Source organism: Shewanella sp. 6_MG-2023, assembly GCF_030547195.1.
Classification (GTDB): Bacteria; Pseudomonadota; Gammaproteobacteria; order Enterobacterales; family Shewanellaceae; genus Shewanella.
This window is the reverse complement of the sequence record NZ_JAUOQU010000006.1, coordinates 1-115,343: the sequence shown is the minus strand read 5'-3', so window position 1 is coordinate 115,343 and position 115,343 is coordinate 1. Positions and strand designations below refer to the sequence as shown.

Genomic DNA, 115,343 nt, shown 5'->3' with positions numbered 1-115,343 from the left:
TTAACGCCTTAAAACAATTAATAGTCGTAAATAGTCTCGCTAAATCTACTTAGTCTTTTTAATCATAGGCAGCACCAACAGCGCCACACCTACCACTAAAAATGGAATACTCAATAATTGCCCTGCACTCATTGTCCAATCTGTGGCATAAGCGGCTTGCTTAACCTTGACCATTTCGATGGCCCAACGTGCGCTGAATACGCTACACAAGAACAGTCCAAAAATAACCCCGTGCTTTTGTTTTAAGTTGGTAAATTTATACACAGCAAACAAAGCAATAAAGATAACTAAATAGCTAATGGCCTCATATAACTGCGCCGGATGGCGCGGCAGCATATCAATACGTTCGAAAATAATGCCCCACGGTTTAGTGGTCGGTAGCCCTAAAATCTCTGAATTGGCAAAGTTTGCCATCCGTACAAAAAAGCCAAATATCGCTGTCGCAATGGCTAAGCGGTCAAGTAAAAACAAAAACGGCATATCGGTTTTACGCTTGTAATAGTAAAGCGCTAAAATGGCACCTAAACCACCGCCATGGCTGGCTAAACCGCCTTCCCAAATGGCCAAAATCTTCATTGGATTGGCAAAATAATAACTTGGATCGTAAAAAAAACAGTGCGCTAAACGGGCGCCAACAATAATCCCCACCACACAATAAGTCAGTAGATTATCTAGCGATGCGACATCTAAACCTTCTTTTTTGTACATGTGCTTCATAACTTGAAAACCACTGGCAATGGCTACCGCAAACAAAGCCCCATACCAATGTACTTGTAAACCCATAAATGAAATTAATACTGGGTCGAGATTCCACACAAAATGGTCCAATTGACTACTCCAAACATTAACAACCACTCACGCAGCAGGCGTGAGCAAATAATTGCCGCTACTATAAACAATTCATCGGCTTAATTCGATGACTATGGTCACCACAGCAGACTATTTCCATGATAGGTAGACGACACTCGTACCTTAATCGCAATGCTGTGACTGATAAAAGGCGCTTAAGTTGCACACTAACCAGTATAAATAGCTCAAAAGCCAGTTGATAAAACTTGCTAAGCTTTGACCTTCACAATCAGCAGACTATAATCGACACACTATTACGTTGCTAATTAATCAGGGTTCACAATGATCCAAAGTATGACCGCCTACGCTCGCATTGAGCACAAAGCCGAATGGGGCACAGCCTCGTGGGAAATCCGCTCAGTCAATCAACGCTACTTAGAAACCTACTTACGCTTACCAGAGCAAATGCGTAGCCTAGAGCCAGTATTGCGCGATCGCCTACGTAAACGCTTAAACCGCGGCAAGGTTGAGGTCAACTTACGTTATGAACTATCAGAGTCTGGCAGCAGTGAAATGCGCCTAAACCAAGACTTGGCCAAGCAACTACTTAACGCAGCAGAGTGGTTAAAGAAAGAATCTAGCCATGGCGAGCTTAACTTAGCCGACATTCTACGCTGGCCTGGTGTGATGTCTGGCGCAGAGCAAGACATGGGCGACATCAATAAAGACTTACTGGTGGCTTTTGATGGCGCTGTAGCGCAATTTATCGAAGCTCGCGGCCGTGAAGGTGAAGCAATCAACACTATGCTGCAAACCCGCCTAGACCAAATTGTTGAACAAGTGGCCATCGTGCGCGAGCACATGCCAGCCGTGATGCAATGGCAACGTGACAAGCTAACCAACCGTTTAGCTGAAATCACCGGCGAACTTGATCCAGCGCGTATGGAACAAGAAATGGTATTGCTTGCACAAAAGATGGATGTCGCAGAAGAAATGGATCGCCTTGATGCACACGTTGCAGAAACGCGCTTAATCCTCAAAAAAGGTGGCGCACAAGGCCGCCGCTTAGATTTCATGATGCAAGAATTCAACCGTGAATCTAACACCCTAGCGTCTAAGTCAATCAGTGCAGAAGTCACCGCCGCAGCGGTAGAACTTAAAGTCTTGATTGAGCAAATGAGAGAACAAATTCAGAACGTTGAGTAAGCATTTTACACGCGTTTTATAAAACTAAGCCCAGCGAATGCTGGGCTTTCTATTTTAGTTTGTAAAGTTTGTAGGCCTTATAACAACCTTCGTTTCACACGCTACAACAGGTAAAACTAACCCATAGTGAGTTTGATTGCTTGTTTGGTGCCTTGAGCCCTTAATGACTATCCCATAGGTTATATCGCATTAAGGGATACTTCATGAGCTGGTACTCCAATACATTTCAGCTTCCTTAAGTGCATTCTATTGTTAATAAAAAAGGCTAATTCACGAATATCGAAGATAAAACACTGGTCAAAGCTGACTTAATCACTAGCTATGTTACAGTGAGTCTTATCGCTGAATTATCACCAAGTTATCGTTATTTAAGAAGGTTTTGTGGAACAACTCACTATCGTCATTGATTTTTTAGCCACCTATAAGTTGTTTGTTACCGTACTCATCATTGTGCTTATATCGATGCTTAAACGCTTTGTGGTGTCTAAAATTCGTGGTGATATCGCTTTTGTGAGCGAAGGGCAGCGTAAGTGGATGTCGCGGACTAAAAACGGCACTTTCATCTTAATCGTGATGATTTTATTTTTACTGTGGCAGACAGAAATCAATAAGTTCGCGCTGTCTGTGACCGCGATTGCCATTGCCTTTGTGGTGGCGTCGAAAGAGATTATTCTGTGTTTTACCGGCTCCATTCAGCGGGCTAGTTCGCGCTCATTCGTGATTGGTGATTGGATTGAAGTGGGTAAGCTGTGCGGCGAGGTGATTGAACATAATTTAATGGCGACGGTGATCCAAGAAATCGACTTGCACCATGGTCAGTACCATTACACCGGTAAAACAGTCACCTTCCCTAATAGTATGTTTTTTAGTTATGCGGTGAAAAACCTCAATTTCATGAAGCGTTATGTTTACCATAGCTTTTCCATTACCGTGGTTGAGTTTGTAAACTTGTATCCGCTGTTTCCTGCATTAACCAGCAAGATTGAAGCCCACTGTGAAGACTTTTTTGAAGTAGCAACTCGCTATAATAATATTATTGAAAGACATGCTGGCGTTGACCTGCCAGGACCTGAGCCACATATTCATATCCATAGCGGCCCTGCGGGTGAGCAAATGGTGCATATTATGATTTTTTGCCCCACTGAACGGGCAACCCATTTAGAGCAACACATTAGAGAAGACTTTATGATTGCCTATCATGAGGCGTTTCCTAAAGCGGCTGAAACGAGTGCTTGAGTTAACCTGCTAGGCTAATGTTCAGGGATAATGCTTCGAGCTGATACTTTGAGCTAAAGATTTACCCAAAAAGAAGCCACTCAATCGAGTGGCTTTATTTATGCTAAAAATCGAGCTATCTAACTCACTGAATGCAGTACATCATGTAGTTGCTGTAGGTCTTTGACTTCAAACGTTGGCGTAATGCCATCGACGGTTTGTTTACCGTGATGATTGAGCCAACAGGTATCAATCCCAGCATTAACGCCGCCTAAAATATCTGAATGCAGGTTATCGCCCACCATCAAAATATTGTGCTTTTCAGGGTTACCCATCAGCTTAAAGGTATGCTCAAAAATACTGACATCGGGTTTGGCTTTACCAAACTCTTCAGAAATCACCACATGCTCAAATGACGACTTAAAGCCGGTGCGTTCAAGGCGCACATTTTGCAGCTCAGTTAAGCCGTTGGTGATTATGCCTAAATTGGCTTTGCCTTTTAGGCTATCAACCAGCTGTTTCGCCCCCGGTAATGGCTGACAGATATCGGCCATGGCCGCTAAAAAATCACTGTTAAGTTGCTTGGTAGTGACATTGAGCTTTTCAGCCCAATGTAAAAAGCGGGTGTGTTGCAGCTGCGCGGCATCAATTAATCCTTGTTGATAATCCAGCCAAAGCTGCTTGTTTACCGATTGATAAAATTCAAAATCACTGGCTTTAAAATCAATATCAAAGTGTGAAAACATCAGCTTTAGGCCGCTAAATATATCAAAATCAAACAGGGTTTCATCGGCGTCAAACAATATCCATTGGTACTTCATGGTTCAGCCTTATCGACGTTTTGGTTTATGAAAATGATTTGAAACAGCCTAGTTATTATTCAAATAGCGTCACTAATTGCGCTTCTTGGGCAACCAAGCTGTTATATATGGTTAACTGGTTTGCCGCGCGATCGAGGTTATGGCCCTCACGATGAATACCAAAGTACACATCACCATTTAAATGATCGGTTAAAAACCGCGAACCTAGCATCAACGCCATCACTTTAATGCCTAACCACAGGCTGCGTTTTTCCAGCGGTGTTAATATTGCAGATAACTGCTCGGTATAGGCTTGAGTGGCTGCTTTAATAATCTCAGGGCGAGCAATGACTTTATCGAGCGCTGTAGAGTCTTCTTCCTCAGGTGAGCAAAACGCCCGTACCATGTCACCAAAGTCATACATTAAGTAGCCTTTCATGCAAGTGTCGATATCGATGACTGCCATGCTAGACATATCACGCTTATCAAACAGCATATTGTTGATTTTTGTGTCGTTATGGCAAATACGAAGTGGCAGTTGTTGCTCCACTTGGGCGAGCTCAGCAAATAAGGCTTGTTGCGATAACACTAAATCAACCCATTGCTGACAATCTGCTAAGCGCTGAGATTTATCATCAGCAACCGCTTGTTTAAGCTGTTGGATACGAAGAGGAAGGTTTAAGAAGTTAGGAATAACATCTTGTAAGCTATTAGCATCTAAATCACTCAATGCATGTGCAAAATGACCAAAAGCGCTGGCGGCCATTTTGGCTTCATCTTGATTAGTCACCACTTCAATTGTATGGCTATTGGCTAAATAGCTAATGGCTCGCCAATAACCTTTATCACCAAGGTTTACCGACAAACTTCCATCTTTAAGAACCACAGGCGAAATAACATCGAGCTGGTATTCACCCAAGGTAGATTTTTGGATGAGGTGATGACTCACTTTAGCAGCATTGTCGATTAACACGTCAGGTTTGGTGAACACTGTGGTATTAATTTGCTGTAGCACCATTTGCCCTGCTGGCCACTTAACCAAATAGGTTTGGTTAATATGACCATTGCCCAAAGGCGCAATAGTGGCACTTGTTACATCTGATGCTGCAATTCCATATAAAGGCAAAATTGTTTGCCTAATAAACTCAACCACCCAACACTCCATATCTTTTCTTTGCAAGCCAAACAGTTTAAGCCATCGCAGCCGGCAACACTAGTCACCTGTTGTGCTGCGATTTAAGCTCTTATAAGCTTTTCATAAATTGGCCAAATGCAGGCTCAGAGGATAATGTGGCTTGGCTGCCTTTGAGGCTAAAGTTATAACCACACAGTTTGAAGCTACCACGCATGGCAACATTGTTGATGAGCTTGGTATTATCCAGCGGTGAAAAGCGCGCTTCGGTGCCGCTATCTGCCATTAAATCAACGCTAATGGGCCTAAATTTACTGCCATCATTAAAGACTAATTCGGCGCAGCGTTTATCGCCTTGGGCTGTATCTAAACGCCAAATAGACTGGGCATCACCTTCATCACCTAACCAGCGTAACACTAAAACATCTTCTTGTAAGATAAGCCAAAAACCATCAGGCAGTTTTACTCGCGCAGTTTCATTGCTTGCTAATGGTTGCTCAATGGCTGCGGTTTCAACAGGTACAATTTCGGTTTTTTCTGTGCCAGTAAATAATAAGCTAATTAGATAGATAACTAGGCCAATTGCACACATAACCCCTATAGCTTTTGCCGCCATTATAAGTATTTTTTTATTATCTTGCGCCCACACTAACCAAGATTTAAGTAATTCTGTCATCGAACCTGACTCTAATGCGCCTCGGTCAACTCGGTAGCAGGGCTTTTCATCAGCTTGATACCTAGCCTCGTCTGTTTCGCTATTGTATCCAGCTGCATTATTTGCAGAATGGTTAAACGGATTAAGCTCAGACTCTTTATAAACGGTTTCGTGCTGATAACCAGGCTCATGGCCCAGTTCGTCATCAAAACTGTTGTTATCAAAGCTTTCAATATCAGAGTTTGCGCTATCAACGTTGGCAGCGTCAGGGCTTTCAGCCCTAAGACTGGTGTTATTGCCATGTCCAATGGTCGGTTCTTGACGCTGCCTTACTCTCTGAGCGCCTGCAACAGGTTTAGCATGTGGGCCTTGATAGCCCATAACATAAAAATTATTTCTGCGGTTTTGATTACGGCTATTGCTCTTGGGTGCTGAAAACCACGCAAAACCAGCGCTCACTATGGCCGCTAAAATAAAAATGGTCACTGACACAGCAACAGGAAAACTAAATGCAATAGAAAGGCTAAAAAATAACAATAACAAGGTTGGGATTGCCACCAAAGAGCTTGGCTTAGCTGCGTCTCGTAAACGGCGTAAGCTGCTTAAAGCACTAATGGGCAGCGCCACTACCCCTGCAATAATAGTGGTAACAGAATGAGCAAATAACAGCGCGATGATTAATACAAAAATCAAACAAGATAATTGCACAGCCAACACTCTTTGACCGTTATCTCGGCCTTGGCGACAAAATAAGGATGAAAATGACACAAGAAATCCCAATAATAAATAAACAGAAACTATATAAGCAGACTAAACAATTTCATCACTAAAGTCAGCGAAACCACTGCATTTGCCGCAAAATTAATTGTAAAAACATCAATCACAAACCATTTAGCGCCATTAACATTGCCAGTTCATTTTTTATTAACGAATATGACAAAATGAAATAGCCTTAGGTCTTTAAGCCTATGCATTAAACTAATCAATGTATTACTAAGGTTAGAAAAAAATCGCCGCTAATAACCACAGATTTATGCAGTTTTTTCCATCACAAATCTCGCAAATTGCCATGCTTTGAGTATAATACTCGCCCTGTAAAATAATCTGGTTGGAATTTGCACTATGAGCGCGAGAGGAAATCTATTTATTGTGTCTGCCCCAAGTGGCGCCGGTAAATCTTCGCTTATCTCTGCTTTATTAAAAGATAAGCCAAGCGACATGCAAGTGTCTGTATCACACACTACCCGTCAACCACGTCCTGGTGAAGTTAATGGTCAACATTATCACTTTGCCAGCGTTGAAGAATTTAAAGCGCTCATCGCTGATGAAGCTTTTTTTGAATGGGCAGAAGTGTTTGGTAACTATTACGGCACATCCCGCAAGGTCATTGAGCAAACATTAGCCAACGGTATTGATGTCTTTTTAGATATTGATTGGCAAGGCGCAGAGCAAGTTAAAAAGCTAATGCCTGAGGCCGTTGGGGTATTTATATTACCCCCTTCAAAAGCTGAGCTTGAACGCCGCCTAACTGGCCGAGGACAAGACAGCCAAGACGTGATTGACGGACGTATGGCTGAGGCTGTATCTGAGATGTCACACTATAAAGACGCTGATTATATTATTGTAAACGATGACTTTGATACCGCACTAGACGATCTGCGCGCGATCATTCGCAGCCAAAGATCAACCTGTGCTAGTCAGATCCATACTCATAATGGTATGATTAACGATCTGTTGGCAGACTAATTGTCATTAAGTACAATTTGTGTCACTTTTTCCCATAGATAACACTGGAGTTTCACCACATGGCTCGCGTAACTGTAGAAGACGCCGTACAACAAATCGGCAACCGTTTTGACATGATCCTGGTTGCAGCGCGTCGTGCACGCCAAATCGCTGTGCAAGGTAAAGACCCAATGGTTGAAGAGATGAATGATAAACCAACGGTTATCGCCCTGCGCGAAATCGAATTAGGTTTAGTCACATCTAACACATTAGACGCTGATGAGCGTCAAACTGTACGTGAACGCGAAGCAGCTGAAATTGCCGCTGTTGCAGCAATTGCTGAAGGCCGTTCACTTTAAGGAGTAGCGCCACTTGTATCTGTTTGAAGGTCTAAAGGAGTCTGCCTCTGGTTATTTAGAACCAGCGCAAGTAGAGTTACTCAAGCAGGCGTACATTGTTGCGCGTGATGCCCATGAAGGGCAAATGCGCACAAGTGGCGAGCCCTATATTACCCACCCCGTTGCGGTAGCCCGCATCGTTGCAGATATGCGTCTTGATCACGAGACGTTAATGGCTGCACTGCTTCACGACACCATCGAAGATACCCCAGTTACCAAAGAAGAACTCACTGAGCTATTTGGCGTAACCGTGGCTGAACTGGTCGAAGGCGTGTCTAAACTTGAAAAAATCAAGTTCCGCGATAAAAAAGAAGCCCAAGCTGAAAACTTCCGCAAGATGATGATGGCAATGACGCAAGATATTCGCGTTATTTTGATCAAACTTGCAGACAGAACGCATAACATGCGAACTTTGGGTGCATTACGTCCTGACAAACGTCGTCGTATTGCCCGTGAAACCTTAGAGATTTACGCACCGATTGCTAATCGTCTTGGTATTCACAATATCAAAAGCGAATTAGAAGATTTAGGTTTTCAAGCCTATTATCCGATGCGATATCGCGTTTTAAAAGAAGTCGTAAAAGCAGCCCGTGGTAATAGAAAAGAACTGATTAACAGTATTGAAACTGCCATAACCTCTCGCCTTGAAGATGCTGGAATTAACTGCAAGGTCAAAGGTCGTGAGAAAAACCTTTACTCAATTTACCTTAAAATGAGTAAAAAAGAACGGCAGTTTCAAGAAGTCATGGACATTTATGCCTTCAGAGTCATGGTCGATTCCATTGACACCTGTTACCGTGTATTAGGTGCCATGCATGGTCTTTATAAGCCTCATCCCGGTCGCTTTAAAGATTATATTGCCATTCCTAAAGCCAATGGTTATCAATCATTGCACACCTCATTATTTGGCCCCCATGCGGTTCCTGTTGAAGTACAAATACGTACTGAAGAAATGGACCTGATGGCGGACAAAGGGGTTGCTGCTCATTGGATGTATAAGAGCGGCACCAGTAGTTCACAACAAAGTACCACCCAAGTTCGCGCCCATAAGTGGATGCAAAGCTTGCTGGAGCTACAACAAAGCGCCAGTAGCTCATTTGAGTTTGTGGAAAATGTTAAAACTGAGCTATTCCCTGAAGAAATATACGTATTCACCCCAGAAGGCCGTATTTTAGAGCTGCCGGTGAATGCAACAGCGGTCGACTTTGCTTACGAAGTCCATACCGATGTGGGTAACACCTGTGTTGGCGCCCGTGTTAACCGTCAAGCTTATCCATTAAGTCAGCCGTTAATATCAGGCCAAACCGTTGAAATTATTACAGCTAAAGGCGCAAGACCTAATGCTGCATGGCTTAACTTTGTCGTAACAGGTAAAGCCCGCGGTAAAATTCGTCAAGTCTTGAAAAGTTTAACCAGTGACGATGCTGTGGCGCTCGGCAAACGGCTACTGAACCACGCATTAGGTGAAAACAAGCTTGATGACATCACCTTAGAGCAGCTTAAAAAAGTTATTGCTGAAACTAAGCATGACAATCTTGAATCGTTATTGGCTGATATCGGCCTAGGTAATGCCATGAGCATTGTGGTTGCCCAGCGCTTAATGGGTCACAAGCTCACCACTAAGAATGAAGATAGCGAAACCGAAGAGCACTTGATGCCAATTCGCGGCGCTGAAGGCATGTTGGTGACCTTCGCAAATTGCTGTCGTCCAATTCCAGGTGATGCTGTCATCGCCCATGTAAGCCCAGGCAAAGGCCTTGTGGTACACATGGAAAATTGCTCAAATATCCGTGGTTATCAAAGCGAGCCAGACAAATATATCCCAGTACATTGGGATAACGTTGAAGGTGAAAGCTATCAAGCCAATTTGCGAGTTGAAATTGTCAATCATCAAGGCGCACTGGCAAAAATCACCAGTATTATTGCTGCCGCCGGCTCAAATATTCATAACTTGAGCACTGAAGAGCGTGATGGCAGAGTCTATCTCATTAACCTGCGGATCTCAGTCGACGACCGTGTTCATTTGGCCAATGTTATGCGCCGCATTAGGGTATTACCTGAAGTCCTGCGCACCTCACGTAACCGCTAATAAATCAATCACGACTTCTGCACTGCAGAAGTCTTGCGCACCTGCCACAAACGTTAGTAATATTGATCCCCTAAATCCCTAAGTTAGATAACAGCTTAGGGATGACATCATTCATTTACTTGATCGCAGAGGGCGTCATGGCAGAAAAAATCATCATCGCAACCGATAAAGCTCCAACAGCAATTGGCACCTATTCTCAAGCTGTAAAAGTAGGTAGCACTGTTTACCTTTCAGGCCAAATCCCACTCGTACCAAGCACCATGGAAATGGTTAGCGATGATTTCTCTGAGCAGGTTGTACAGGTTTTCGAAAACTTAACCGCAGTATGTGATGCCGCTGGCGGCACTATGGCTGATATCGTTAAACTGAATATCTTTTTAACCGACTTATCTCACTTCGCTACCGTTAATGAAATCATGGCGCGCTACTTTACTCAACCTTATCCAGCACGTGCTGCAATCGGGGTAAAACAGCTGCCAAAAGGCTCATTAGTGGAAATGGATGGAATAATGGAGATCTAGCTCACAAACCGAGTTTTATCCTGAAGGGTGCCATTGGCACCCTTTTTTATTAGAGCTATTACTCAAGAGGTATTTAACTTTCAGTGAAACATGCTAGTTTATAAGTAGAAATTATCTCGTTAAGTTGTTCTCGCGTTTGCGAATAGGCTGATAAATAGCCATACTGAGATGATTGCATTAGCAAACTACAAATAAATGCATCCTACATTAAAAACAAAAAGAACATGGAATTGTCGATGGAAAATCTAATAAAAACGCCAGTAGAAATGTTATCTCATTGGGCTGAAACCCAAGGGGATGCCGTATATTTACGACAACCAATTAACGGCCAGTTTGTTGACTTCACATGGGGAGAAGTTCAGCAAAAGGTACAACAAATTGCAGGCGCATTACGCCACTTAGGTCTAGTACCGGGTGACAAAGTTGCTCTGCTTTCTAAAAACTGTGCCGAGTGGTTTATTACCGATCTTGCCCTTATGCACGGCGGCTACATCAGTGTGCCAATCTATCCCACTGCTAACGCTGAAATGATCCGCTATGTATTAGAACACAGTGGCGCTAAAGCTATCTTCACCGGAAAACTTGATTTTTGGGCCGACCAAGAAGCCGGTGTCGGCGGTGAAATCCTCCGTTTAGCTTTACCTTATGACACCATGCCAGCGCAATATCATTGGGAAAAACTGCTTGAGTTAGGGCAACCATTAGTGGATGCGCCTACGCCTAGTAGCGATCAAATGATGACGCTCATTTACACCTCGGGCTCTACTGGTAAACCAAAAGGCGCAATGCAAACCTTCGGCAGTTACGGCTGGACTTGTGAAGCGGTTGTGCGCGATTTAAAAACCAATACCACAGACAGATTATTATCCTACTTGCCTTTAGCGCACATTACTGAGCGGGTAGCGATTCAAGGATCGTCTTTTTACTCCGGCTCGTCGGTGGCGTTTGTAGAAAGTTTAGATTCTTTTGTGGCTGATGTGCAGCGATGCCGCCCGACGGTCTTTTTCTCGGTGCCGCGTTTATGGACCCTGTTTCAGCTCAATATTGTCAATAAAATTGGCCAAAGCAAGCTGGATTTATTGCTTAAAATCCCACTGGTTAGCGGCTTAGTTAAACGTAAAATCCAAAAAGGTTTAGGCTTAGAGCATTGCCGTTTATTAGGTTCAGGATCAGCCCCCATCCCACCATCTCAATTAGAGTGGTACAACAAAATCGGCATGAATATTTCAGAAGCCTGGGGCATGACCGAAAACTGTGCTTACTCAATTATTAACTTCCCATTTAATGCCTCAAAAATTGGTAGCGTGGGTCGCCCTGTTGAAGGCTGCCAAGTTCGCCGCACCGATGAAGGTGAGTTAATGGTTAAGAGCCCAGGTTTGATGACAGGTTATTACAAGCAAGAAGAAGCCACAGCAGCATGCTTTGATGCTGATGGATTTTTCCATACGGGTGACTTATGTGAAATCGATGAAGATGGCTACATTTCTATCACTGGCCGCGTTAAAGATAACTTTAAAACCTCTAAAGGTAAGTATGTGGCGCCGGTGCCTATTGAGCGTAAAATAGCCCAAGATCCGCACATTGAGCTACTTTGTGTCATTGGCTCAGGCTTACCGCACCCGATCACCTTAGTGCAATTATCTGAAGGCTCAGCCTTGCAAGCCCGCGAAGAAGTGCGCGCGTCACTGAAAGCGACCCTAGATGGAGTTAACCCGCACCTTGAGTCCCATGAAGTTGTGGATGCCATTGTCGTAGTGACAGAGCCTTGGACCATTGAAAATGATGCCCTAACCCCTACACTTAAAATTAAGCGTCATGTGTTAGAAAAGCAGTTCAGTGCCAAAGTTGACGGTATTCGCGGCGCTAAAGTGTGCTGGGAAGACGAGATTTAGCACCACAGTAATTCGCTTCAATATATTGGCCGCCTAAGCTTTAACAAGCCGGCGGCTTTTTTATCAATGACATTTGTCACCTCAAACTGGTGACGTTTGTGTCTGCCCTGTGCAAGCCCTTTGTTAGATACTAACTCCGTAGCAACACACCTTAAATGCAATAAACGGAGTTAATCATGACATCACTAATCTTAAAATCTCTTATCTCAAAATCAACCGTCATGGCGGTAACACTGACGTTAGTCAGTAGTGCTAGCAATGCCGATATCGGCGCTATCGATATGGCAGCCAACACAATGGATCTACAACAGCTAAAGGTTCTCAGCGAACAATCTGTGGATTATGAACACGCCTATGCACAATATCGCACCGCCATTACAGCCAATATTAGCGGTCTGCGCGGAGTGGCTAAAAAAGCCCTGAATGAGGCACAGTCGACACTTGAAACTGTATTGAGCCGTGAAGACGATGCTGAGTCAATGGCGCTACTGGCGTCTGTTTACGGTATGCAAATCGCCAATGACTCAAGCAAAGGACAATCTCTGGGAATGAAGGTAAGTGCTTTACTGGCTCAAGCAGAACAACTCAGCCCTGAAAATCCCCGTATTGCGTTAGTCAGAGCAATGAGCGCCTTTTATACTCCCGCTCAATATGGCGGCGGTATGGATAAGGCTGAGCAATATGCCACTGATGCGATTCGTTTTTATGAACAGCCATGTGTTGATATCTGCTGGGGGCATACTGAAGCGTACACCTGGCGCGGAATCGCTAAGCAAGAATTAGGTCGTCAAAAAGAAGCAATTAATGATTGGCAACACGCTGTAGAAATTGATCCTAATTACGCTTGGGCAAATTTTTTACTTAAACAACAAGCGCGTTAATCCGATGCTGCTGAAGCTAGCTACTGCAGACATACACATTATGACTCGGTTGCAGTATGCTAACTTCGCAAGGAGGCTTCATGTCTAATATCAATACAAAACACTCGGTCAATAGTAGCAACACTCGCGTTCACCCAGAAAAAGCCTATCGACAAAAAACAGCTTGGGTATATCTGCTCAATCTGATTTTTTACTTTATTCCACTTTGGTTTATGCGGGATGATTGGGCTCGGGTCGGTGTCAGCTTGTTACTCATATTTCCCTTCTTATATGGGTACTTTTGGGCTTACAAAAGCTCAGCCGCTCAAGGGAAATATCCTATTGCTTTAATGCTCATCACTGCGAGCATTGCCACCATATTTACCAGCGGCTCCATTTCATTTTTCAGTTTTGCCGGTTTTTTTATTGGTTTTTTCTATTCACTGCGCACCGCCATTATTAGCTTTATTCTTATCAGTACTTGGCTGTGGCTACTTAATTACATCGTGGGCTATGAAGCTTACTATTTTCCGCTATACGGTATGTTAATCACCTTTGTGGTGGGGCTATTTGGCGTGGTTGAGCATAACAATGAACGCATCAGGCGCCAACAAAGACAATCAAATGATGAAATCGCTAACTTAGCAACGGCACTGGAGCGTGAACGTATTGCGCGCGATTTACATGACATCATGGGGCACAATTTATCTTCCATTGCACTGAAAGCACAACTCGCCGAAAAACTGGTTGAAGCAGGAAAGCTTGCTGTTGCAAAACAGCATTTACAGGAACTTGCTGATATCGCCAGAAACAGCTTAACTGAAATTCGCCAAACGGTTTCTAATTACAAACATAAAGGCTTACAAGATACGGTCAATCAACTATGCAGTTTATTAAGACAAAAAGAAATTGAAGTACATCTCGAGGGTAAATTACCACCATTAACACCTTTGCAAGAAACTCAACTAGGGCTAATGTTGACAGAATTAGTTAATAATATGCTCAAACATAGCCAAGCCAGTCAATGTGTATGGTGCTTTAACACCTTAGATAAGCAGCTTATTGTTAGCCTAAGTGACAATGCTAACACCAAAGTTATTAAAGAAGGTAATGGCTTAAAAGGCATTAGAGAGCGAGTGAACTTATTGGGCGGCAAGTTTAGTTATCATATTAACGATGGCTACCGTTTTAGCATCAGTTTGCCCCTTGAAGTAGAGCAAGTCAGTGAACCTAAAGTTGACAACGACACGGAACAGCCTTAATGAAGATTTTATTAGCAGAAGATCAAGCCATGGTGCGCGGGGCATTATCAGCCCTACTTACCCTTGCCAAAGATGAACTCGGTGAAGTCGATATCACAGAAGCAGAAGATGGTAACCAAGCCATGGCAATGCTTAAAGAGCAGCATTTTGATTTGCTGCTCAGTGATATTGAAATGCCCGGTCACAGCGGCGTTGAGCTGGCTCAGTGGCTCGCAGCATATCAAGCCGAGGCTGCAACAATGCAACCTAAAACTAAAATCATCATCTTAACCACTTTTGGCCGCGTAGGTTACATCAAAAGAGCACTCAGTTGTGGCGTCGAGGGATTTTTGCTAAAAGATGCGCCATCAGAAAGTCTAGTCAACGCTATTAAACAGGTGATGGCAGGTAAAAAAATTATCGATCCAGAGCTGGCGATCAGCGCCATTGGTGATATTGACCCACTCAATGATAAAGAAAGAAAAGCGCTACGATTAGCCAGTGATGGCTTATCAACCAGTGATATCGCCGCCCAGTTATTTATCGCCGAAGGTACTGTGCGGAATTACCTTTCTGAAGCGATCTCCAAGCTCAATGCCACCAATCGCATAGATGCGGCGCGAATAGCTAAACAAAAAGGCTGGTTATAGAGGCAGTTAAGCCTGATATCTGGATTAATATTGCCTTGTATTAAAACTCTGCTAAGATAAGCCATAACATCTGTATATATTTACAGTACTATCATTGCTAACAAGCATCAGGGCGATAAAGTTGACTGTATAACTCTTTGGATAACTGTCAAAGTTAACCCCAAAGTGAATGACTCACTTTAATCAGCGAGCTTTACAATATCAACAAAGTCTAAGTGATGAAGTCTGTGGTCAACTCAATAGATAAAGGCATGCTAGATTTGCAACCATTGGATCAGGTACCGATTACCGACTTAAAAGGCGTCGCTAAAAAAGCCGCTGAAAAGCTGGCAAAGCTTGGCATTAAGACAGTGCAAGATGTACTGTTTCATTTGCCGCTGCGCTATGAAGACCGCACCCAAATCTATCCCATCAATGCTCTTTATCCCGCGATGTACGCCACAGTTGAAGCTGAAATCATCTCAACCCAAATTGTGCCGGGTCGCAGACGTATGCTGACCTGCAATATTGCCGACGAAAGTGGTTACCTCACATTGCGGTTTTTTAACTTCTCGGTTGCCCAGCGAAATGGCATGCAAAACGGCGCGATAATTCGGGCCTATGGTGAAATCAAGCGCGGCAACCGCCATTTTGAGATAATCCACCCAGAATACAAAATCATTAAAGCTGGCGAAAACCCAGCCCTGAGTGATTCACTGACCCCTATTTATCCTTCGACTGAAGGATTAAAACAAGCCAGTTGGATTAAGCTCACCGAGCAGGCACTAACTATGCTCAATCAAGGTGGCTTAACAGAGTTACTACCACCAGCCCTGCAACCCAACAATATGAGCATTGGTCAGGCATTATCCTTAATCCATCGACCGCCCAATAACATCGCCCAAGCCGATTTAGAGCAAGGCATGCACCCCGCTCAGCAGCGCTTAGTCCAAGAAGAGTTACTGGCCCATAACTTAAGTATGCTGCAATTACGTCAGCGCAATAACCTTGATAAAGCGGTGACTTTACCCGCCACCGGCCAGCTATTAAATCCATTTTTAAAAGCCTTACCTTTTAAGCCAACAGGGGCCCAGCAACGAGTCGTAGCTGATATCGGTATTGATATTGAAAAGCCCACACCTATGATGCGCTTAGTGCAAGGGGATGTGGGCTCGGGTAAAACCTTAGTGGCCGCCTTAGCAGCCCTGCAAGCCATTGAAAATGGTTATCAGGTGGCGATGATGGCACCGACGGAATTATTAGCAGAGCAACACGCAGTCAACTTTGCCGCCTGGTTTGAACCATTAGGGCTAAAAGTGGGCTGGTTAGCAGGCAAGTTAAAAGGCAAAGCCAGAACACAATCATTGGCTGATATCGCCGATGGCAGCGCCAACATGGTAATTGGCACCCATGCTATTTTCCAAGAGCAGGTCAGTTTTAATAAGCTCGCGTTAATCATTATTGATGAACAACACCGTTTTGGGGTCCATCAACGCTTAGGATTACGCGAAAAAGGCGTCAGCCAAGGCTTTCATCCGCATCAATTAATAATGACAGCTACGCCAATTCCGCGCACGTTAGCGATGACGGCTTATGCTGATTTAGAAACCTCTATCATTGATGAGTTACCGCCAGGAAGAACCCCTGTTACCACGGTTGCCATTAGCGATAATCGCCGCGAACAAATCATCGAGCGGGTAAAACAAGCCGCGCTAAATGATAATCGGCAGATTTATTGGGTTTGTACTCTCATTGAAGAATCTGAAGTTCTTGAGTGCCAAGCCGCTGAAGATACCGCTGCAGAATTAAGCCAATTACTACCCGAATTAAAGGTTGGCTTAGTGCACGGACGTATGAAAAGTGCAGAAAAACAGCAAATAATGGCCCAATTTAAGGCGGGTGAACTACATTTATTAGTGGCAACAACGGTTATTGAAGTGGGAGTCGATGTGCCTAATGCCAGTTTAATGATTATTGAAAACCCTGAGCGGTTAGGCTTGGCGCAATTGCATCAGTTACGTGGCCGAGTAGGCCGAGGCTCTATTGCCAGCCACTGCGTGTTATTGTACAAAGCACCGTTATCACAAACTGCCACCAAACGTTTAGGAGTACTAAGGGCCAGTAACGATGGCTTTGTTATTGCCCAAAAAGACTTAGAAATAAGAGGCCCAGGTGAAGTACTCGGTACCCGCCAAACCGGCTTGGCAGAAATGAAAATCGCTGATTTAGTCAGGGATCAATATCTGATTGAAAACACACAAAAATTAGCGGCCCATGTTATGCAACAAGTGCCACAAAATGTAGACAGCATTGTTCAACGTTGGTTAGGGGATCGCCAGCAATACGTACAAGCATAAATTATTGTTAACCTTGGCTATTATTACTAGACAAGTGTTGAGATTATTGCAGAATGAAAATAAGGTTTAAGCCTTATATGCCACCAAATGAAAATGTAACAAATTCAATGATATTGGTTCCCTTTCGACGTTTAAAGCTAAGGAATAGACATGCAAGTCAATCAAAATGATAGAGCCACACCGCACTCAAGTCGCGCCAGTGGTAGTAACGCGGGTGTGATTGGTATCACCATTGCGGTTTTACTGGCTGGTGCAGGCTATTTCTACTTCTCGGCCGATAAAGCGCCTGAAGTCGAAGCGCCAATACCTGTGCAACTACCAGAGCCTGTGCCTGAACAACCTATTGAGCAAGAGCCTATTGAAGAAGTGATAGTGGAAGTTATTGAACCCACTATTATTGAAGCTCCAGAGCCTGAAGTAGTAGAGCCCTTACCTACACTGATTGAAAGTGATGACTTTGTCGCCCAGAAAACGGTTGAGATGGCTGATGGGATGAAAATCGAGCCACTACTTGTTAAAAAAGACATTGCCCGCCAGTTTGTGGTATTTGTCGATAATATGGCCCAAGGTGAAGTGATCCGTAAAGCCAGCCCACTGAAAGGCCCTAAAGATAAATTCACCGTCAGTGAAATCACTAACAAAACCTATTTAAACCCTGACAGTTACCATCGTTATGACCTGTACGCCAACATGGTGTCAGATATGAATGACGAGCAGTTAATCAACACTTATAAAGAACTCATGCCAATATTTGACGAAGCTTTTGCAGAGCTAGGTTATAGCGATATGTCATTTGACGAGCGCATGCAGCAAGCCTTTGAGATGATCTTATCAGCGCCGATTATTGAAGACCCGATTGAATTAAGTTCTATCAGTGTCAATTATCAGTTTGTCGACCCTAAACTAGAAGCACTGCCAAATGTGCAAAAATTTATGGTACGTATGGGACCTGAAAATAGCCGTAAAATTAAAACGGCAATTAGAAAACTTCAGCAGCAAATGGCCAACTAATTTAAGGCTGAGTAATAACCAGAGCCAACTTCTGATAGCTGATTATTGAACAAGCCATTTTTATGGTTTGTTGATACTTGCGTTACCGGAAGAGCTTTGAGCATTTTAATAGCGACATTTATGTCGCTATTTTTATTTTTGCGGACTTAAACGCTTTATTATTTTCATATAATCACGGTACAATCAGGCCGAATTTAATAACAATAATCTAATAAAATTTATTCACTCAGCTAGGGATAGCCGCAGCATATCAGAGGCAATGCAGTGCAATTAGTATTTGATATTCTTTCATGGGGCGCTTGGTCGCAAGACTTTCAAGATAAAGAAAGTTGGAGCGACGAGGATAAGTGCGCCGCTGAATCGCCCCCCCTCCCAGAGCTGGCAATCAATACTGCCAATCTAAAAACCAGCACCATTTCACCAGCTTTACCGCAGGTGCCTGCAATGCAGCGCCGCCGTTTTAGCCGCTTAACTAAAATGATGTTAACTGCAGCTTATCAATGCGCGCCTGCTGACAACTGTCGCAGTGTTTTTGCCTCTCGTCACGGCGAACTGACTCGCACCCTTGGCTTATTGCAAGATATCGTCATTAAAGAGCCACTCTCACCCTTAGCTTTTAGCCAGTCTGTGCACAATACTGCCAGTGGCATTTATGGCATTGTCACCGGCAACACCGCCGCCTCGACCTCGATTGCCGCAGGGGAAGAAACCTTAGCTCAAGCCATGGTTGAAGTTTTTGCTCAGCTAGCAGAAAACCCAGAACCAATTTTAATGGTATTTGCTGATGACCCTGTGCCGCCGATATACAATCAATACACCCATGAAGCTGAACTACCGCTTGCTATGGGACTTTATTTAGCACCTGCGCAGAGCAGCGCTAATAAGGTTGCTCAGCTAACACTCACAAGCAATCAAAGGCTTGATCCCAGTGCAGACACCATTAGCTCCATCCAGCTAATCAAGGCCATCGCTTCTGGACAAGGTTTATCGGGTCAGCAGTGCCAATATCATTGGCACCTAACGAGCCAAAGTAGCCAATAACATGGATGATGGTCAGCAAACACACCCCATCGTGCCTGCAAAACGGCTCAGCGGCTTGGGTTATGTGCCTCGCTGGATAGCTGGCGTGCTATGTTATATCGCCTTTGGTTTAGGTGGATTACTTAGCTCTATCACTATTTTACCGTTACTGCGTTTTTGGCCGGGCACCAAGCAACAACGTATCGCCCGAGTACAACAAGCCGTACATACCATGTTTAATGGCTTTGTGTGGATGCTTACCCAAGCAGGGGTGATTAAACTAACAACCAAAAATATTCAAGCACTCACTGATGCTAAAGGGGTATTGGTCATCGCCAACCATCCAACCTTGGTTGATGTAGTGGTGCTGATTAGTTTAATGCCCAATGCGGGTTGTATTGTGAAAAACACCTTATGGCGCAACCCATTTATCCGCGGGGTGCTGGCTTCTGCAGGTTATATTCCCAATCGCGGTGCAGAATTGTTACTGCAAGATTGTCAGCAAGTATTAGATAGTGAGACGAATTTAATTATTTTTCCTGAAGGCACGCGCACTGTGGTTGGCCAAAAAATTAATCCCTTTGCTCGCGGCGCAGCCAACATTGCCATTCGTACCAAAACCGATATTATTCCCGTTTCGTTGCACATTGATGTAGCGGGGCTAACAAAGCAACAAGCTTGGTACCAGATCCCAAGACAAACCATAAATATGTCAGTAGAAATTGGCGCAGTATTTGACCCGCTGATGTATGATAATCATCAAAGTAGTGAAGCCAAATTGGCAAGAGTGCTAACCCGCGATTTAGAGCAGTATTATCAGCAGCACTTAATCGCATTAGCAGCCAATGATGGCTTGATTAAAGTTCAATAAAACCAATCTAGATTAGAATAACTATGACTTTACACAACGAAATTAAACAACTCATCATCGACTGTCTCGACTTAGAGGATGTCAGTATTGATGATATTGAAACCGATGCCGCACTATTTGGTGAAGGCTTAGGTTTAGATTCTATTGATGCCCTTGAATTGGGTTTAGCAATTAAAAAGCAATTTGATATTAAAATCGAAGCGAACTCTGAAGCCACTAAAGCACACTTTTTCAGTGTGGCAAGTTTAGCGAGCTTTATTGAATCACAACGTTCTTAAGGAGTTATCATGGAAAATCGTGATCAAATTCTTGAGATGTTAACCCAAATTCTTGTGGATGAATTTGAAATTGATGCCGACGATATTACGCTTGATGCATCACTGTATGAAGCACTTGATTTAGACAGTATCGATGCGGTTGATTTAGTGATAAAACTGCAGCAAATGACGGGTAAAAAGATCCAGCCAGAGCAATTTAAAACCGTGCGCACCGTTGCTGATGTAGTCAACGCTATTGAAGGGTTGATGAAAGACTAATGCTATTACTGCAAATCATCACCGCTATTGCGTTAGTTTGCTACCCCTTAGCGGTCTATTTTGGTTTGCAATTTTTGCCTCCAGGTTCAATAGCATTACTGCTGTGCATCATACTGATTGCTCGATTAGTGCTAAATAAACAACAGCTCGCCTCTATGGCGTTGCCGTTAATTGTCGGTATTGGGTTAACCGCAGCCAGCTTTATTGCCAAGCGCAATGATTGGCTGCTGTATTATCCTGTGGTGATTAATTTAACCATGCTAGGACTGTTTAGCTACTCGCTAAAAAAAGGCCCTAGTATGATTGAACGACTCGCAAGGTTAAAAGAGCCGGACTTGCCCGATGCTGCCATTGGTTATTTGAACAAAGTCACCCTACTTTGGTGTGGTTTGTTTGTGTTAAATGGCTCAGTGGCATTGTATACGGCACGGTTTTCCACGTTAGAATTGTGGACCCTTTACAATGGTTTAATTGCTTATCTTCTTATGGGTATATTGCTTGGTGGAGAGTGGCTCTATCGCACATTTTGGTTGAAAAAACATGAATAACTTGCTGATTAACTGGTTACACACTGGCCCAAAAACGCAACAAGTAATAAGTTTCAATCACCATGACATAGTAACAGGTCAGCTGTTTATATCTCATGTGGCGCATTTACATGCACAGCTAACAGCCAGCCCGTTAAAACGCTGGCTGCTGACGGCTGAAACCAGTGATTTATTTGCTGCTGGAATGTGCGCAGCATTGCTAGCGAATAAGCAAGTGGTGTTGCCAGCAAATATTCAAGAAGGCACCCTAACTGAGCTCAACCATACCTTTGATGGCATAATTGCTGATCAGCCATTATCTGAAGCTAAGCAATTTATCTTACTGAAAAAAGAGCTCGGTTTAGCGCCTCAGTCTTGGCCGCAAGCTGATAAATTAGGTGAGCTAGTGTTATTCACCTCTGGCAGTAGTGGTCTGCCAAAAGCCATTAAAAAATCTATTGAACAACTTGATACGGAAGTAAGCATATTAGAACAAACATTCGCAGCAAGATTACCCCAATGTAGCGTTATTTCCACCGTATCTCATCAGCATATCTACGGTTTATTGTTCAAGATCCTCTGGCCGTTAGCGGCAAGCAGACCCTTTTTAAGTGACTTGGTGGAATACCCTGAAACCTTAAGTTACTACATTGCACTCATGCCCAACCTCTGTTTAGTTAGCAGCCCAGCGCAGTTATCACGATTACCTGAAGCATTAGAGTTTGAACAACAACAAATGGCGCCGAGCTTAATTTTTAGCTCAGGTGGCCCTCTCAGTTATGACGCCGCTCAGCATATTCATACCTGTTACGGCCAATTGCCTATTGAAGTATTTGGTAGCACAGAAACCGGCGGCATTGCTTATCGCCGACAACTCGAAGTTGACCGTACCTGGCTACCTTTTAGTCCGTTAACCATTGCCGCAGATGCTGAAGATGGCGCATTGCTGCTCAAATCGCCCTACTTACCTTGCGCTACTGAATGGCTCAAGTGCGATGATAAAATTGAACTGCAAACCGATGGCCGCTTTCGTTTATTACAACGCCTCGATCGCATCGTTAAAGTGGAAGAAAAACGCTTATCGTTAGCCCACATGGAGAGCTTATTGTGTGCCCATCCTTTTGTGGAAGAAGCTGCGGTTATTCAGCTTACTGAGCCCAGAGTCATGCTTGGCGCGGCAATGACCTTATCCACTGCAGGCTTAGAACAATTAAGCCAACACGGTAAGTTAAGCCTCAACAACCAATTAAAAAAACACTTACTCAGCCAATTTGAACGGGTCACATTGCCAAGACGTTGGCGCTACCCAAATGCCTTACCTACCAATAGCCAAGGCAAGCGAATACATACGGATTTATTAGCAGTTTTCAATGAAGATTAAATCAACGTTACCTCAAATTATTAGTCAAACAAGCACAGATGACGGCATCAGCTGGCAGCTTTTTGTTGCAGCCGAACTCGATTTTTTTAAAGGCCACTTTGACGAGCAACCGGTATTACCCGGTGTCACCCAACTGGATTGGGCTATTCAACTTGGCAGTAACGCATTCGGCTATGAGCCTACTGTGGCGACCCTAGAAGTACTAAAATTTCAGCAATTATTATTGCCAAACAGTCATGTAGAACTGTTTATTAGCCATAACGCTGCCAAAGCCAAACTGACGTTTGTTTATCGCGATGCTGATAAGCGTTTTGCCTCTGGCAGAATTGCTTTTGATACGTCGAAAATCAAGCCGCGGCTTCATTCAGAAAAGGATAGTTAACTATGAAACTAGCTATCATTATCCCCAATTACAATCATCAACAAGCCATTGCTGACACCCTAGTTTCACTAGAATCATCCGGGCTACACTGTTATTTAATCAATGATGGCAGTAACGATGAAACACGATACTTATTACAAGAATTGGCGGATAAATATGATTGGGTCAGTTTGATCCATCATCCATTTAACCGTGGCAAAGGCGCCGCTGTGACCACGGGTTTACGAGTCGCTTTTAAAGAGGGTTACAGCCACGCATTGCAAGTCGATGCAGATGGTCAGCACTGCCTTGATGATATTCCCGCAATGATCGATGCTGCCACACAGCAGCCTTTGGCACTCATATCCGGTAAGCCTCAGTACGATGAATCAGTCCCTAAGGGGCGGTTATATGGCCGCTATATCACCCACTTTTGGGTGTGGATTGAAACCTTAAGCTTTGATATTCAAGATTCCATGTGTGGTTTTCGGGTCTACCCACTTGCAGCAACCGAGCAATTGTTTCGTGAGCAGGCCTTAGGTGAGCGCATGGACTTTGATATTGAAATTATGGTCAAAATGCACTGGCAAGGCGTACCTGTGGTCCATATTCCTACTAACGTTATTTACCCTGAAGACGGCATTAGTCACTTCCAAGGCTTTAAAGATAATGTGCGTATTTCAGCCATGCACACAGGATTATTTTTCGGCATGCTCAAACGTTTGCCAACCATATTGGCAAAAAAAAACACCCATAAACACTGGTCAGCAATGAGTGAGCGAGGCAGTTATTGGGGCATTAAATTACTGGCTGATAGCTATCGTTTAGGTGGCCATTGGCTATGCCGCGCCATCATGTATCCGGTTATTTGCTACTTCTTTTTAACTGGGGTAACCGCACGTAATGCGTCTTTAGACTTTTTACGTCGCGTTAAACAGCAACACCCTGAGCAAGCTTTATTGTCAGAGCCTGTGACTTGGCGAGATAGCCTAAAACACTTTTTTGCCTTTGGTAATGCTGCACTAGATAGAATAGATGCCTGGTGCGATCGCATTAAATTATCCCATGTCGACTTTGCTGACAGACATGTTTTAGCAGACCAATTAGCCACTGGCCAAGGGGCTGTGCTACTGGTATCTCATTTGGGTAATTTAGAGTTGTGCCGTGCGATTTCAATCCACCAGCAACAAGTGAAAGTGAATGTCATGGTACTAACTAGCCATGCAGAAAATTTCAATAAGGTGCTCAAACAGCTTAACCCCAGCAGCAGCTTAAACTTAATCCAAGTGGACGAGCTAGGCCCTAGCACAGCAGTGTTATTACAAGAAAAGATTGCCGCTGGAGAGTTAGTGGTTATCGCCGCCGATCGCACCTCATCTGATACTGCAGGGAGAGTCATTTACAGTGATTTTATTGGTCAGCAGGCCGCCTTTCCCCAAGGGCCTTTTATTCTGGCCGGCTTATTAGATTGCCCAGTTTATACCATGTTCTGCTTACAAGAAGATGGTCGCTATCATGTCCATGTAGAACATTTATCAAATAGCTTAAAAGGCCCACGAGCAGGGCGCACCGAACGATTAACCGATGCCGTTGTTGAATACAGTCGCCGTTTAGCACATTTTGCGAGCCAACAACCATTACAGTGGTTTAATTTTTATGATTTTTGGCGCAACGATGAGCAATCACAACGTAGCCAGTCACATTCCAAGCAGGGGCAGTAATTCCATGAGCCAAGCGTCTTCAACATCAACTTTGCCAACCGTACATTTTGGCCAACAGCAGCTGAGTTTAGAACAGGTGGTTGCCGTCGCTAAAGGTGCCCCTGTTAAGCTTAATGAGCGCCCTGAATATCAAGAATACATTCAAAAAGGGGCAAGATTTATTGATAGCCTTTTGAGTGAAGAAGGTGTGGTTTACGGAGTAACAACCGGTTATGGCGACTCTTGTACTGTTAACGTAAGCTTGGACTTAGTCCATGAATTACCGCTGCATTTATCACGCTTTCATGGCTGTGGTTTAGGCGACATTTTTTCGCCAATGCAAGCCCGCGCGATTATGGCCTGTCGTTTAAGCTCATTAGCCGTAGGCAAGTCTGGGGTGACTTACCAGCTACTACAACGGATTGAGTTATTGCTTAATCTAGATATCACGCCAGTGATCCCTGAAGAAGGCTCTGTTGGCGCCAGTGGTGACTTAACCCCGCTATCTTACTTAGCTGCGGTACTTGTTGGCGAGCGCGATGTTATTTATAAAGGTAAACGCCGCGCCACCAAAGATGTGTATCTTGAGCTAGGTATTGTGGCACTAATCCTGCGCCCTAAAGAAGGCCTAGCCTTAATGAACGGCACAGCGGTAATGACAGCCCTTGCCTGTTTAGCCTATGACCGCGCTCAGTATCTCACCCGCTTATCTAGCCGCATCACTGCCATGGCATCATTGACATTAAAGGGCAATTCAAATCATTTTGATGACATCTTATTTGCCGCTAAACCGCATCCAGGGCAAAACCAAATCGCCACTTGGATACGAGAAGATTTAAATCATCATACTCATCCTCGCAACTCAGATCGTTTGCAAGACCGTTACTCCATTCGTTGTGCGCCGCATATTATTGGGGTACTGCAAGATGCATTGCCGTTCATGCGCCAGTTTATTGAAACAGAGTTAAACAGTGCCAATGACAACCCCATTGTTGACGGTGAAGGCGAGCATATTCTTCATGGTGGCCATTTTTATGGTGGCCATATTGCCTTTGCTATGGATGCAATGAAAAATGCCGTGGCTAACCTTGCTGATTTAATCGACCGTCAAATGGCATTGGTCATGGACCCGAAGTTTAATAATGGTTTACCGGCTAATTTATCTGCTGCTGTTGGCGCGAGAAAATCCATCAATCATGGTTTTAAAGCGGTGCAAATTGGCGTGTCCGCGTGGACAGCAGAAGCATTGAAAAACACTATGCCTGCCAGTGTTTTTTCACGCTCGACCGAGTGCCACAACCAAGATAAAGTCAGTATGGGCACTATTGCTGCCCGTGACTGTATGCGGGTACTGCAGCTTACTGAGCAAGTTGCTGCGGCGGCATTATTAGCCATGACGCAAGGAATACATTTACGTATAAGCCAAAATGAGTTGGCCCATGCCTCGCTCACGTCGTCGTTAGCGAAAACGGTAGCTCAAGTGAGTGAAGATTTTGAACTGCTCACTGAAGACCGTCCATTAGAAGCCGTACTACGCCAGACCGTTGATAAGATTCAATTAGGTCAGTGGGAGGTGTGTTAAATGAAAGCCCTGTTCTCATCTGAATTAACCATGGTGGTGCCATTTCATGATGTGGACTCCATGGGGATCACTTGGCATGGCAACTATTTACGCTATTTTGAAGTCGCCCGCTGTAAGCTATTGGATGAGTTAGGTTATAACTATCGTCAAATGATGAACTCTGGCTACGCTTGGCCAATTGTTGACACTCGACTGCAATATGTCAAAAGCAGTACTTTTGACCAAACAATCATTGTTTATTCCAGCATTGTCGAGTGGGAAAACCGCCTCAAGATTACTTATCAAATTCGTGATGCGAACACCAATGAGCGCATCACCAAGGGTTATACCATTCAGGCAGCCGTTGATATGGAAACTGAAGAACTATGCTTTGTCACCCCTGATGTGTTTCGAAAAACAATCGTCGCGTATCTGCCTGAGGATGAATTGACTGATGAATTAACCGCCTTGGTGACAAGGTCATGAAAACACTTATCTATGGCCTGTTAATCTGGTCTTTAGTGCTGCTGCCCAGTGCCATTAAAGCCACTGAAATCACTTCAGCGATTGTCACTTCTATGACGGACACTTCTAAGACTGACACTTCAGCTGATAAGCCTGAACTAACCTCAACACCCGAGCTAAGTACGCAGCAGCTAGCGGCCATATTTAACCAGCAAGCAACGCCAGCACAGCTAACCCAGCTGGCGGAGCAGTTACAGCTAAGACCACAAGCCAAAGGTCTGTTTAGTCAAACTCGCTATTTAGCGGTATTAAAAAAACCATTAGAAAGCGCAGGTAGCTTTATGTTTAGCCAGCAGGTCGGGCTATTTTGGCAGCAAACTACGCCCTTCCCGACGACACTAGTATTAAAAGATCGCTTGCTGATCCAGCAAGATAGTATGGGCAACATTCAGCAAAGTCAGGCTAATCAAGCTAGTTCAGCCATGGCGGAGCAATTGCCTCTGTTAATGCAAGCATTGCTAATGGGCGATGTGAAAGCATTAGAAAAAGATTTTCAGCTATATATGTCAGCGCCATCAGTGGCTGATGAATGGCAATTGGGCTTGGTGGCTAAAGACCCGCTGATCCAAAAAGCCATTGGTGGGTTAATCCTTGAAGGTGGAAAAACCTCGACAACTGCAGCATCGCAAATTAAGCGCCTCACCATGGTGACTTCAATAGCAGATGCTGTGGCTCATCAAAACACAGATAAAACCATCATTAGCTTTACCGCCATTGAAAACCAACTGTCTGATGACGATATTCAGCGCTTTAATTTAGCCCCTGCTGGCAGTGATGCTTACTAATGGCTAAATCCGATGTCCCTATGGATAAATCACAACCTAACAGCAAGCTCAGTCGCTATCAGACTCAGCCGCGACTGTTACTAGCTTTGTGGTTAATTATCATGGTTGCAATTGCAGCTTATGGGGCAGCGCTATGGCAATCAGGGGCAAAAATCCAAACTAACATTTTGGCGATGCTGCCCAAATTAACTGAATCACCACTAACTCAAACAGCGCTTGATCGGGTCGAGCAACGCTTAGCCGACCAAGTGTATATCGGCCTCATTGCTGATGATAAACAGCAAGCCATTAATGCCGCCCAAGCGCTCATGGCGCAGTTACAGCAACAGGCTGAGGTATTTACTGATGTTCGCAGCGGCGATGCCAGTCAGATGCAGGACTTAAGCGGCTTTTACTTCTCCCACCGATTTCAGTTACTGACAGATAAACAGCGACAACTATTAGTAGCGCCAAACCAGTGGCAACAACTGCTCATGGCTGCGCAGCAGCAACTATACAGCAGCTTTGGTTACGCCAGCAGCCAGCTATTGGCCCAAGATCCATTACTACTCTTTCCAGACAATGTCATGGCCTTAGCGCCAAGCAATAACATCAGCAGCGAACAAGGGATATTACTCACGCCTTATCAGCAAGGTGAGCTAAATAAAGTCGCCGCCATTGTTATCGCTAAAGGGGTGAACAGCGCCTTCAACCCCCAAGCTCAGCAGCTGCAAAGCCAAGAGCTATCTCAAGCCTTTACATCATTAACCGATACCACTGCCAACCTTGAAATACTCAAGGCTGGCGCGTTATTTCACGCTAAGGCTGCCACTGACACAGCCAAGTCGGAAATATCGACCATTGGCTCAATCTCACTGGTTGGGGTCATGATCCTAGTTTGGCTAGGCTTTCGCAGCATTATGCCCATATCATTGGCATTGCTGACTTTATCCAGTGGTTTTTTATTAGCCGCTGTGGCGACTTTAGCCTTATTTGGTGAGCTGCATTTACTGACTTTGGTGTTCGGTACCAGCTTAATTGGAGTGGCGATTGATTACAGTTTTCATTTTTACTGTGAAAAAATTAATCAGCAGCAACGCAGTGCCAGTGACATCATCGGCAGTATTTTACCCACCTTGAGTCTGGCATTATTAACCAGTGGCATTGCCTTTATTGCGATTGGATTTACTCCTTTTCCTGGCATGCAGCAGGTAGCGATATTTTGCGCTGCTGGCTTATTTGGCGCTTACCTGACACTGGTATTAGCTTACCCTGCGCTTGCGAATCATACATTAGCTTCAAGCTCGATATTACAACCGTTGGCGCAGCGCTACCTTAGCTGGTTAAGCCACTTTAGTTGCCAAACTGATGCTGCTAAGCCTCAAAAATCCAATAAGGCGACTATCATTTCCATTGCAGCGTTAGTCATTATTGCCATAGCAGGGTTAAGTCAATTAACCACCAATGATGACATCCGTAATTTACAGCAAAGCCCTGAGGCCATAACCGCTGAGGAAAACCAGCTTAGACAATTACTCAGTGGCGGCACCGATAACCAATTTGTGTTAGTTAGCGCCGCCAGTGAACAAGGGTTATTAACTGAGCTTGAGCAAGCTGATGACGTGTTAGCCGCCGCAGTGAATGCTAACGAATTAAGTCACTTTGTCAGTCTAAGTAAATACTTGCCTAGCCTGCAGCGCCAGCAACAAAACTACCTTCTATATGAACAGTTATACGCAGATCATTTAAATGACATCATCGACACATTAGGCCTTGATGATTCAATAAAAGCCACCTTAATTACTGAATTAACAAACAGCCAAAATATGGCTATCAGCTCGGAAGATGTGCTCGCCCTAGCAGGTGACGATTTAGCTGGCTTGTGGCTGCCCGCCCATAGCCAGGATGTTAATCACAGCTCAAGCAGCGTCAGTTCTAGTAACTTAAGTTCAAGCCAGAGCCAATGGGGTAGTATCATATTGCTGGGCGGCATTAACGATTTAACCGCCCTTAAAAGCCGAGTCGACAGCAGTCACCTATCCATCACTGTGGTGGATAAAGTTGGTGATATCTCGCAGTTAATGGCCCAATTTCGCCTCATTACCTTGCAGTTATTAGCATTGGTTTGTGTGGTAGCCATTGGGATATTTAGTTTACGTTTTGGAATAAAGTTGGCGTTATTGATTGTGTCAGTGCCCGTGAGCGCCATGATATTAACCTTGGCTTGCTTGGGGCTTATGGGCTCACCGTTAAGTTTATTCCACGCTTTAGCGCTTATTTTAGTGCTGGGTATTGGTATTGATTACAGCTTGTTTTTTGCCTCGGTTAAACCACAAGCCTCTGCCGACGGAGTGATGATGGCTGTCTTTATGTCAGCTTGTTCCACCCTATTAGCCTTTGGGTTATTGGCCTTAAGCCATACCAATGCGATTCACTTTTTTGGCTTAACCTTATTGTTTGGCATCGGCTTTAGTTTTTTACTGGCCCCATTTATCAGCATAATGACAAGAGAAGTAGCACATTATGGAAAGTAGCTCATTAGAACACGCGCTTACACGAAAGCATCTAACTGACGATATCAATGTTGATGTGGTAATCATTGGCGCTGGACCTTCTGGGGCGATTGCCGCAAGTTTATTGCACCAACAGGGCAAACAAGTGTTGGTATTAGAAAAGCAGCATTTTCCGCGTTTTTCTATTGGCGAAAGTTTACTGCCTTGCTGCATGCAATTTATTGAGCAAGCAGGCATGTTAGCCGCAGTTGAACAAGCGGGATTTCAATTTAAAAATGGGGCGGCATTTAGGCATAAAGATCGCTATACCACCTTTAATTTTACCGATAAGTATACCCAAGGCCCGGGCACGACCTTTCAAGTGCAGCGTGGCCAATTCGATAAAATTCTTGCCGATACCGCAGTCTCTCAAGGGGTAGAAATTCGCTATGGCCACAGCGTTAACGATATCAACTTAACTCCTGGGCTAACTAACGAGAATAGTTCTATTTTATCGGTCACTGACGCGTCAGATAATTACTATCAAGTTACCGCTAAATATGTGCTCGATGCCAGTGGCTTTGGCCGAGTATTACCGCGACTGCTGAATATAGAAAAGCCATCAAACTTACCTTCAAGAAGCGCTATTTTTACCCATATTGAAGACAATATTACCGATGCTGATTTTGATCGCAGTAAAATTCTCATTAGCGTCCATCCAACCGAAAAAGATATTTGGTATTGGTTAATTCCGTTTAGCAATGGCCGCTGCTCCATTGGCGTGGTGGCTGAGCCGCATTTGATTGAACATTACCAAGGGGATTTAGAAAGCCAATTATGGCAACTTATCAAGGAAGAACCGGGGTTAAATCGCTTATTAGCAAATGCCAAAGTGGTACAAGAATGCGCCACTTTAAAAGGCTACTCGGCCAATGTATCCACTTTAGCGACCAATCAATTTGCACTGCTGGGTAACGCAGGCGAGTTTCTCGATCCGGTATTTTCATCAGGGGTGACCATTGCGATGCAGTCGGCCTCAATGGCGGTCAATACCCTTATCAAGCAACTAGATGGCGAAACCGTCGACTGGCAAGCTGACTATGCTGAGCCATTAATGCTCGGGGTTAATACCTTTAGAACCTATGTACAAGCATGGTACGACGGTCGTTTTCAGGATGTGATTTTTTATGATGACCCCAATCCGACCATAAAACAGATGATCTGTTCTATTCTGGCAGGCTACGCTTGGGATAGTAGCAACCCGTTCGTGAAAGATTCAGAGCGAAGACTCAATATGATTGTCGGCTTATGCCAACAACAACCTCAAGCGAGTTAACTATGTGGCGTACTTTATTCACTAACATATCGATAATTGCTGTACTGCTGGTATCAGGTTGTAGCCAGCAACTGCAGCGACAAACCTGCGTGCTATTAACCCCGCAAGTGAACTACTGTTTAGCGCCATTAATGACGCTGTCAGACCAAGAGCTTGCACCGCAAAATAGTCAGCAGCAATTGACGCAAAAAATTAGCTTTACCCATGGTGACAAGCATCACGAGCTGTTAACTCAACTGGAACTTAGCCCTGAGATGATGACCATGGTAGGTTTAGCCCCATTAGGTCAGGCATTATTTACGGTCACTTATGATGGCGAAACCGTTGTGAGTCAGCAAAATGTGCTCATGGGGGATGACTTTAAAGCAGAGTACTTGATGGCTATTATGCAACTCATCTATCGACCGCACCAGCAAGTGAATCCCTATTTTAGCCAAGGTCAAATGCAGGATGTGGCTTGCGAGGCTGATAACTATAGTGATAAAAATCGTGATGACAATCGTGATGACAATCGTGATGACAATCGTGATAACGGAAAATGCAGTGCCTTGATAGTCGACAATGAAGCAGCAATTCAAATTAGCTACTCGGATCTCAATCCATGGATTGCTGAGGTAATATTGCGTTTTCCGGCAGCGAATATCACCCTGTCGATCTCGCCTTTGTAGCGGCCCATTTTTCTAGATGTAACAATGGAATAAAAGTGTAATTAATGACTAATTCTATCGCCATAACCCAGATTGGATTGTGTACCCCATTAGGCCATACGCCGCAGCAAGTGCTTGGTAAGCTTTTAGCTGGCGATACCAGTGCCATGGTGTTGCGAGATGATCTAATGTTTAATGCCAATACCCGAGTGGGTGCCATTGATGAGGCGCAGCTAAAAGCTATTCCTGAGAGTCTGCAGCAATTTGATTGTCGTAATAATCAATTACTCTATACCGCAGCGCTGCAATTAGATAAGACTATCGCCCAAGCCAAATTACAATTTGGCCCATCGAGAATAGGCGTGGTGATTGGTACCAGTACTTCTGGTATTTCAAAAGGCGAAGCCGCCTTGGCGTATCACGCCGTTCACGGGGAGTTTCCACCCACGTATCATTACGCTCAGCAAGAATTAGGCAGTACTAGCGACTTCCTGCGTCAATACTTTAAGCTATCAGGCCCATGTTATACGGTTTCAACAGCGTGCTCTTCCAGCACCAAGGTATTTGCCAGCGCGAAACGATTATTAAATGCAGGCTTATGTGATCTGGTGATTGTCGGTGGGGTTGATAGTTTGTGTCAGCTCACCCTCAATGGCTTTAACGCACTAGAATCGGTCGCGGCTGATTTATGTAACCCCTTTAGCAAACATCGCGATGGCATAAATATTGGTGAAGCAGCAGCGCTATTTACCTTACAAAAATCAACCCCACATACTGAGCAGATAATCCTTGCAGGCATTGGAGAGTCATCCGATGCCCACCATATTTCTGCGCCGCATCCACAAGGTACTGGCGCTATAGCCGCTATGAATAATGCCTTAAGTGATGCCAACATTACGCCAAAACAAATCAGTTACGTGAACTTGCATGGCACTGCCACCCCCAAAAACGATGCCATGGAATCATTAGCGATGCAGCAAGTGTTTGGCAACACCGATAACATACCCTTATGCAGCTCCACAAAACCGTTAGTGGGTCATTGCTTAGGCGCAGCAGGGGCAATTGAAGCGGCGTTTTGCTACTTACTATTAAGTCAGTATAACGACAAGCAAGCCTTACCGCCGCAAGTGTGGGATCAACAACAAGATCCCGATAACCCCCTATTGCCATTAGTAACCCAAAATCAATCCACAGCCGTCAATTACATTATGAGTAATTCGTTTGCTTTTGGTGGCAGTAACGCCAGTATCATTTTAGGTCGGAGTCGAGCTCAACATGACTAACCTTATCGCACAAGCAGCGCTATTATCACAAGATGTCAGTCATTTTGTGCCCCATAGAGCGCCAATGATTTTAATCGACCGCTTATTAAGCCATCAAGTAGATACCCTGATCACCGAGGTTAGTATTAGCGACACGAGCGCTTACTTTAATATGGCATTAAATGGGGTGCCAAATTATGTGGGCATCGAGTATATGGCTCAAAGTATTGCCGCACTAGCTGGTGTTGAAGCCCATTTAAAAAATGATAAAATTCGAGTGGGCTTTTTACTTGGAACGCGCAAGTTAGTGATGCATCAAGGGCACTATGAACGGGGTAAATGCTATCAAATTAAAGTCACTCGGCTATACCAAGAAGAAACTGGACTAGCAGTATTTGATTGCCAAATTCTTGCTGCCGATGCCGTCATTGCCACAGCAAATGTCAACGTGTTTCAGCCTCAAGATACCACGGCTTACATACAAGAAAATCTAACTTAGCAGTCTGTTACTAACAGGCAATAGAGATAAGGAAAGTGACCAGCAGGTGCTGAATGTCATGGAGATAAAATGACCACAAATAAAAGAGTCTTAGTAACGGGTTCAAGCCGCGGTATAGGTAAAGCTATCGCGCTGAAATTGGCTCAACAAGGCTATGATATTGCCGTGCATTACCACAGTAATATCGTAGCGGCCGAGCAAACCCAAGCTGAAATTATGGCCTTAGGTGTCAATGCCAGCCTGATCGCTTTTGATGTTGCTGACCGCCAACTAGCAAAAACTAAAATCACTACCGATATTGAGCAAAACGGCGCTTATTACGGGGTAATTCTTAATGCAGGAATTACCCGCGACACCGCATTCCCTGCAATGACTGACGAAGAATGGGATAGTGTGATCCACACTAATCTAGATGGTTTTTACAATGTGATTCAGCCAACGATTATGCCGATGATCCAAGCTAGATTTGGTGGCCGCATCATTACTATGGCATCGGTATCAGGCATTGCAGGCAACCGTGGCCAAGTGAATTATAGCGCTTCAAAAGCTGGGTTAATCGGTGCCACTAAAGCCTTGTCCTTAGAGTTAGCAAAGCGAAAAATCACCGTTAATTGTATCGCCCCAGGACTGATTGAAACTGACATGGTCAGTGACTTCCCCAAAGAGATGATTAATCAAATAGTGCCAATGCGCCGCATGGGCAAAACCAACGAAATTGCCGGCCTAGCCAACTTTTTGATGTCTGATGATGCCGCTTATATCACTCGCCAAGTGATCTCAGTTAACGGAGGCATGATATGAGCCGCAGAGTCGTCATTACCGGAATCGGCGGTATTTCAGCACTGGGCCACGACTGGCCAAGCATTGCTAAGCGCTTACAAGAAAAATATAACTGCGTCGTCACCATGGATGAATGGAATAAATTCCCAGGGCTTAACACCCGCTTAGCCGCGCCAATCATAGACTTTGAGCAGCCCAAACATTACTCACGCAAAAAAATCCGCTCCATGGGCCGAGTATCTATTATGGCGACCCGCGCCAGTGAAATCGCCCTAGAAGATGCAGGATTGCTTGATGACCCTATTATCAAATCAGGTGAAATGGGCGTGGCTTATGGCTCCTCTACAGGCAGCACCGAACCCCTTATAGGCTTTGGTGATATGCTTAAAAATGGCGATATGTCAGGCATTAATGCTACCAGCTATATCCGCATGATGGCGCACACCACAGCGGTAAATGTTGGAGTGTTTTTTGGCCTTAAAGGCCGAGTCCATACTACTAGTAGCGCCTGCACCTCTGGCAGTCAGGCCATTGGCTACGCCTTTGAAGCGATAAAATTTGGCCAGCAAACCCTAATGCTCGCTGGCGGCGGTGAAGAGCTGTGCCCCACCGAAGCTGTGGTGTTTGACACCCTGTTTGCCACCAGTACTAAGAACGATCAACCACAATCCACCCCTAGACCATTTGATAGCCAGCGAGACGGCTTAGTTATTGGTGAAGGAGCCTGTACGTTAGTGCTTGAAGAGTTACAACACGCTCAGGCGCGCGGCGCAAAAATTTACGCAGAACTAGTGGGCTTTGGTACTAATTCCGATGGCCTGCATATCACTCAGCCAAACGCTGACACCATGGAGGTGGCTATTCGCTTAGCGTTAAAAGATGCCGCAATTGATGCCGATAAGATTGGTTATATCAATGCCCATGGCACCGCCACTGAACGCGGTGATATTGCCGAGTCACACGCCACCTATTCAGTTTTTGGTGAACAAGTGCCTATCTCATCACTGAAAAGCTATACCGGCCACACCCTCGGCGCTTGCGGCGCATTAGAGGCTTGGGTCAGTATAGAAATGATGAACGCTGGCTGGTTCGCCCCCAGTTTGAACCTTGAGCAAGTTGACCCAGAATGCGCGCCATTAGATTATATCAAAGGTGATATTCGCCATATCGACACCCATTACGTTATGACTAATAACTTTGCCTTTGGCGGTATCAACACCTCATTAATTTTTAAGCGCTGGGATAATTAAACTACTTTATAAAAGACTTATAGCGTTCAACACGTTTTTATAAGTTGTCGGCTTTTCTCTAATCCACTTTGAGAAAAGCCACTTCTCTCCCTCTATCACTGGCATTCCTTGGTGTAAAGATAAGGGTAAAGGGGCAAAATTATTATCTGTGTTATTAAAAATAAGCAGCTGCTTACATTTGGGCTTGATTGATTTAGATAGTCTAGGGAAACAGGTCTCCCCTCCACTTTTGACGTCATTTAAATATATCAATACCGTCTTGAACCTCTGGCCACCATCTCTTAAAGCAACAGCAGAACCTGAATCTTTAGGGTGAAAAAAGTCATAGTGCGCTTTATATTCTTCTGTTGGTGAATAGTGCAAAACATTGCTTAATTCGCCATTTTCAATAGCGAGATTAAAATAAGCTGCTATTTTCATTTCAATGTTCAACAATATCCAATCATTTATTGAAGGCGTCAATTGTGCAACTGATCCAGTACGAGCCTTACTAATCTCATTTTTACCCGTTACACCATCGACCACCGTAGAGCGCTTGATATTTTTCTCTGCATGCCATCTAAGCCAATGACACTCAAAGTCATTGATGAAATCATCCACAGTATACAAGTTAATTTCTTGGGCAATTAATTGATAAGATAAGCTAGATAAGTCAGGCATTTTTATATCATCAAAGTCTTTCGTTGTTATCGCTTTATCCACTGTCCCAAAATCTAACATATTAGAAATAGCTGATACTGACTCGAGATGCTGAAAATGATAAAGAATGCTTTGAGCTTTAGCTAAATTACCCTGCTGATAATATAAATTTACCGCGGCTACAACGGCATTTTCATCACCCTTCAGATATGCCGCATATAAATAAGGCTGGAAAGCCACACCAACTTGAGGGTGAAAATAAAGTAAAAATGCCGCTTTATAATGTGCCCCTGGGATATCTTTTTCGGCAAGTTCAAATACATAATCTAACCCAACAGAAGGTTTTCTACCTATCATTACATCAACGTTCAGGAGTAAAGCTTCCGGGATTTGTTGCTGCAACAAAGGTTTTAAAACCTTTGCAGCTTCAAGATATTGTTGTCGATGTATAAGTGCGCGAGCTTGTTCTAATTGAAAAGAATATTTTGCAGTTAAGGGCATATTATAATAATTGATTTTGTATATGTATTTTTAATCATACTATACAAGTTTAACTATATGCACTTGGATATATTGATTAAAATTTCTCAGCCGAAGGTGAGCTTATGGGATTCTGGCTCAATATGATTTAAAGAAACCGTAACTCTTAGCACAAATAGTTATGGATTATTTAAAGGTGTACTGAATAGTCAGACTTATGATTGTCGCTAATAGCGATACCAAGGCTAAGTATCAACAAACTTTTAGCGCTAACGCTCCCTGCCTTAGTGTGACTTAAACAGCTCTTGAATCAAGTTCACTTAGCTTTGCTAAAATACAGCCCAGTAAAGCTGGCACAAAGCTTATCTTTACAATGCAGCTGTACCTCAAGTTTCACTTTTACCTTACCGCCATCAGCAAGGCTTGCTAATGAAACATCTGGCCAAATAACACTAGCAGTGGGGGCTTCAGTAATGGGCGCGCTATAGCGGATGTGTGCATCTGCTAATACGATATCACCACTAAAACCTTGCAACTTTTGCTGTAACCACATCATCCCCCAGCCCGTTAGGGTAGCCAGGGTATAAATACTGCCAGCAAACATGGTTTGATGCAGGTTAATATTGGGCTCGAGCGGCGCGGTAACTGTGAGTGTTTGCTGCTGAAAACTCAGCGGCTGCACTTGCATAAACTCACTCAAAGGAATGGTTTGATACCAAGTGTTTTGCAGTTCAATAAGTTGCTCTTTAGCCGCCATAATGTGCTCCTTTAAACCTGTAAATTAAAGGTCACAGGACCATCATTAACTAACTCTACCTTCATGTTTGCGCCGAAAGAGCCTGTAGCAGTTGTCACCCCTTGTTCACGACAAAAAGCCACGAAAGCTTCATATAGCTCATTGGCTTGATCTGGAGTCGCAGCGCTGGAGAAGCTTGGACGCAGCCCTCGGCCAGTATCAGCGGCTAAGGTAAACTGTGACACTACCAGTAACTCACCACCAGCTTGTTGCAGATTTAAATTCATCTTGCCGTTTTCATCACTAAACACACGATAGCCGATGACTTTTTTGGCCAGCTTTTGCATTTTCTCAATGTCATCGTCACGTTCCACCCCAAGCAGCACTAATAAACCTTTATTGATACTACCGGTGACTTCTTGCCCTAGCTCAGAGTCGATGGTGACACTGGCACGTGTCACCCTTTGGATTAAGCCAATCAATGTTACTTCCTAATACTTACGTGAAGAATTGTGCGATTACTTGCGGATTTACCTACACCAACAATAACCTTAGCCAGCGATATCTTGTTTCATCACTGGGATCGGTTTAATTAAATGCTCAGATCCTTTGGGTAATGATTTACCCACTTGATTAAGGCCTTCATCAGTCCACAACATAAAGCGGCGTAATTCTTCCAGTTCAATGGAATCAACAAATGTCGCAGCGCCTTGTACTTGGATCACCGCCCCATTGTCGCGAATGACGAACTTAGCAAAATTAAGCTTTTGGTTTAGTGAGCCAATTAACAACAATAGCTCTTTACTGCCATGTAATTGCGGATGCACCGCAAACAATCGATTGGTAAGAATACGATCGACCCCTTGCTCACTCATGCTAGGCTGCAGCACAAACTGAGTTTCCCCAAATTGCACCGCCACACTATTAGGGCTGAGTTTAGTGGCTAAGTAACTGGCGTTTAGCAACGTTTTATATAATTCTTCAGCGGCTTGCTCATCGCTCATATTAGCCATGTTGATCATCTTAGGAGCAGCAGAAACTACAGTATCTTCTGTGGTATTTTCGGTGGCGGCGCAAGCAGATAACCCTATTACGCATGCTGCAAGTATCAATTTTTTCATTTTCGTTCCTTGTTAAGTTATCTTTGCTAGCGATAAAGTATCGCAAGTTAACACTCATGTCAGGCTCAAGTGCTAAGCCCAGTCGGTGTATTTATAATACTTGTGTTACTTCTCATTATCTTCTGAAGTAGAAAAAATCCCGGTATCGAGGTACTCAGGCATCGCGGCCGTTATTTCTGCGCCTAATAAAACAATTATCCACGACACATAAATCCACACAAACAAAATCGGGATGGTGGCTAGCGCGCCATAAATGGCTTCATAACTGGGAAACTGCGTCACATAAAAGGCAAAACCTTTTTTACCCGCTTCAAATAGCATCGCCGCTACCACAGCACCTAATAAGGCATGTAAAAAATGCACTTTTTTATTGGGCACCACCATATACAACAGTAAAATCGAGGCCACAGAAAACAACATCGGCAAACGCTCAACCAGCCAAGTCATTAAGCCTGATATTTCGCTATTATCAAATACCGTTAATGACACCACATAAGAGGTTGCCACTAAGCTGGCACCAATCAATACTGGCCCTAATGTCAGTACCATCCAATACATAGAAAAAGACACCATATAAGAGCGGCTTTCAGTGGTACGCCAAATATTATTCAGCGCTTTATCGATAGCAGAAATCAGCAACAAGGCCACCACCACTAACGCAATCACCCCGACAAAGGTGCCCTTTGAGGCATTTTCAACAAATTCATTGATATAAACCTGTACGGTATCGCCAGCGGCAGGCAAAAAGTTGTCGTAAATAAAGCTCTCAATTTTACCGCGAATACCTTTAAATACTGGAAACGCCGACAACATCGACATGGTCACCGCCACCATTGGCACTAGTGATAATAGTGTCACATAGGCTAAGTGACCGGCTTTGACATTGATTTGATCTTCTACCAAGCGCTGCTTAAGGTGAAGTATAAATTGCCAAATGCTAATAAAAACTCGTTGGATATAGGCTACATCTATCTTATTTGTCACAATATTCTCTTGATTATTTTATTTTCAATTCTGCGTTTTAATTCGTACAATGTTATAACACGATAGTTACACTCCAAGGGAGCGATTTAATGTCTCAACAAGGTTCTGCTGGTAATGTGATTGCCGCCATCGCCAGTTTCTTTTTCCCAGGTTTAGGTCAACTGGTTCAAGGTCGTATTATAGCTGCAATTCTATTTTTCTGTCTTACAGCAGTATGTTACTTCTTCTGGGTATTAATCATCCCAGCCATTATTGGTGCCATACTTCACCTTTGGAGCATTATTGATGCTGCCACATTTACCGCCGACTAATTCGATAATACGATAAGAGAGTAAACAATGAAGAAATGGATATCCTTGGCATTACTGAGTAGCAGCTTACTACTTAGCGGTTGTCAAAGCGCTTATTATGGCGCCATGGAAAAGGTCGGCTACCACAAGCGTGACATCATGGTTGATCGCGTCCAGGAAGCAAAAGAGTCCCAAGAAGAAGCCCAAGAGCAATTTAGTTCTGCGTTAGAAGAAATGCAGGCGTTACTTGCCTTTGATGGTGGCGATCTTGAAGATGCTTATAACAAAGCTAAAGATGAATATGATTCAGCGCAGTCAGCCGCTGATGAAGTGGGCGATCGCATCGATAAAGTTGAAGATGTAGCTGAAGCTCTATTTGAAGAGTGGCAAGCTGAAATTCAAGAAATCAGCAAAGCGAGCCTACGCCGTAATAGCACCTCTAAATTGAATGAAACCCAGCGCTCTTACGATTCATTGGTCAAAGGCATGCGCCGCGCCGAAGCAAAAATGCCTCCGATCCTGACGGCTATGAAAGACAATATGTTGTATTTAAAGCATAACCTTAATGCGCAGGCCATTGGCGCCATTAAAGGTGAGTTTGAAAGCCTGCAATCAGATATTACTAGCTTGATCAGCGAAATGAACAAATCGATTGCTGAATCGAATAAGTTTATTGAAGCCATGGAAAAGGGTTAACATCTTAAAAATAAAGTGAGCAGCTTTTAAGTCCTGACTTAAAAGCTGCTTTTCTCTTTAGTTGCCAATTTATCCAGTTCAGAACAAGTCTTAACGCCATCTCGGCAAGCAATCAATGTCACCTCAATATGTGTAAGCATCTGCTTTTGATCAAGTATAAAACCCTGCGAGGCAGCCAAGTGTGATAATACTTGATAAGCCTCAGTCTCTACTGAGCCAAACTGGAATGTATCGCCATTACTGAGTGATGCAATTGCAGTCATTGATAACTGATTATTGTTACTATCTTTTAGCTTTCGAGCTGAAAAATGTAACCTTTGCTCATCATCAAAGCCGCTAACGAGTGACGTTAACGTCGATTTATCGGCAAATTCAAATGTTATTTCAGGGGATAAATTAGCAATGGGGGTATTATATTCAACCCCTTGGATATAGGCTTCAAACCACATCTTTTTGAACTGGTAATAAGTTATCTTACGCTTCCAATCTGCATTAATTTGCACTATTCGGTCTTTATCATTAACTAATGACCATGCTGTTGCGGCAATGTCTGGAGCAACCTTTATTTGTAGCGGCTCAAAAAAGTCCTGCTGATATAAATACTCTGCATAAGTAATAAACTGTTCACGCTCGAGATTTTGTGGCGCTAAGGGAATAATGGTAGAGCGGTCTTCAAACTGGCAAATGCCTTGGGTGGCAGAGCGATTATAGTCACTACACACTTCAACCATTAATTTAATTACTTCAAATTTACGTAGATCAAATTGGCTAAAGTTAACCACATTCATAAACGCGTGCTGGCGATTGGCTAACGCTGATAATGCTGCAGCTTGATATTTTTTATCTGAATTACAGTCATTACATTGAAGGTTTATGCTGCCAACTTTATTATTCGCAAAGACATTAGCAGTGACCAACATCAGCATTATTAACAGTACTAATTGGCTTAAAAATCCATTTCTCAAACTATTCCATCCCTATATAAAATTATACGTAACAAGCTAATAATAATCTAAAAGTAGCAATCGCGCCTGATGGCGCTGCAGTGAAATCAATACCCTAGCGATTAATACAGGTCAATGTAGTCATTTTTAGGCACAGCGAAAATCAGCGTATGATTATAATAAGCAATCAGATTGCCGCATGGGTTCTAATTTTGTTCAACGTTAAGGGGGAGTATCCCCAATTAAAGCTCCGACTTACATCCCCCTTAAACTCAGTTCAGTTAATTCAATTTATATAATGCCTACCATTAATCCGTTGAATAATTTGAGTGGCCGTTAAATCATGTACCACATTGATGACAGTCGATGCTGCATCGGTAATGGCGCCTAATACCACCAAAATAGGGATCACTTCGACGGGTAAGCCTAAGGTTGTCACAATAAAGATTTCCCCTAAAAATGCCCCGCCAGGCACGCCGCCAATGACAAATGCTGACAGCACCGAAATCAAAATGGTTAACATAAACACATCCGCGCTAAAGTCGAGCCCAAGTAATGAATAGATAAATACGATTTTAAGCGCGGTTATCATCGCTGCGCCGCCTTTATTTAAATTCACCAATAGCGGCAAGCTGATTTCAGCTATTTGCTCATTTAAACCCATTTTACTTGCTGTGCGAATATTAACTGGCAAGGTGGCCAAAGAGGAACTAGTACCTAGGGCGGTTACTGCAGGAGCTAACATATGCTGCCAAAAATTATTTACTCCTTTCCCTCCACCTCCAATCCATGCATATAGCGTTGAGCCTAAAGTTAAATACAAAAAGGTTGCCACTAAAAATAGCGCAATAGCTCGGGCAAATGTGCCCATTAACTCAGCATCTTGACTGGCCATAGTTGCGGCAAAATAAGCCCCTAAGCCAATTGGTGCTAAGTACATTAAGATGGCTATGATTTTCATGATCACGGTATTAAAGCTATCCAATAATGCCGAAACTTTGAGGCCGTCTTCACCTGATTGACCAATCGCTATTCCGGTGATCAGCGACATAATGATCAGCGCTAAAATATTCGATTTAGACATTAAGCCCACAAAATCATTGGTGGTTAATAAGCTCACAAAATCCATACTGCCAGTGGTTTCAACGGTATCGGCTAAATCAAGTGTCACTCCTTGGGCAGGGTCAAATGCTAGCGCCAACAAGGTAATGCCTACAGCGGGGATCATCGCCATGACAATGGACACGCCCATGATGGTGGCAAGTATGGAGCCAAGCTTTTTTAAATCGGTCATTTTGGCAATGGATGACATCACGCTAACGGCCACCAAAGGCACAATAATCATAAACAACAAGTTGAGAAATATTTGCCCTATGGGTTTAAGTTTAATGGCAAACTCAGGGGCAACTAAGCCCAACATGCCGCCCAGCATCAGGGCTGTGAGTAAAATAATCGATGAGCGATACGCGCGAAGGGCATTCCACATGGTGAGGTTCCAATAATTAAGATCTAGTGAGCATATGCTGATTTTTAATCATAGCCGAAAAGCCGTTACTATGAAGGCTGGGCTTACTGCAGCGCATTGATGACGAGTAACTTATCTGCTGTAAACTTGACTCTGAACTAATGCGCCCAAGCAAAGCCCGCGACTGCGGGCTTTGGCTAAATTGCGATAAACAGCTATTTTCCTCTGCTTCGCCCTTCTCTGGTCATTCCTGACTGACGCGCTTGTCGAGAACGATTCAGACTTTGATGATCTATGCTACTCGAGCGAGTTCGATTAATTGAGTGACTCATATTACTCGACTGATTACGGCTCGGTTGGCTGTGGCTAGTTTGATTTCGACTCGGTTGAATCGAGGTTGATGGCCGCGTACTTGTAACAGGACGAGTATTATTGGCGGGACGGGTATTACTCGCCGGACGAGTAGTGCTAGATGGCCGTGTCGAAGGAAAACTACTACTATTGCCCTTTGACGGTTTATTTACATTGCTAGGTTTAGACCCTTGAGCTTTTGATGGCACATTATTCCACTTACCATCGCTACGATTTTCCCACTTGCCTTTATTATCACGGGCAACATTACCGTGCTTATCGGCAAACACATCATTAGTGCGCTTTTTATTTACCTTCGCTTTATTAAAATGCTTATTGGCTACACTTGGGCTGGCTAAGCGTTTACGATTCGCCTCGCGATGGTAAAGGTTATTGGGTCTAGCGCGATTATTAGCTAATTTGTTCGAACGCATATGATTATGCATTTTAGTGCGATTACCGACACTGATACTGTTACCAATATTGATACGACCGGTATTGATCACCACTGGTCGTCTATAGCCACCGCCATAATAGCCACCACAGCATGGGCGACGATAACCATAACCGCCTCCCCATACCACACCAGCATTGAAAAAGCCGTTGCTCCAGCTCACGCCAACATTCCAACCTGTCCACGGATTATAACCAACATGTAATCCCCAGGTCGGTGGGCGAGGATAATAATTACGGCCTCGATACGGTGGGTAATACCAGCCGGTACCGTAAATTGGCACCCCATAATAAGGGTATGACCACATATAACCCGGCGTATAACCTACGTAAACCACTTCAGGGGTTGAATCATAAACCTGCACGTAAGTGGTGTTATAAACCGGCGAACTTGCGGGTATCTTGGCAATTTCTTCATCAGGAATATTATCAGCAACAATCCACGGGCCTTTGGCAGTTTTTGAGGTAAACCACACCCCATTATCGACTGCGTAATATGCTTTATTAATGAATAGTACTTGCGTGGCGGTATTGACGGCATAGGAAACCGCGGTGCCAGTAACAACTTCAAATTTAGGCTCGCCATCGTATTCAACCTCCAGTGTGGCTTCATCACGCTTAATCGCTGCAGTTTGCGGGATTTGCGCATCTAGCACTGCTTGATTGGCTTCATCAGTGCCTGCAACTGAGACCCTTAAGCCACCAATATCAGATTCGGGAGGGATATCGTTAAAGCTTTCAGGCAGTTTGTCAGCCCTAACAAACTGCCAAGGTCCGGCCTGCTTTTTAGATTTAAACCAACGCCCAGATAAAAGCACATACATATCGCCAGAGGAGGTCTCTCTTACCCATGGGGTTTCGGTATTGGTGACATAAAGTAACTTACCATCAATCAGACTTTGCCAATTGGGTGAGCCATCAGTGGCCACTAACTCAGTCGGTTCATTAGTGGTAATAATCTGCGGCGCATTGACGGTGCTTTTAGCGGCTTCATCCTCGGTATTCACCATGCTGACCAAATCTTCAGGAGGATACAATGTGACTTGCCATGGCCCCATAGGATCATCTGCCACATACCAAAAGGTACCACTGCTTAAATACAGCTTGTTCGTTTGCGTATTACGGGCAACGGCAAAAGGGGTATTTAACACTCGCTCATAGGGACTATTTTCAATTTCACTAAATTGTGGCTCACCATCATAGGACAGCAACACGCTCAAGTTATTACTGAAGACGATTTCTGGCGCATCGTTGTTAATATTATCTAAGCTGCGTTTTACCTGCTCAGCATTTTCAAGGCTGGCTGATAAGCGCTCCATGGAAATTTCGAAGCTAGTTGTCGCTAGCGCTTCTGAGACTGTATCGGTGAACGTTTGCTGGTCTTCGGCAGTGGATGATGGCCAGCGCACTTCGGTCACTTCAATATTACGCACCAAAGCAACATCGTCATCAGTATCGATTCTAGCGCTAAACCAAAAAGCGCCAAATACAGGGTCGTCTTGACCTTCCACTTCAAATGACATCGCAGCGCGGCTCATCAAGATATTGCCATCTAACGATTCTGGCTGCGGCTGATAAACCACTAAGGTGCCGAGTTTCGTTTCAACATCTTGCGGCCATTCAATTGCTACTGCCGAAAAGGGTAATAGCAACAATGCTATCCATACAGTTAGCACTTGCAGCCAGAGACGTTTGATATTGGTTATCATCATGAGTCCTTATTTTGCAATCATTTGCTATTAATCATGCGCGACTAATAATTAAAAGCGTGTATTTAAGTATATGTAGTAAAATCCATTTATTGCCAATTTGGTCATGATTAACAAGTTAGCATCTATTTGTTCATTTAATATACCGACAAACACATTGAATTTGTAAAATAGATTGTAGAAAAATCAAACAGCCACTTTGCTAAATATCCATCCACCCTGCCGTTTTATGAATATGCAAAGATCAAAAAAGCCCTTACTGGAAACCAGTAAGGGCTTTTTACTAACTGTTATTTACTACTATAAAAGCGGTCTATAAAGACGTCTTATAGTGAGTAGTAAAGTTCAAATTCAACTGGGTGAGTAGTACGTGCAACACGCTCTGCTTCACCTTGCTTGATAGCAATATATGAATCGATAAAGTCATTAGTGAATACTTCACCTTTAACTAAGAACTCACGGTCCGCATCTAAGCTTGCAAGTGCATCTTCTAGTGAAGTCGCAACTTGTGGGATCTCAGCCGCTTCTTCTGCTGGTAAGTCGTATAAATCTTTATCCATAGCTTCACCTGGGTGAATCTTGTTTTGGATACCGTCTAGACCTGCCATTAATAGCGCAGCAAAACCTAAATATGGGTTTGCATGTGGATCAGGGAAACGTGTTTCAATACGACGACCTTTAGGGCTTGGTACCACTGGGATACGGATAGAAGCACTACGGTTACGTGCAGAGTATGCAAGCATGACAGGCGCTTCGAAATGTGGCACAAGACGCTTGTAAGAGTTTGTGCTTGGGTTAGTAAATGCATTCAACGCTTTAGCATGCTTGATGATACCACCAATGTAGTAAAGAGCAGTTTCACTTAAACCAGCGTACTTGTCGCCTGCGAATAAGTTAACGCCATCTTTAGCTAAAGATTGGTGAACGTGCATACCACTACCGTTATCGCCCATTACTGGTTTAGGCATAAATGTCGCTGTTTTACCGTATGCGTGTGCCATGTTATGCACAACATACTTAAGGATCTGAACTTCATCAGCTTTAGCAGTTAGCGTGTTAAAGCGTGTCGCGATTTCGTTTTGACCGGCTGTAGCAACTTCATGGTGATGCGCTTCAACAACTTGACCCATTTCTTCAAGTACTAAACACATAGCACTACGTAAGTCTTGTGATGAATCAACTGGTGCTACTGGGAAGTAACCACCTTTAACGAATGGACGGTGACCAGTGTTACCATCTTCATAGCCAGTACCTGAGTTCCATGCCGCTTCTTTTGCATCAACTTTAGCAAAACAACCTGACATGTCAGCACCAAACTTAACATCGTCAAATAAGAAGAACTCTGGCTCTGGACCAATTAATACTGTGTCAGCAATACCAGTAGACGTTAAGTATTCTTCAGCTTTTTTAGCAATAGAACGTGGGTCACGGTTGTAACCTGTCATTGTGCCTGGCTCTAAGATGTCACAACGGATTAGTGCAGTTGTTTCTTCTGTGAAAGGGTCAAGAACAAACGTGCTCGCATCTGGCATAAGTACCATGTCAGATTCGTTAATGCCTTTCCAACCCGTAATAGACGAACCATCGAACATTTTGCCGTCTTCAAAAAAATCTTCATCAACCTGATGAGATGGGATAGAAACGTGTTGTTCTTTACCTCTGGTATCGGTAAAGCGTAAATCAACAAACTTAACTTCCAATTCTTTAAGTTGCGTTAAAACAGATTCAGCTGACATTCTTAAGCCTCCGGTAGAGTAAGGGTATTCCCTTTTATAATTCAAGTTCACCACTATACTACGACATTAAAGACGCGTATGTGTCGAAATATCACATAATTGACAATCTTAAAGCTATTACCATGCCAACTGAATAAGTATATGATTTTTATATATTTGACTTAATAGACAATTATCGAAAACACAATTTTGCATCATTTTAGTGCAAGCGCACGCACTATTATGGTTCAAATTCTATTTTGGTGCGCGGCTAAAAACACTGCGCTGATTGTTTGTCACATTTCTGAATCGTTACTATTATATGATGCTATAAATGCCAAAATTGATGGTTATTTTTTAGCTAATCACAAAGTGTACAAAAATAATCCTATCCGCAAAGCGTCTCGTGGAGTAGAATGGCACGCTTTTTTATGGTGGCTAAACTTAATGCCGCTATAAACTCCTATTTATTTGTTTGATGGTATAGAGGTTTTATCCGTGTTAGAGAATTTACGTAACATCGCCATTATTGCTCACGTCGACCATGGCAAAACGACCTTGGTAGACAAGCTTTTGGCACAGTCAGGCACCCTTGAAAGTCGAGGCGAAGCCGCAGAACGTGTAATGGATTCTAACGATCTTGAAAAAGAACGTGGTATCACCATTTTGGCTAAAAATACCGCCATCAAATGGAACGACTACCGTATTAATATCGTAGACACTCCTGGTCACGCCGATTTCGGTGGTGAAGTTGAACGTGTTCTATCTATGGTAGATTCAGTATTACTTTTAGTTGATGCAGTTGATGGCCCAATGCCACAAACTCGCTTCGTAACTAAAAAAGCGTTTGCTCAAGGCCTTAAGCCAATTGTTGTAATCAACAAGATTGACCGTCCAGGCGCTCGTCCTGATTGGGTTATTGACCAAGTATTCGATTTATTCGACAACTTAGGTGCAACTGACGAACAGTTAGATTTCCCTATCGTTTATGCTTCTGCATTAAATGGTTTCGCGACCCTTGATCCAGACGAAACTAGCGAAGACATGACACCTTTATTCCAAGCAATTGTTGAAAAGGTTTCTTTCCCTGATGCTGATGCTGAAGGTGAATGTCAAATGCAAATTTCTCAAATCGATTACAACTCATACGTAGGTGTTATCGGTATTGGTCGTGTTAAACGTGGTAGCGTTAAGCCTAACCAACAAGTAACTATTGTTGGTGCAGACGGTAAGACACGTAACGGTAAAGTTGGCCAAGTATTAGGTTACATGGGTCTTGACCGTCACGAAGTTGCTGAAGCTAACGCTGGCGACATCGTTGCAATTACCGGTCTTGGTGAGCTAAAAATTTCTGACACTATTTGTGCTCCAGGCGCTGTTGAAGCCTTGCCTGCTCTTTCTGTTGACGAACCAACGCTAACCATGACTTTCCAAGTAAACACTTCTCCGTTTGCTGGTAAAGAAGGTAAGTATGTTACTTCACGTAATATCCTTGAGCGTTTAGAGCAAGAGCTAATTCATAACGTTGCATTACGTGTTGAAGAAACTGAATCTCCAGATCGTTTCCGTGTTTCAGGCCGTGGTGAATTACACTTAGGTATCCTAATTGAAAACATGCGTCGTGAAGGTTACGAGCTAGCGGTATCACGTCCAGAAGTAATCGTTAAAGAAATTGACGGTGAAATGTGCGAGCCATTTGAAACCTTAACCGTTGATGTTGAAGAAGAACATCAAGGTGCTGTAATTGAAAAATTAGGTACACGTAAAGGTGACATGAAAGACATGCAGCTAGACGGTAAAGGTCGTGTACGTATCGACTTTATCATTCCTAGCCGTGGCTTAATCGGTTTCCAAACTGAATTCATGACAGCGACTTCTGGTACTGGTCTTATCTACCATTCATTCGACCATTACGGTCCAGTGAAAGGCGGTGACATTGGTCAACGTGCTCGTGGTGTATTGATTTCAAACGCTACTGGTAAAGCACTGACTTTCGCATTGTTCGGTTTACAAGAACGTGGTCGTCTATTCATCGGCCATGCTGCTGAAGTATATGAAGGTCAAGTTGTTGGTTTACACGCTCGTGCAAACGATTTAACAGTTAACTGTTTGAAAGGTAAGCAACTTACAAACATGCGTGCATCAGGTACTGATGAAGCACAAGTGTTAACTCCGCATATCGAAATGACCCTTGAGCAAGCGCTTGAGTTCATCGATGATGACGAATTAGTAGAAGTAACTCCTGAGAACATCCGTGTTCGTAAGCGTTACTTAACTGAAAACGAGCGTAAGCGTCATAACCGTAGCGCTAAGTAATCGTTTTGATTAGTTAACGATTTCAAATTTTGAGAACCAAAAAACCCGCTTATGGCGGGTTTTTTATTGGCTAAATATACTTAGCCGCAAAACAGCACATGACTTAATTTCACTTTTAACTCACTTAAATCGACTATATATTTTCTCTCAATAATTAATCAACAGAGAATAATATGACCGTCATTAATCACGTTAACGTAGCCAAGCAAGCCAATGTTTATTTTGAAGGTAAAGTCATCAGTCGTACCATTCATTTTAATGACGGAAGCCAGCAGACTCTCGGAGTAGTGTTGCCGGGCGAATACAGCTTTGACACTGCTGTCGCTGAAATCATGAATGTGACTTCAGGTTCATTTGAGGTGCTATTACCCAACAAGAGTGAATGGCAAACCGTTCCAGCAGGTCAACTGTTTACACTTGATGCGAAAGTCACCTTTAAAATTCGTACCCATGAAATTAGCGAATATTGCTGCGAGTACAAGTAATTAGCCTATGTTAATCAGCAGTTAATACTGATCTTTAATTCAAAAGAGGCTAATATTATAAAGTTTAAAGCTGAAGGTGAAGGAACCCCAAATGCGTTTAACCTTATTAATAACTCTTATTTTATGCAGTGTTATCTTTTCTATCAGTCATGCCACCGTGTATCGCTGGGTTGATGAACAAGGAAATGTACATTACAGCGACCAACCACGAGAAAATGCTGAACAAGTAGAATTGAGTGAAAATACCCAAAACAGTGTTGCTGCGCCCACCGTCATAGAAACAGACAGCAGCCCAAAAGAAGCTAAACCAGTAGAGTATCGGGTACGTATTGTTAATCCGACCCAAGAAGAAACCATTCGCAATAACAATGGCAACTTTACTGTGGTTGCCAGTGCTGCACCAGAATTACCCAGTGGCTTTTTAATGGCGCTGTATATCGACGACTTACTTTATGGTCAGCCGCAATCAAGCAGTATTTTTAATGTTACCGAAGTGAATCGCGGTGAACATAATCTCGTGGTTAAAGTTTTGACCCAAAACGGCAAAGTCCTTGCATCAAGTTCTCCAAGAAAGATATTTCTACACCAAGCATCTGTTTTCTCAATCGCAAAGCCTCGACCTTTGCCAAGTAAAAAGTGATATATATCAAAAAGATAAATATTATGAATTTGAGATTGTTTTAACAAGTTGCCAGTGTAGAACAAGTTGCGCATCGCACCATATTGGTGCAACATAGTAGTGCAACTCTACTTTGCAGGACACTTGATGGACATGAACAATCTGCTGAATCATTTGGTTACCGCTGTATTCGTTATCGATAACGAATTACGGCCGCGTTATGCCAATGCTGCAGCTGAACAACTTCTTGGTATTGGCAGCAATAAATTACTAGAGCAGCGTTTACCTGAGCTATATCAGTTCATGGGCGTTGAAGCCGAGCTCCTCCAAGACTCGGTTAACGCAAATCAAGGGATCACCGTCAACACTGCGGCGTTAATTACTCTTGATGGCGTGCACCACATCATCGATATCACCCTGATACCGATGGAAAGTGAAGACAACATCAGCCTGCTAGAACTACGTCAAGTTGATCAACAACATCGTATTCATCAACAACTTAATTTAGATGCTCAGCAACAGGCGGCACAATTTTTAGTGCGTAACCTCGCCCATGAAATTAAAAACCCATTAGGTGGCTTAAGAGGCGCGGCGCAACTATTATCTCGGGAACTAGAAGACCCAAGCCTTAAAGAATTTACCGATCTGATTATTGAGCAAGCCGATAGACTACGAAATTTAGTTGATAAACTATTGGGCCCTCAGCGCCCGACTCAACATGAAACCCACAATATTCATCAAATAGTTCAAAAAGTGCTGCGCTTAGTCGAGCTAACCCTACCAAGCAATATCCGCTTGGAGCGAGATTATGACCCTTCAATCCCCGATATGGACATGGATGCTGATCAATTACAGCAAGCGGTGCTCAATGTGGTGCAAAATGCCGCGCAAGCATTAGATCCTAATGGCGGAGAAATACTCATCCGCACTCGCACCCAGCATCAAGTCACCATAGGCACTAAGCGTTTTAAGCTGGTACTGGCATTGTCGATTATCGATAACGGCCCAGGGATCCCTGCAGACCTATTAGATACCTTGTTTTATCCCATGGTCACCGGCCGTGAGGAGGGCTCAGGATTAGGATTATCCATCGCCCATAATATTGCACGATTACATGGAGGTCGGATTGATTGTATATCGGCACCAGGACAAACAGAATTTACGATTATTTTGCCATTACAATAATTTGCCAATGATGGCTCAAGAGGAAGTGATATGAACATAAGCGAACAAGTTTGGATCCTTGATGACGACAGCTCGATTCGCTGGGTTTTAGAAAGAGCCTTAGCGGGAGCTAAACTGACAACGGCAAGTTTTGCCGCTGCAGAGTCGTTATGGCAAGCCTTAGAAATATCTCAGCCTATTGTCATCGTATCTGATATCCGTATGCCGGGTACCGATGGCTTAACCTTGCTTGATCGCTTGCAAATGCACTATCCGCATATTCCGGTGATCATCATGACGGCTCATTCGGATCTGGATAGTGCCGTCAGTGCCTATCAAGCAGGGGCATTTGAATATTTGCCAAAGCCTTTTGATATTGATGAAGCCATTGCGCTGGTAGAGCGCGCACTGACCCATGCAACAGAGCAAGTACCGCCGCCTGTAGCTGAGCCAGAAAAGCTTAAAACACCAGAAATTATTGGTGAAGCGCCTTCAATGCAGGAGGTGTTTCGCGCTATTGGCCGTTTATCTCGCTCATCAATTAGTGTGCTTATTAACGGTCAGTCTGGTACCGGTAAAGAGTTAGTTGCTGGGGCGCTGCATAAACATAGCCCCCGTAAAGAAAACCCTTTTATTGCCCTTAACATGGCAGCAATCCCCAAAGATTTGATTGAATCTGAATTATTTGGTCATGAAAAAGGTGCCTTCACCGGTGCCGCTAATGTGCGCCAAGGGCGCTTTGAGCAAGCCAATGGCGGCACACTATTCTTAGATGAAATTGGTGATATGCCATTAGATGTGCAAACCCGTCTATTGCGGGTATTGGCTGATGGGCAATTTTATCGGGTTGGTGGTCACATTGCCGTGCAAGTTGATGTACGTATTATTGCCGCAACCCACCAAGACTTAGAATTATTGGTGCAAAAAGGCGATTTCCGTGAAGATTTATTTCATCGTCTCAATGTTATAAGAGTACATTTACCACCGCTTTCTCAGCGCCGTGAGGATATTACTCAGTTAGCAAGCCATTTCCTTGCCACTGCCGCCAAAGAAATCGGCGTTGAGCCTAAAATCCTCACTAAAGAAACCGCTAAAAAACTTGAGCAACTGCCGTGGCCGGGTAATGTGCGTCAGCTTGAAAATACCTGCCGCTGGTTAACAGTGATGGCATCGGGGCAAGAAATCCTGCCTCAGGATTTACCGCCTGAGCTGCTAAAAGATCCCATCAGTGCCAGCGAGCGTGTTAATGGTGTTTCTGATTGGCAAATGGCGCTGACCCAATGGATTGATGAAAAGCTCTCTGCCGGTGAAAGTGATTTATTAACTGAAGTGCAACCTGCCTTTGAGCGAATTTTACTTGAAACCGCACTAAAGCATACTCAAGGCCATAAACAAGAAGCCGCTAAACGTTTAGGCTGGGGGCGTAATACACTCACCCGCAAGCTAAAAGAGCTTGAAATGGATTAAAGTCCTGCTTATTTCAGCCTAAAAGGAGTCCTATTTCGATAATGAAATGACTCCTTTTTTATGACTATATTGATTTAGTTTTGTAGTTTAAGCACTATTAACTCAGAGTATAAGCATTATTCAGAGCTTCGAATATGGAGCGAGTAACAACCCTCAATTACCACAAACACATGAGCTGTAAAGCCGCGAAGTATATCGCTCAACATAACTGCAAGGACTGAAAATGGCCGCAAAAAGCATTATTGTCATGGGCGTATGTGCCAGCGGAAAAAGTAGCATTGCTGCGCGCTTAGCTGCTGTTATCAAGGCTAAGTTTATTGACGGTGACGATCTACATCCTAAAGCCAATATCATCAAAATGACCAAGGACGAAGCGCTCAATGATACCGACCGCGCCCCTTGGCTTGAGCGCATAAGGGATGCTGCATTTAGCATTGAACAAAAAAACGAAACTGCAGTGATTGTCTGTTCAGCATTAAAACAAAGCTATCGCGAGCAAATACGCGAGGGCAATAATCATGTGGTATTTCTGTATCTTGAAGGCAGTTACCAACTAATTTTAAAAAGAATTCAAGCCCGTCATGGCCATTTTATGAAAGCTGACATGCTTGATAGTCAATTTGCCACCTTAGAAGATCCAAGCAATGAGCCTGACGTGATCACTGTCAATATTGATAATTCTATTGAAGCCATTGTCCAGCAAGCTTTAAAAGCTTTAACCGAGTTAGAATCAAGTTAATTTCGACCGCAACATTATCAAAACCGCACTCATCACTTGGCTGCAGATGTAAAAAAGCCTTAACTGCATATAACAGTTAAGGCTTTTTATTTGGCTAATATTGCCCTTGATAGCAACAGTATTATTAACTGCGGTATCAACTGCAATTGATGTCATCAGCCATTAAATCGGGTCTTGGTGAATAATCACTTCGGCATCTTCAAACTCTGCCCGTAAGCGATCTTCAGTGCCATCAGTAATTTCGTGGGCTTCAAGTAATAACAGTTGCCCATTTAATTCAATATGAAATTGAATGAAGGTGGTTTTACCGGCCTGACGCGTCCGTAAATCATGAATACCATTCACCCGCGGATCCGCGGTGGCAATGGCAACAATCTGCGCCCGAGTCTCTTCATCCAGCTCCCTGTCTAATAACGACTGAACCGAGCGATACGCTAAATCAAATGCTTGATGACCAATGTATAAGGCAATCAATACTGCAAACAAGCCATCAGCCCACCACCAGCCATATTGTGCTAATACCAATGCCAGCAATACTGCACCGTTTAAAAATAAATCTGATTTATAATGCAATGAATCCGCTTCGACTATGGTGCTGTTGGTCTTGGCTAAGGCTTTTTTCTGCAGTATCACCAAGGCAAAAGTCATGACTAAGGCAATAATGGAGACAATGACCCCAAGGCCTGCATGGGCCACTTCTACCGGATTAATTAACCGTTCGCCACCATAAAACATCAACAAAAATGCTGAGCCTAAGATGAAAGCAGATTGGGCAAGTGATGCAAGAGGTTCGGCTTTACCATGACCATATCGATGGTCGTCATCAGCGGGTAAAATGGCATAGCGAATAGCGATGAAATTCACTATGGATGCTAAGGCATCAGCAAAGGAGTCAGTAAGGGAAGCTAACATACTCGCCGACCCTGAATAGAGCCAAGCGAGTAGTTTTATCACGATCAGGATTAATGCTGTTGCCACCGCGGCTCGGCTGGCAAGTTTTACCCAAAAATCGTATTCAGATTCTGCAGTCATAATAGAGAAAACACTAGTAATTAAGCCATTTAGTTAATCTCTATTATAGCGGAGTCTTGGTTTATTTAACGAGAACCTTTACCTTTTACCTTGATAAAGCGTGATTCAAATTTCTGTTGCTGCTCTTCTGTCAAAATTTGATAGATTTCATTTTGCATTTTGAAGAAATTCATCATTTGTTGTGTTTGCTTCGCCTGCTTAGCAGCAATGATTTGCTCAGCTTGAGACTCATTAAAGTTGGCATCAGTAATTAACGCTAACATGTCTGCTTTATGTGCACTGCGCTCTTCTGCTGAAGGACGCTCGCCTTTTTCAGCTTTGTACTTAGCCATAATCGCTTTAACGTCAGTCTTTTGCGCTTCGGTAAGATCTAAAGAACGTAGCATTTTACGTACGCCTTTATGCATGCTTTTACCGTGATGTTTGCCGCCGTGAGCGCGTTCACCTTTTTGGGTTTGCTCAGTTTTAACTGAGGTATCTGCAGGCTCTGCGGCATAAAGTTGACCAGCTAATAATGCTGATGATGCTACTAGAGCTAAAACGCTGCTTTTCATCTTTAATCGTGTTTTCATAATCTCACCTTTTATCTCAAGTTATTGAACCCGCTAAGACCGACGGTTAACCATTTAATCCATCAAATGTAACCAATCAAAAACTCACCTTAGGCTCAAAATCGTTTGTGTTGTCAGTATGAAAATGAACATCGCACTGATAACGGGATCTGGGGTCACCTACATACTGTTTCGTAGGAATGAAACAAGTTTAGCGAATGCAATGTCAATGAGGGTGTTGGCTCAGTAAAAAAATGTAAAGACCATTTTTTAATCAACACATATCTTGTTCTTCAATAAAATTGCCCATAATCACGACCTCGATGCAGAGAATGGGAGCAAGCTCACGTATTAAAGGTTTGATCATTTTCATAATGAACAAAGTTACACTTGTAACATCAAAGTTAGCGCTAAGTAGTTAACATTATGAGACATTAGCTTTATAGCGAGTGCGACTTATCAGAGATAATTTAAGCGCATGTGACAAAAGACTGCAGCTAAGAGTGAATGACTGATGTTATGAGTGACTAAATGCGGTAAATGATTGAATTGAGGTTATGGATGAACAAAGTTGTCAGCAATATCATTTTTATTAGTAGTTTATTATTTTCTGTCTGTGGTTTTGCACAAAGTAACGTGACACCCAGTCCTCACGAACCCAATGCCAGTATTTGGGTTAATCAAACCCAAGCCGGCCCCGAGATTAACTTACACTTTTTTTGGTCTGCGACCTGCCCACATTGTAAGGAGGCTCACCCTTTTATAGATGCCTTAGCAGAGCGCTATAGCTGGATTCATTTACAAGATTACCTTATTAGCGAGCCTGGCAGTGTCGACAAACTCATGGCCGTGGGCGAATTAACCGGGGTTGAACCCAAGTCAGTGCCTTATGTCGCCGTCTGTGGCGAAGCCATTACTGGCTACAACAGCCATGATGTCACCGGACGCTATATTCTGCAGCGCCTAGAGGCTTGTTATCAACGAAATGCAGGCAGCTTGCCAAGCAAAGACTTAATGGCTGATTTCTATACCGAAAAAACCACTGCTAGTAGCCCGCTTTTTGAAACCTGTGCTGATGATTCAGATCCAAATAACCCCAGCACTTGTGGGATGAACTTTAGTACGACTACTAGCGAACAAGCAAAGCTCGATTCAACGCCACATATCCAGCCCGTTGATATTCCGTTAATTGGTGCAGTTCAACCAGAGCAAATGTCACTTCCTGTGTTGACCTTAGTCCTCGCCGGCGTCGATGCCTTTAACCCTTGTGCCTTCTTCGTATTGCTATTTTTGCTTAGCATTATGGTGAATGCCGGTAGTCGTGGCCGCATGTTATTAGTGGGCGGTATCTTTGTGTTTTTCTCGGGCTTTATTTACTTTATCTTTATGAGCGCGTGGCTAAACTTATTCCAGTTACTTGGCGGTGGTGATGGCGGCTGGATAATTACTAGCGCAGGAGTTATCGCACTGGTGGCGGCAGTAGTGAATATTAAAGATTTCTTTTTTGGTAAAGGCGATGTCAGTTTGTCTATGTCAGTTGAAAACCGCGGCAGCTTAATCAAACGCATGGGCAAATTATCTAAAGCTAGCTCTTTACCGGCACTTATTTTCGGTTCCGCGGTACTGGCGATACTGGCTAATGCCTACGAGCTATTATGTACCGCTGGCTTCCCAATGATTTATACCTCAGTGCTGTCAATTTCAGGCTTAGATACCATGGAACGCTATTTGTATCTCATTGCCTACAACGTTATTTATATCATCCCGTTAGCCACTATTGTCATCGTCTTCGCTGCCACATTAGGTAAACGTAAGCTCACAGAAAAAGAGGGCGAAGTACTAAAACTCATGTCAGGGATTATGATGTTAGGTTTAGGCGGAATGCTGGTGATAAATCCAACCGCATTACAAGATGTGGTGTTCTCAGTAGGATTAATTGCAGGGTCTATTTTACTGACCTATATCGTGGTTAAGATAAAACGTTATTTGAAAAAGTAACGTTTAATTTCTAAATGGTGCAGTTGTCGCATTGAACCGCTAAATGTGCCTCTAATTGAGCCGATAATGGAGCCTATGAGCCCATTTAGCGGCAAAGTGCAGCCGAAGCTCAAACCAAAGGGCAAAGGCATACACTCCCTTTTGCTGGTAGCTGCACTTTGTTAAATGACTAAGATGTTAATGGGTAATTCTTTCAATCAGCGATACTTTTAATAAGTTGAGCTTATCTATTAGCGCCTGTTATAAATTGATCTATAACACGCGCCGCTCAAGGTTATAGTTCAATATCTTCTTTGAGCGACTCCATAATGAGCGCGTAATGGCGCATGTCTATTTTACTTTTTTTATATACAAGCGGTGATATGGTTTTTAGCATATTTTCATAACAAACCGATGGACATTGGTGTTGCCACTTTAAGCTATACATAACGCTGCACAGTGAATCAAAAGTCGGCCTGAAGTCGCAATCATAACCAAACTGCCTGACAAATCTATTTTGCCCCATAACAACAGCCCCCCTCTCCACTTGATTAAGCAAAACAATACAGTTTAATACTTCTTCTTTGCTAGATAACAACTCGCCTTCTGCAATAACAGTCTGCCACATAGTTTCAGCTTGCTCTTTTATTTCCATAAAATTAATTTTCAGATTACCGACAAACTCCGAGCTAGCAAGCTCATAGATATGGGGGTTAACACCTAAAAAATTAATACATAGATCATTTTTTTTTGCAGCCAGACATTTCATGGGGTCGTATGACATTGAATAGATGATTTTCTCTTGGTTTGAGAGCGTATCTGAAGAAAGTATCTCATTCACATGGGTAGCCACATCATTGATATGTTGAACATACAGCGACACCACAATGTCTTCTTTGCATTTAAAGTATTGGTACAAGGTTTTTTTTGAACACTCGGCGCGACTGGCTATTGTTGCCATTTTCAAGGAACAAATACCTTGCTCTTTTATGACCTCAGAAGAAGCCTTTAAAATGTTGGTTATAATTTGAGGCGGATCTAGTAAGTAATTGTTCATACTATATTTCTTTCAAAATTGAACTCGAAATTATTATCTCACTTCCTGGGTAATATCTCGCCCTATTCCTCCCTATAAAAGCCTATAATGTGATGGAGATTAAAATATTTTAATGTGTGCGACTACCAGCTTTCTTTGTTGCAAAACTGGGAAGTACAGCACTAAAAATGTAAACCTCTGGTTTCCAATAACGTTTCATTGGCTCACGGAACCCGCCGCTGAACCCCGCTAATATAATCATCAGAAACCAACCTGAGTATTAGCGAGAACATATGAAAAAGTCACTTACTACATTAGCAGCAGCATTATTCATGACATTCACAGCATCAGCAGCTGAAATGATTACAATTGACACGCCAGCACTGGATAACACCGTACAAAAAGTGTACTCAGTTTATTGCCCATTTTGCTACAAATACGAACAAGCAGTTACCCCAAACCTCATCAAAAACCTGCCAGCAGGTACCCAATTTCAGGCGATTTGCTTAGAAAACAAAGGGGAGCTTGGCGTTGAGTCGTGCGAAGTGTTAGCCGCCGCTAATACCATTAGCCACAAAAAATACCAACAAGCCAAACTCGCCATGTACGCAGCAATTCATGACAAAAAACTTAAAATCCTTAAAGGCTCTAACGCGGTAGAAGGCGAATTAGCCGCTATTGGCCTTAAAGCCGCAGGTATCTCACTAGCTGATTTTAAGGCTGCGCTGGACACACCACAGGCACAAGAAAAATTGGCCTATGACCGCACTATTGCCCTAACCATCGCCAAAGTTAAAGGTATTCCCGCAATCGTAGTCAATGGCAACAAAATGATAGATACCGGCACTATCACCTCATTAGGCAACCTTGACGAAACCATTAAGAACAACCTTTAGGACTTACCATGATTAATCAATTTAAGCAGTGGGTAGCAGATCTTAAAGCTCACCCGCTACCAACATTAGAAGCCACACAGGAAGGGCGTGCAGTCTGGATTGTAATGACCTCTGTTTGTGTATTTTTGCTGGGTTCAGCTATGGGTTATTTCCAATGGTTCCTTGAAGGTGACCCTTGTGAGAACTGTGTCTACATCCGTTTTAGCCAGTTCTGTATTTTAATCGCTGGCGTGATCATGATTGTCAATCCAAAGCATAACATCCTTAAAGTGCTTGGCTTAGCGCTAGCATGGTACGGCATCATTTACGGTATGGATAAGGCCATTATTTTATCCGGTCAACATGTCGCATCACACGCTGCAGACACAGGGCTAGATCTATTTCAATCCGGTCAAGGCGCAAATGCTTGTTCACTAGAGCCTAGATTCCCACTAAATCTTCCATTACATGAATGGTTCCCATATGAATTTGCCCCTAGCGGTATTTGTGGTGAAGACGATTGGTCACTGTTTGGTTTGAATATGGCTCAATACTGCATCATGAGCTATTGCGTATTTATCATCTGCGCACTGCCATTAACCATTGCATTTTTAACTAAAACTTTTAAGGCAAGAAAATAATAGCCTCGGTACAAGATGCTGCTGTAGCAATGACTTTAGGCTGCCAGTAATTCGAAAATACTGGCAGCTCATCGACTTAATAGATTGATAACCGTTAACTGTCAGCTTGCTGGGTAACCCATAGAAAATAGCAGCATTGATATTTAAGCAACATATAAAAACAATCAGTCAGGATGAAAATGATGAATAAAACAGCGTTAATGATCGGTTTGATGGGGGCGCTTACGATACCTGCGGCCAGTGCCGGGATGCTTGCCGTCGAAGTTGGCATCATGGATTGGAGCGATAGAACCGAAGCTTATTTCGGTGAAGGGAAAAGTGAGAACGAATACATTGCCATCAAGGGTGCCACAGGCAACGCCTTCGGTGACGTTTTTGCCATCGTCAAATTAGAAGATTTTACCGACTCCGATTTAATGGGTTCTGAAATAAACATCGTCGGCCAAATCAACATGGGAGACAGTGACTTTAACTGGTATGGGCAGGTCTTTAATAAGCAAAAGCCCGTCTGGTCAGAAACCAACACCTTACTTGGCTTTAGCCATGACAAAACCTGGGATAACGGCTGGTACACCCAGGTTGCGCTAGCAGGCCACGTTGTCACCTCTGACTACGCCCACTTTAAAAAGGCTAATGGCGAAAGTTTTGATGCTAATGGGTTCAATGGCGGTTACGCATATATAGGTGTCAGCAAAGATTTCAGCGCCTATAACCAAGATTTCAGCTTCAATTGGTGGCAAGAGCATTACTTTGGCCGCGGCGATGATTACCTCATCGTATCTGGCGATATTGAAGACCATGGCTTTAATGGTAGTGCCAACCTCAGATGGCATATCAGTGGCGGCGTTTCGGCAGCAATATCTTACCGATATGCACAGAACAACCTAGGTAAAGAGGGCTGGCAAAATGCCATGTTCTATTCAATGCAATACAACTTCTAAATTAATTTAATACACCAATAATATTATGGAATTCAAGATGAAAAAAACAATATTAAGTTTGACTCTGGCGATTGCGTTTGCAAGTTCTGGTGCAATGGTATCTCACAACGTATACGCAGGCGGAGATTTACCCGGTACTGCTTCGACTGCTGTAGCCCAAGGTCAGTTAGGATTTGTATATGTTGATCCTTACAAGTTTAGCCCTCTGGTAGCAGTGATTGACCTAGGTGGGAAAACTATCTCTGATGTTAATGTAACCGTTATAGGTAAAGGCCGTGATGGCGTTGATATTGATTACCCCGTCAGTAGTAGCCAAGTATTGACGCATAACGGTATTCCTGTTTTTGGTATGTACCCAGATTTCCTTAATACTGTAAAAGTGTCTTACAAGCTTGAAGGTAAAAAGGTAACTGAAGAGTACAAAATTCGCACTTCGGCACTTCCTCAAATCCATATTGATGGACAAGATCGCACGCAATATGAATATGAGCCATTAACAGTAGCAAAAGGATTCGAAGAGCGCCTATACCTCGTTGATGGTCAGGTTATTTTCCCTAATATGCGTGACCATTGGGATTGGCATCCGACACAAAATATCATTGATACACAAGGTGATGTTCGCTGGCATATGCGTGCTGATGTCATCTACGACCGTCCAGGCGGATCAATGTCTTTCAAACAAACTAGCGATGGTAAATTGATTTTTGGTCAAGGCTTGATGTTCCAGCCGAATCAAGGCTTTGATACGCCATACTATGCAAAATATGACTTTTTAGGTAAACCAATTTTCAAGCATGATCTACCTCGAGGCTACAATGGTTTTTCCCATGAAATAACTGAAATGCCAAATGGACATTACTTGTTGCGCGTTGGTAAACGTGACTTTATATCTGCCGATGGTATGAAAGTTGATACCGTTCGTGACGTTGTTATTGAAGTTGATCAAAACGGTGATGTTGTTCATGAGTGGAATTTCAATAACATTCTCGACAATATGCGTGATGATGTATTGTTATCACTGGATATGGGCGCTGTTTGTTTAAATGTAGATGTGGATAAAGCTGGGGCACAAATGGATGCTGAGCAGCTAAGAAATGAACCTTACGGCGACGTTGCCGGAGTCGGTGCGGGTCGTAACTGGTTGCACATTAACTCAATTGGTTATGATGCTGAAGATGATTCAATTATTATCTCAGCTCGTCACCAATCAGCAGTGATCAAAGTCGGTCGCGATAATGAAGTCAAATGGATTCTAGGTACTCCTGCTGGCTGGAAAGGCGAACTTGCCAAGAAAGTGCTGACCCCAGTAAACAAAAAAGGCAAAAAATTAGACTGTAACGACAAAGGTTGTCAAGGTGACTTTGACTGGACCTGGACTCAGCATACCGCTTGGGCAGTACCAGAAAGAGGCACGGTAACCGTATTTGATAATGGCGATGGCCGAGGTCTTGAGCAACCAGCACTGCCTAGCATGAAATACAGCCGCGGCGTTGAATATAAAGTTAATGATAAAAAAATGACCGTGAAGCAAACATGGGAATACGGCAAAGAGCGTGGCTTTGAGTGGTATTCTCCAATCACATCAATTACCGAATGGCAGCAAGATCTTAAAACGATGTTCATGGCTTCTGCATCAGCAGGACTATTGGACCCTAAACAGGCTCCAGAGCATTGGATCACTGAAGTTGACCCAGAAACAAATGAAATTAAAGTCGAAATTAAAGTGAAGACATTAACGAAACATGAGCCTGGCTATCGTTCTACCGTTGTTCGTGCAAACGAAATGTTTAAGTAACATAGTTAGTCTTACTCATATTAAGATTAAACGTTATTTGTAAAAAGTGACAAATCTTCAATAAGTTAATCTAATAAAAGCGAGTGCTATTAAATGGCACTCGCTTTTTGTTTGTGCGCTTTCCAAACCTCGTTTGGATTAAAGTCGTGGCGCTTCGCCCACACCAGACCAAGATGGGTGAAACAGCTCACCCCTCTTGGATCGCCCCAGCAGCCCCTGCGACATTTGCTGAAAAGCGAAAGATTTCCAACGGGGATTGAGTATTCAACTTTCTTTTTAATTTACGGACTAAATGAAATCGAAAGGTTACAGCTGCGAGCTTTGACTGCCGAGAATGGTGTGAATGGTGTGAATGGTGTGAATGGTGTGAATGGTGTGAATGGTGTGAATGGCATTGTCACGAACAACAAAAACATCCAGACCTTTGCTGTCACAAAACTCACTTTCCCTTGGGATGCCTCAGCTTTATTACTCAAAGAAATCCCTATCCCTATCCCTAGACTGCCTTCCTTCTTACCAATGAAGTATGAATCTTGACTCATTGGTACGACACTTCATTCATTTACAATGATGACGGCATTCAAATTCGTGGCTAATCTCTGCCCTAAACGGCCAATATGTAAAAGTATGCAATGTTACTAAACTTGGCTATTCATTCGTTATATAGTGAATGCTTATTATTGAGCGAGGATCCCATGAGTCGAATTTTATTAGTCGATGATGACGCAGGTTTATCAGAGTTATTAGCCCAGCTTTTAGAGCTAGAAGGCTTTGAATTAACTCAAGCATTTGATGGTCAGCAAGGGCTAGACTTTGCGCAGAATCAAGATTTTGATTTAATCTTATTAGACGTTATGCTGCCAAAACTCAATGGTTTTGAAGTGCTGCGCGCCCTGCGCACCCAAAAGCAAACTCCAGTGCTGATGCTTACCGCCAGAGGCGATGAAATTGACCGAGTAGTAGGGTTAGAAATTGGCGCTGATGACTACCTGCCAAAACCGTTTAACGATCGTGAATTAGTGGCCCGTATACGCGCTATTTTACGCCGTTCTAGCCTCACTCAAGCAGATGCAGGCGCCCAAGATACCATTAGCTTTGGTGATTTAAGCTTAGATCAAGCCAGACAAGAGCTGTACTGTAATGATCAGCTTATTATTCTTACCGGCACTGAATTCTCATTGCTTCATAGCTTGATCACTCAAGCAGGCGATTTGGTCACTAAAGAGCAGCTCAGTGAAACCGTTTTGGGTAAAAAACTGATGCCATTTGACCGCAGTTTAGACATGCATTTATCCAATCTGCGCAAAAAATTACCTGAACGTCACGATGGTCGCCCTCGAGTAAAAACCATCCGTGGTAAAGGCTATATCTGGATCCCATAATGAGTAAGCTATCTTCGTTAAATCGTTTATTTGTCAAATTACTGCTGGGCTTTTGGCTTGGCAGCTCTTTAATTATTGGCTTTGTGGCTGTACTGCCTTTATTGCAGCAAAACCACGACAAACAGCCAATGACAGCCAAGCAGCAACAGCTACTTAAACGCACAGCTAAACCATTTATTGAAGATCCTAAATTACTCGAAGATCACAAAGCTTTAAAACGCTTGCATCGCCATCGCAGTCCAAATGGCAAAATGATTAAGTTCTATATCACCAATGACCAAGACCTTGTGATTAATAGCAGGCAAGTCCCTAGAACCTTTAGAGAGTTCTTGCTGATTAGTGAAGAGTTTAACGCGCCAATGAGCCATCAGTTCCGTGATGAATTGATTTTTGGACCTTACACTTTTACTGCAGGGGAACAAGAATATCGCATCTACAGTCGCGTACCAGATAACCACCCTAGACCTTGGTTCTTTTTCTTTAATGACCATAAATTATTAACCACTATTATCGCCATGATCTTATCTGGCATATTATGTGGCTTTTTAGCATGGTATTTAGGCAAACCACTTCGCTCACTCAAGCATAGCTCTAACGCTCTTGCTAGCGGCGATTTAAGCGCTCGAGTCGATGACAGTATTGCCGCCAGAGGCGATGAAATGGGCGAGTTAGCACAAGCATTCAATACCATGGCGCAATCCATTGAAACCATGATGCATAACCAGCAGCGCCTAATGGGTGATATCTCCCATGAACTGCGTACCCCCTTAACGCGCTTACAACTCTCTTTAGCGCTGGCTCGCAAAAAACAACAAAGCAGCGTCGAGATTGAGCGCATTGGCTATGAAGCTGAGCAGCTAGAAGCTTTGATTGCAGAATTGCTGACCTTATCGCGAGTGACCATCAGTAATACTGAAAATAAAGTCCACTTAGAACTTGCCGAGTCTCTCAGTCAAATTCTTGATGATGCTGAATTTGAAGCCGAGCAACAACAGAAAAGATTACTCATTGATATACCAGAAAACATTAGCCTAGATCACTACCCCAAAGCGCTTTCTCGGGCGATTGAAAATGTACTGCGTAATGGCATTCGCTATGCCAATAGTGACATTTCAATCACTGCAATAAAGCAACACCAACAGGTCGTCATTACCATTAAAGACGATGGTCCTGGTATTGAAGACGTTGAGTTAGAGAAAATATTTAAGCCTTTTTATCGCCCTGATAGTTCAAGAGACAGAGAATCAGGTGGTTGGGGCTTAGGTCTGGCGATTACCCAAGCCGCCATCAAGCTCAATAAAGGCGAGATACATGCCAGCAATATTGCCCCCCATGGGCTCAAGGTGGTGATTAGCCTGCCTGAGCGGATCTGCCGTTCGAATTGAACATTGTGAATTGATTACCACCAGCAGCTGGTTTTGCGTATAATTCCCAGCTCAATCAATGAAGGTAGCTATCCATGTTCCATATTGCGCTTTATGAACCAGAAATTGCCCCTAATACCGGTAACATTATCCGTCTTTGTGCCAATAATGGCGCTAAGCTACATTTAATAGAGCCATTAGGTTTTGATTTAGAAGAGAAAAAACTTCGACGCGCCGGCTTAGATTACTCAGACTTAACCAATATCACCCGTCATAAAGATTTTGCAGCCTTCCTTGACGTCATGGCAGGTAAACGTATTATGGCCTGCACCACCAAAGGTAGTCGTCCTCATACTGAGCTGTCGTTCGCTGCTGATGATGTATTGTTATTTGGGCCCGAAACCCGTGGCTTACCTATGGATGTCATTGAGTCGATTCCCACTGAGCAGCGCTTACGTATTCCGATGACGGCTAACAGTCGCAGCTTAAACCTGTCTAACTCAGTGGCGATTATTAGCTATGAAGCTTGGCGTCAATTGGACTTTGCTGGCGCCAGCTAGGTTTTAGGTTTTAACCACGGTAAGTTTCAAACATCAATCTGGCTTAAGTGGTTCAGACTAAGTGGTTCATCCCAATCACATAATGCAGCCAACAAAAAGCCTCGCAATAATGCGAGGCTTGTTTATTTAACCTGTTCCGCGCTGAGATAGCTTATTGGCCAAAGCCCACATCGGTAATATTAACCTTAGTAACCTCACCATACTCTTTGGCAATATCGGCAATCTGAGCCGCGTTACCAACAAGCACATACTGCAAATTGTCTTTTGGAAAGTAACGGTTAATGAGACGCTGGGTTTCGGCTAATGTCAGCCCATCGACCTTGGCTTGAAACTCATTAATAAATGCATCATCAAAGTTATAGATATACATATCAGCCAGTAACTCGCCCAGTTGGCCACCGGTTTCAAACTTAGGAGGGTACTGACCTTTGACATAAGCTTTGGCTGAATCTAGGGTTTGTTGATCAATGCCTTGCTCCCATAAACGGCCATAGGTTTTTAAAGCTAAATCCATGGCTTCTTTGGTGGTGCTGGTTTTAGTAAAGGTGCTGATAGAGAACACCCCTGCAGCAGAATAGGCACTAAAGCCAGAACGCGCCCCATAAGTGAGCCCGGCGTTAACCCGTAACTCATCATTAAGCCATGAGGTAAAACGGCCCCCTAAAATGGTATTTACTACCGTTAGCCCCACATAATCAGGGTTATCGCGCTTAATCCCCAAACCGCCAATAACAAAAGTGGTTTCAATGGCATCGGGTTTATCAACTAATAACACCTTACTGGCAGTTAATGGCGCTAGCCCTTGTGTTAAATCAGGCTGCACCGCAGTGTCAGTGTTTTTCCAGCCGCCAAATGCCGTTGACAGCTTGGCTTTCATGGTTGCGATATCAAAGTCACCCACCACATTAATGGCGGTATTTTTTGGCTGAAAATAACTTTGATGAAAGGCCCGTAACTGAGTGACATTAATATCAGCTAATGACTTACTGTTGCCTGATATCGGATTGGCGTAAGGATGCTCACCAAATACCAACTTATTGTAGTAACGACCGATTACCGCCCGTGGGCTTTCTTTCGCTTGTGACAAGCCAACAATTTCGCGCTGTCTGAGTTTTTCAAATTCACTATGGTCAAAGTCAGGGCTTATGAGCACTGGCTGGATAATATCGAGCATGGTATCAAGATCTTTACTCATAAAATCCGCTTCCAGCATCATGCTTTCACGCCCTGACGCTGTAGATAAGCTTGCACCGAGAAAGTCCACCATCTGCTCAATTTCAGCTTTGCTTTTACCGCCGGCGCCCAGTAATAAACTTTTCATTGTCATATACGACACCCCAGATGTGGTGTCGTTTACCGCCCCTGCGCGCACAACGGCATTAAAGTTAATTATCGGTACTTCTTGTTGCACCATCAAATTAACCAATAAGCCATTTTTAAGGGTAATGGATTGATATTGCGGCATACTGAAACTGCCAGTATCGAGGGGCTTGCTTGACTCAGTCGTGGCTTTGCAGCCCGCCAACCCCACACCACAAGCAAGCGCTATGGCTGATACCGTTAAGGCGCTGGTCTTTTTAAGCTTTATCAATGACATCATTAGTCAGCTCCCTCTGTGGCGGCTAACACACCCACGGTGCGATTGGCCTTACGTAAATAGGTTTGCGCAACACGCTGAATATCAGCAACGGTTACCTTATTGTAGGCTGCAGGCGCACTAAATAGTTTGTCATAACTGCCAAAATACAGCTCATAACGACCTAAAGTATTAGCGCGGCCATTGATGGTTTGCATGGTGCGATAAAAATCCATTAGCTTGATGTTTTTCACTTTTTCAAGCTCTTGCTCGCTAACGCCTTCAAGGGCAATACGGTTTATCTCGGCAATCATTGAGGCTTCTAATTGCAATGCATCAATCCCTGCATTGGCGACCCCAAGAAAGTAAAACAGATTAGGGTCAAATGACATCGGCAAATATGACATCACATCGGAGGCCAGTTGCTTATCCACCAAGCCTTGATAAAGCCGTGAGCTATTACCTTCACTGAAAATAGTGCTGAGTATATCTAGCGCATAATAATCGGCATGTTTCGTGGATGGCACATGATACGCCAGCAGCACATTAGGGGTAGTGACAGAGGCTTTTTCAACAAAGACTCGGCGCTCACCTTTTTGCAGCGGCTCTACAGTGCGAACGGCTAATGGCGCGGGCTGGGCGGCAATGACGCCAAAATATTGCTTCGCTAGACGCTTCACCTCCGCGGTTTTAACATCACCTGCGATCACCACCACAGCATTGTTGGGCGCATAGTAAGTCTTATGGTATTGCTGTAAATCCGCTAGCGACCAGGCGGCAATATCTGACTCATGGCCAATCACAGGCCAGCTATAAGGGTGAGCTCTAAACGCTGCACCTTTTACTTCTTGTTGCAAGGTGCGCCAGTTGGAGTTTTCAAGCCCTGTGGTGCGCTCTGATTGCACCACACCACGCTCGCTTTCTACCATCTGCGAATTAATATCTAAGTTAGCGATGCGATCAGCTTCGAGATCAAAAATGGTTTCTAACGCATTGGCAGGAAACCAATTGGTGTATACCGTGGTGTCTTCAGTGGTATAAGCATTATTAGCGCCACCCGCGGCTTCCATGGTGCGGTCAAACATTTTAGGGCCATACTTTTTTGAGCCGTTAAACATCATGTGCTCGAAAAAATGCGAGATCCCAGTAATGCCCGGTGCCTCATTACGAGAACCCACTTTCCAAAACAAATACATGTTGGCATTGGGTATGCTGCTATCTTCTAGCACCATAATTTTCATGCCATTATCCAGAGTAAAGCTATTGATATCCTCGACTGTGGTGGCCATCGCCGCGGTACTCACCCAGCAACTGAGTAATACCCATAACGCGCTGATGTTGCGTTTCATAATGGTTTCCTTGTAAGTCATTGCAATGAACAACAGGCCTGCTACAACCCGTTGTTAGTATTTTTATCGCTTAATTCACCGCGCCTAGCGCAGTTAATGCCAGCTGAGTCATGGTTTCAACGCCCACTTTTAAGGCTTTTTCATCAACAAAAAATGCTGGCGAATGATTACTGGCGACAGTGGCAGGATCTGTGCCTGCTGGCGTCACCCCTAAAAAGTAAAACAGCCCCGGCGTTTCAAGCGCATAGTAGGAGAAGTCCTCAGCGCCGGTGATAAGCCCTGGCTCAATGAGATTATCATCGCCCACAACCTCACGAATAACCGGACGCATTTTTGCGACTAATTCAGGGTTATTAACCGTAACTGGATAACCTGCATCAATCTCTGTGGTGGCTGTGGCGCCGAGGGTTTGAGCAGAAAGCGTCGCGATTTCAGCTAGTTTTACTTTAATGTCGGCGCGCATATCTTGATCAAAGGTTCGGATAGTACCAATCAACTCAACTTCATCAGGAATGATGTTCGAGCGTATACCGCCATTAATGGCGCCAAAACTCACCACTGCCGGCGCTTTAGTCACATCAACGCGGCGACTAATAATGGTTTGTACGCTATTAATTATTTGCGCTGAAGCCACAATCGGGTCCACCCCGCCCCAAGGACGAGAACCATGGGTTTGGCGACCCTTTACCGTAATCGTAAATGAATCTTCTGAAGCCATCGCAGGGCCTGCTCGCAAACCAATCATCCCTGTGGGCATACTTGAGGTTACGTGCATACCAAACACTTGATCAGGTTTGCGGCTAGCAAATAAGCCTTCTTTAAGCATTAACTCTGCGCCGCCTTCTTCACCCGCTGGCGCGCCTTCTTCTGCGGGCTGAAAGATAAACATCACATCGCCAGCGAGGCTGTCTTTAGACTTGACCAGATTCTCTGCCACGCCCATTAACATCGCCACATGAGTGTCATGACCACAGGCATGCATCACGCCGACTTTTTGGCCACGATAAGTATCAGTGGCTTTGGAGGCAAAAGGTAAATCAACCTCTTCTGTGACTGGCAACGCATCCATATCTGCGCGAATGCCGATTAGCGGCCCAGACTTTGCGCCTTTTAATATCGCCACTACACCAGTGTGCGCAATGCCGCTTTGTACTTCTAAGCCTAAAGACTCAAGGTGTTTGGCAATCACTTTACTGGTTCTAAACTCGCGGTTAGACAGTTCAGGGTGCTGATGTAAGTCACGGCGCCACTCCAACACCTTAGCTTCAACATCGCTTGCAAGTTGTGCTGCGTTAGGGGTTTGAGCCATTATCGAACCAGAAAAAGTGCCAGAGGCAACCGCAAGGCAAGCAGCAAGTATCGTTAAGCGCATAAATCATCCATGTTTTTATCATTTTTGTAGTATTTCAATCTACCGCGTATCCCTTGAATTGTTAAATATTTTGTTATCCAAAGCACATTTGAAATTGTGTCGATTTATGTAGAGTGGCTCAATAAACACTATGGTTGATGACATTGTGTTGATAATCTATGGCCACTATTAAATTGAAATCGAGAGTCCAAGCCCATGAAAATCACCTTTGAGCAATTAACCGCAACCGGTGCTAGTAACTCATTGGAGATTGAACAGTGGTTAATTGAAGATCGCCAATCCTGGGGAGTATTCAGTGCCCACAGTGATATTGGCGCCATGCTCGGTGACTTATTAGCAGATGTGCCTGTGGGCGTTGGCTCTGACACATCAAATACATCAAGCATTGAGGTCACCGCAGGTTCGATACATAAAACCTCAGGCCGAGTTGCTCAGGTCTCACTCGCTGAGCAACAAAGGTTATTAGCACTTGAACTCGCCAATGATGACAGTGACTTTTTAGATTATGCCGATAAAGGCACTACGGTCGCGGGATTAATTTTTGCCCATTGCCATAAGCAAACATTAACCGACAAACTGCTTGAGGAGCTTGATTTAGTTCAGCTGCAACAGCGCGGGTTTCGTGAACTTTCAACGGGCGAAACCCGTCGCGTGATGCTAGCCATTGTCCTTGCTAGCGAGCCGGATTTTTTAGTGTTAGATAATCCCTATTCAGGGCTCGACATTAGCCATCGTAAAAGCTTAACGGCTTATCTAAGTCAGCTTGATATTCAAATGATGGTGATATTTTCTCGCGAGGAAGATATGCCCACATGGATAGATCAGATTGCTATATTCAGCCACAGCAAACTTGATAGCATCATGGATAAAGCCAGCTGGGAGCAACACCCTGTTATAAGCCAAATTACCGCCCAATCTAAAGTCCAAAGCGAGCAGATGCTGGCTATCATGCAGCGCCACCGCCATCAAAGCCCATTTGATAACCCCATCTTTGAACTTAAAAATGGCAAGGTGGCTTACAGTGATAAAACCATTTTTACTGAGGTTAATTGGCGCATTGATAAAGGCCAACACTGGCAGGTAAAAGGGCCCAATGGCTGTGGTAAAAGTACCTTGTTAGGGCTTATTTTTGGCGACCACCCACAATGCTACAGCAATGATATTCATATCTTTGGTAAGCAACGTGGCACTGGAGAAAGTATTTGGGAAATAAAGCAGCATATCGGCATGGTGTCATCGGCATTACACTTGCAGTATCGCGTCGGTTGCAGCGCTAAAGATGTGATTTTATCCGGCTTTTATGACTCTATCGGCCTGTACCAAAAAGCCACCCAAGCCCAGCAAGATATCGCCCAAGATTGGCTCAGCATTTTGCATATGTCCCACTATGCCAAAGTCTCGTTTAAGCAACTGGATTACAGCCAACAGCGACTATTGTTAATTGCCAGAGCATTAGTGAAACAGCCGACATTATTGATTTTAGATGAACCCTATCAAGGGTTAGATTATCTGGGTATTCGCTTAGTCAAAAATACCCTAGAACTGATCGCCAGAGAAAACCTCAGTCAGCTGCTATATGTGTCCCATTACCATGAGGACAGTTTAGACAGTATTAATAACTATCTGGAATTTGTTGCCGATGCAAAAACCGGTGGCTATAAAGCGCTAATCAGCTAGTTAATAGTGCTGCATTGCCAAAGCGCTTACTTTTCTTCGATTTTACGCTCTTTAGCTGCAGCTTCTTTAGCCTCACGCAAATATTTATCCGCCCGAGATTCTCGCTGTTGAAACTGCGCTTGAGATTTCTCTAACTGCTGTTGTTGCCACTCACCAGGCTCTTGGCGTTCAATAATTTCTTGCTCACGACTGCTGGTGTCGCTGGCTGCTTGGCGGGCTTTTTCAAGCTGACTTTGCTCCGTCTTTTTCGAGTCGATTCGACCTTGCTCAGCTTGTTGCGACAAGGTCAGTCGCGGCTTATCAGATGCCTGAGCAGCCACGGCAATAACGCCTAGCAAACTTGAAAGCAGTAATAGCTTGCTCATTAGCCTTAATAGACTGTTTGAATATAAGTTTAGCGACATACAATTAACCTTCCTGGTTGTTTTTAGACTCAATATAACGGGCTCGCACCTCAGCAGGCATGGCATTGAGCTTATGTTGCACCATGGCATCAAAGGCGCTAAATAGCGGGCTGATATCAAGTTCGCTATCGATTGCTTGCAATGTATAAGCGGTGGCTTCCAGTGTTGATAAACTGTCGCTACGTTTGGCCTTGCGAATAAGATATTGTGAAACCCCTTCAAATTCAATATGCAATGCCGGAAGCTCCAATAACCACGGATTAAGCTGCAACATTTTGAATGCTTTACGCCAGGTGCCATCAATTAATAAAATGCAGCAATCTGCTGGTACTGACGAGTCCGCTGCATTTTGACTATTTTCACAGGGATACACCAGATACACAGGTTTATTGGCCCTTGCCAGCTGTTGTCGCAATGGCGCAAAGTCATCAGCGCTCTCACCCACCACCACTTGAGTTTGCGGCAGGGTTAAACTCAGCAATTTAACAGTATTTTTTGCATGCTCAACTTCAGAGGGGTGCTGCAGCACAATCACCTCAGTTTTAGCCTCCATCTTAGTCACGCTATCACAGATACAAGCCGACTGTGGGTAGCCACAACTTTTACAGATAATTCTAATAACCCACTCCTTGAACATATCAATACAATTAAAGGCCATTTTATACCAATTACAATAAATAAGAATGCTGTGTAATTAAGAGCCTGTAACTGAATTTTATAATCTAAATAAATTAAAACGCCGCAAACTAATTTGCGGCGTTGACTGATTTATTGACTTAGCACCCTTTAAATCATAACACCATGATTTAAACAAGACTTACCTATAATTTAAGGATGAACTTGCTCAACATGTAAATGATTCAAGCGTTTTGATGACATAATAATGAGTAGCACCAGTGACAAGCCGCCCATTAATATCGCTACCGCATAAGGTGCGGTGATATCGGTCATTTGAATTAACGCCGCCAATACTGATGCGCCGCTCATTTGAATACAACCTAACATAGCTGCTGCCGTACCGGCGCGCTCACCAAAGGCTGATAATGCCATTGAAGTTGCTGGGCCGAGTAATATCGCAAAACCAATACATAGCAGCATCATAGGTAGCATAAAGCTAAAGCCTGCAGCTAAACCGGTTTCAGGTCCTACAAGTTGCATCACCACCTCAAGGACTGCCGCGATGAGCATCAAGGTTAATGCCACCACCACACCTGGGCGATTACCAATGCGCTTAACTAACACTGGCGCAGCAAAACAAGCCGCAATATTGACTGCCGCATTGAGGCCAAATAAGCCACTAAATGCCAACTCACTGACCCCTAGATGGCCAATTAACCACATAGGCGAATATGATACGTAGGTGATGATAGATGCCATTGCTGCCATACAGGTTGCAGCATAAAACATGAAGTGTGGGTCGCTTAATACTGGCTTGTAACGTCCCCAGCGATAAAGCTTACCGCTAGTGTCTGTGCTTGCTGGGCGAGTTTCAGGGAATTTAAAAATAACGATAGCCAATACGATGATGGCGTACAGCGCCATAAAGATAAAGGTTGAACGCCAGCCAAACTGCAGGGCTAATAAGCCGCCCAATGTTGGTGCCAGTGCCGGAATAACGCAAATAGCGCCATTTAAATAACTGTACATTTTGACGCTTTCTTGACTGGTATAACAGTCTCGAACCGCACTGAATACCACAATCGAAGTAGAACAAGCTGCCAAGCCTTGCAGAACACGTGCAAGTTGCAATACTTCAAACTCCACCGCCATCGCGCCAACTAGGCTGCTCACGCCATATAACACAATACCGAATAAGGCGATTGGCTTACGGCCAAAGCGATCGGCTAATGGGCCAATTAGGATTTGTCCCAGCCCCATGGCAAACAAAAACAACACTAATGTTGACTGAATTTGGCTACCACTTACCCCATACTCTAGCGCCATGGTTGGCATGGATGGTAAATATATATCGATGGCTAATGGGCTCAGTAGCACCATAAACATCAGTATTGGTAGCAGGTTACGTCTCATTGAATTGGTCTCTTACATTTCATGGTAATGATTAATTGGGCGGCATTTTAGACTACTCATGGTATGAATAGAAATGGTATTATTTCCTAAGTAAATTTCCCTTGAGGAATATCACATGAATATTGATAATCTCGCTAAAATAGACTTAAACCTGCTGGTCATTCTACAAGTCTTACTTGAAGAACAATCGGTCACTCGCGCCGCAAACCGCCTGCATTTAAGTCAGTCAGCGTTAAGCAAAAGCCTTAACCGACTACGGGCAACCTTAGACGACCCGCTATTTCAGCGTACAGCTCATGGGTTAAAGCCCACTGCCCATGCGGTAAATCTTGCCCAACAATTACCTCAACTTCTGCAAAGTTTGCATCAAATAGTGCAGCCACCAAGCTTTATTGCTGCCAGTAGCCACCAGCATTTTTCATTTGCCATGGTCGAAAGCGCCTACGAAACCTTGCTACCGTATTTTATCGGCACCATTTTAAGAGAAGCACCCAATGTAAAGTTAGACTCTTATGTGTGGACTGAAAAGTCGATGCAAGACTTACAGTTGGGGCAAATCGATTTTGGCATTGCAGGTCGTGATACTCATCCTCAAGCTGATTTGAAAATAGAGCAACTGCCTGATGGGATTAAATATCAGACCTTATTTAAAGATAGGCAAGTGTGCTTAATCCGCCAAGATCATCCGCTAATGGCACAAATTAAAGCCGGTCACTGGAATAGAGAGCTGTACCTGCAAATGGCTCATGTGCAGGTGCGCTGTGAAGGCAATGATTGGTGGGCGCTGGATTACCATCTTGCAGAGAAAAACTTACATCGGCGTATTAGCTCTACCGTGCCAGATTTTTATGGCGCTGCCAGTATTTGCGCCCACAGTGACTTAATTTTTACTTTGCCATCGAGCTTTGCAAGGCATGCTGCACTACTTTATCCACTGGTTGAAATTCCGCTACCATTTGAGTTTATGCCCATGGCCTATGTACTACTGTGGCATGAACGCAACAGCCAAGCGCCGGGTCACCTTTGGTTAAGAAATATCATTTGTGGCAGTGTAGAAGAAGCGATAAAACAAACGGCTGTCACGCAGGTTTAATCGCCCAATACTGCAATATAAGCCAGCCCATTTTTCATAACACAATCACTGACGATAAAATTTGGCTCAAATTGCTGCCCAGATTGCCGCAAAAATGCACAAACATTAACCATGATTAACGTGACCTAGGCGCTGGGATCATCGATAGTCATGCTTCAAGTATTAAATTCATCGTCATCCAGTGCTATTTTGATGACGATGTTCAAAGGTTATTTTAGGAGTAACAATGAACTTTAACCAAATGTTTAATCAAACAAATTTAAAACAGCGCCTAGGGAATTTTCACCCACTATTATCATTGCTATTAGTGATCGGGATTTCGTTGACCTCGTTAGTGTTATTACCGTTTTTACTGATGTTTGCTCTAGTCAGCTTCATCGGATTGAACTTATTAGGGCGTAAATACCTAGCCCCTAGAATGCAGCCTATTTTCAGCCAGCAGTCTCAAGCAAATGAGTTTTATCGTAGCAATCCCAACATGCAGCGAGAATCATCTATCTACAAATCAGAGATGTTCCGAAAAGCCAAACCCAGCAACACGGGTCGCACTTTCGAGCACAATCCTGATTAACAAGCTGCTTACCGTTTAGCTATACCAATGAAAACACCGCCAGCTGGCGGTGTTTTGGTATCTGGGATGTATGAAACGATTAAGCCAAAATATGCTGCGCATATTGCAATGACTTTAACTCTTGTTCACTGGGCTTAAGCCCAATCACATTATCAATTTGAATTTGCAGCGACAACCAAATGGGGTCAATAATTTCAGCTTGTTGTTCATTCGCATGCTGTTTTGCCAGCTTTAACAAGGATGCCGATTCCACCACATCAATGCGGCCTAACATGCCATCGGCCAAAGCGACACTCAGTTCAATCATAGCAGGGACACTGCGGCCATAATTGATCACATCACGTAAGTAGCGCTCGGCTAAACAGCCATCGCTACCCAAACCAGCATCGTCATTTAACATGTGCTGCGCGCGGGCAAACATGGCATCAAGCTGACCTTGCTCAGCCGCTTCTGCCAACCAATGCTCACTGGTATTAGCATCAGCCTCACAGCCTTCACCATTATGGAGCATTAAGGCTAAATGGTATTGCGCATGGGGATAACCTGTCTGGGCGGCTTTACTAATCCACTCAAATGCATCGGTTAACTGTTGCTGCTGATAATACAGTACCCCCAAATTCGACATCGCTTCTGCATTTTCTGCCACGGCGGCCTGTTCAAGCCAATTCGCGGCTAATGCCATATCCTGCGGAAACTGCTTAGAGCCCACTAAATAGAAATAACCCAATAAGGCTTTAGCTTCAATCACACCTGCTTGTGCTGCTTGCTCAATGGCTTGCTCGCCTTTTAGCGCGTCTTTATGACCACTGTAACCATGCAGTAGCGCCACACCGTGTTCAAATAAACCTTGATGATGCGCCGTTGCCGCAAGCTCAAACCAGTAAGCCGCCTGTTTAAAGGTGCTGATTGACTCGGCCTGTTCAAGTTCAGGTTGCTGCAGTGATTGCTCCTGCTCTTGTTGCATTAATGCTTTTGACTTGAGCGACATCCCCACCAGATATTGCGCTTGGGGATCATTATGCATGACAGCTTGATAACACAACTCTCGCCCAGCAAAAGAATCAAAAGCTTCAAATTTATATGCTGGCGCAGCTTTTTGGTGGACTTTCGGATATAGCAGCTCAATTAACCCTAAGCTATTTTTAATGGTTTTTTCAGCGAGCGTAACCAATTGCTCTTGGGTTAGATGGTATTTCTCAGGATGAGCGCCACGATTACCGTCACTACGAAGTTTATGTAGCGCGCGCGTCGTAGGCACATCAATCAAGCGCATGCGATTTAACTGCTCGATGCGATCATATAAATTGGGGCTAGTGAATTTTAGCGACTGCTTAGCCGCGATTAACGCAGTAACTTGATGGGTAAAACTTCTGACAAACACCAAAGCCTGGGTGGGAATATCTCGCACATAGCTCTTGGCTTTAGTGTAATCTTCAACAATGTCAGGAGAGAAGCTGCCTATCAGCTCAATATCATTTAACACTTCGGGCAACTCCTCAAGGCTATCAACTCACTTAATTAGATTTCGGTATGATCGCTGTTGGTATCATCTTCGCTAACATCAGTGCTGCGATTAACCATATACAATCTGAATAAAGCCACGTTTACAAACAGGCCTAAGAATGCGAATACAGTGTCGATGATCACCTGTAGTGGAAAACCGCCAAATTCAGCGAGAGATAATACCGTACCGCCCACTAATGACAATGGAATATACATCATCAAAATAGCCATTGTTTTCAGCACAATAGGAGATGAAAACTTAAAGCTGTTCTTAATGGCTTCTAGTGGCGTTAGGCGCTCTACAATCACCATAAAGTTTACGTAAGCTAAACGGGCAAATAAATAGAAGCTTATCGCCAAACCGACAACCCAAAACGGCCCAAACACAGCAAACAGCATTACCGGCGCTAAAATAGCTAAACCAGAAAACACCCCAGCTAATAATAGCGGCGGCACGAAAGTGAAGCTGTTTTTCAATATCATCCCAGGGGTCACTTCATGACCACGAGATCGCACCTCTAGGTACAAGGTTAGCGCCGAAATCAACAGTGAAAAAATCAGCAATAACGCCATCATCGCAGCGCCATGCATTGCACCAAATTGTGGTACTTCTACTTCTGCTTGGGCTGCCAGTTCACTGCCTAACCATAATTGGATCACGACTTGGAGTAGCAGCAACGGTACTGTTAATGATGCTAATTGTACAATGTGGTTACGAAAGAAATTATATGCTTCAGTCAAAATTGCAGACAATGACATGGGGGTTCCAATAATCAAAAAAAGATAAATATACTGCTAAGGATACCGAAAAAAGCAGTTTTTTGCACAATTGATATCGTCATTAGACTGAAGTTCCCTAAATCAATTGTCACAACTTTGTTAATAGCGTTACAATGTTAACCAAAGTATCCAATTATTATTACCTACAGGACGGCCACAATGAAAATGACTCCCGCAGTAAGCCTTTTATTAACCGCATTTGCAGTCACCACACCCGCTCAAGCTGGATGGTTAGATAACATTTTTGGTAGTGATGAAGAAAAAGTTGAAACCGTCGCCGCTACTGAAGCGGTTGCTGATGCACAATCAACTGATTTAGTTGGTAATGTCATGTCACAGCTGGGGTTAAACCAGCAGCAAGCTGAAGGTGGTTTAGGGGCATTGCTAAGCTTAGCGCAATCTAACTTGGGCGATTCAGACTTTAGCCAAATTTCAGATAGCATTCCCGGTACTGATGCGCTATTGGCAGCAGTGCCAGCACTATCTTCAGATTCAGGTATGACAGGGTTATTGTCTCAAGCTGGTGATATTGGTAAGTCACTTGAAGGCGCGAGCATGGTATATGACACCTTTGAAGCACTTGGAATTAAAAAAGAATACGTGGCGCCTATGGTCGATATTGCCAAGTCTTATCTAGAAAGCAACGGCTCTGAAGGCACAGTTGATATGTTGATGAAAGGCCTTGGTTCAATCATGTAACATTTGCGGTATCGTTAATGGATTAATTTTAATTAATGCCGAGCCATTCGCTCGGCATTATTGTCTCTGTTAAGCTAAAGTCATCACATAGGCTGACACAGCTGCATACATCGTTTTGTTTATTGGAGGCAATATGATTGCTAAATTAAAACAGTTCTTACAATCCCATACCCAAGCGACCACCCCAGAAGATCAAGCGCGTCAGCTTAATCTCGCTGCTGCCAGTTTATTACTTGAAGTCATGTACGCAGATGAAACCCTTGATGAGCAAGAGGTGGCCATGTTGCCAGCTATGCTCACTAAGAATCTCGGTTTAACTCTGCAAGCCGCTGATGAGCTCATCGCTGAAGCCAAATTGATTCAAGGCAATGCCACCTCATTGTACGAGTTTACCGCTGAAATAAACGCCCAATGCTCCATCGCCCAAAAACAAAAACTGTTACTGGGGATGTGGAAGCTTGCCTACTCCGACGGCAAACTGTGCCGCAATGAAGATCAAATCATTCGCCGCACCGCAGATTTGCTGCATTTAAAGCACAGTGAAGTTATTCAAATGCGTAATATCGCCATGGAGCAACGTTAAGGGCTCTTTGAGGGCCTAACTCGCGTCGAGGTAGCCTCACAAAATTAAGCTCTTATAGCTAATCACTTATTAGCGCCTTACGAGTTAAATGATTTTTCTGCCAATAGATGAAGGGCGCAACGGTCAGCACTAAGATGCACGAATACCACATATTCTCAGCGAGTGCGTAGCCCACTCCAATACAAAATACACAGCCGGCCACCACCAAAGGTAAGTAAGCTTTACTGAGTAACTTTGCCGCTGACAACATGGTTAATAAATAGATAATCACAAACACCCCATTACTCCAGGCAATCAGATCTTCAAGTTTCTGCTCAGTGATAAATGTCAGTACAATAACCATCACCATAGTCACTAAAATGGTCACCAATGCCCGCAAAGGTACGCCGTATAAGTTCAATTTTTCAAAATACTTGGGCAATATTCCTTGCTGGCTAAAACTCCAAAGTAGCCGCGCTGCACTGGCACAATATACATTTACCGTTGCCAAGCCACTTGCTATGCCTAATACACCGATAACTTGCGCCCCAATGGCAGGCACACCCAAACCGCTCAATAGCTGATTAAAAGCATGCACCATTGCAAGGCCCTCAGCTTCAGCTGGCACAATTAATAACAACAAGGTGCACACCAGATAAATAATCCCCACCAACACAGTGCCTAACATCATTGCTGGTAACATATCTTTTTTCGGGTCGCGAAAGTCATTGGCTAAATGGGTCATGGCTTCTATGCCTAAAAAGCTCCAAAAACCGATGCCCATGGCTAACATCACGCTCGCCGCTTCTGGTTTAGCGACTGCAGAGAGCGAGGTTAATTGCCCAAGGTTGGCGCCGCTGCTGCCAAATAGCACAGTCACTACAGCCACAATGGCCAGTGTTAGCCCAAACTGTAATTTGGCAGACACTTGAATGCCGCGATAATTAAGCAGCAATAACACAGCAACAATGGCGATTTCGGCGGCCAATTGCCCCCAACCTGTTATAGCAACCAGCGCATCCATAAATTGAAAGGTCATTAAAATGGCTGCGGGGGCGCCAATGGGGATCACTAATAAAAAAATCAGCCCTATGGTGCGCCCTGCTGTGATACCAAAGGCTTTTTCAATAAAATAAGCTGGCCCTGCGGCATGGGGGAAGCGACTTGCCAGCAAGCCAAATACCACTGCCACCGGCAATATGGCGACTGTGAGTATAATCCACGCCAGTAAAGCGCCACTCCCAGCCACCTCTATGGTCATCTGTGGCAATATAAATACCCCAGTGCCCAGCAAAGTGGTGGCCATCAGTCCTGCGCCTTGCCAGCGCCCTATGCTTGCTGTAATTTGATTCATTGTCTTTATCTATAGTGATATTTAGTAAGAGTATAAGCTGATAGCGCTTGTCAAACTGCAGCATATCACCTGCAAGATCACCGAACAAACCGACAAAATGACGGCATTTAGCTCAATAACCAACATAATGAGGGTTAGCCTTGGACAAGTTCGATCAATTAATCATTAACGCATTACGCCTTAATGCCCGCCAAAGCATTTCAAATATTGCTGAGCAAGTGAGTTTATCTCGCAGCGCAGTCACTGAACGCATCAAAAAGCTAGAACAAACCGGCGTGATCCGTGGTTATCAAGTGCTATTGAGCGAGTCACAAAAAGAAGGCGTTTCAGCGTATTTCGAAATCCAGCATGAACGCGCTAATTGCGCTGATGTAGTCCATGTTTTTCACGCGATTCCTGAAGTGATCACGTGCCAAGGCATTACCGGCGAAATGGATTTATTAGTGTATGTGAATGCCCCATCAATGAAGCGCTTACATCAAATTCGGGAATACATTGATGCCCAAGCCGATATCGTTAAAATCAAAACCCACGTGGTGATGAGTGAATGGATTAATAACCAGCCCAGTAATTAGGCTATTAGGTTAAATCAAAGTCGCTAGCTTGAATTGTAGCAATTTATCTGTTCCCCTTTACTGGCGCTATTTTTAGCTTATCAAGCTAGCTTTTTATAATTTTCCAACCGAAATCTTAGATATAGCAGCTTGATAGCGTTACACTTCTTAGTAACTGGTTTTCTATTAGGTTTATCAACATGCAATCACAGCCGACATCTGACATCAATTTACTTTGGGGCGCACTCATTTTAGAAGAGTTAGCCAGACTGGGTGTTAAACATGTTTGTATGGCGCCAGGCTCTCGCTCAACCCCATTAACCTTAGCCGCAGCGGCGCAGTCAAGCTTGCAATCTCACCTTCATTTTGACGAACGTGGGCTGGGTTTCATGGCGCTGGGCTTAGCTAAAGCCAGTCACAGCCCGGTGGCCATCATCACCACTTCTGGCACTGCGGTGGCGAATCTGTATCCCGCCATTATTGAAGCTTGGCTTACTCAGGTGCCGCTGATTATTTTAACTGGCGACAGGCCGCCTGAACTCATTGGCTGCGGCGCTAACCAAGCCATTAATCAGCCCGCCATTTTTGCTGATTACGCTAAGCAAGTGAATTTACCGACGCCGGATCTTGCCATCAGCCCTAATACCTTGCTCACCACCATTGATGAAGCAGTGGCAAATTTAACCCAGCCAGTACATGTCAATTGCATGTACCGAGAGCCTCTGTATCCCACAGAGCTTCAAAGCCTAGGGCAATTAGCCCAATCAATGAGTGATTATGTAACGCCAATTACGCCATGGTTAAACCACTCTCACCCTTACACGGATTACGGCCAGTTAGCTCAAACCAATCTGCCTAGCCAAGACACTATGATGCGTTTTGCACACGGCAAAGGGATCATTGTGGCGGGAACCTTATCCCCCCAAGAAAACCCAAAGCAAATTATTGAATTATCTCAAAAACTGGGTTGGCCAATAGTCGCCGACGCGCAATCACAACTGAGGCAGCACCCCAGTGTTATTGGCCATATCGATCAACTGCTGCTAAATCCTAAAGCCAGTAAATTTATTGAACAAGCTGACCGCATTTTGGTGTTTGGTGGCCGCTTTATCTCTAAGCGTTTAATCAGCTTTATTGCTAATCATCAATGGCATAGCTATTGGCAGGTATTAGCAAACCAGCAACGACTGGATCCAAACCATCAATCAAAACGAATTTGGCAAGCCAGTATCACTGCCATGTGCAATAACAATTGGCCTCGCTCCTCTGCAGCTAATTGGGCGTTAAGCTTAGTTGAGCACAATCAAAACATTGAAGCATTACTGACGCAGCATATTGATCAAAGTAGTTTTGGTGAGCCGCAAGTGGTTCGGCATATCGCTCAGCAGCATAGCGCATCACATCAATGGTTTATTGGTAATAGCTTGCCAATACGCTTATACGATATGTATGCACCAATCATTTGCGAGCTACCCGATATTTATACTAACCGCGGCGCATCGGGTATTGATGGCTTAATCGCTACCGCAACTGGGGTGGCATTAGCCAATAATCAGCCTACCACCTTGCTTATTGGGGATATTTCCAGTTTGCACGACTTAAACTCACTGGCGATGACCAAACACGTTAACAGCCCGTTTGTGATTGTGATTTTAAACAATGACGGCGGTAATATCTTTAACCTGCTGCCGGTACCCAATGATGCCGTTCGAGAGCAATATTACCGCTTAAGCCATGGCTTAGAATTTGGCTACGCAGCAGCCATGTTTGGTCTGGCCTATAATCAAGTGGATAGTTTAACGAGTTTTAATGAAGCCTACGCCGATGCGATGGGATATGCAGGCACCTCAGTCATTGAAGTGAATGTCAGCCCAACTCAGGCCAGCGATCAGATTAAACTCATCGGACAATGGGTGAGGCAGCACTAATGCCAATAATTAATCGTTTTGGCGACACCAATTTACCAGCACTGGTATTATTGCATGGTTTTTTGGGGTCAAAAGAAGACTGGCAAGCAAGCTTACAGATTTTAAGTCAGCACTTTCACTGTATCTGTATCGACTTACCAGGCCATGGTGACAATCAGCTAGAATTGCCAACCCCAGGCTTTGAAACGGCGGCGCAGTCTATTGTCGATAAAGTCATCCAGCTCGGTTATAGCCAATTTCATTTGTTAGGTTATTCATTAGGTGGCCGTATTGCACTGCACATTGCCAAGCTTTACCCCAAAGCAGTATTAAGTTTATTGCTGGAGTCAGCGCACTTAGGCTTAACCAGCAGCCGCGACAAACAAGCACGCCTCAAGCACGATCAAAAGTGGGCCGATAAGCTCGCCGTCGAACCTATTAGAGACTTTCTCGAGCAATGGTATCAACAGCCAGTATTTGCTAATTTAACCACGGACGCGAGAAAAAACCTGATTGCGATTCGCAGTAAAAACAATCCCCAAGCGCTGCTGCACTGTTTTAAAAGTACCTCGCTAGGGTTACAACAAAATGGCGAAAAAGTGCTGAAGCAATTACACTGCCCCGCCTACCTGTTAGTGGGAGAACAAGACAGTAAGTTCAGTCAACTTGCCCAGCAGTGGCAGCAAAAACTGCAACTTAACACAGTCACCATTTCTCATTGCGGTCACAATATCCATAAAGCGCAACCTAAGATGTTTGCCGCTAGGATCATCCAACTTTTAACCCCTTAAGGACATCATTCATGGCAACCGCTAACAGTAATAATAACCAGGTTTTAATGAATGCCCCACGTATTAGTCAGCTTGAGTTATATCGTTATCAAATTAACTTGGCGCCCCATTTACCCGTAGCTAAACAACGTATTGATATCCGCCACGGCTTAGTCATTGCAGCAAGTCTAACTAGCGGCCAACAAAGCTTTGTTGAAATAGCGCCACTGTCTGGCACTGACATTGAAGGCGTGGCGCTCAGCGGTTTTAGTCATGAATCACTTGACGCAGTTATCGAACAACTCACCACCCTATTACCACGCTTAATAGGCAGTAGCCTTACTCAAATTAATGAGATATTGGCATCTGCTGAGCTTTATCCATCCGCTGCATTTGGCTTAAGTTTATTAGCCCTTAAGCTTGATGGCGGGTTTGATCATCCCCAATATGATTATGCTCAATCAATGCAAAGTAAAATTGGCCTTTTCTATTATCAACCAGACTCAGATCTCAATAAGTTACGAGCAAAACTGGCCCAATTAGATAAACGCAGCTACTCAGTTAAAGTGAAAGTCGCCCAAGCCAGTATCGAGCAGGAAATAAAATATATTCATCAAATACTTGAGCTTAATCCAAAGCTTAAACTCCGTTTAGATGCCAACCAAGGCTTTACACCTGAGCAAGCCATTGAGTTTCTAGCGTGTTTGCCTAAAGCGGCCATTGAATATATTGAAGAGCCATGTAAAACCCCAGCAGAAAACCAACAGGTTTACCAAGCCCTTAAAATTCCTTTTGCTTTAGATGAAAGCTTAAACGACAGCAAGTATCAATTTGACATGCTTGAAGGTCTAACCGCGCTGGTAATTAAACCCACCATCATAGGCAGCATTAATCAATTAACAGGGTTAATTACCACGGCCAATAGCCATGGCGTGCGCTGCATTTTAAGCTCAAGTTTAGAGGCAAACCTTGGGATTAATGACTTGGCTAAATTAAGCTATATGCTGACTCCAGATGAAACCCCAGGACTCGATACCCTATCAAGCTTTAGTGAACCGCTTATTGATAAGCAAGGCCAACTGAATAAAGCGGTTTGCGTGCTACTGCAGCGCGAAACGATTTCTGAAGCGACGATCAATCAAGACGCTGATCTCAATCAAGCATCGACCCTTATTGCCGATAGCGAGCATTAATATGAATAACATGATATCGCCGCTGCACCAAACTGCTATTGAACATCCAAATGCAGTGGCAATCATCTTACCGAATAGCGCCGCTGAGCTCACAGCGGGTTTCAATAAAACCGCCAGTGCATCAACTGCGAGTAACGATACCCAAACCGCCATTAGCTATGCTCAGTTAAGTCAGCTGGTATTAGCATTGGCGCAGCAACTTAGCGGCCAAGGGGTTGCAAAAAATCATCGACTGGCCTGCATTAGTCGTAATAATCTGGAAATGATTTGCCTGTATTGGGCCTGTATTGATTTAGGGGCATTATTTTTTCCGATATCACCCCGTTTTCCTGCTGCGCAAATAAGCCAACTATGCCTGCGCTTTAACATCAATTACTATTGGTCTGAGGCTGATTTAACACCGCAATTAGCATCAGTATTAGCCACACAGGCACAGCCGCAACCTATCACAACTGAGGTGACATTTAAGCTTAACCTAAATACCAGTAAGCCACTCAGGCCCTTCGCTATCGACGCTAGCCAGCCAGTGAATGTTATTCTGACCTCTGGATCAAGTGGCACCCCAAAAGGAGTGGTTCATAGCCTTAGTAATCATATTGCTAGCGCCAAAGGCTCAGCTGAAAATATCAACCTAGATAAAGGGGATAGCTGGTTATTATCATTACCGCTATTTCATATTGGCGGCCTCGCCATTGTTAATCGCTGCGCCATCGCCGCTGCCACCATAGTACTCAGTACCGAGCAGCCTCTTGTTAAGCAATTAGCCCAAACGCCATTAAGCCACTTATCGTTAGTATCTGCCCAGCTAAGCCAGATTTTAGACACTGATGCGACAGTACTTAAACATGTAAAAGCCTTATTGCTCGGTGGCGGCGCGATCGATCTGCTACTGGTTAAACAGCTAGCTCAGTTACACATCAGCGCTTTTTGCAGTTACGGCATGTCAGAGATGAGCTCACAAATCACTACCGCGGCCATTAATAGCGCTAATCATTTAGGCACAGCGCTGCCACAGCGGCAATTAAAGCTAGTTGATGGGGTAATTTGGGTCAAAGGCCCATGTTTATTTTTAGGCTATTTACAAGCAAGCCCTGATCACACCCTAAGCGCTTCACAGCAGCGAGCAGAGCCCATACTTGAGCGTCCTGTTGATGAGAACGGTTGGTTTTGCACTAATGACCAAGGCCAATTTGATGACCAAGGTCAGTTACATTTACTGGGCCGCGTAGACAATATGTTTATCTGTGGTGGTGAAAATATTCACCCAGAAGAAATTGAAGCCGCCTTAAGGGCTCACCCTGATATCGCTCAGGCCATTGTGTTTGGCCAATATGATGCTAAATTTAGCTTGCTACCAGCAGCAATTATTCAATTTAAAGCTCCCCAAGCCCAGCTAACAACCGAGGTTATTGGCAGCATTGAAGCACTGCTATTAAAGTTTATCGCTCGCTTTAAGCGCCCGCGTCACTATTACCCTTGGCCCGATAATATTGAGTCCGCCAGTTTAAAAATACCTCGCAAACAGATCATTGCTGCGGTTAAGAGCCAATATAACCTCGACTCACTTTAGGCTGTTTTATCACGGCTTTCAGCTAATAACAGCTTTAGTTGAAAGCTAATTTTTAGCCACAAAAAAACCTGCCGTAGCAGGTTTTAGTTTTTAGCGAGATTGAAGTGAATCAACCCGAGGCTAAGTTAGATTTCCATACAAGATTTAAGCTTGGTCATGGCATTCTTTTCAAGCTGTCTAATGCGCTCTGCAGACACTTGGTAAGTAGCGGCTAATTCTTGTAGTGTTGTCTTGTCATCATCTAACCAACGCGCTCTTAAAATATGTTGGCTACGTTCATCAAGGGTTTTAATTGCCGAGAATAAACGCGCTTGAGAGTCTGACTCCCAATTTTGATTTTCAACTTCAAGTGCAACATCGGAAGAATGATCTTCTAAATAATGAACTGGGGCAAAATCCACACCGCTGTCATCATCATTGTCGCTGGCTAAATCAAATGCAGGATCTTGAGCCGCCATACGCGACTCCATCTCAGTGACGTCTTTTTTAGACACCCCAAGGTTTTCGGCAACCATGCCGACTTCTTCATCACTAAACCAGCCTAAACGCTTTTTGGTTTTACGAATGTTGAAGAATAATTTACGTTGCGCTTTGGTGGTGGCAACTTTCACAATACGCCAGTTTTTAAGCACGTATTCATGAATTTCAGCTTTAATCCAATGCACAGCAAAAGACACCAAGCGCACACCAACACCAGGATCAAAACGTTTTACCGCTTTCATCAAACCAATGTTGCCTTCTTGAATAAGGTCCGCCTGTGGCAAACCATATCCTGAATAACCTTTAGCCACATGCACTACAAAGCGCAGGTGCGACATAATCAGTTTTTTTGCCGCTTGTAGATCGCCAGTTTCTTGCAAACGCTTGGCTAACTCATGCTCTTCTTCGGCCCCAAGCATTTCGATGCCTGTGACTGACTGCATATAAGCTTCTAAGCTGCTACTACCTCTAGGGACAGTAAGTGACATAGATTGCGATTGAAAGGCCATTGGCGCTCCTACATTAACAACATTAAAACGGTCTATTGCTCATTATACAGCTAGCTGGCGGCAATAGCTTGTGAACTATCTATGATATGGCGACATATGTCAACATGGCGACCAGATTAGTTGGTGCACATTTTTTGTGCTAATTTATACTCGACTGAAAACACATCGATTACAAGTTAATAAAAATTCATCAAAGCCGCGATCAACTTAGCTATTACGCGATCAATTTAGCTATTAAATGATACCAACCAAGCCCTAAGAAGGTTCAATGGCACGTAAATGCTGCCTTACCGATAAGTATGAACCTAGCCAGCCTAAAAACGAGGCAAGTAGCACTAACTTAATTAGCTCAGAGAAACTCAAGGCTTGAATTTGCAACTGGCTACCATAAAGACCTAACAACTCAGCTAAAGCAGAATCAAGATACCAGACTAATAAATTGATAATAACCCAAGCTAACACGCCGCCAATCACCCCATACCAAATACCGGTATAAAGAAACGGCCGTTGAATAAAAGACTCTGTGGCGCCGACCAGTTTCATGACTTCAATTTCAGTACGGCGATTCATAATGGCTAAGCGAATAGTATTGCCAATCACTAACACCACTGCTAATACCAGTAACGCAGCAATGGCGAGTACCGTGCGCTCAATTAACCTGACCATGGCTTGCAGGCGCTCAAGCCATTCAATATCTAAACGGCCAAAGCTCACTTCAGGCTCACGCTCAAGCTTTACTAATAGTTGTCTTGCCCCTTCAGGGCTCGAGTGACGCGCCAAAGGTGTTACCACCACCACGGCTGGCAACGGGTTACTATCAAGGTAAGATAATGCTTCGCCAAAGCCTGATAAGCGCTGAAACTCTTCTAGCGCTTGCTCGCGGTTTATATAGTCAACCGCATCAACTTCAGCGTATACATTAATACGGCGGATTAAATTTTGAATAGATTGCTCACTGCGGCCTTCGTTAATAAATAACGATATTTCAGCAGCATTATTCCATGACTGGGTGATGTTCTCGGCATTTTTAACCAGTACTTGCAAAGCTGCAGGTAAGCTTAAGCTCACCCCAAGTACCGCCATGGTCATCACAGAGGACACCGGGTTGCGCCACAGCTCGCCCACACTCGCCATTGCTTGCTGAATGTGGCGCACAAAAAACATCACTACTCGACCCGTAAAAGGCAGCTTACTGGCGGTAATTTTAACTTTTCTGGTCATTATACTTGCCCTTCTGTGGTCGCAGAATAGAGCTCGTCATTGCCAAGCATTTTGCCCTGACGCAGGGTTAAGGTGCGGTATTTCATCCGGGCAATCAAGCCTAAGTCATGGGTGGCAATCAGCACGCTAGTGCCAGAATCATGGAAGGTTTCGAATAATCTTAAGATATCCATCGATAACTTAGGATCTAAGTTACCTGTGGGTTCATCGGCCAGTAATAAAGGCGGTTTGTTGACAATGGCGCGGGCAATACCAACACGTTGTTGCTCACCGCCAGATAGCATGATGGGTAAATGACGCTCTTTGCCATACAGCCCCACCATGTCGAGTGCGCCAGCAACTCTTTTGCGGATCTCGCCGTGGGAGAAGCCTTCAATCACTAATGGCAGCGCAATATTATCAAATACGCTTTTATCCATTAATAAGTGGTGGTTTTGAAAAATCATGCCGATATTGCGACGTAAATACGGCACATGCTTTTTCCCTAACTTGGCAATATCATGACCATTAATCGATACTTTACCGGCACTGGCTCGCTCAATCACAGTGATCAATTTGAGCAAGGTACTTTTACCTGCGCCAGAATGTCCGGTTAAAAAGGCCATTTCCCCTTGTTGGAGGTGAAAATTAACTTCTGAGAGTGCTTTTTGGCCACCCGGATAAATCTTACTGACTTGCTCAAACTGGATCATAAATGACTATTCTGCCTTTTCCTGACTAAATAATGCTTCGATGAAATCGCTGGAATTAAAAGTACGTAAGTCATCAATTTGCTCACCAACACCTATGTGTCGGATCGGAATATTAAACTTATCAGCAATGGCGAAAATAACCCCACCTTTTGCAGTACCATCTAATTTACTAATGGTGATCCCCGTTACCCCAACGGCTTCTTGGAATAACTGCGCCTGGCTAATGGCATTTTGCCCGGTACTTGCATCTAGCGTTAGCATCACCTCGTGAGGCGCATTAGGGTCTAATTTTTTCATGACGCGAACAACTTTTTTCAGCTCTTCCATCAAATGACTCTTATTTTGTAAACGCCCTGCCGTATCGGCAATCAGTACGTCAACATTACGCGCTTTGGCAGCTTGTAATGCATCAAATAATACCGAGGCACTGTCTGCGCCGGTATGTTGGGCAATCACTGGGATGTCATTACGTTGTCCCCAAACCTGTAATTGCTCAACGGCTGCTGCACGGAAGGTATCACCAGCCGCTAACATGACAGATTTGCCTTGTTTTTGATACTGTTTTGCTAATTTACCAATGGTGGTAGTTTTACCCACGCCATTGACGCCGACCATTAAAATAACAAATGGGCCGTCTGCATTTTCAGGCACTAAAGGGACTGCCACTGGATCGAGAATAGTTTGTAATTCGTCTCGTAATAAATCATATAGCGCTTCGGCATCTTTAAGTTGCTTACGTGATGCTTGTGAGGTCAAATTATCAATCAGGCGAGTGGTGGTTTCGACGCCCACATCGGCAATCAATAATTGCTCTTCGAGTTCTTCGAATAAGTCATCGTCAATTTTTTTACCGCGGAAGATCCCCATAAAGCCGCTACCAATGTTTTCACTGGTTCGCAGTAATCCACGCTTTAAGCGGGCAAATAAGCCCTCTTTTACCGGTTTAGCCTGAGGCTCATCCACTTGCTCTTGCTCAACGTCTGCCGCTTCGGCTTCTGCTGCCAATCGAGCTTGTTCTTCGTCAGCAAGACGTTGCTGCTCTGCTGCACGTTCAGCTTCTAATGCAATACGCGCCGCTTCGGCTTCTGCTGCCAATCGAGCTTGCTCTTGGTCAGCAAGACGCTGCTGCTCTGCTGCACGTTCAGCTTCTAGTGCAATACGCGCCGCTTCGGCTTCTGCTGCCAATCGAGCTTGTTCTTGGTCAGCAAGACGCTGCTGCTCTGCTGCACGTTCAGCTTCTAATGCAATACGCGCCGCTTCGGCTTCTGCTGCCAATCGAGCTTGTTCTTGGTCAGCAAGACGTTGCTGCTCTGCTGCACGTTCAGCTTCTAGTGCAATACGCGCTGCTTCGGCTTCTGCAGCTAGACGAGCTTGTTCTTCAGCCTCAGCAAGGCTTCGCTCTTCTGCTAACCTTTGTTTTTCTGCCTCCAAACGTTGCAGCTCTGCTACACGTTCAGCTTCTGCTGTAATACGCGCCTCTTCTGCTTCGACAAGGCGTTGCTCTTCAGCTAATTTCTGCTGCTCAACCGCTAAACGTTGTTGCTCGGCTTCACGTTCAGCTTTAGCTGCAAGGTGTGCTTCTTCGGCTTCTGCTAGGCTTCGCTCTTCAATTAAACGCTGTTGCTCTGCAACATGTTCTGCTTCTGCAGCAATACGCTCTTCTTCCGCTTCAGCAAGACGTAACTCTTCAGCTAAGCGCTGTTGCTCGGCGGCATGTTCAGCCTCTGCTGCAATACCTGCCTGTTCGGCTTCTGCAAGACGTAACTCTTCAGCTAAGCGCTCTTGCTCAGCTATACGTTCTGCCTCTGCTGCAATACGTGCCTGTTCGGCTTCTGCAAGACGTAACTCTTCAGCTAAGCGCTCTTGCTCGGCTATACGCTCTGCCTCTGCTGCAATACGCGCCTGTTCGGCTTCTGCAAGACGTAACTCTTCAGCTAAGCGCTCTTGCTCGGCTATACGTTCAGCTTCTGCGGCGCGTTCTTGTTCAGCTAATCGCTCCGCTTCTTCAGCAGCAATGGCCTGTTCTTTTGCCAAAGCCTCTGCAGCTTGCTCTTCTGCGATACGTTGCTCTTGTGCAACACGCTCTTGCTCTTTGGTTTTGTCTTTACGAAACCACGAAAAAAAACCTTTCTTTGCCATGTCTACTACCAATGCTAAATGAGCGATAAAATTCGGAGAAGTTTTCTCGAGTCATTAATACTAAACTTGTTAAAAGGAATCCTCACCTTTAAACAGCAGTTTGGTATAAAATATCGAGTATTCTAATTGGTTGCATAGTCTACCACTTTCTTTGTTCAGGCAAAATCACGAGGGCAAAATGTCCAAAAATAAGTCCGCAAGCGGCCAAGTCAGGATCATTTCAGGGCAATGGCGTTCACGAAAGCTACCTATTCATGATTTAGAAGGGTTACGACCAACCACTGATCGCGTCCGTGAAACCTTGTTTAATTGGCTTGCTAGCGATATCAGAGGTGCAAGGGTATTAGATTGTTTTGCAGGCAGTGGCGCCCTAAGTCTGGAAGCTTTATCACGTTACGCCAGCTATGCACGTATTTGCGAACTGCAGAGCAATGCGGCCAAACAGTTAAAGCAAAACTTACAAACCTTAAAATGTGACAATGCCGATGTCATCAGTGGCGACAGTCTGGCATTGCTAAAACAAGGTCTGAATAACGATAAAGGCTTTGATATTGTGTTTGTTGACCCACCATTTCGTAAAGGGCTGGCCAATACCACTATGGCGTTATTAGCTGAGCATAACTGGTTAAATGAGAATGCATTAATTTACCTAGAAACTGAATCAGATTTAACCCAGCTAGCGATCCCAAACCATTGGGTTGAGCTCAAGCAAAAAAATGCCGGTCAGGTAACCTATCGCTTATTTCAATATCAGCTTGATGAATAGCATTTCAAACAAGCAACAAATCTAATAGAGGATACCCATGAAATTTTTTATTATCGGTGGTAAAAGTTTAACTTTAATCATGTGGTTAGTGATGTTTTATAACTTATTTATGCCGTTTGAAGGCCAAGTCAGCATAGTGTTGAATATCTTATTTTTTATCACTGTAATAATGCATTTTTTCCAATTACTTATTTTCAACACCATGTTTAGCAGCTTACTTAAGTTATCTTTTGTTGATTATCTTAAAGTGTATTTTTTTGGTGTTTTCGGTTTACTTGAATACCGACAAAAAGTACTAGAGCTTGATAAAGCCGAGTAGCCGTTAGATTTAAAGAAATTCAGCCATAAAAAAACCTCGCCTAGGCGAGGTTTTTTCTTAATCAGGTCATCACTCCTGATTATGAATCGTCACTTACTTTTTAGGGTAAGGGTGAGCAACACCTTTATGACAATCTACACAAGTCTTTCTCTTGTCGCCTTCTTGCTTAGCGTTACGCTCATGCATTCTGACAGCCATTTTCTTCATAGTCTCAGGCTGGTTTTCATAGATGCGCGTATGACAATGTTGGCAGTTAGCAGAATCTGTTGCTTGGAAGTACTTAAGTGCGATATCTGCTTGTTCTTTACGGTTCTCATCTAACCAAGCTTGAGTGTTGAAACCATCAATAGTTACGAAACCGTATAAATCTTTAGATACGATAATCTTTTTAACCAAGTAATCAACTGGGCCGTGTGGAAGGTGACAATCTTGACATTGAACAGTCACGCCAGCGCTACCGCCGCCATGTGCTGAAGCTAGTACTTCATCTTTCAATGAGTGATTGCTATGACAACTCATACAGAATTCATCTGAACTTGTTGCATGTAAAGTTTGTTGAGTGGCGAAATAGCCCACTACACCCAAAATAATACCCACTACAATCAGTGCGATAATAGAATATTTTGCGCTCGGTTTAAATAGTGCACGCCAGTTCATCGGACATCTCCAGTTAACAGTTTTATAATTTATAATTTTTAAACTCTAAAATATAAATTTTAAGTTCTAAAAATAGTAAATCTATTCTAGGTTGTTTTGCCCATAAAAAAACGAATTAAGAACATGTTTTAATTAATAAGTTACCAGTATATGCTCAAAATGAGATCAAGATCTAACTATTGAGGCTCAATGATAATTAATTTGACTCCTTTAAACTTAATACAGCTATAGCAAAATCGCAAAGTAGCCTTCACAAAAATGACAATTAACCTACCTTTGCAATATACTGTAAAAAAATCAGGTTTATTGCGCTATAGAATCATTATAGCCTCTGCCACTAGTTAGTTTGAGCGAGTATAAATATTCTGAAGCTGTTTATTGCTGCGGGTATTGTTTCGGGTTATATTAAGCCAGATCATCAGCAACTTAATTTAGCTTTGATTCTTGATTTATCACTAGATTATTGCGCTATTTAATTGTTATTGATGGCTACACACTTTGGAAAAGCATGAGCACTAAGTTAACGCACCAAATAATCGTTTTTATCACCCTCTTTGCCATTTTAGGCCAAGGGTTGATAACTAATGGTTACGCTATGGTCGCTAACCCTCTCATGCGCTCATCAGCAGAGATGTTAATGCCTAACGACAAAACATCCCAAGCAAATCTGAAGCAACACAGCAGTGCCGATACCCCTAATTGTCATTCATCTATGACTGAACAAGCCCCGCAAAAAACGACTCATTGTTGTGACGATGGCTCAATGCTCCAATCGAAAAAAGCTGATCAAAGCTGTTGTGACAGCAAAAATGGCTGCGCTATCGATTGTGGTCACTGCATTACTATCTCGATGACAGGGCATTTGCTCACATTTGATATCCTTCTCGCAAAAGCAGTCAACAGCAAGGCTGATGCCACTGCAGTGCCACACTTTTTCTTCCATAAAACCCTTCCAGAATTTCGACCTCCGATTAGTTAAATTACTGACAGAATATTTTTAGCCTAGCACTGTCCTCTGTGCCATAGCTAAACACCTATACTTGCTAGTATTTACAGTTTTTATAAACGGTTCGCTTTATTTGCCAGCCGTATTTTGAGGTTATGATGAAACACGCTATTTTATTGATCACCATTGCGGGTTTTCTAGCTGGGTTATGCACTAATCCAGTCGCTGCTCAACAAGCAGCAACACATAGTCATATTTCGACTCACCAGCATCAGCATGATGCAGAAAAAACCAGCTATTCATGCCCGATGCACCCTGAAGTTATTAGTCATAAATCCGGTGATACTTGTCCTAAATGCAATATGTTCTTAGAAGAAGTTAGCCCTGAGGCTGCCATAGACCATAGCGCCGAAACCACCTACATCTGCCCAATGCACCCTGAAGTTAGCAGCCACAAACAAGGTGACCGCTGCCCAAAGTGCAATATGTTGTTAGTGGTTAAAGAAGAAGAGGAAGAAGTCGACCATAGCCAACATCAGCATGCACAAGATGAACAGATAGAAAACCTAGCAGTGCAACCCACACAGAGTGCTGCAGATAAAGTGTTTAATACTGTTAAACCAAGCCTATTACCCTCGGATGCAGAGCCAAGCATTAAATATGTCTGCCCAATGCACCCGCATATTGTTTCTGACACCCAAGGCACTTGCCCTATTTGTGGTATGAATTTAGAAAAAGTCACCATGGGCGCTGCGACAGAAGAAATCGTGGTTGGCGTATCTGGCGGCATGCAGCAAGCTTTAGGCATGCGCACTCAACAAGTTGAAAGAGATACCCTATGGCGCCTGGTTAAAACCATCGGCACCGTTGAGTATAACGAAGACAGCATTACCCATGTTCATGCTCGAGTGACTGGTTGGGTGGAAAAACTGCATATTAATAATGTTGGCCAAAAAATAAAAAAAGGTCAGCTCATGTATGAGCTTTATTCACCTGAACTTATTAATGCTCAAGATGACTATTTACAAGCGCTTGATTATTTGGAGCAAGACAATCAACGTGGCGGCATTCTCGAGCGTAAAGCCCGCCAACGTTTAGCGCTTTTAGGGGTGTCATCAAAAATTATTCAACAATTAGAAACCAGCGGCGAAACTGTTTTTAGAGTGCCTTTTTATGCCCCACAAGATGGGGTTGTCAGCCAAATGGACATTCGTGATGGCATGTATATCCAACCGGGTAATGCCTTAATAGAATTAGTCGACTTATCCACGGTTTGGGTCATTGCCGATGTGTTTGAAAATGAACAAAGCTGGCTAGAAAAAGGCCGTCCTGCAGAAGTCACTGCATCGGCCCAAGGCTTATTTGATCTTGAGTCTGACATTGATTATATCTATCCAGAACTCGACCCTGTCACTCGCGCCATGCGTGTCAGAGTAAAATTAGCCAATCCAAATGCAAGCCTACGACCAGGAACCTTAGTGGATGTGTCTTTATTTGGCGGCCCTAAACGCAACATTATTACTATTCCCACAGAAGCACTGATATTAACCGGCCGTGAAAATCGAGTAGTAGTTCAGCGTCACGATAGCGGATTTACTTCGGTACCTGTAAAAGTCGGCATCATTGCGCAAGGGAAAGCAGAGATCATTGAAGGCATCAATGAAGGCGACCATGTGGTGGTTTCAGGGCAGTTCCTGCTTGATTCAGAAGCCAGTATTCAAGGTAGCTTGTTACGTTTAAGCGGCGCAGATAAAGCGCCTGCAGCCCATAACCACTAAGGAGCACTCTCATGCTAGAGAAAATAATCAGTGCTTCGATAAAGCAACGTGCGATGGTGTTATTACTCACCTTAGTGGTTGCAGTGATCGGTTATCAAGCCATGCGCACCACCCCATTGGATGCCCTGCCGGACTTATCTGATGTGCAAGTGATTGTTAAGACCTCATATCCAGGTCAAGCACCGCAGTTAGTCGAAGATCAAATTACTTATCCATTATCCACAGCGATGCTGGCTGTACCTGGGGCGAAAACCGTACGTGGGTTTTCGATGTTTGGCGACTCATTCGTCTATATCATTTTCGAAGATAATACCGATATCTACTGGGCTCGGTCACGAGTTTTAGAATACCTATCGCAAACCCAAGATCAGCTTCCAGAGGGCGTTAGCCCCACTTTAGGGCCTGATGCTTCTGGTGTCGGTTGGGTATTTCAATACGCCTTAGTCGATAGACAAGGTAATCACGATTTAGCCCAGCTGCGTTCATTGCAAGACTGGTTTTTAAAACTGGAATTACAAAGTGTCGAAGGCGTATCTGAAATTGCTACGATTGGCGGCATGGAGCAATCTTATCAAATCGTGGTCGACCCACATAAACTCGCCCTTTATCAAATCGATTTGATGACGGTTAAAAATGCGCTCGCAAGCTCTAATAGCTCTGTCGGTGGTTCAGTTATTGAAATGGCCGAAGCCGAGTACATGATTACTTCATCGGGTTATCGACAAAACATTGAAGATTTTGCCGAAATTCCTTTAGGGGTGTTATCTGATGCTGGCACGCCAGTATTAATGAAAGATGTGGCGCAGCTGCGAACAGGCCCTGCTGCCCGCCGTGGTATTGCTGAACTTGATGGTAAAGGCGAAGTCGTTGGCGGCATTGTGGTTATGCGCTATGGCGAGAACGCCCTTGAAACCATTAATAATGTTAAACAAAAGATTAAGCAAATTGAAAGTGGTTTACCTGAAGGCGTTGAGTTAGTTATCACTTACGATCGCTCAGAACTTATCCTCAATTCTGTGGATAACCTGATGCACAAAGTGATGGAAGAGATGCTGGTCGTTGGCCTAGTTTGCTTACTATTTCTATTACATGCTCGCTCAACCCTCGTTGCCATAATCACCCTGCCGTTATCTATATTAAGCAGTTTCATTATCATGCATTTTATGGGGGTTAATGCCAACATCATGAGCTTAGGGGGTATTGCCATTGCCATAGGCGCCGTTGTCGATGCCGCCATTGTCATGGTAGAAAACGCCCATAAACATTTAGAGCGATATCGGGCTGAGCACGGTAAACCACCCGAAGGTGAAGCCCACTGGCAACTAATTAAAGAGGCCTCTGTTGAAGTAGGGCCTGCGCTATTCTTTAGCCTGCTAATCATCACCTTAAGCTTTATTCCTGTATTTGCACTGGAAGCTCAAGAAGGCCGTTTATTCCACCCACTGGCGTTTACTAAAACCTTTGCTATGGCGTCTTCTGCAATACTGGCCATCACCTTGATCCCAGTATTAATGGGTTATTTTGTGCGCGGTAATATCCCTGATGAACGCAAAAACCCCATCAGTCGATTTTTGATTGCCATATACCAGCCATTACTCAAACTGGTATTAAAATTTCCTAAATTCACCATCTTATTAGCGCTGGTCATTTTAGCCAGTGCTTACTATCCGATGACAAAGATGGGCTCTGAGTTTATGCCAGAACTCGCTGAAGGTGATTTACTTTATATGCCTACAACCCTGCCAAGTGTCAGTGCAGGTAAAGCCGCTGAAATTTTACAGCAAACCGATAGATTGATTAAAACGGTACCAGAGGTCAAAAGAGTATTTGGTAAAGTGGGCCGCGCGATGACCGCTACCGATCCTGCACCATTAACCATGCTTGAAACCACCATCATGCTTAAACCACATGCTCAATGGCGTGAAGGCGTGACCTTAGAATCTATTATTGCTGAATTACAGAGAACGGTGAAAGTGCCCGGCATGACTAACGCATGGGTGCAGCCGATAAAAACCCGTATCGATATGCTGTCCACCGGGGTTAGAACACCTGTCGGCATTAAAATATCGGGTTCAGATGTGGCCGAACTGGAAAAAATTGGCGCTGAAATCGAAGCGGTAATGAGCCAAGTGCCAGGCACAACATCAGCATTTGCGCAGCGAAGTAGTGGTGGACGTTATATCGATATTGAGCCGAAACTAAAAAATGCAGCTCGATATGGTATGACCCTAAGTGACATCCAAGATGTGGTGCAAATCGCCATCGGCGGTATGAATATAGGGGAATCAATTCAAGGTCAAGAACGTTACCCAATTAACATTCGTTATCCACGAGAGTTACGTGACAGCATCGAAAAGCTCAGAGATTTACCGGTATTAACCAAAACCGGTAAATACCTGCCATTAAGCGTCTTAGCCGACATCACCATCAGTGATGGACCGCCCATGCTTGCCAGTGAAAATGGCCGTTTAATCTCATGGGTGTTTGTCGATATTAAAGATATTTCTATCGGCGAATATATCGAGCAAGCGCAAATAGCCTTAGGCCAGCAAATCACTTTGCCAGCACGTTATAGCTACAGCTTTGCGGGTCAATATGAATATATGCAGCGTGTTGAAGCCAAGATGGAGTTAGTCATTCCACTAATGCTGGCAGTTATTTTTATATTACTGATGCTGACCTTTAACTCGTTTGCTCAAGCTTCAGTAATTATGCTGAGTTTACCCTTTGCCTTAGTAGGCAGTGCCTGGTTTTTATATTTGCTGAACTTCAACTTTTCGGTTGCGGTATCTGTGGGGATGATTGCCCTTGCGGGTGTCGCCGCTGAATTTGGCGTGGTGATGCAGGTGTATCTCAACAACAGTATAAAAGACCGAAAACATCATGACACTCTCAATAGCAAAGATGATTTACGCCAAGCATTGATTGAAGGTGCTGTAATGCGGATTCGCCCCAAAGCGATGACAGTTGCGACCATATTTTTTGGCTTACTGCCGATAATGTGGGGCACAGGAACCGGTAACGAAGTGATGCAGAAAATTGCCGCACCTATGGTTGGTGGCATGGTCACTGCGCCGCTGCTATCGCTGTTTGTTATTCCAGCCATTTATTTACTAATCTATGGTCGTAAACTCAGTAACTAGGTTTACAAAGTCACTCATAAACACTAAAAAAGGCGCTTAAGGCGCCTTTTTATCTATAAAGCCACAAGCTGAATATAAGCTTGTTAGCTTGGTTCACTGAGTACGCCTTGCTTTTCTCGTGCCAGTTGCATCATCCTTAAAAGACCCCAAACCATAATACAACCTCCGACTCCAACCATAGCAAACAGCAGTATTGGCTTCGCCAGCATCGGATAAGCCGCTGTATCAAAACCTGCAAACAAGCCATATAAACCCGCCGCCATTAATAACGTGCCAGGAAAATCAATGACTGCCACCATGGTCATTTTCTTTTGAATTACCGCGAGTTTTTCGTCCTTTGTGAGTGTCATAAGTCTTCCTTGATTAGATTTACAGTTTAACTTTCAAGCAATTATTCTACTTCAGACGCTACCTCGGTCAATGCAATAATTGAAAAAGTGCCGCCTTGGGGATCATCAATCACCGCAAAACGACCCACATCCGGAATATCCGTAGGCGGGACACAAATTCGCCCGCCTAGAGCTTCGGCATCTTGAGCCATAGCATCACAATCTTGCACACTAAAATACAGCATCCAATGGGGCGGGGTATCACCCCACTCGGACGTCATTTGCATCATACCGCCAATGGCTTGCTTATCCACCAGCCATTGCACGTAATCAGCTATGCCCATTGAAGACATATCAAGGCTGTTAGTCTCAAAGCCAAGCGCTTGGGTATAAAAATCGGTTGATGTGGCCAGATCGCGGCACATATATTCAACCCAGCACAAAGTATTGGGCTCAAATGAGCGCTTAATGCCGATATGGTTAATGGCCTGCCAGATTGAAAATCGTGCGCCATCAGGATCTTGGCACACAGCTATAATCCCTGAATCACCAACAGAGTGAGGGCCTGCAATAATTTGTCCACCCGCAAGCCTAATGGCTTTAATTGTCGCCTCAACATCATCAACGGCAAAATAAAGCTGCCAATGGATTGGCAAACTCTCCATCTCTTTGGGCATTTGATACATAGCCGCAATGTCATCACCCGCTAACTGCAACATAGTGTAATGACCCTCAGGCATGGGCATATCATCAGCCTGCCACTGAAATAGGCTTTGGTAGAATGCTTTCGCGGCATACCAATCATGACTGGCAAGTTCGACCCAACAAGGTTGCCCTTGTTTATAGTGTGACACCTTCATACACCTCACCCTGCTGTTGATAATGACTTATAAGAATAAAGGTTTAAGCTGAACCTAAATGACAACACTCTTTAAGTTAAGACACTTTTAAAGCTAAAGTCGAGTTGGCAATAATGGTTGGTTATTCGTATAAAAAATGACATTTAAATAATAAATACAACTTAAAATCATAGCCTTATATAGACAACAATATCAGCAAGCCATGGCTAGTCACTATCGGTCACAAGTCGTAAATTACACACACCTTTAGTCAAAATGCTAACAGTCACATCCTTACTTGCTAGAAAACGCCCATAAAAAAGCCCTTTTCAAAGGGCTTTTTGGAGGTCATTTCGGTGTTTAAACACCACTTTATCTAGCTAAAGTATTATTTATAAACTGGCAGTAACTCAGCCATCGCCAACAAATGACATGCGCCGGTGATGACACCGAATGCAATAATCACCACAATCAATGGCGTACCACCTGGGACTCTAAAGCTCTTCTCATCAGGGAACATTTTGCGCGATTTGTATGCCATCATGGCTGGCACTATCGCCGCCCAAATGGTCGCCGCTAATGCCGCAAAGCCAATGGCAATCAAGAAACCATTAGGGAATAACAAACCTAATACTGTCGGCGGGATAAAGGTGATCGCAGCTGTTTTAATGCGGCCATTATTGCTTTCTTCAAAGCCAAATAAGTCAGCTAGATAATCAAACAAGCCTAAGGTCACCCCTAAGAATGATGACGCCACAGCAAGATTAGCAAACAAGGTCAACATGGTATTAAGCCATTTACTCGCCATCACATCTGACAGAGCGCCCACTAACACACCCATATTGCCGCCCTGGGCAATAATGTCGCTGAACTGACTACGGGGAATGTTGCCCATGGTTGCCACTAACCAGCAGCTATAAATCACTAAGGCGATAAACGTACCAATAAAGATGGCTTTTAAAATCACTTTAGGTTGTTTGCCGTAATACTTAACTAGGCTTGGCACATTGCCGTGGTAACCAAAACTGGCCAGCCCAAAAGGTAGCGCCGCTAAAATATAAGGCGAGAAACTCGCCTCACCATCTGGCATTAATAATTTTGCGCTATCAATATCAATCAGCAGATTTCCGATGGCGAGAAAAAAGGTAATTAACATCCCGCCAATCATAATGGTGGTAATGCGATCAACCGCTTTGGTACTGATGATCACCACTGCAGCAAGTACGACGGCAAACACTAACCCTGCGATCGGTTGAGGTAAGTTAATCCCCATCCCCGCAAGGGTGTGATTAACAATCGAGCCACCACCACTGATGTAAGCATAGGTCAGGATGTACAACACAAAAGCAATAGATAGCCCGTTAATAATCCGCCAAAACTGGCCTAAGGTTACCTTAGTTAAGGTGTCAAAACTGTCACCGGGTTTAAAATGCAAATTGGTTTCAAGTAGCATCAGACCTGACACCAGCATACAAAACCAAATACCAATTAACATGACTAATGAATAGCCAAACCACATGCCTGCACTGACCACAGGCAAAGAAAACATACCAGCACCGACTGTGGTACCGGCGATGATCATAGCACCGCCCAATAAGGATTTATTTTGCGGTTGAGATTGTGTCGAACTCATAAAATTAGTTATTACCCATGTTCCATTGTGACACTATCAACAATGGTTTTTCGAACAGATAAACGCAGCATACCATTGGCATGATCACGTATTCGGATGACTTCAAATTGATTATCGTTAGCGGATAAATACCCTAATTCTTTTAATTTCACACTCAAATTATTGTAGAGCTTTTTATCATAAAACTCAGGCGCAGTAATTCCATGTAAAGCACCTAAACGCTGAGCCAATAAATGGCTGGCGCTTTCTAAATCAGAACGCTCAATTTCTGGTTTGTAAGCCAGTAAATTAAAGATAATCGCGTAACGCTGTAGGGTCTCACTGACCGTGGCGGACAATAACATTAACTGAGTGACATTACTTTGATTGACTTCAAAGTGATCGCTACCGGAAATTAGCTTTTGTTCAACAAACAAATCAAGCACTTGATCCACATAGGCACTTAAATCTTCAATGCCCATAAACAGCTCAGCTTTCAATAATGGGTAAAAATCATTAACAATTTGCTGGATTTTTTCTCGGCTAAATTCTTCATATTGCACCAAGCAACTGGCGATTAATGAAGGCACCGCCATTAGATGAATTATGTTATTGCGATAATAGCTCATCGCAATCACTGAGCTATCTTCAATTGCGATAATTTCGCCGATGGCATCTGTGGTTGAGGTAAATTTATTCAGCGACAAACATTGCTCAACTAGGTCATGAGCTGAGCCCTCAGCCACCGACGCATACTCAGTATAAGGAACATCCTTTAAGATTTTCAGGTAGAGGTCTAGCTGGGTTTCAAGCTCACTGCGCTGCAGGGCGTTTTGCTCTGAAGCCAGCAGCGCCATACTTGCTAATGTCACCGAACTCGCTGCGGCGGCGCCATTGATGTTAGTCATCACTTTATTGGCCAATACATTTACTGCTGGCGTTAACCATGATGGCTTTTGATCCGGATCTTGAGCAATTTCTTCACGCCAATTTGGCGATTGTTGATTTAAAAATTGCTGCACATTGATTGGCTCGCCAAAGTTAACGTAACCTTGGCCAAAGTTGCCTAATTTACGCAGCGCACCAAAGACCTGCCACACTGATTCTTTTTGCTTTTTCTTACCGCTTAACTCTTTATGATAGGTGGACACTTCCATCACATGATCATAACCAAGATAAACTGGCACTAAGGTTACTGGGCGTTCAATGCCCCGCAGTACACAGTTAACTGTCATCGCTAACATGCCGGTCTTAGGCGCTAATAAACGACCGGTACGAGAACGACCACCTTCGGTGAAGTATTCAACCGAATAGCCTTTAGCAAATAACTGATCTAAATACTCACGAAACACTGCGGTATAAAGTTTATTACCGTTAAAGCTACGACGAATAAAGAAAGCACCACCACGGCGGAACATAGGGCCTGCTGGCCAAAAGTTTAAATTAATACCGGCGGCAATATGCGGCGGCACCATGCCTTGGTAATACAAAATATACGACAGCAGTAGGTAATCCATGTGGCTACGATGGCAAGGCACATAGACAATTTCATGACCATCATGATGCAGCTTACGCACTTTTTCAGCGCTTTTAATGCTAATACCGCTGTATAACTTATTCCACAACCAAGTAAGAAAGCGCTCAGCAATACGCACTAAGCTGTCTGAGTAATCCGCTGCAATTTCATCTAAATACTGAATCGCTTTTTCGCGGGCTTTGTCTTCAGGAATTTTTTTATTAAGCGCTTCTTCTTTTATCGCTTGAGCAATGGCATCAGACTTTAATAATGAGTTGAACATTGCCTGACGATTTGGCAGTTGTGGGCCTGTCATCACTTTACGTTGCCGTCTAAAGTGCACTCGCGCCACACGGATAAGTTTATGCGCAATACTGACATCAGTGCCGTGTTCATCAGCCATATAACGTAGCGACATAGCATTTGAAAATTGAATAAAGCTATGGCGACCTAAGAACAAAATCATCAACCATTTACGTAACCAGGTTGGGTTTTCACGCTCAAATACGGCTGCGGTCATGGTGTCATCTTCTTTACCAGGGATACGTCCCCAATACAGACTCACTGGCACCAATTGAATATCAAGTTGATCATTTTTTTTATGTAAGGCTAATAAGCTGGTGAAGTTATCAACAAATTTTTCGCCACTTAAACGCTTGCCAAATAGAGGCTTACGACCTTCAATACACACAATTCTAGGGGTATTTAAGCCATCAACGTCTAGTCGCTCATAAGGGCTCGGTAAGCCATATTTGGCGGTCACTTCATTTAATGCCGCAATATCACTGAGTGATTCTGTCTTCATCACATAGACCACTGGTTTATCTGGGTCTAAGTTCAGATCGGCAAAGGGATCTTCAGGCACAACAACCGTGTGCACCATCAGTTTTTGAATCCAACGTAATGATTTTGCTATGATTGAGTCAGGTTTTAACATGAGTGTTCGCATATTCAACATCAATTAATTGGCCATAGAATACCAGATAATGGTTCAGTTTCACTAACAAGGGTCTATACAGAGAATATTTGTTCAGTAAAAATAGCCATATCCGAATAACAACCAACCTATTTTCAATCAACACTACTGTATAAATATACTGTTTAAACAAACGATGTGAGAAATAGCCAATTTCATCGGTTTAAAAAGCTGACTTACCTTCATTAACTAAATAATTAAATTACATATACTTAACCGTGCCCCCATATATAGCCAACAAGAATTAGATGATAATAGTTAAATTAATTTGGTTAATACTTGCGCGATCACCGATACTGTATATAATGACAGTCACTGTATAAAAAAACAGGAATCAATATGAGACCTTTAACGCCACGCCAAGCTGAAATATTAGAGCTAATTAAATGTAATATCGCCGAAACAGGTATGCCGCCAACTCGTGCAGAAATTGCAACTCGATTAGGCTTCAAAAGCGCCAATGCCGCTGAAGAACACTTAAAAGCACTGGCAAAAAAAGGCTGTATTGAAATTATTCCTGGTACCTCTCGCGGGATCCGCATGGTGCAGGTGGAGGAGGAAGTTGAAGCAGGCTTACCACTTATCGGCCAAGTTGCTGCAGGTGAACCTATCCTTGCTCAAGAGCATGTTGAACAGTATTTCCAAGTTGACCCAGAAATGTTTAAGCCCAATGCTAATTTCTTACTACGCGTTCGAGGCGACAGTATGAAAGACATTGGTATTTTAGAGGGCGACTTATTAGCAGTGCATAAAATGCAAACTGCCACCAATGGTCAAGTTGTAGTGGCACGTCTTGAAGACGATGTAACCGTGAAAAGATTTGAAAAGAAAGGCAATATTATTTATTTACATGCTGAAAATGCAGAATATGAGCCGATTAAAGTTGATTTAAGTTGCCAAAACCTAACGATTGAAGGGCTTGCTGTTGGCGTTATTCGTAATGGAGGTTGGTTATGAACACATTAATAGGCAATGCACCGCGTCACCCTGGATTATGGGTAGATATGGCATCTGATCCCTTACCCACTAAACAAGGGATTGAAACCAAGCGCACCCAAAACCAAGGCTTAACTGAATTGACTCAATTATGCAGTCAGTTAGCCATTTTAAGTCAGCAAGGCCGTTGGATTGTACTGATTAATCCGCCGCATATCGGTTATAAGCAAATTCTTGCTAATGCCAATGTTCGTATGGACAGAGTATTGTTAGTTCACACCAAAGATGAAGTCGAAACCCTGTGGGCGATGGAAAAAGCGCTCACTAACGGTACTTCAAGTGCAGTAATTACTTGGACACCACCATTAGATGCCCGCGACAATCGCCGCATTCAATTGGTTGCCAAAAATGCCTTAGCCCAAGGGCTTATCATTGAAGATGTAAATACTCACTTACCTGAAGGCGACCCATTAACGCAAACTTTAGCAGTACAGACTCGGGTAAACCTTACCTCGTTTCACTAGTAAAATATGACTAAAAAAGCCCTTCACTACGCTGAGGGGCTTTTTTTTGCACTTTTTTCAGCAAATTAGATGATAAAGTGATCTTGATCAATATTTAATCTCCAAGTAATGTAGTTAACAAGGTAGTAACAATTTATCGTACTGCCGAGAATAAATGTCAAAAAGATACAAACGCTATTAAAAGATTGAGCTGGTACCGTGCGGTATAGAAAGCCTTGAATGTAAAGCGTCAAATATAATTGATAAGTTCAGTATTAGGTACAAGTGTGGCACCGTAACGTAATAACATAATTGAGTTTTCAAGCTCAAAGCCACCGTGTACTTTGAAATGATCAAACTTTTTCGGGTATGAAAAGTTTGCATAGAGCAGAGTATTACTGTGTGGCTTTTCTTTGTAATTGCAATTCGCAATTAGCAGAGGAGTAGTCTTGTGAAGCGATTGTTGTACGGATTAATGGTGGCGTTGCTTGCAACCCCACTCACAGCGGCAGAGATGCCCTTAAACATGACTCAAGGTGTAACAGAGATCAGTGGCCAGGTTTACGACCTGCATATGATTATTTTGTATATCTGTTGCGCCATTGGTGTCGTGGTCTTTGGGATCATGATTTATTCCATGATCTATCACAGAAAATCTAAGGGTGCAGTTGCAGCCGACTTTCATGACAGTACCAAGGTTGAAATAGCTTGGACAGTATTGCCATTTCTAATCCTAATTGGCATGGCAATCCCAGCAACAAAAACGCTGATTGCTATGGAAGATCCCAGCGATGCTGAACTGACAGTCAAAGTGACGGGCTCTCAATGGAAATGGCATTACAGCTATTTCAATGAAGATGTCGAGTTTTTCAGTTTATTATCTACCCCAGCAGACCAAATTACTGGCACCGCAGATAAAACCGACACCTATCTTTTAGAGGTCGATAAGCCGCTGGTTTTACCAATAAATCGTAAAGTACGTTTTTTAATGACCTCGGATGACGTTATCCACTCTTGGTGGGTACCAGCATTTGCCGTTAAAAAAGATGCAAATCCTGGTTTCATCAATGAAGCTTGGACTAAAATCGATAAAATAGGTACTTATCGAGGCCAATGTGCCGAACTATGCGGTAAAGATCATGGCTTTATGCCTATTGTTGTTGAAGCCGTTTCTGAAGCAGACTTTGACCAATGGCTAATCGACCAAAAGCAATTTGCTGTCGATGCTAAAGCCGCTGCACAAGCCTCACTGAGCCAAACCCTTAGCTATGACGAGTTAATGGCCCAAGGCGAACAAATCTACATGGGTCGCTGCGCGGCTTGCCACCAACCTAATGGTGCTGGTTTACCTGGCGTCTTCCCTTCCCTAATTGGCAGTCCAATGATTAAAGGCCCAGTGTCTGGTCATATCGATATTGTCGTTAATGGTAAGCCTGGCACTGCGATGCAAGCGTTTGCCAAGCAGCTAACGGCAACTGAAATTGCTGCAGTAGTCACTTATGAGCGTAATGCTTGGGGTAATGACTCTGGCGATACCGTGCAAGCGGCTGATGTGAGTGGCAATGGGACAAATTCTAGCGCTACACCAACCACTGCAGACGCTCCTAGTGCAGGCACTTCTACCGCAGACACGTCAACGCCTGTGACTTTACCAGCAAGCTTACCTACAGCTGAACAACTTGAAGACACTGCAACACAAGCTGTGACTGAAGCGGCAACACAAGCAGCAGAAGTTAAAGCTGTGGTATTGGATGACTTGACGATGGATGAGTTAATGACCATGGGCGAGCAAGTCTATATGACTAGCTGCGCTGCATGTCACCAAGCTGCTGGTACTGGCTTACCTGGCGCGTTCCCTTCATTAGTAGGCAGCCCACTCATCGTCGGTCCAGTGACGGATCATCTTAATATTGTCATCAATGGTAAACCTGGCACGGCAATGCAAGCATTTAACTCGCTACTTACGCCACAACAGCTTGCTGCAGTGGTGACTTATGAGCGAAATGCCTGGGGTAATAACTCTGGCGATGCAGTTCAGGCTGCTGATGTTGTTGGTCACGGAAAGTAAGGGATTAAAATGAGCACAATTACACAAGATTCACCAGCCGCTCACGACGATCACCATGATGACCATCATCATGGGGCGCCAAAAGGCATTATGCGCTGGGTTTTAACCACTAACCATAAAGATATTGGTTCAATGTATCTGTGGTTTAGTTTCATTATGTTTTTAACCGGCGGCGCAATGGCCATGGTCATTCGTGCTGAGTTATTCCAACCCGGTTTACAGTTAGTTGAACCTAACTTTTTTAACCAAATGACCACAGTCCATGGCTTGATTATGGTATTTGGCGCAGTCATGCCAGCCTTTACCGGCTTAGCTAACTGGCTCATTCCAATGATGATTGGTGCGCCAGATATGGCACTACCGCGGATGAATAACTGGAGCTTTTGGATTTTACCTTTCGCGTTTGCGATTCTACTTAGCTCGCTATTTATGGAAGGTGGAGGCCCCAACTTTGGCTGGACTTTCTATGCACCACTGTCAACAACCTATAGCCCTGATAGCACAGCATTATTTGTGTTCTCAGTTCACATTATGGGCATAAGCTCGATCATGGGTGCTATTAACGTGGTGGTGACCATTGTTAATATGCGTGCTCCGGGTATGACTTGGATGAAGCTGCCATTGTTCGTCTGGACTTGGCTGATTACCGCCTTCTTGCTAATAGCAGTGATGCCGGTATTGGCAGGTGTAGTAACCATGGTACTGACTGATAAATACTTTGCCACCAGCTTCTTTGATGCTGCTGGCGGCGGCGACCCTGTGATGTTCCAGCATATTTTCTGGTTCTTTGGCCACCCCGAAGTCTACATCATGATTTTACCTTCATTCGGGATTATCTCGGCCATTATTCCCACCTTTAGCCGTAAAAAGCTTTTCGGTTATGCCTCCATGGTATACGCCACCTCAAGTATTGCGATTTTGTCCTTCCTAGTTTGGGCGCATCACATGTTCACCACCGGGATGCCAGTATTTGCAGAGCTATTCTTCATGTACTGCACCATGTTAATCGCAGTGCCTACTGGGGTGAAAGTGTTTAACTGGGTTGCAACTATGTGGCGCGGCTCAATCACCTTCGAAACCCCGATGCTGTTCGCCATTGCATTCATCATCTTATTCACCATCGGTGGCTTCTCTGGCTTGATGCTAGCGATAACCCCAGCGGATTTCCAATACCATGATACTTACTTTGTGGTAGCGCATTTTCATTATGTACTGGTGACTGGCGCAGTATTTTCCATTATGGCTGCAGCATATTACTGGCTACCGAAATGGACAGGATACATGTATAGCGAAACATTAGGTCGTTGGCATTTCTGGTGCAGTGTTATTTCAGTGAATGTACTGTTTTTCCCAATGCACTTTTTAGGCTTAGCAGGCATGCCACGTCGTATTCCAGACTATGCAATTCAGTTTGCTGACGTAAACCAAATTGTCTCTATTGGTGGTTTTGCCTTTGGTTTATCACAACTGATTTTCCTCGCTGTGGTACTGAAATGTATCAAGGGCGGCGAAAAAGCTGCGGATAAGCCATGGGAAGGTGCTGAAGGGTTAGAGTGGACTATTGCCAGTCCTGCGCCTTATCACTCATTTACCACCCCACCAGAGGTTAAATGATATGAGCCAGCCAACAAAATCAAACCGTAATTTACTTATTGGCCTAGTACTGGGTTCAATAGGTATGTTCGGCTTTGGTTTTGCGCTAGTGCCTTTGTATGACGTGCTTTGCGATGCCTTGGGGATTAATGGAAAAACCCAAAGTACTGCCAGCAGTTATGAGGCTGTGGTGATTGATAAAGACCGTACTGTAACCATTGAGTTTATTGCCCAAGTACAAAGCAATATGCCGTGGGAGTTTGTGCCAAAAGTGAACCGCATGCAGGTTCACCCCGGCGAACTCACACGTACTGCGTTTTTAGCGAAAAACTTATCTTCAAATAACCTCGTAGGCCAAGCAATACCCTCGGTATCGCCAGGCCAAGGCGCGGCTTATTTTAATAAGACCGAGTGCTTTTGCTTCAATCAGCAACCCCTAGCAGCAATGGCCGATGCTGAATTACCGTTAATTTTTTACGTGGATGCGGATTTACCTGAATCCATTAACACTTTGACTCTCTCTTATACCCTCTATGATATTACAGACAAGCAGACTGCAGCCATAGAGCAAGGAGCAGCAAGATGACAACAAAACATGAAAACTACTACGTGCCAGCGCAAAGTATCTGGCCAATTACCGGCGCTATCGGATTATTTCTGATTGCATTTGGCGCAGGTACCTACATCCAACAACTTTCAACTGAACAATCTTCTGGCGGCTACACCCTAATCGCGGGTATTGCTGTAATTATATTTATGCTGTTTGGCTGGTTTAAAAATATCATTGATGAGTCAATGTCAGGTTTATATTCAGCGCAAATGGATCGCTCTTTTAGACAAGGCATGAGCTGGTTTATTTTCTCAGAAATCATGTTTTTCGGGGCATTTTTTGGGGCATTGTTTTACGCTCGAATGGTAGCAATACCTTGGCTCGGCGGTGCATCAAATAATGCCATGACCCATGAGGTATTATGGCCAACATTTGAAGCCATTTGGCCGCTAGTGAAAACCCCAGATGGTACCACCACTGAAGCCATGGGTTGGGGCGGATTGCCGCTGTATAACACCCTCATTCTACTGACCTCTTCAGTCACCTTGCACTTTGCCCATGTGTCGTTAGAAAAATCAAAACGTGGCGCACTGAAGGTTTGGTTAGGACTGACTATTTTGCTGGGTATCGGCTTCTTGTTTTTACAAGTTGAAGAGTATGTCCATGCCTACCAAGAAATGGGGCTCACACTCACCTCAGGGATTTATGGTAACACCTTCTTTTTGCTAACTGGCTTTCACGGTATGCACGTCACCTTAGGCACAGTATTTCTAATAATCCTGTTCTTTAGAGTATTGAAAGGTCACTTCACCCCAGATAATCATTTCGCCTTTCAATCCGGAAGTTGGTATTGGCATTTTGTTGATGTGGTGTGGTTATGCTTATTTATTTTCGTGTACGTCTTATAAGGCTGCAAAGCTAATAAGGTCTAGGATTTGGGCTTATCCAGCCAAATCCTAAGGCCAGTAACAATAACAACATCACTAACGCAGAAAAGATCACTCGACGACCTAAATATTGGCTCATAGATTGTTTATTTTCCGCTTTAACCATAATAAATAGGGCTCTGGCTAAATTAAATAATATGAATACAAGCAGCAGTACTAAAACAAGCTTGAAAATAACTAAGGTATCTAAGGTTCCCACGGGCTCTCCTTTGCGCGTTTGGCGACTTTCTACTGGGTTATTGCTAGTTGTTACTGTGAGTGTGTTTTCTATTTTGGTCAAGCTCGGTTTATGGCAACTTGATAGAGGAATTCAAAAACAAGCTTGGCAAGCCACCTTAAGTGAAAGGCAAGCGTCCAGTGAATTGGATTACCACACTTTTTTAACGCTAGATAGCAGCGGTCCACTAACGGGTTATCGCATTAACGTCACCGCTAAGCCCGTTAATGAACAAATATTACTGCTTGATAATCAAGTTTATAACGGCCAAGTGGGTTATCTGGCTTATCAAGTATTTGCAATATCAGCCACAGAGCCATGGCTACTGGTTGAACTAGGCTTTACTGCAGCGAATAAAGACCGCCGCATATTACCCGATTTAGCGCCATTGCCTGCGGCGCAATATCAGCTCACAGGTCGAGTGTATCAGCGCCAAACCAATCCCTTAAGTGACCAACTTTATGTGGAACAATTTACAGTAGAAAACCGTGACGTGATCCGTTTTCAAAATTTAAATCTCGTGGCCTTAGCAGAGAAAATAGGTCATCAACTGGCACCGGCAGTACTGCAGCCAGATATAACACCGAACATGACACTAGCAAAACCATGGACACCTATTCCACTGTCAGCCCAAAAACACCAAGGCTATGCATTGCAATGGTTCACCATGGCAGCAGTATTTTTATCGCTAATGCTATGGCTTGGTTGGAAAACATTTAAGCCTAAAATTAAGACCTAAAGTTAAAACCTAAATACAAGAGTAACTAAATTAAAAATAGTGACTTAAGTAAAAAAACTCATCCTATAACAAAAACAGTCGTAACAAGAGGAGCAAGTATGAACTCCCCAGCAAAACCTAAAGGTAACAAGACATTATATCTACTGCTGCTGGTATTTATTTTACCGGTGGCTATGGCTAAATTAGTCTTGAGTCTAGATTTATATAACGGCGCCGCCACTAACAAAGGTGAGCTAATCGGCGCACAACTTAATTATCAAACCTTAGCCATGACCAACCCTGAGCCGCATATGTGGCAGCTGGTGTATTTATTACCAAACCAATGCCTAGAACAATGTCAGCAACGTTTGTATGTCATGCATCAAAGCCATATCGCCTTAGGTAAACATCAAGATCGCGTCAGCCCAATTATTTTACTCACCCCAGATAGCGACACCGCAATTTTAACTAAACTGCAAGTGCCGTTTGCTACAGCCAGTGCCAGCCCTGCAATGGCCGCATTACTGACAGAGCAGCAAATGATTATTGTCGATCCCCTTGGTAGCCTAGTCATGAAATACCCAGGTATTATGGGCGAGCAAGAAAATATTGCCCAAGGTAAGTCGATGATTGGCGATTTACGTAAGATGCTTAAACTATCGAGGGTCGGGTAATGGTGATAAAAAACCTGCTCAAATTTACCTTAGTATTTACCTTTACGGTGATATTAATGGGTGCCTACACTCGGCTGTCAGATGCAGGCCTTGGCTGCCCTGATTGGCCAGGTTGCTATGGTCATCTTGTGGTGCCTAGCGCGCCTGATGCAATAGCAAAAGTTGAGACTGCATTCCCAAATCAAACGCTAGAGCCTGACAAGGCGTGGCTGGAAATGATCCACCGCTATATCGCTGGCACTCTTGGATTACTGATTTTAACCATCCTTATCATCTGCTTAAAAAGAGCCGATGCGCCCAAAAAGCTACCCATACTGATTTCCGCCCTACTGCTCTTTCAAGCCGCCTTAGGTATGTGGACCGTCACCATGAAATTAATGCCCATCGTAGTCATGGGGCATTTAATTGGTGGCTTTAGTTTATTCGCTTTACTGCTACTACTGTATTTACGTACCCGGCCACTGCGGATCCCTGATGGTGACACTTATGCCAGAAAACTCGCCCCCTTTGCCATGGTCTGCTTAATTGTACTGGCGGTTCAAATTATTTTGGGCGGCTGGACGTCATCGAATTACGCAGCATTAGCCTGTACCGCCCTGCCAATATGTGAAGGTAACTGGGTCGATAATCTGCAATTTGCTGATGCTTTTTCACCGTTTCAAGGGACACATCCAAGCTTTGAATATGGCGTATTGGAATACCCTGCCCGCATGACAATCCATGTTACTCATCGTATTTGGGGCGTGATTACCGCTGCCTGTTTAGTGTGGTTAGGATTTAAATTACTTAAAGCACGCTCTCGCACAATACGTAAAAGTGCTTGGCTGTTATTTGCCCTAGTGATCATTCAAGTGGGCCTTGGCATCAGCAATATTGTCATGCATTTGCCTTTAGGGATTGCTGTATCGCACAACGGCGGCGCAGCGCTATTGTTACTTACCGTTATTTTCATCAACTACGCGCTGTGGCGTAAAGCTTAAGCAAGGATTCTATTATGGCTAAATCTCTGTCTATACCAGCAAGCACCAGCAGCGCGCAATTACCTTGGCGCGCCTATTTTGAAATGACCAAACCCAAAGTGGTCGCCCTGATGTTACTGACAGTACTAGTGGGAATGTGCTTAGCATTGCCCGGCGCAGTGCCATTGCAGCCGCTTATCTTTGGCATGATAGGCATAGCCATGATGGCGGGGGCAGCGGCGGCTTATAACCACTTAATTGATCGCCGCATTGATGGTTTAATGGCGCGTACCTATAACCGCCCATTACCAAAAGGCAAGGTCTCGGTAATCAAAGCCATGACCTTTGCCACTTCTATCGGCTTAGGCGGTTTTGTTATTTTGTATACCTTAGTTAACCCACTTACCGCATGGTTAACCTTTGCCAGCTTAATCGGTTATGCAGTGGTGTATACCGCTTATCTTAAGCGCGCTACCCCGCAAAATATCGTCATTGGTGGCTTAGCGGGCGCAATGCCGCCGTTATTAGGTTGGACATCTGTCACCAATGAATTGCATGGCAACGCACTATTACTGGTTATCATCATCTTCACTTGGACGCCGCCGCATTTTTGGGCACTGGCGATTCACCGTAGAAAAGAATACGCCAAAGTCGCTGTCCCAATGCTGCCAGTCACCCATGGGGTTGAGTTTACTAAAACTTGTATCTTGTTATATACCTTGTTACTGGCTA

Annotated in this window: 107 protein-coding genes; 72 read left to right on the top strand and 35 right to left on the bottom strand. The window is 43.8% G+C overall.

Going from position 1 to position 115,343, the window contains the following annotated elements:
• Positions 1 to 45 precede the first annotated feature (45 nt).
• Entirely contained in the window at positions 46 to 828 is a 783-nt protein-coding gene (gene lgt / locus Q4533_RS05570) for a prolipoprotein diacylglyceryl transferase (RefSeq protein WP_102520343.1), read from the bottom strand.
• A 303-nt stretch (positions 829 to 1,131) separates the two neighbouring features.
• Between lgt and Q4533_RS05565 the strand changes: the two genes are divergently transcribed.
• Both Q4533_RS05565 and Q4533_RS05560 read left to right on the top strand, forming a co-directional pair.
• Entirely contained in the window at positions 1,132 to 1,995 is an 864-nt protein-coding gene (locus Q4533_RS05565) for a YicC/YloC family endoribonuclease (protein WP_102440189.1), read from the top strand.
• Positions 1,996 to 2,376: 381 nt separating this feature from the next.
• Positions 2,377 to 3,231: a mechanosensitive ion channel family protein gene (locus Q4533_RS05560; RefSeq protein WP_303502243.1), complete on the top strand. Its 855-nt coding sequence runs from the start codon at positions 2,377 to 2,379 to the stop codon at positions 3,229 to 3,231.
• A 119-nt stretch (positions 3,232 to 3,350) separates the two neighbouring features.
• On the opposite strand, the gene yjjG is transcribed toward Q4533_RS05560, so the two are convergent.
• The 3 genes from yjjG to Q4533_RS05545 all read right to left on the bottom strand — a co-directional run bounded on the left by yjjG (position 3,351) and on the right by Q4533_RS05545 (position 6,565).
• Positions 3,351 to 4,031: a pyrimidine 5'-nucleotidase gene (gene yjjG / locus Q4533_RS05555; protein WP_303502242.1), complete on the bottom strand. Its 681-nt coding sequence runs from the start codon at positions 4,029 to 4,031 to the stop codon at positions 3,351 to 3,353.
• 55 nt (positions 4,032 to 4,086) lie between these two features.
• Entirely contained in the window at positions 4,087 to 5,163 is a 1,077-nt protein-coding gene (locus Q4533_RS05550; protein ID WP_102476601.1) for a phosphotransferase enzyme family protein, read from the bottom strand.
• A gap of 91 nt (positions 5,164 to 5,254) precedes the next feature.
• The gene (locus tag Q4533_RS05545) at positions 5,255 to 6,565 is read right to left on the bottom strand and encodes a hypothetical protein (RefSeq protein ID WP_303502239.1); all 1,311 of its coding nucleotides are present in this window, start codon (positions 6,563 to 6,565) and stop codon (positions 5,255 to 5,257) included.
• 354 nt (positions 6,566 to 6,919) lie between these two features.
• Between Q4533_RS05545 and gmk the strand changes: the two genes are divergently transcribed.
• The 28 genes from gmk (at position 6,920) to Q4533_RS05405 (ending at position 36,032) form a co-directional block, all read left to right on the top strand.
• Positions 6,920 to 7,543, top strand: coding sequence for a guanylate kinase (gene gmk, locus Q4533_RS05540; RefSeq protein ID WP_102476572.1), 624 nt, complete (start codon positions 6,920 to 6,922; stop codon positions 7,541 to 7,543).
• A 59-nt stretch (positions 7,544 to 7,602) separates the two neighbouring features.
• Positions 7,603 to 7,881 (top strand): DNA-directed RNA polymerase subunit omega, encoded by a 279-nt coding sequence (rpoZ, locus tag Q4533_RS05535; RefSeq protein ID WP_076538077.1) that lies wholly within the window; start codon positions 7,603 to 7,605, stop codon positions 7,879 to 7,881.
• A 13-nt stretch (positions 7,882 to 7,894) separates the two neighbouring features.
• Positions 7,895 to 10,009 (top strand): bifunctional GTP diphosphokinase/guanosine-3',5'-bis pyrophosphate 3'-pyrophosphohydrolase, encoded by a 2,115-nt coding sequence (spoT, locus tag Q4533_RS05530; protein ID WP_303412455.1) that lies wholly within the window; start codon positions 7,895 to 7,897, stop codon positions 10,007 to 10,009.
• A 137-nt stretch (positions 10,010 to 10,146) separates the two neighbouring features.
• A complete protein-coding gene (locus Q4533_RS05525; RefSeq protein ID WP_076538417.1) occupies positions 10,147 to 10,530 on the top strand; it encodes a RidA family protein in 384 nt (127 codons plus the stop codon).
• Positions 10,531 to 10,766: 236 nt separating this feature from the next.
• On the top strand, positions 10,767 to 12,422 hold the full coding sequence (locus Q4533_RS05520) for an AMP-binding protein (RefSeq protein ID WP_076538083.1): 1,656 nt from the start codon (positions 10,767 to 10,769) through the stop codon (positions 12,420 to 12,422).
• A 176-nt stretch (positions 12,423 to 12,598) separates the two neighbouring features.
• On the top strand, positions 12,599 to 13,303 hold the full coding sequence (locus tag Q4533_RS05515; RefSeq protein ID WP_303502235.1) for a hypothetical protein: 705 nt from the start codon (positions 12,599 to 12,601) through the stop codon (positions 13,301 to 13,303).
• A gap of 80 nt (positions 13,304 to 13,383) precedes the next feature.
• On the top strand, positions 13,384 to 14,544 hold the full coding sequence (locus Q4533_RS05510) for a sensor histidine kinase (protein WP_368389873.1): 1,161 nt from the start codon (positions 13,384 to 13,386) through the stop codon (positions 14,542 to 14,544).
• Positions 14,544 to 15,173, top strand: a complete 630-nt coding sequence (locus tag Q4533_RS05505; protein WP_102439859.1) for a DNA-binding response regulator — start codon at positions 14,544 to 14,546, stop codon at positions 15,171 to 15,173. The genes Q4533_RS05510 and Q4533_RS05505 overlap by 1 nt, the downstream gene beginning before the upstream one ends.
• A gap of 260 nt (positions 15,174 to 15,433) precedes the next feature.
• Positions 15,434 to 17,509, top strand: a complete 2,076-nt coding sequence (recG, locus tag Q4533_RS05500) for an ATP-dependent DNA helicase RecG (protein WP_102439867.1) — start codon at positions 15,434 to 15,436, stop codon at positions 17,507 to 17,509.
• A gap of 150 nt (positions 17,510 to 17,659) precedes the next feature.
• Positions 17,660 to 18,520 carry a DUF3014 domain-containing protein gene (locus Q4533_RS05495; protein WP_102520350.1) on the top strand — a complete coding sequence of 287 codons (861 nt, stop codon included), beginning with the start codon at positions 17,660 to 17,662 and terminating at the stop codon, positions 18,518 to 18,520.
• A gap of 264 nt (positions 18,521 to 18,784) precedes the next feature.
• Positions 18,785 to 19,561: a beta-ketoacyl synthase chain length factor gene (locus Q4533_RS05490; RefSeq protein WP_303412449.1), complete on the top strand. Its 777-nt coding sequence runs from the start codon at positions 18,785 to 18,787 to the stop codon at positions 19,559 to 19,561.
• 1 nt (position 19,562) lies between these two features.
• Positions 19,563 to 20,411 carry a 1-acyl-sn-glycerol-3-phosphate acyltransferase gene (locus tag Q4533_RS05485; protein WP_303412447.1) on the top strand — a complete coding sequence of 283 codons (849 nt, stop codon included), beginning with the start codon at positions 19,563 to 19,565 and terminating at the stop codon, positions 20,409 to 20,411.
• Between the two features lie 23 nt (positions 20,412 to 20,434).
• The gene (locus Q4533_RS05480) at positions 20,435 to 20,689 is read left to right on the top strand and encodes a phosphopantetheine-binding protein (RefSeq protein WP_303412445.1); all 255 of its coding nucleotides are present in this window, start codon (positions 20,435 to 20,437) and stop codon (positions 20,687 to 20,689) included.
• Positions 20,690 to 20,698: 9 nt separating this feature from the next.
• Positions 20,699 to 20,947, top strand: a complete 249-nt coding sequence (locus Q4533_RS05475) for an acyl carrier protein (protein WP_303502232.1) — start codon at positions 20,699 to 20,701, stop codon at positions 20,945 to 20,947.
• Complete coding sequence (locus Q4533_RS05470; protein WP_303412441.1) at positions 20,947 to 21,495, top strand: hypothetical protein; 549 nt, start codon at positions 20,947 to 20,949, stop codon at positions 21,493 to 21,495. Before Q4533_RS05475 ends, Q4533_RS05470 begins: the two co-directional genes overlap by 1 nt.
• Complete coding sequence (locus Q4533_RS05465) at positions 21,488 to 22,855, top strand: AMP-binding protein (RefSeq protein ID WP_303502230.1); 1,368 nt, start codon at positions 21,488 to 21,490, stop codon at positions 22,853 to 22,855. Before Q4533_RS05470 ends, Q4533_RS05465 begins: the two co-directional genes overlap by 8 nt.
• The gene (locus tag Q4533_RS05460; RefSeq protein WP_303412438.1) at positions 22,845 to 23,237 is read left to right on the top strand and encodes a thioester dehydrase; all 393 of its coding nucleotides are present in this window, start codon (positions 22,845 to 22,847) and stop codon (positions 23,235 to 23,237) included. The genes Q4533_RS05465 and Q4533_RS05460 overlap by 11 nt, the downstream gene beginning before the upstream one ends.
• 2 nt (positions 23,238 to 23,239) lie before the next feature.
• Positions 23,240 to 24,937 carry a glycosyltransferase gene (locus Q4533_RS05455; protein ID WP_303502227.1) on the top strand — a complete coding sequence of 566 codons (1,698 nt, stop codon included), beginning with the start codon at positions 23,240 to 23,242 and terminating at the stop codon, positions 24,935 to 24,937.
• 4 nt (positions 24,938 to 24,941) lie between these two features.
• Positions 24,942 to 26,498 (top strand): histidine ammonia-lyase, encoded by a 1,557-nt coding sequence (hutH, locus tag Q4533_RS05450; protein WP_303412434.1) that lies wholly within the window; start codon positions 24,942 to 24,944, stop codon positions 26,496 to 26,498.
• Positions 26,499 to 26,963: a thioesterase family protein gene (locus Q4533_RS05445; RefSeq protein ID WP_303412432.1), complete on the top strand. Its 465-nt coding sequence runs from the start codon at positions 26,499 to 26,501 to the stop codon at positions 26,961 to 26,963.
• Positions 26,960 to 27,787: an outer membrane lipoprotein carrier protein LolA gene (locus Q4533_RS05440; RefSeq protein ID WP_303502225.1), complete on the top strand. Its 828-nt coding sequence runs from the start codon at positions 26,960 to 26,962 to the stop codon at positions 27,785 to 27,787. Before Q4533_RS05445 ends, Q4533_RS05440 begins: the two co-directional genes overlap by 4 nt.
• Positions 27,787 to 30,300, top strand: a complete 2,514-nt coding sequence (locus Q4533_RS05435) for an MMPL family transporter (protein ID WP_303502223.1) — start codon at positions 27,787 to 27,789, stop codon at positions 30,298 to 30,300. Before Q4533_RS05440 ends, Q4533_RS05435 begins: the two co-directional genes overlap by 1 nt.
• The gene (locus Q4533_RS05430; protein WP_303502221.1) at positions 30,290 to 31,594 is read left to right on the top strand and encodes an NAD(P)/FAD-dependent oxidoreductase; all 1,305 of its coding nucleotides are present in this window, start codon (positions 30,290 to 30,292) and stop codon (positions 31,592 to 31,594) included. Before Q4533_RS05435 ends, Q4533_RS05430 begins: the two co-directional genes overlap by 11 nt.
• Positions 31,567 to 32,262 carry a DUF3261 domain-containing protein gene (locus Q4533_RS05425; protein ID WP_303502218.1) on the top strand — a complete coding sequence of 232 codons (696 nt, stop codon included), beginning with the start codon at positions 31,567 to 31,569 and terminating at the stop codon, positions 32,260 to 32,262. Before Q4533_RS05430 ends, Q4533_RS05425 begins: the two co-directional genes overlap by 28 nt.
• A gap of 44 nt (positions 32,263 to 32,306) precedes the next feature.
• Positions 32,307 to 33,524, top strand: a complete 1,218-nt coding sequence (locus Q4533_RS05420; RefSeq protein WP_303412422.1) for a beta-ketoacyl-[acyl-carrier-protein] synthase family protein — start codon at positions 32,307 to 32,309, stop codon at positions 33,522 to 33,524.
• Positions 33,517 to 34,002, top strand: a complete 486-nt coding sequence (locus Q4533_RS05415; protein ID WP_303412420.1) for a thioester dehydrase — start codon at positions 33,517 to 33,519, stop codon at positions 34,000 to 34,002. The genes Q4533_RS05420 and Q4533_RS05415 overlap by 8 nt, the downstream gene beginning before the upstream one ends.
• A gap of 69 nt (positions 34,003 to 34,071) precedes the next feature.
• Positions 34,072 to 34,803 (top strand): 3-ketoacyl-ACP reductase FabG2, encoded by a 732-nt coding sequence (locus Q4533_RS05410; protein ID WP_303412418.1) that lies wholly within the window; start codon positions 34,072 to 34,074, stop codon positions 34,801 to 34,803.
• Positions 34,800 to 36,032 carry a beta-ketoacyl-ACP synthase gene (locus Q4533_RS05405; protein ID WP_303412416.1) on the top strand — a complete coding sequence of 411 codons (1,233 nt, stop codon included), beginning with the start codon at positions 34,800 to 34,802 and terminating at the stop codon, positions 36,030 to 36,032. The genes Q4533_RS05410 and Q4533_RS05405 overlap by 4 nt, the downstream gene beginning before the upstream one ends.
• Before the next feature lie 6 nt (positions 36,033 to 36,038).
• On the opposite strand, the gene Q4533_RS05400 is transcribed toward Q4533_RS05405, so the two are convergent.
• The 5 genes from Q4533_RS05400 to Q4533_RS05380 all read right to left on the bottom strand — a co-directional run bounded on the left by Q4533_RS05400 (position 36,039) and on the right by Q4533_RS05380 (position 39,992).
• Positions 36,039 to 37,172, bottom strand: coding sequence for a 2OG-Fe(II) oxygenase (locus tag Q4533_RS05400; protein ID WP_303412414.1), 1,134 nt, complete (start codon positions 37,170 to 37,172; stop codon positions 36,039 to 36,041).
• Positions 37,173 to 37,467: 295 nt separating this feature from the next.
• Positions 37,468 to 37,908: a thioesterase domain-containing protein gene (locus Q4533_RS05395; protein WP_303412412.1), complete on the bottom strand. Its 441-nt coding sequence runs from the start codon at positions 37,906 to 37,908 to the stop codon at positions 37,468 to 37,470.
• Positions 37,909 to 37,919: 11 nt separating this feature from the next.
• Positions 37,920 to 38,369, bottom strand: coding sequence for a D-aminoacyl-tRNA deacylase (gene dtd / locus Q4533_RS05390; protein WP_102439862.1), 450 nt, complete (start codon positions 38,367 to 38,369; stop codon positions 37,920 to 37,922).
• A gap of 69 nt (positions 38,370 to 38,438) precedes the next feature.
• Entirely contained in the window at positions 38,439 to 39,008 is a 570-nt protein-coding gene (locus tag Q4533_RS05385; protein WP_102439863.1) for a hypothetical protein, read from the bottom strand.
• Positions 39,009 to 39,113: 105 nt separating this feature from the next.
• Entirely contained in the window at positions 39,114 to 39,992 is an 879-nt protein-coding gene (locus Q4533_RS05380) for a virulence factor BrkB family protein (protein WP_102439864.1), read from the bottom strand.
• Between the two features lie 89 nt (positions 39,993 to 40,081).
• Between Q4533_RS05380 and Q4533_RS05375 the strand changes: the two genes are divergently transcribed.
• Positions 40,082 to 40,303 carry a hypothetical protein gene (locus Q4533_RS05375; protein ID WP_076538103.1) on the top strand — a complete coding sequence of 74 codons (222 nt, stop codon included), beginning with the start codon at positions 40,082 to 40,084 and terminating at the stop codon, positions 40,301 to 40,303.
• Positions 40,304 to 40,330: 27 nt separating this feature from the next.
• Positions 40,331 to 40,978 carry a DUF2959 domain-containing protein gene (locus Q4533_RS05370; RefSeq protein WP_102439865.1) on the top strand — a complete coding sequence of 216 codons (648 nt, stop codon included), beginning with the start codon at positions 40,331 to 40,333 and terminating at the stop codon, positions 40,976 to 40,978.
• 38 nt (positions 40,979 to 41,016) lie between these two features.
• Here the strand turns inward: Q4533_RS05370 and Q4533_RS05365 are convergent, their stop codons facing one another.
• The 4 genes from Q4533_RS05365 to glnA form a co-directional block, all read right to left on the bottom strand.
• On the bottom strand, positions 41,017 to 41,943 hold the full coding sequence (locus Q4533_RS05365) for a hypothetical protein (RefSeq protein ID WP_303502216.1): 927 nt from the start codon (positions 41,941 to 41,943) through the stop codon (positions 41,017 to 41,019).
• 265 nt (positions 41,944 to 42,208) lie between these two features.
• Entirely contained in the window at positions 42,209 to 43,408 is a 1,200-nt protein-coding gene (locus Q4533_RS05360; RefSeq protein ID WP_102476581.1) for a dicarboxylate/amino acid:cation symporter, read from the bottom strand.
• A 194-nt stretch (positions 43,409 to 43,602) separates the two neighbouring features.
• Entirely contained in the window at positions 43,603 to 45,903 is a 2,301-nt protein-coding gene (locus Q4533_RS05355; RefSeq protein WP_303502214.1) for a carbohydrate-binding family V/XII, read from the bottom strand.
• Between the two features lie 323 nt (positions 45,904 to 46,226).
• The gene (gene glnA, locus Q4533_RS05350; protein ID WP_076538111.1) at positions 46,227 to 47,636 is read right to left on the bottom strand and encodes a glutamate--ammonia ligase; all 1,410 of its coding nucleotides are present in this window, start codon (positions 47,634 to 47,636) and stop codon (positions 46,227 to 46,229) included.
• Positions 47,637 to 48,113: 477 nt separating this feature from the next.
• On the opposite strand from glnA, the gene typA reads away from it, so the two are divergent.
• From typA to Q4533_RS05320, 6 genes are all read left to right on the top strand, one after another.
• Positions 48,114 to 49,931, top strand: a complete 1,818-nt coding sequence (gene typA, locus Q4533_RS05345; protein WP_076538117.1) for a translational GTPase TypA — start codon at positions 48,114 to 48,116, stop codon at positions 49,929 to 49,931.
• 173 nt (positions 49,932 to 50,104) lie between these two features.
• Positions 50,105 to 50,416, top strand: coding sequence for a pyrimidine/purine nucleoside phosphorylase (locus Q4533_RS05340; protein ID WP_102440175.1), 312 nt, complete (start codon positions 50,105 to 50,107; stop codon positions 50,414 to 50,416).
• A 91-nt stretch (positions 50,417 to 50,507) separates the two neighbouring features.
• A complete protein-coding gene (locus Q4533_RS05335) occupies positions 50,508 to 51,056 on the top strand; it encodes a DUF4124 domain-containing protein (protein ID WP_102440174.1) in 549 nt (182 codons plus the stop codon).
• Between the two features lie 126 nt (positions 51,057 to 51,182).
• The gene (gene glnL, locus Q4533_RS05330; RefSeq protein ID WP_102440173.1) at positions 51,183 to 52,220 is read left to right on the top strand and encodes a nitrogen regulation protein NR(II); all 1,038 of its coding nucleotides are present in this window, start codon (positions 51,183 to 51,185) and stop codon (positions 52,218 to 52,220) included.
• Positions 52,221 to 52,250: 30 nt separating this feature from the next.
• The gene (gene glnG, locus Q4533_RS05325; RefSeq protein WP_102440172.1) at positions 52,251 to 53,666 is read left to right on the top strand and encodes a nitrogen regulation protein NR(I); all 1,416 of its coding nucleotides are present in this window, start codon (positions 52,251 to 52,253) and stop codon (positions 53,664 to 53,666) included.
• A 223-nt stretch (positions 53,667 to 53,889) separates the two neighbouring features.
• Entirely contained in the window at positions 53,890 to 54,405 is a 516-nt protein-coding gene (locus Q4533_RS05320) for a gluconokinase (protein WP_303502212.1), read from the top strand.
• A gap of 162 nt (positions 54,406 to 54,567) precedes the next feature.
• Here Q4533_RS05320 and Q4533_RS05315 read toward each other — a convergent pair whose 3' ends face one another.
• A complete protein-coding gene (locus Q4533_RS05315; RefSeq protein WP_102440170.1) occupies positions 54,568 to 55,437 on the bottom strand; it encodes a cation diffusion facilitator family transporter in 870 nt (289 codons plus the stop codon).
• Positions 55,438 to 55,502: 65 nt separating this feature from the next.
• Complete coding sequence (locus Q4533_RS05310; protein WP_303502211.1) at positions 55,503 to 56,009, bottom strand: Spy/CpxP family protein refolding chaperone; 507 nt, start codon at positions 56,007 to 56,009, stop codon at positions 55,503 to 55,505.
• Positions 56,010 to 56,549: 540 nt separating this feature from the next.
• Between Q4533_RS05310 and Q4533_RS05305 the strand changes: the two genes are divergently transcribed.
• On the top strand, positions 56,550 to 57,986 hold the full coding sequence (locus Q4533_RS05305; protein WP_303502209.1) for a cytochrome C biosynthesis protein: 1,437 nt from the start codon (positions 56,550 to 56,552) through the stop codon (positions 57,984 to 57,986).
• Between the two features lie 274 nt (positions 57,987 to 58,260).
• Here Q4533_RS05305 and Q4533_RS05300 read toward each other — a convergent pair whose 3' ends face one another.
• Entirely contained in the window at positions 58,261 to 59,022 is a 762-nt protein-coding gene (locus Q4533_RS05300; RefSeq protein WP_303502208.1) for a TetR/AcrR family transcriptional regulator, read from the bottom strand.
• 272 nt (positions 59,023 to 59,294) lie between these two features.
• Here Q4533_RS05300 and Q4533_RS05295 point away from each other — a divergent pair, with 272 nt between their 5' ends.
• From Q4533_RS05295 to trmL, 8 genes are all read left to right on the top strand, one after another.
• Positions 59,295 to 59,897, top strand: a complete 603-nt coding sequence (locus Q4533_RS05295) for a thioredoxin domain-containing protein (protein ID WP_303502204.1) — start codon at positions 59,295 to 59,297, stop codon at positions 59,895 to 59,897.
• An 8-nt stretch (positions 59,898 to 59,905) separates the two neighbouring features.
• Positions 59,906 to 60,517 carry a disulfide bond formation protein B gene (locus Q4533_RS05290; protein WP_303502202.1) on the top strand — a complete coding sequence of 204 codons (612 nt, stop codon included), beginning with the start codon at positions 59,906 to 59,908 and terminating at the stop codon, positions 60,515 to 60,517.
• A 179-nt stretch (positions 60,518 to 60,696) separates the two neighbouring features.
• Positions 60,697 to 61,458 (top strand): hypothetical protein, encoded by a 762-nt coding sequence (locus Q4533_RS05285; RefSeq protein ID WP_303502200.1) that lies wholly within the window; start codon positions 60,697 to 60,699, stop codon positions 61,456 to 61,458.
• A 37-nt stretch (positions 61,459 to 61,495) separates the two neighbouring features.
• Positions 61,496 to 63,253 (top strand): aryl-sulfate sulfotransferase, encoded by a 1,758-nt coding sequence (locus Q4533_RS05280; RefSeq protein WP_303502197.1) that lies wholly within the window; start codon positions 61,496 to 61,498, stop codon positions 63,251 to 63,253.
• 93 nt (positions 63,254 to 63,346) lie between these two features.
• Positions 63,347 to 63,790: a hypothetical protein gene (locus Q4533_RS05275; RefSeq protein ID WP_303502193.1), complete on the top strand. Its 444-nt coding sequence runs from the start codon at positions 63,347 to 63,349 to the stop codon at positions 63,788 to 63,790.
• Between the two features lie 158 nt (positions 63,791 to 63,948).
• A complete protein-coding gene (locus Q4533_RS05270) occupies positions 63,949 to 64,635 on the top strand; it encodes a response regulator (RefSeq protein WP_102440184.1) in 687 nt (228 codons plus the stop codon).
• A complete protein-coding gene (locus Q4533_RS05265; RefSeq protein WP_303502191.1) occupies positions 64,635 to 66,020 on the top strand; it encodes an ATP-binding protein in 1,386 nt (461 codons plus the stop codon). Before Q4533_RS05270 ends, Q4533_RS05265 begins: the two co-directional genes overlap by 1 nt.
• 74 nt (positions 66,021 to 66,094) lie before the next feature.
• A complete protein-coding gene (gene trmL, locus Q4533_RS05260) occupies positions 66,095 to 66,559 on the top strand; it encodes a tRNA (uridine(34)/cytosine(34)/5-carboxymethylaminomethyluridine(34)-2'-O)-methyltransferase TrmL (RefSeq protein ID WP_102476589.1) in 465 nt (154 codons plus the stop codon).
• A gap of 151 nt (positions 66,560 to 66,710) precedes the next feature.
• Here the strand turns inward: trmL and Q4533_RS05255 are convergent, their stop codons facing one another.
• The 3 genes from Q4533_RS05255 to Q4533_RS05245 all read right to left on the bottom strand — a co-directional run bounded on the left by Q4533_RS05255 (position 66,711) and on the right by Q4533_RS05245 (position 70,793).
• Complete coding sequence (locus Q4533_RS05255; RefSeq protein WP_303502188.1) at positions 66,711 to 68,159, bottom strand: pitrilysin family protein; 1,449 nt, start codon at positions 68,157 to 68,159, stop codon at positions 66,711 to 66,713.
• Positions 68,159 to 69,484, bottom strand: a complete 1,326-nt coding sequence (locus Q4533_RS05250; protein WP_102476591.1) for a pitrilysin family protein — start codon at positions 69,482 to 69,484, stop codon at positions 68,159 to 68,161. Before Q4533_RS05250 ends, Q4533_RS05255 begins: the two co-directional genes overlap by 1 nt.
• 70 nt (positions 69,485 to 69,554) lie before the next feature.
• Complete coding sequence (locus Q4533_RS05245) at positions 69,555 to 70,793, bottom strand: amidohydrolase (protein ID WP_303502266.1); 1,239 nt, start codon at positions 70,791 to 70,793, stop codon at positions 69,555 to 69,557.
• A gap of 258 nt (positions 70,794 to 71,051) precedes the next feature.
• On the opposite strand from Q4533_RS05245, the gene Q4533_RS05240 reads away from it, so the two are divergent.
• The gene (locus tag Q4533_RS05240; protein ID WP_303502187.1) at positions 71,052 to 72,533 is read left to right on the top strand and encodes an ATP-binding cassette domain-containing protein; all 1,482 of its coding nucleotides are present in this window, start codon (positions 71,052 to 71,054) and stop codon (positions 72,531 to 72,533) included.
• A gap of 26 nt (positions 72,534 to 72,559) precedes the next feature.
• Here Q4533_RS05240 and Q4533_RS05235 read toward each other — a convergent pair whose 3' ends face one another.
• From Q4533_RS05235 to Q4533_RS05225, 3 genes are all read right to left on the bottom strand, one after another.
• Positions 72,560 to 72,937: a hypothetical protein gene (locus tag Q4533_RS05235; protein ID WP_241901066.1), complete on the bottom strand. Its 378-nt coding sequence runs from the start codon at positions 72,935 to 72,937 to the stop codon at positions 72,560 to 72,562.
• Between the two features lie 4 nt (positions 72,938 to 72,941).
• The gene (locus Q4533_RS05230; RefSeq protein WP_303502184.1) at positions 72,942 to 73,595 is read right to left on the bottom strand and encodes a tRNA-uridine aminocarboxypropyltransferase; all 654 of its coding nucleotides are present in this window, start codon (positions 73,593 to 73,595) and stop codon (positions 72,942 to 72,944) included.
• A 170-nt stretch (positions 73,596 to 73,765) separates the two neighbouring features.
• Positions 73,766 to 74,968: a multidrug effflux MFS transporter gene (locus Q4533_RS05225; protein WP_102476595.1), complete on the bottom strand. Its 1,203-nt coding sequence runs from the start codon at positions 74,966 to 74,968 to the stop codon at positions 73,766 to 73,768.
• Between the two features lie 115 nt (positions 74,969 to 75,083).
• Here Q4533_RS05225 and Q4533_RS05220 point away from each other — a divergent pair, with 115 nt between their 5' ends.
• Both Q4533_RS05220 and Q4533_RS05215 read left to right on the top strand, forming a co-directional pair.
• Positions 75,084 to 76,061, top strand: a complete 978-nt coding sequence (locus Q4533_RS05220; protein ID WP_102440158.1) for a LysR family transcriptional regulator — start codon at positions 75,084 to 75,086, stop codon at positions 76,059 to 76,061.
• 226 nt (positions 76,062 to 76,287) lie between these two features.
• The gene (locus Q4533_RS05215) at positions 76,288 to 76,632 is read left to right on the top strand and encodes a hypothetical protein (protein ID WP_102440157.1); all 345 of its coding nucleotides are present in this window, start codon (positions 76,288 to 76,290) and stop codon (positions 76,630 to 76,632) included.
• Between the two features lie 79 nt (positions 76,633 to 76,711).
• On the opposite strand, the gene Q4533_RS05210 is transcribed toward Q4533_RS05215, so the two are convergent.
• Together Q4533_RS05210 and Q4533_RS05205 are read right to left on the bottom strand one after the other, a co-directional pair.
• Positions 76,712 to 78,115: a tetratricopeptide repeat protein gene (locus Q4533_RS05210; RefSeq protein ID WP_102440156.1), complete on the bottom strand. Its 1,404-nt coding sequence runs from the start codon at positions 78,113 to 78,115 to the stop codon at positions 76,712 to 76,714.
• Between the two features lie 35 nt (positions 78,116 to 78,150).
• Positions 78,151 to 78,894, bottom strand: a complete 744-nt coding sequence (locus Q4533_RS05205; RefSeq protein WP_102440155.1) for a hypothetical protein — start codon at positions 78,892 to 78,894, stop codon at positions 78,151 to 78,153.
• Positions 78,895 to 79,074: 180 nt separating this feature from the next.
• On the opposite strand from Q4533_RS05205, the gene Q4533_RS05200 reads away from it, so the two are divergent.
• Positions 79,075 to 79,614: a DUF2780 domain-containing protein gene (locus Q4533_RS05200; RefSeq protein ID WP_102440154.1), complete on the top strand. Its 540-nt coding sequence runs from the start codon at positions 79,075 to 79,077 to the stop codon at positions 79,612 to 79,614.
• A 133-nt stretch (positions 79,615 to 79,747) separates the two neighbouring features.
• Positions 79,748 to 80,197 (top strand): TerB family tellurite resistance protein, encoded by a 450-nt coding sequence (locus tag Q4533_RS05195; RefSeq protein ID WP_102440153.1) that lies wholly within the window; start codon positions 79,748 to 79,750, stop codon positions 80,195 to 80,197.
• 58 nt (positions 80,198 to 80,255) lie between these two features.
• Here the strand turns inward: Q4533_RS05195 and yjeH are convergent, their stop codons facing one another.
• Complete coding sequence (gene yjeH / locus Q4533_RS05190; RefSeq protein WP_303502182.1) at positions 80,256 to 81,530, bottom strand: L-methionine/branched-chain amino acid transporter; 1,275 nt, start codon at positions 81,528 to 81,530, stop codon at positions 80,256 to 80,258.
• 140 nt (positions 81,531 to 81,670) lie between these two features.
• Between yjeH and Q4533_RS05185 the strand changes: the two genes are divergently transcribed.
• The 5 genes from Q4533_RS05185 (at position 81,671) to menE (ending at position 87,524) form a co-directional block, all read left to right on the top strand.
• Positions 81,671 to 82,105, top strand: coding sequence for an Lrp/AsnC family transcriptional regulator (locus Q4533_RS05185; RefSeq protein WP_102440151.1), 435 nt, complete (start codon positions 81,671 to 81,673; stop codon positions 82,103 to 82,105).
• A gap of 179 nt (positions 82,106 to 82,284) precedes the next feature.
• The gene (gene menD / locus Q4533_RS05180; protein WP_303502179.1) at positions 82,285 to 84,012 is read left to right on the top strand and encodes a 2-succinyl-5-enolpyruvyl-6-hydroxy-3-cyclohexene-1-carboxylic-acid synthase; all 1,728 of its coding nucleotides are present in this window, start codon (positions 82,285 to 82,287) and stop codon (positions 84,010 to 84,012) included.
• Positions 84,012 to 84,782: a 2-succinyl-6-hydroxy-2,4-cyclohexadiene-1-carboxylate synthase gene (menH, locus tag Q4533_RS05175; RefSeq protein ID WP_303502177.1), complete on the top strand. Its 771-nt coding sequence runs from the start codon at positions 84,012 to 84,014 to the stop codon at positions 84,780 to 84,782. The genes menD and menH overlap by 1 nt, the downstream gene beginning before the upstream one ends.
• Before the next feature lie 11 nt (positions 84,783 to 84,793).
• Positions 84,794 to 85,954: an o-succinylbenzoate synthase gene (gene menC, locus Q4533_RS05170; RefSeq protein WP_241903580.1), complete on the top strand. Its 1,161-nt coding sequence runs from the start codon at positions 84,794 to 84,796 to the stop codon at positions 85,952 to 85,954.
• Between the two features lies 1 nt (position 85,955).
• Positions 85,956 to 87,524 (top strand): o-succinylbenzoate--CoA ligase, encoded by a 1,569-nt coding sequence (gene menE / locus Q4533_RS05165; protein ID WP_102476597.1) that lies wholly within the window; start codon positions 85,956 to 85,958, stop codon positions 87,522 to 87,524.
• Positions 87,525 to 87,649: 125 nt separating this feature from the next.
• Here menE and rpoH read toward each other — a convergent pair whose 3' ends face one another.
• The 4 genes from rpoH to ftsY all read right to left on the bottom strand — a co-directional run bounded on the left by rpoH (position 87,650) and on the right by ftsY (position 92,565).
• Entirely contained in the window at positions 87,650 to 88,513 is an 864-nt protein-coding gene (rpoH, locus tag Q4533_RS05160; protein ID WP_102440147.1) for an RNA polymerase sigma factor RpoH, read from the bottom strand.
• A 255-nt stretch (positions 88,514 to 88,768) separates the two neighbouring features.
• A complete protein-coding gene (ftsX, locus tag Q4533_RS05155) occupies positions 88,769 to 89,734 on the bottom strand; it encodes a permease-like cell division protein FtsX (RefSeq protein WP_102440146.1) in 966 nt (321 codons plus the stop codon).
• Positions 89,734 to 90,426: a cell division ATP-binding protein FtsE gene (gene ftsE, locus Q4533_RS05150; protein ID WP_076538182.1), complete on the bottom strand. Its 693-nt coding sequence runs from the start codon at positions 90,424 to 90,426 to the stop codon at positions 89,734 to 89,736. Before ftsE ends, ftsX begins: the two co-directional genes overlap by 1 nt.
• A gap of 6 nt (positions 90,427 to 90,432) precedes the next feature.
• Entirely contained in the window at positions 90,433 to 92,565 is a 2,133-nt protein-coding gene (gene ftsY / locus Q4533_RS05145) for a signal recognition particle-docking protein FtsY (RefSeq protein ID WP_303502174.1), read from the bottom strand.
• 178 nt (positions 92,566 to 92,743) lie between these two features.
• Here ftsY and rsmD point away from each other — a divergent pair, with 178 nt between their 5' ends.
• A complete protein-coding gene (rsmD, locus tag Q4533_RS05140) occupies positions 92,744 to 93,331 on the top strand; it encodes a 16S rRNA (guanine(966)-N(2))-methyltransferase RsmD (protein ID WP_102531240.1) in 588 nt (195 codons plus the stop codon).
• Positions 93,332 to 93,368: 37 nt separating this feature from the next.
• Entirely contained in the window at positions 93,369 to 93,650 is a 282-nt protein-coding gene (locus tag Q4533_RS05135; RefSeq protein WP_102440143.1) for a DUF1145 domain-containing protein, read from the top strand.
• Between the two features lie 93 nt (positions 93,651 to 93,743).
• Here the strand turns inward: Q4533_RS05135 and Q4533_RS05130 are convergent, their stop codons facing one another.
• Positions 93,744 to 94,307, bottom strand: coding sequence for a NapC/NirT family cytochrome c (locus tag Q4533_RS05130; RefSeq protein ID WP_102477285.1), 564 nt, complete (start codon positions 94,305 to 94,307; stop codon positions 93,744 to 93,746).
• Positions 94,308 to 94,815: 508 nt separating this feature from the next.
• Between Q4533_RS05130 and Q4533_RS05125 the strand changes: the two genes are divergently transcribed.
• The 3 genes from Q4533_RS05125 to Q4533_RS05115 all read left to right on the top strand — a co-directional run bounded on the left by Q4533_RS05125 (position 94,816) and on the right by Q4533_RS05115 (position 100,174).
• Positions 94,816 to 95,286: a hypothetical protein gene (locus Q4533_RS05125; protein ID WP_102440141.1), complete on the top strand. Its 471-nt coding sequence runs from the start codon at positions 94,816 to 94,818 to the stop codon at positions 95,284 to 95,286.
• A 125-nt stretch (positions 95,287 to 95,411) separates the two neighbouring features.
• Complete coding sequence (locus Q4533_RS05120; protein WP_303502171.1) at positions 95,412 to 97,031, top strand: efflux RND transporter periplasmic adaptor subunit; 1,620 nt, start codon at positions 95,412 to 95,414, stop codon at positions 97,029 to 97,031.
• Positions 97,032 to 97,042: 11 nt separating this feature from the next.
• Positions 97,043 to 100,174: an efflux RND transporter permease subunit gene (locus Q4533_RS05115; protein ID WP_303459453.1), complete on the top strand. Its 3,132-nt coding sequence runs from the start codon at positions 97,043 to 97,045 to the stop codon at positions 100,172 to 100,174.
• Positions 100,175 to 100,257: 83 nt separating this feature from the next.
• Here Q4533_RS05115 and Q4533_RS05110 read toward each other — a convergent pair whose 3' ends face one another.
• From Q4533_RS05110 to plsB, 4 genes are all read right to left on the bottom strand, one after another.
• Positions 100,258 to 100,524 (bottom strand): hypothetical protein, encoded by a 267-nt coding sequence (locus Q4533_RS05110; RefSeq protein WP_102440139.1) that lies wholly within the window; start codon positions 100,522 to 100,524, stop codon positions 100,258 to 100,260.
• Between the two features lie 41 nt (positions 100,525 to 100,565).
• Positions 100,566 to 101,363, bottom strand: a complete 798-nt coding sequence (locus Q4533_RS05105; RefSeq protein WP_303502168.1) for a VOC family protein — start codon at positions 101,361 to 101,363, stop codon at positions 100,566 to 100,568.
• 367 nt (positions 101,364 to 101,730) lie between these two features.
• Positions 101,731 to 102,975 carry a tryptophan permease gene (mtr, locus tag Q4533_RS05100; RefSeq protein ID WP_198590916.1) on the bottom strand — a complete coding sequence of 415 codons (1,245 nt, stop codon included), beginning with the start codon at positions 102,973 to 102,975 and terminating at the stop codon, positions 101,731 to 101,733.
• Positions 102,976 to 102,986: 11 nt separating this feature from the next.
• Positions 102,987 to 105,407, bottom strand: a complete 2,421-nt coding sequence (gene plsB / locus Q4533_RS05095) for a glycerol-3-phosphate 1-O-acyltransferase PlsB (protein ID WP_102440136.1) — start codon at positions 105,405 to 105,407, stop codon at positions 102,987 to 102,989.
• Positions 105,408 to 105,785: 378 nt separating this feature from the next.
• On the opposite strand from plsB, the gene lexA reads away from it, so the two are divergent.
• The 6 genes from lexA to Q4533_RS05065 all read left to right on the top strand — a co-directional run bounded on the left by lexA (position 105,786) and on the right by Q4533_RS05065 (position 112,004).
• A complete protein-coding gene (lexA, locus tag Q4533_RS05090; protein WP_076538206.1) occupies positions 105,786 to 106,403 on the top strand; it encodes a transcriptional repressor LexA in 618 nt (205 codons plus the stop codon).
• On the top strand, positions 106,400 to 106,906 hold the full coding sequence (locus tag Q4533_RS05085; protein WP_303445901.1) for a cell division inhibitor SulA: 507 nt from the start codon (positions 106,400 to 106,402) through the stop codon (positions 106,904 to 106,906). The genes lexA and Q4533_RS05085 overlap by 4 nt, the downstream gene beginning before the upstream one ends.
• 430 nt (positions 106,907 to 107,336) lie before the next feature.
• Positions 107,337 to 108,953, top strand: a complete 1,617-nt coding sequence (gene coxB, locus Q4533_RS05080) for a cytochrome c oxidase subunit II (protein WP_303502165.1) — start codon at positions 107,337 to 107,339, stop codon at positions 108,951 to 108,953.
• 9 nt (positions 108,954 to 108,962) lie between these two features.
• The gene (ctaD, locus tag Q4533_RS05075) at positions 108,963 to 110,567 is read left to right on the top strand and encodes a cytochrome c oxidase subunit I (RefSeq protein WP_102440133.1); all 1,605 of its coding nucleotides are present in this window, start codon (positions 108,963 to 108,965) and stop codon (positions 110,565 to 110,567) included.
• A 1-nt stretch (position 110,568) separates the two neighbouring features.
• Positions 110,569 to 111,132 carry a cytochrome c oxidase assembly protein gene (locus Q4533_RS05070; protein ID WP_102440132.1) on the top strand — a complete coding sequence of 188 codons (564 nt, stop codon included), beginning with the start codon at positions 110,569 to 110,571 and terminating at the stop codon, positions 111,130 to 111,132.
• Positions 111,129 to 112,004, top strand: coding sequence for a cytochrome c oxidase subunit 3 (locus Q4533_RS05065; protein ID WP_076538215.1), 876 nt, complete (start codon positions 111,129 to 111,131; stop codon positions 112,002 to 112,004). The genes Q4533_RS05070 and Q4533_RS05065 overlap by 4 nt, the downstream gene beginning before the upstream one ends.
• Positions 112,005 to 112,014: 10 nt before the next feature.
• Here the strand turns inward: Q4533_RS05065 and Q4533_RS05060 are convergent, their stop codons facing one another.
• Positions 112,015 to 112,242, bottom strand: a complete 228-nt coding sequence (locus Q4533_RS05060) for a DUF2909 family protein (protein ID WP_076538217.1) — start codon at positions 112,240 to 112,242, stop codon at positions 112,015 to 112,017.
• Positions 112,243 to 112,252: 10 nt separating this feature from the next.
• On the opposite strand from Q4533_RS05060, the gene Q4533_RS05055 reads away from it, so the two are divergent.
• The 4 genes from Q4533_RS05055 to cyoE all read left to right on the top strand — a co-directional run.
• Positions 112,253 to 112,999, top strand: coding sequence for an SURF1 family protein (locus Q4533_RS05055; protein WP_347232002.1), 747 nt, complete (start codon positions 112,253 to 112,255; stop codon positions 112,997 to 112,999).
• 98 nt (positions 113,000 to 113,097) lie between these two features.
• Entirely contained in the window at positions 113,098 to 113,652 is a 555-nt protein-coding gene (locus Q4533_RS05050) for a hypothetical protein (RefSeq protein WP_102520320.1), read from the top strand.
• Positions 113,652 to 114,632 (top strand): heme A synthase, encoded by a 981-nt coding sequence (locus tag Q4533_RS05045; RefSeq protein WP_303502163.1) that lies wholly within the window; start codon positions 113,652 to 113,654, stop codon positions 114,630 to 114,632. Before Q4533_RS05050 ends, Q4533_RS05045 begins: the two co-directional genes overlap by 1 nt.
• 14 nt (positions 114,633 to 114,646) lie before the next feature.
• On the top strand, positions 114,647 to 115,343 hold a 697-nt coding region (cyoE, locus tag Q4533_RS05040; RefSeq protein WP_303502160.1), incomplete at its 3' end, for a heme o synthase.

Coding starts and splice junctions, on each gene's coding strand:
- Q4533_RS05475 (WP_303502232.1), top strand. CDS start 20,699: ATGGAAAATCGTGATCAAATTCTTGAGATGTTAACCCAAATTCTTGTG.
- Q4533_RS05285 (WP_303502200.1), top strand. CDS start 60,697: ATGATGAATAAAACAGCGTTAATGATCGGTTTGATGGGGGCGCTTACG.
- Q4533_RS05295 (WP_303502204.1), top strand. CDS start 59,295: ATGAAAAAGTCACTTACTACATTAGCAGCAGCATTATTCATGACATTC.
- rpoH (WP_102440147.1), bottom strand. CDS start 88,513: ATGGCCTTTCAATCGCAATCTATGTCACTTACTGTCCCTAGAGGTAGT.
- Q4533_RS05310 (WP_303502211.1), bottom strand. CDS start 56,009: ATGAAAACACGATTAAAGATGAAAAGCAGCGTTTTAGCTCTAGTAGCA.
- yjeH (WP_303502182.1), bottom strand. CDS start 81,530: ATGAATCAAATTACAGCAAGCATAGGGCGCTGGCAAGGCGCAGGACTG.
- Q4533_RS05340 (WP_102440175.1), top strand. CDS start 50,105: ATGACCGTCATTAATCACGTTAACGTAGCCAAGCAAGCCAATGTTTAT.
- Q4533_RS05395 (WP_303412412.1), bottom strand. CDS start 37,908: ATGGCGGCTAAAGAGCAACTTATTGAACTGCAAAACACTTGGTATCAA.
- Q4533_RS05230 (WP_303502184.1), bottom strand. CDS start 73,595: ATGGCCTTTAATTGTATTGATATGTTCAAGGAGTGGGTTATTAGAATT.
- Q4533_RS05360 (WP_102476581.1), bottom strand. CDS start 43,408: ATGTGGAATGCCCTTCGCGCGTATCGCTCATCGATTATTTTACTCACA.
- Q4533_RS05420 (WP_303412422.1), top strand. CDS start 32,307: ATGACTAATTCTATCGCCATAACCCAGATTGGATTGTGTACCCCATTA.
- Q4533_RS05105 (WP_303502168.1), bottom strand. CDS start 101,363: ATGAAGGTGTCACACTATAAACAAGGGCAACCTTGTTGGGTCGAACTT.
- Q4533_RS05355 (WP_303502214.1), bottom strand. CDS start 45,903: ATGATGATAACCAATATCAAACGTCTCTGGCTGCAAGTGCTAACTGTA.
- glnL (WP_102440173.1), top strand. CDS start 51,183: ATGGACATGAACAATCTGCTGAATCATTTGGTTACCGCTGTATTCGTT.
- Q4533_RS05525 (WP_076538417.1), top strand. CDS start 10,147: ATGGCAGAAAAAATCATCATCGCAACCGATAAAGCTCCAACAGCAATT.
- Q4533_RS05320 (WP_303502212.1), top strand. CDS start 53,890: ATGGCCGCAAAAAGCATTATTGTCATGGGCGTATGTGCCAGCGGAAAA.
- Q4533_RS05370 (WP_102439865.1), top strand. CDS start 40,331: ATGAAGAAATGGATATCCTTGGCATTACTGAGTAGCAGCTTACTACTT.
- Q4533_RS05120 (WP_303502171.1), top strand. CDS start 95,412: ATGAAACACGCTATTTTATTGATCACCATTGCGGGTTTTCTAGCTGGG.
- Q4533_RS05520 (WP_076538083.1), top strand. CDS start 10,767: ATGGAAAATCTAATAAAAACGCCAGTAGAAATGTTATCTCATTGGGCT.
- ftsX (WP_102440146.1), bottom strand. CDS start 89,734: ATGACCAGAAAAGTTAAAATTACCGCCAGTAAGCTGCCTTTTACGGGT.
- Q4533_RS05270 (WP_102440184.1), top strand. CDS start 63,949: ATGAGTCGAATTTTATTAGTCGATGATGACGCAGGTTTATCAGAGTTA.
- Q4533_RS05410 (WP_303412418.1), top strand. CDS start 34,072: ATGACCACAAATAAAAGAGTCTTAGTAACGGGTTCAAGCCGCGGTATA.
- Q4533_RS05435 (WP_303502223.1), top strand. CDS start 27,787: ATGGCTAAATCCGATGTCCCTATGGATAAATCACAACCTAACAGCAAG.
- Q4533_RS05565 (WP_102440189.1), top strand. CDS start 1,132: ATGATCCAAAGTATGACCGCCTACGCTCGCATTGAGCACAAAGCCGAA.
- Q4533_RS05405 (WP_303412416.1), top strand. CDS start 34,800: ATGAGCCGCAGAGTCGTCATTACCGGAATCGGCGGTATTTCAGCACTG.
- lexA (WP_076538206.1), top strand. CDS start 105,786: ATGAGACCTTTAACGCCACGCCAAGCTGAAATATTAGAGCTAATTAAA.
- Q4533_RS05085 (WP_303445901.1), top strand. CDS start 106,400: ATGAACACATTAATAGGCAATGCACCGCGTCACCCTGGATTATGGGTA.
- Q4533_RS05455 (WP_303502227.1), top strand. CDS start 23,240: ATGAAACTAGCTATCATTATCCCCAATTACAATCATCAACAAGCCATT.
- Q4533_RS05225 (WP_102476595.1), bottom strand. CDS start 74,968: ATGAGACGTAACCTGCTACCAATACTGATGTTTATGGTGCTACTGAGC.
- Q4533_RS05485 (WP_303412447.1), top strand. CDS start 19,563: ATGGATGATGGTCAGCAAACACACCCCATCGTGCCTGCAAAACGGCTC.
- Q4533_RS05445 (WP_303412432.1), top strand. CDS start 26,499: ATGAAAGCCCTGTTCTCATCTGAATTAACCATGGTGGTGCCATTTCAT.
- gmk (WP_102476572.1), top strand. CDS start 6,920: ATGAGCGCGAGAGGAAATCTATTTATTGTGTCTGCCCCAAGTGGCGCC.
- Q4533_RS05065 (WP_076538215.1), top strand. CDS start 111,129: ATGACAACAAAACATGAAAACTACTACGTGCCAGCGCAAAGTATCTGG.
- Q4533_RS05135 (WP_102440143.1), top strand. CDS start 93,369: ATGAAATTTTTTATTATCGGTGGTAAAAGTTTAACTTTAATCATGTGG.
- Q4533_RS05315 (WP_102440170.1), bottom strand. CDS start 55,437: ATGACTGCAGAATCTGAATACGATTTTTGGGTAAAACTTGCCAGCCGA.
- Q4533_RS05250 (WP_102476591.1), bottom strand. CDS start 69,484: ATGAAACGCAACATCAGCGCGTTATGGGTATTACTCAGTTGCTGGGTG.
- Q4533_RS05245 (WP_303502266.1), bottom strand. CDS start 70,793: ATGGCTCAAACCCCTAACGCAGCACAACTTGCAAGCGATGTTGAAGCT.
- yjjG (WP_303502242.1), bottom strand. CDS start 4,031: ATGAAGTACCAATGGATATTGTTTGACGCCGATGAAACCCTGTTTGAT.
- Q4533_RS05460 (WP_303412438.1), top strand. CDS start 22,845: ATGAAGATTAAATCAACGTTACCTCAAATTATTAGTCAAACAAGCACA.
- Q4533_RS05425 (WP_303502218.1), top strand. CDS start 31,567: ATGCCAACAACAACCTCAAGCGAGTTAACTATGTGGCGTACTTTATTC.
- Q4533_RS05300 (WP_303502208.1), bottom strand. CDS start 59,022: ATGAACAATTACTTACTAGATCCGCCTCAAATTATAACCAACATTTTA.
- menE (WP_102476597.1), top strand. CDS start 85,956: ATGAATAACATGATATCGCCGCTGCACCAAACTGCTATTGAACATCCA.
- Q4533_RS05470 (WP_303412441.1), top strand. CDS start 20,947: ATGCTATTACTGCAAATCATCACCGCTATTGCGTTAGTTTGCTACCCC.
- Q4533_RS05130 (WP_102477285.1), bottom strand. CDS start 94,307: ATGAACTGGCGTGCACTATTTAAACCGAGCGCAAAATATTCTATTATC.
- Q4533_RS05235 (WP_241901066.1), bottom strand. CDS start 72,937: ATGTCGCTAAACTTATATTCAAACAGTCTATTAAGGCTAATGAGCAAG.
- Q4533_RS05255 (WP_303502188.1), bottom strand. CDS start 68,159: ATGATGTCATTGATAAAGCTTAAAAAGACCAGCGCCTTAACGGTATCA.
- Q4533_RS05480 (WP_303412445.1), top strand. CDS start 20,435: ATGACTTTACACAACGAAATTAAACAACTCATCATCGACTGTCTCGAC.
- Q4533_RS05515 (WP_303502235.1), top strand. CDS start 12,599: ATGACATCACTAATCTTAAAATCTCTTATCTCAAAATCAACCGTCATG.
- Q4533_RS05215 (WP_102440157.1), top strand. CDS start 76,288: ATGAACTTTAACCAAATGTTTAATCAAACAAATTTAAAACAGCGCCTA.
- glnG (WP_102440172.1), top strand. CDS start 52,251: ATGAACATAAGCGAACAAGTTTGGATCCTTGATGACGACAGCTCGATT.
- menD (WP_303502179.1), top strand. CDS start 82,285: ATGCAATCACAGCCGACATCTGACATCAATTTACTTTGGGGCGCACTC.
- Q4533_RS05385 (WP_102439863.1), bottom strand. CDS start 39,008: ATGAAAAAATTGATACTTGCAGCATGCGTAATAGGGTTATCTGCTTGC.
- Q4533_RS05505 (WP_102439859.1), top strand. CDS start 14,544: ATGAAGATTTTATTAGCAGAAGATCAAGCCATGGTGCGCGGGGCATTA.
- Q4533_RS05415 (WP_303412420.1), top strand. CDS start 33,517: ATGACTAACCTTATCGCACAAGCAGCGCTATTATCACAAGATGTCAGT.
- Q4533_RS05115 (WP_303459453.1), top strand. CDS start 97,043: ATGCTAGAGAAAATAATCAGTGCTTCGATAAAGCAACGTGCGATGGTG.
- Q4533_RS05045 (WP_303502163.1), top strand. CDS start 113,652: ATGGTGATAAAAAACCTGCTCAAATTTACCTTAGTATTTACCTTTACG.
- Q4533_RS05050 (WP_102520320.1), top strand. CDS start 113,098: ATGAACTCCCCAGCAAAACCTAAAGGTAACAAGACATTATATCTACTG.
- Q4533_RS05280 (WP_303502197.1), top strand. CDS start 61,496: ATGAAAAAAACAATATTAAGTTTGACTCTGGCGATTGCGTTTGCAAGT.
- Q4533_RS05375 (WP_076538103.1), top strand. CDS start 40,082: ATGTCTCAACAAGGTTCTGCTGGTAATGTGATTGCCGCCATCGCCAGT.
- trmL (WP_102476589.1), top strand. CDS start 66,095: ATGTTCCATATTGCGCTTTATGAACCAGAAATTGCCCCTAATACCGGT.
- glnA (WP_076538111.1), bottom strand. CDS start 47,636: ATGTCAGCTGAATCTGTTTTAACGCAACTTAAAGAATTGGAAGTTAAG.
- rsmD (WP_102531240.1), top strand. CDS start 92,744: ATGTCCAAAAATAAGTCCGCAAGCGGCCAAGTCAGGATCATTTCAGGG.
- Q4533_RS05290 (WP_303502202.1), top strand. CDS start 59,906: ATGATTAATCAATTTAAGCAGTGGGTAGCAGATCTTAAAGCTCACCCG.
- mtr (WP_198590916.1), bottom strand. CDS start 102,975: ATGAGTTCGACACAATCTCAACCGCAAAATAAATCCTTATTGGGCGGT.
- Q4533_RS05110 (WP_102440139.1), bottom strand. CDS start 100,524: ATGACACTCACAAAGGACGAAAAACTCGCGGTAATTCAAAAGAAAATG.
- Q4533_RS05200 (WP_102440154.1), top strand. CDS start 79,075: ATGAAAATGACTCCCGCAGTAAGCCTTTTATTAACCGCATTTGCAGTC.
- ftsY (WP_303502174.1), bottom strand. CDS start 92,565: ATGGCAAAGAAAGGTTTTTTTTCGTGGTTTCGTAAAGACAAAACCAAA.
- Q4533_RS05510 (WP_368389873.1), top strand. CDS start 13,384: ATGTCTAATATCAATACAAAACACTCGGTCAATAGTAGCAACACTCGC.
- Q4533_RS05275 (WP_303502193.1), top strand. CDS start 63,347: ATGGCACTCGCTTTTTGTTTGTGCGCTTTCCAAACCTCGTTTGGATTA.
- Q4533_RS05430 (WP_303502221.1), top strand. CDS start 30,290: ATGGAAAGTAGCTCATTAGAACACGCGCTTACACGAAAGCATCTAACT.
- Q4533_RS05495 (WP_102520350.1), top strand. CDS start 17,660: ATGCAAGTCAATCAAAATGATAGAGCCACACCGCACTCAAGTCGCGCC.
- Q4533_RS05400 (WP_303412414.1), bottom strand. CDS start 37,172: ATGCCCTTAACTGCAAAATATTCTTTTCAATTAGAACAAGCTCGCGCA.
- ftsE (WP_076538182.1), bottom strand. CDS start 90,426: ATGATCCAGTTTGAGCAAGTCAGTAAGATTTATCCGGGTGGCCAAAAA.
- Q4533_RS05205 (WP_102440155.1), bottom strand. CDS start 78,894: ATGTCATTGTCTGCAATTTTGACTGAAGCATATAATTTCTTTCGTAAC.
- Q4533_RS05305 (WP_303502209.1), top strand. CDS start 56,550: ATGAACAAAGTTGTCAGCAATATCATTTTTATTAGTAGTTTATTATTT.
- plsB (WP_102440136.1), bottom strand. CDS start 105,407: ATGTTAAAACCTGACTCAATCATAGCAAAATCATTACGTTGGATTCAA.
- Q4533_RS05220 (WP_102440158.1), top strand. CDS start 75,084: ATGAATATTGATAATCTCGCTAAAATAGACTTAAACCTGCTGGTCATT.
- Q4533_RS05465 (WP_303502230.1), top strand. CDS start 21,488: ATGAATAACTTGCTGATTAACTGGTTACACACTGGCCCAAAAACGCAA.
- Q4533_RS05240 (WP_303502187.1), top strand. CDS start 71,052: ATGAAAATCACCTTTGAGCAATTAACCGCAACCGGTGCTAGTAACTCA.
- Q4533_RS05265 (WP_303502191.1), top strand. CDS start 64,635: ATGAGTAAGCTATCTTCGTTAAATCGTTTATTTGTCAAATTACTGCTG.
- hutH (WP_303412434.1), top strand. CDS start 24,942: ATGAGCCAAGCGTCTTCAACATCAACTTTGCCAACCGTACATTTTGGC.
- Q4533_RS05440 (WP_303502225.1), top strand. CDS start 26,960: ATGAAAACACTTATCTATGGCCTGTTAATCTGGTCTTTAGTGCTGCTG.
- menC (WP_241903580.1), top strand. CDS start 84,794: ATGGCAACCGCTAACAGTAATAATAACCAGGTTTTAATGAATGCCCCA.
- Q4533_RS05125 (WP_102440141.1), top strand. CDS start 94,816: ATGAGCACTAAGTTAACGCACCAAATAATCGTTTTTATCACCCTCTTT.
- Q4533_RS05070 (WP_102440132.1), top strand. CDS start 110,569: ATGAGCCAGCCAACAAAATCAAACCGTAATTTACTTATTGGCCTAGTA.
- Q4533_RS05335 (WP_102440174.1), top strand. CDS start 50,508: ATGCGTTTAACCTTATTAATAACTCTTATTTTATGCAGTGTTATCTTT.
- rpoZ (WP_076538077.1), top strand. CDS start 7,603: ATGGCTCGCGTAACTGTAGAAGACGCCGTACAACAAATCGGCAACCGT.
- menH (WP_303502177.1), top strand. CDS start 84,012: ATGCCAATAATTAATCGTTTTGGCGACACCAATTTACCAGCACTGGTA.
- ctaD (WP_102440133.1), top strand. CDS start 108,963: ATGAGCACAATTACACAAGATTCACCAGCCGCTCACGACGATCACCAT.
- Q4533_RS05195 (WP_102440153.1), top strand. CDS start 79,748: ATGATTGCTAAATTAAAACAGTTCTTACAATCCCATACCCAAGCGACC.